This is a genomic window from Anaerococcus degeneri (assembly GCF_017874475.1).
GTDB lineage: Bacteria > Bacillota > Clostridia > Tissierellales > Peptoniphilaceae > Anaerococcus > Anaerococcus degeneri.
In genome coordinates this window covers 1-96991 of record NZ_JAGGLO010000007.1, presented here as the reverse complement: position 1 = coordinate 96991, position 96991 = coordinate 1, and the positions used below count along the sequence as shown (strand labels likewise).

At 36.6% G+C, this 96991-nt stretch carries 87 protein-coding genes, 1 tRNA gene and 1 pseudogene; 38 read left to right on the top strand and 51 right to left on the bottom strand.

The features are described from left to right. Positions 1-79: 79 nt before the first annotated feature. Together J2Z38_RS10665 and J2Z38_RS07850 are read right to left on the bottom strand one after the other, a co-directional pair. Positions 80-214, bottom strand: coding sequence for a hypothetical protein (locus tag J2Z38_RS10665; protein ID WP_263641975.1), 135 nt, complete (start codon positions 212-214; stop codon positions 80-82). Then, positions 207-932: an ABC transporter ATP-binding protein gene (locus J2Z38_RS07850; RefSeq protein WP_209774551.1), complete on the bottom strand. Its 726-nt coding sequence runs from the start codon at positions 930-932 to the stop codon at positions 207-209. The genes J2Z38_RS10665 and J2Z38_RS07850 overlap by 8 nt, the downstream gene beginning before the upstream one ends. 656 nt (positions 933-1588) lie before the next feature. Between J2Z38_RS07850 and J2Z38_RS07845 the strand changes: the two genes are divergently transcribed. From J2Z38_RS07845 to J2Z38_RS07830, 4 genes are read left to right on the top strand one after another with little or no spacing between them, the layout of a single operon-like run. Beyond that, positions 1589-1948, top strand: a complete 360-nt coding sequence (locus tag J2Z38_RS07845) for a GntR family transcriptional regulator (RefSeq protein WP_209774549.1) — start codon at positions 1589-1591, stop codon at positions 1946-1948. Continuing rightward, positions 1945-2628, top strand: coding sequence for an ABC transporter ATP-binding protein (locus tag J2Z38_RS07840; RefSeq protein ID WP_209774548.1), 684 nt, complete (start codon positions 1945-1947; stop codon positions 2626-2628). Before J2Z38_RS07845 ends, J2Z38_RS07840 begins: the two co-directional genes overlap by 4 nt. Next, the gene (locus J2Z38_RS07835; protein WP_209774546.1) at positions 2628-3422 is read left to right on the top strand and encodes a hypothetical protein; all 795 of its coding nucleotides are present in this window, start codon (positions 2628-2630) and stop codon (positions 3420-3422) included. Before J2Z38_RS07840 ends, J2Z38_RS07835 begins: the two co-directional genes overlap by 1 nt. Before the next feature lie 10 nt (positions 3423-3432). Next, positions 3433-4056 (top strand): hypothetical protein, encoded by a 624-nt coding sequence (locus J2Z38_RS07830; RefSeq protein WP_209774545.1) that lies wholly within the window; start codon positions 3433-3435, stop codon positions 4054-4056. A 75-nt stretch (positions 4057-4131) separates the two neighbouring features. Here the strand turns inward: J2Z38_RS07830 and J2Z38_RS07825 are convergent, their stop codons facing one another. The 12 genes from J2Z38_RS07825 to J2Z38_RS07770 all read right to left on the bottom strand — a co-directional run bounded on the left by J2Z38_RS07825 (position 4132) and on the right by J2Z38_RS07770 (position 15962). After that, positions 4132-4524, bottom strand: coding sequence for an SMI1/KNR4 family protein (locus tag J2Z38_RS07825; protein ID WP_209774543.1), 393 nt, complete (start codon positions 4522-4524; stop codon positions 4132-4134). Between the two features lie 2 nt (positions 4525-4526). Further along, a complete protein-coding gene (locus J2Z38_RS07820) occupies positions 4527-5750 on the bottom strand; it encodes an HNH/ENDO VII family nuclease (protein WP_209774541.1) in 1224 nt (407 codons plus the stop codon). Further along, positions 5747-7609, bottom strand: a complete 1863-nt coding sequence (locus J2Z38_RS07815; RefSeq protein WP_209774539.1) for a hypothetical protein — start codon at positions 7607-7609, stop codon at positions 5747-5749. The genes J2Z38_RS07820 and J2Z38_RS07815 overlap by 4 nt, the downstream gene beginning before the upstream one ends. 128 nt (positions 7610-7737) lie before the next feature. Beyond that, positions 7738-8067: a hypothetical protein gene (locus J2Z38_RS07810; protein ID WP_209774538.1), complete on the bottom strand. Its 330-nt coding sequence runs from the start codon at positions 8065-8067 to the stop codon at positions 7738-7740. Further along, on the bottom strand, positions 8045-9190 hold the full coding sequence (locus J2Z38_RS07805; RefSeq protein WP_209774536.1) for a YveK family protein: 1146 nt from the start codon (positions 9188-9190) through the stop codon (positions 8045-8047). The genes J2Z38_RS07810 and J2Z38_RS07805 overlap by 23 nt, the downstream gene beginning before the upstream one ends. A 12-nt stretch (positions 9191-9202) precedes the next feature. Continuing rightward, positions 9203-10321, bottom strand: coding sequence for an EpsG family protein (locus J2Z38_RS07800; protein WP_209774535.1), 1119 nt, complete (start codon positions 10319-10321; stop codon positions 9203-9205). Between the two features lie 963 nt (positions 10322-11284). Continuing rightward, complete coding sequence (locus tag J2Z38_RS07795) at positions 11285-11512, bottom strand: hypothetical protein (protein WP_209774533.1); 228 nt, start codon at positions 11510-11512, stop codon at positions 11285-11287. An 81-nt stretch (positions 11513-11593) separates the two neighbouring features. Continuing rightward, positions 11594-12646: an SHOCT-like domain-containing protein gene (locus J2Z38_RS07790; protein WP_209774531.1), complete on the bottom strand. Its 1053-nt coding sequence runs from the start codon at positions 12644-12646 to the stop codon at positions 11594-11596. Next, positions 12639-12995, bottom strand: a complete 357-nt coding sequence (locus tag J2Z38_RS07785) for a DUF2089 domain-containing protein (RefSeq protein ID WP_209774530.1) — start codon at positions 12993-12995, stop codon at positions 12639-12641. Before J2Z38_RS07785 ends, J2Z38_RS07790 begins: the two co-directional genes overlap by 8 nt. 145 nt (positions 12996-13140) lie before the next feature. Beyond that, positions 13141-13833 (bottom strand): hypothetical protein, encoded by a 693-nt coding sequence (locus J2Z38_RS07780; RefSeq protein WP_209774528.1) that lies wholly within the window; start codon positions 13831-13833, stop codon positions 13141-13143. Continuing rightward, positions 13817-14830 (bottom strand): glycosyltransferase, encoded by a 1014-nt coding sequence (locus J2Z38_RS07775; protein ID WP_209774527.1) that lies wholly within the window; start codon positions 14828-14830, stop codon positions 13817-13819. Before J2Z38_RS07775 ends, J2Z38_RS07780 begins: the two co-directional genes overlap by 17 nt. After that, on the bottom strand, positions 14799-15962 hold the full coding sequence (locus J2Z38_RS07770) for a glycosyltransferase (protein WP_209774525.1): 1164 nt from the start codon (positions 15960-15962) through the stop codon (positions 14799-14801). Before J2Z38_RS07770 ends, J2Z38_RS07775 begins: the two co-directional genes overlap by 32 nt. A 1274-nt stretch (positions 15963-17236) precedes the next feature. On the opposite strand from J2Z38_RS07770, the gene J2Z38_RS07765 reads away from it, so the two are divergent. Beyond that, on the top strand, positions 17237-17590 hold the full coding sequence (locus J2Z38_RS07765) for a hypothetical protein (RefSeq protein ID WP_209774523.1): 354 nt from the start codon (positions 17237-17239) through the stop codon (positions 17588-17590). A 194-nt stretch (positions 17591-17784) separates the two neighbouring features. Then, positions 17785-20460, top strand: coding sequence for a cation-translocating P-type ATPase (locus J2Z38_RS07760; protein WP_209774522.1), 2676 nt, complete (start codon positions 17785-17787; stop codon positions 20458-20460). Between the two features lie 125 nt (positions 20461-20585). Here the strand turns inward: J2Z38_RS07760 and J2Z38_RS07755 are convergent, their stop codons facing one another. The 3 genes from J2Z38_RS07755 to J2Z38_RS07745 are packed head-to-tail and all read right to left on the bottom strand — an operon-like array spanning position 20586 to position 22057. Then, a complete protein-coding gene (locus J2Z38_RS07755; protein ID WP_209774520.1) occupies positions 20586-20909 on the bottom strand; it encodes a PTS lactose/cellobiose transporter subunit IIA in 324 nt (107 codons plus the stop codon). Positions 20910-20967: 58 nt separating this feature from the next. Further along, the gene (locus J2Z38_RS07750; protein WP_209774519.1) at positions 20968-21528 is read right to left on the bottom strand and encodes a chromate transporter; all 561 of its coding nucleotides are present in this window, start codon (positions 21526-21528) and stop codon (positions 20968-20970) included. Next, complete coding sequence (locus tag J2Z38_RS07745) at positions 21521-22057, bottom strand: chromate transporter (RefSeq protein WP_209774517.1); 537 nt, start codon at positions 22055-22057, stop codon at positions 21521-21523. Before J2Z38_RS07745 ends, J2Z38_RS07750 begins: the two co-directional genes overlap by 8 nt. Before the next feature lie 260 nt (positions 22058-22317). On the opposite strand from J2Z38_RS07745, the gene J2Z38_RS07740 reads away from it, so the two are divergent. Together J2Z38_RS07740 and J2Z38_RS07735 are read left to right on the top strand one after the other, a co-directional pair. Continuing rightward, on the top strand, positions 22318-23160 hold the full coding sequence (locus J2Z38_RS07740; protein ID WP_209774516.1) for a glucosaminidase domain-containing protein: 843 nt from the start codon (positions 22318-22320) through the stop codon (positions 23158-23160). Positions 23161-23272: 112 nt separating this feature from the next. After that, positions 23273-23932 carry an HAD family hydrolase gene (locus J2Z38_RS07735; protein WP_209774514.1) on the top strand — a complete coding sequence of 220 codons (660 nt, stop codon included), beginning with the start codon at positions 23273-23275 and terminating at the stop codon, positions 23930-23932. A 194-nt stretch (positions 23933-24126) separates the two neighbouring features. On the opposite strand, the gene larA is transcribed toward J2Z38_RS07735, so the two are convergent. Further along, positions 24127-25404 carry a nickel-dependent lactate racemase gene (gene larA, locus J2Z38_RS07730; protein ID WP_209774512.1) on the bottom strand — a complete coding sequence of 426 codons (1278 nt, stop codon included), beginning with the start codon at positions 25402-25404 and terminating at the stop codon, positions 24127-24129. Positions 25405-25505: 101 nt separating this feature from the next. Further along, on the bottom strand, positions 25506-26849 hold the full coding sequence (locus J2Z38_RS07725; protein ID WP_209774510.1) for an MATE family efflux transporter: 1344 nt from the start codon (positions 26847-26849) through the stop codon (positions 25506-25508). An 85-nt stretch (positions 26850-26934) separates the two neighbouring features. On the opposite strand from J2Z38_RS07725, the gene J2Z38_RS07720 reads away from it, so the two are divergent. From J2Z38_RS07720 to J2Z38_RS07600, 25 genes are all read left to right on the top strand, one after another. Next, a complete protein-coding gene (locus J2Z38_RS07720) occupies positions 26935-27537 on the top strand; it encodes a sugar O-acetyltransferase (RefSeq protein WP_209774509.1) in 603 nt (200 codons plus the stop codon). A 177-nt stretch (positions 27538-27714) separates the two neighbouring features. Beyond that, entirely contained in the window at positions 27715-29592 is a 1878-nt protein-coding gene (locus tag J2Z38_RS07715; protein ID WP_209774507.1) for a BglG family transcription antiterminator, read from the top strand. 27 nt (positions 29593-29619) lie between these two features. Continuing rightward, complete coding sequence (locus J2Z38_RS07710; RefSeq protein ID WP_209774505.1) at positions 29620-30597, top strand: N(4)-(beta-N-acetylglucosaminyl)-L-asparaginase; 978 nt, start codon at positions 29620-29622, stop codon at positions 30595-30597. Positions 30598-30605: 8 nt separating this feature from the next. Continuing rightward, on the top strand, positions 30606-30926 hold the full coding sequence (locus J2Z38_RS07705) for a PTS lactose/cellobiose transporter subunit IIA (protein ID WP_209774504.1): 321 nt from the start codon (positions 30606-30608) through the stop codon (positions 30924-30926). Further along, a complete protein-coding gene (locus J2Z38_RS07700; RefSeq protein ID WP_209774502.1) occupies positions 30919-31503 on the top strand; it encodes an RDD family protein in 585 nt (194 codons plus the stop codon). The genes J2Z38_RS07705 and J2Z38_RS07700 overlap by 8 nt, the downstream gene beginning before the upstream one ends. A 2-nt stretch (positions 31504-31505) precedes the next feature. Then, a complete protein-coding gene (locus J2Z38_RS07695; protein WP_209774501.1) occupies positions 31506-31832 on the top strand; it encodes a PTS sugar transporter subunit IIB in 327 nt (108 codons plus the stop codon). A 2-nt stretch (positions 31833-31834) separates the two neighbouring features. Then, a complete protein-coding gene (locus J2Z38_RS07690) occupies positions 31835-33187 on the top strand; it encodes a PTS sugar transporter subunit IIC (RefSeq protein WP_209774499.1) in 1353 nt (450 codons plus the stop codon). 20 nt (positions 33188-33207) lie between these two features. Next, on the top strand, positions 33208-33720 hold the full coding sequence (locus J2Z38_RS07685) for a GrdB-related putative oxidoreductase (protein WP_209774498.1): 513 nt from the start codon (positions 33208-33210) through the stop codon (positions 33718-33720). Between the two features lie 5 nt (positions 33721-33725). Then, on the top strand, positions 33726-34724 hold the full coding sequence (locus J2Z38_RS07680; protein WP_209774496.1) for a zinc-binding metallopeptidase family protein: 999 nt from the start codon (positions 33726-33728) through the stop codon (positions 34722-34724). A gap of 1 nt (position 34725) precedes the next feature. Then, a complete protein-coding gene (locus J2Z38_RS07675; RefSeq protein ID WP_209774495.1) occupies positions 34726-35787 on the top strand; it encodes a M42 family metallopeptidase in 1062 nt (353 codons plus the stop codon). Beyond that, complete coding sequence (locus J2Z38_RS07670) at positions 35784-36890, top strand: Sapep family Mn(2+)-dependent dipeptidase (protein ID WP_209774493.1); 1107 nt, start codon at positions 35784-35786, stop codon at positions 36888-36890. Before J2Z38_RS07675 ends, J2Z38_RS07670 begins: the two co-directional genes overlap by 4 nt. 1 nt (position 36891) lies before the next feature. Beyond that, the gene (locus J2Z38_RS07665) at positions 36892-37785 is read left to right on the top strand and encodes a DUF7916 family protein (protein ID WP_209774492.1); all 894 of its coding nucleotides are present in this window, start codon (positions 36892-36894) and stop codon (positions 37783-37785) included. A gap of 246 nt (positions 37786-38031) precedes the next feature. Next, positions 38032-39921: a BglG family transcription antiterminator gene (locus J2Z38_RS07660; protein WP_209774491.1), complete on the top strand. Its 1890-nt coding sequence runs from the start codon at positions 38032-38034 to the stop codon at positions 39919-39921. Then, positions 39914-40267 carry a PTS lactose/cellobiose transporter subunit IIA gene (locus J2Z38_RS07655; RefSeq protein WP_209774489.1) on the top strand — a complete coding sequence of 118 codons (354 nt, stop codon included), beginning with the start codon at positions 39914-39916 and terminating at the stop codon, positions 40265-40267. Before J2Z38_RS07660 ends, J2Z38_RS07655 begins: the two co-directional genes overlap by 8 nt. Continuing rightward, complete coding sequence (locus J2Z38_RS07650; RefSeq protein ID WP_209774488.1) at positions 40242-40556, top strand: PTS cellobiose transporter subunit IIB; 315 nt, start codon at positions 40242-40244, stop codon at positions 40554-40556. Before J2Z38_RS07655 ends, J2Z38_RS07650 begins: the two co-directional genes overlap by 26 nt. 392 nt (positions 40557-40948) lie before the next feature. Next, a complete protein-coding gene (locus J2Z38_RS07645) occupies positions 40949-42055 on the top strand; it encodes a DUF871 domain-containing protein (RefSeq protein ID WP_209774486.1) in 1107 nt (368 codons plus the stop codon). A 1-nt stretch (position 42056) separates the two neighbouring features. Continuing rightward, positions 42057-43379, top strand: coding sequence for a PTS cellobiose transporter subunit IIC (celB, locus tag J2Z38_RS07640; RefSeq protein ID WP_209774484.1), 1323 nt, complete (start codon positions 42057-42059; stop codon positions 43377-43379). 215 nt (positions 43380-43594) lie between these two features. Further along, the gene (locus J2Z38_RS07635; RefSeq protein ID WP_209774483.1) at positions 43595-44203 is read left to right on the top strand and encodes an alpha/beta hydrolase; all 609 of its coding nucleotides are present in this window, start codon (positions 43595-43597) and stop codon (positions 44201-44203) included. A 201-nt stretch (positions 44204-44404) separates the two neighbouring features. Beyond that, positions 44405-44824, top strand: a complete 420-nt coding sequence (locus J2Z38_RS07630; RefSeq protein ID WP_209774481.1) for a PTS sugar transporter subunit IIA — start codon at positions 44405-44407, stop codon at positions 44822-44824. A 1-nt stretch (position 44825) separates the two neighbouring features. Further along, positions 44826-45140 carry a PTS fructose transporter subunit IIB gene (locus J2Z38_RS07625; protein WP_209774479.1) on the top strand — a complete coding sequence of 105 codons (315 nt, stop codon included), beginning with the start codon at positions 44826-44828 and terminating at the stop codon, positions 45138-45140. 10 nt (positions 45141-45150) lie between these two features. Beyond that, positions 45151-46386, top strand: coding sequence for a PTS fructose transporter subunit IIC (locus J2Z38_RS07620; RefSeq protein ID WP_209774478.1), 1236 nt, complete (start codon positions 45151-45153; stop codon positions 46384-46386). Then, the gene (locus J2Z38_RS07615) at positions 46379-48946 is read left to right on the top strand and encodes a glycoside hydrolase family 38 N-terminal domain-containing protein (RefSeq protein ID WP_209774477.1); all 2568 of its coding nucleotides are present in this window, start codon (positions 46379-46381) and stop codon (positions 48944-48946) included. Before J2Z38_RS07620 ends, J2Z38_RS07615 begins: the two co-directional genes overlap by 8 nt. Before the next feature lie 9 nt (positions 48947-48955). Beyond that, the gene (locus J2Z38_RS07610) at positions 48956-50749 is read left to right on the top strand and encodes a BglG family transcription antiterminator (protein WP_209774475.1); all 1794 of its coding nucleotides are present in this window, start codon (positions 48956-48958) and stop codon (positions 50747-50749) included. 102 nt (positions 50750-50851) lie between these two features. Beyond that, a complete protein-coding gene (locus tag J2Z38_RS07605) occupies positions 50852-51751 on the top strand; it encodes an alpha/beta hydrolase (protein WP_209774473.1) in 900 nt (299 codons plus the stop codon). 78 nt (positions 51752-51829) lie between these two features. Beyond that, positions 51830-53302: a hypothetical protein gene (locus J2Z38_RS07600; RefSeq protein WP_209774472.1), complete on the top strand. Its 1473-nt coding sequence runs from the start codon at positions 51830-51832 to the stop codon at positions 53300-53302. Between the two features lie 48 nt (positions 53303-53350). Here the strand turns inward: J2Z38_RS07600 and sdaAA are convergent, their stop codons facing one another. The 22 genes and pseudogenes from sdaAA to J2Z38_RS07495 form a co-directional block, all read right to left on the bottom strand. Beyond that, entirely contained in the window at positions 53351-54241 is an 891-nt protein-coding gene (gene sdaAA / locus J2Z38_RS07595) for an L-serine ammonia-lyase, iron-sulfur-dependent, subunit alpha (protein WP_209774470.1), read from the bottom strand. An 8-nt stretch (positions 54242-54249) separates the two neighbouring features. After that, a complete protein-coding gene (gene sdaAB, locus J2Z38_RS07590) occupies positions 54250-54909 on the bottom strand; it encodes an L-serine ammonia-lyase, iron-sulfur-dependent subunit beta (RefSeq protein ID WP_209774468.1) in 660 nt (219 codons plus the stop codon). 97 nt (positions 54910-55006) lie between these two features. After that, complete coding sequence (locus J2Z38_RS07585; protein ID WP_209774467.1) at positions 55007-56218, bottom strand: dicarboxylate/amino acid:cation symporter; 1212 nt, start codon at positions 56216-56218, stop codon at positions 55007-55009. Between the two features lie 431 nt (positions 56219-56649). Continuing rightward, complete coding sequence (locus J2Z38_RS07580) at positions 56650-57090, bottom strand: MaoC family dehydratase (protein ID WP_209774465.1); 441 nt, start codon at positions 57088-57090, stop codon at positions 56650-56652. Continuing rightward, positions 57090-58220: an HAD family hydrolase gene (locus J2Z38_RS07575; RefSeq protein ID WP_209774463.1), complete on the bottom strand. Its 1131-nt coding sequence runs from the start codon at positions 58218-58220 to the stop codon at positions 57090-57092. Before J2Z38_RS07575 ends, J2Z38_RS07580 begins: the two co-directional genes overlap by 1 nt. Then, on the bottom strand, positions 58221-59585 hold the full coding sequence (locus J2Z38_RS07570; protein ID WP_209774461.1) for a class II fumarate hydratase: 1365 nt from the start codon (positions 59583-59585) through the stop codon (positions 58221-58223). Then, positions 59585-61003 carry an aspartate ammonia-lyase gene (locus tag J2Z38_RS07565; protein ID WP_209774459.1) on the bottom strand — a complete coding sequence of 473 codons (1419 nt, stop codon included), beginning with the start codon at positions 61001-61003 and terminating at the stop codon, positions 59585-59587. Before J2Z38_RS07565 ends, J2Z38_RS07570 begins: the two co-directional genes overlap by 1 nt. Positions 61004-61143: 140 nt before the next feature. After that, entirely contained in the window at positions 61144-62274 is a 1131-nt protein-coding gene (locus tag J2Z38_RS07560) for a sortase (protein WP_209774458.1), read from the bottom strand. 173 nt (positions 62275-62447) lie between these two features. Next, the gene (gene nagA, locus J2Z38_RS07555; protein WP_209774456.1) at positions 62448-63578 is read right to left on the bottom strand and encodes an N-acetylglucosamine-6-phosphate deacetylase; all 1131 of its coding nucleotides are present in this window, start codon (positions 63576-63578) and stop codon (positions 62448-62450) included. 110 nt (positions 63579-63688) lie between these two features. Continuing rightward, a pseudogene (locus tag J2Z38_RS10770) lies at positions 63689-63877 on the bottom strand (uracil-DNA glycosylase family protein); the annotation flags it as partial. An 80-nt stretch (positions 63878-63957) separates the two neighbouring features. Then, the gene (locus tag J2Z38_RS07550) at positions 63958-64518 is read right to left on the bottom strand and encodes a TetR/AcrR family transcriptional regulator (protein ID WP_209774450.1); all 561 of its coding nucleotides are present in this window, start codon (positions 64516-64518) and stop codon (positions 63958-63960) included. Positions 64519-64579: 61 nt separating this feature from the next. Continuing rightward, positions 64580-66517 (bottom strand): flavocytochrome c, encoded by a 1938-nt coding sequence (locus J2Z38_RS07545; protein ID WP_209774448.1) that lies wholly within the window; start codon positions 66515-66517, stop codon positions 64580-64582. 269 nt (positions 66518-66786) lie between these two features. Beyond that, the gene (locus J2Z38_RS07540; protein ID WP_209774447.1) at positions 66787-67773 is read right to left on the bottom strand and encodes a tagatose 1,6-diphosphate aldolase; all 987 of its coding nucleotides are present in this window, start codon (positions 67771-67773) and stop codon (positions 66787-66789) included. A gap of 2 nt (positions 67774-67775) precedes the next feature. Continuing rightward, positions 67776-68702 carry a 1-phosphofructokinase family hexose kinase gene (locus J2Z38_RS07535; RefSeq protein WP_209774445.1) on the bottom strand — a complete coding sequence of 309 codons (927 nt, stop codon included), beginning with the start codon at positions 68700-68702 and terminating at the stop codon, positions 67776-67778. A gap of 22 nt (positions 68703-68724) precedes the next feature. After that, on the bottom strand, positions 68725-69474 hold the full coding sequence (locus J2Z38_RS07530; protein WP_209774443.1) for a DeoR/GlpR family DNA-binding transcription regulator: 750 nt from the start codon (positions 69472-69474) through the stop codon (positions 68725-68727). A 557-nt stretch (positions 69475-70031) separates the two neighbouring features. After that, the gene (locus J2Z38_RS07525) at positions 70032-71825 is read right to left on the bottom strand and encodes a glycoside hydrolase family 30 protein (protein ID WP_209774442.1); all 1794 of its coding nucleotides are present in this window, start codon (positions 71823-71825) and stop codon (positions 70032-70034) included. Between the two features lie 5 nt (positions 71826-71830). Next, positions 71831-73234, bottom strand: a complete 1404-nt coding sequence (lacG, locus tag J2Z38_RS07520) for a 6-phospho-beta-galactosidase (RefSeq protein ID WP_209774440.1) — start codon at positions 73232-73234, stop codon at positions 71831-71833. Further along, positions 73234-74946, bottom strand: coding sequence for a lactose-specific PTS transporter subunit EIIC (locus tag J2Z38_RS07515; RefSeq protein ID WP_209774439.1), 1713 nt, complete (start codon positions 74944-74946; stop codon positions 73234-73236). Before J2Z38_RS07515 ends, lacG begins: the two co-directional genes overlap by 1 nt. A 13-nt stretch (positions 74947-74959) precedes the next feature. After that, on the bottom strand, positions 74960-75286 hold the full coding sequence (locus tag J2Z38_RS07510; protein WP_209774437.1) for a PTS lactose/cellobiose transporter subunit IIA: 327 nt from the start codon (positions 75284-75286) through the stop codon (positions 74960-74962). Between the two features lie 13 nt (positions 75287-75299). Beyond that, positions 75300-75830, bottom strand: coding sequence for a galactose-6-phosphate isomerase subunit LacB (gene lacB, locus J2Z38_RS07505; protein ID WP_209774433.1), 531 nt, complete (start codon positions 75828-75830; stop codon positions 75300-75302). A gap of 11 nt (positions 75831-75841) precedes the next feature. After that, entirely contained in the window at positions 75842-76294 is a 453-nt protein-coding gene (locus J2Z38_RS07500) for an RpiB/LacA/LacB family sugar-phosphate isomerase (protein WP_209774427.1), read from the bottom strand. A 305-nt stretch (positions 76295-76599) separates the two neighbouring features. Further along, a complete protein-coding gene (locus tag J2Z38_RS07495) occupies positions 76600-77514 on the bottom strand; it encodes an N-acetylglucosamine kinase (protein ID WP_209774422.1) in 915 nt (304 codons plus the stop codon). A gap of 462 nt (positions 77515-77976) precedes the next feature. Here J2Z38_RS07495 and J2Z38_RS07490 point away from each other — a divergent pair, with 462 nt between their 5' ends. The 3 genes from J2Z38_RS07490 to J2Z38_RS07480 all read left to right on the top strand — a co-directional run bounded on the left by J2Z38_RS07490 (position 77977) and on the right by J2Z38_RS07480 (position 81658). After that, positions 77977-79056, top strand: coding sequence for a galactose ABC transporter substrate-binding protein (locus tag J2Z38_RS07490; RefSeq protein ID WP_209774420.1), 1080 nt, complete (start codon positions 77977-77979; stop codon positions 79054-79056). Positions 79057-79118: 62 nt separating this feature from the next. Beyond that, positions 79119-80615, top strand: a complete 1497-nt coding sequence (locus J2Z38_RS07485; protein WP_209774419.1) for a sugar ABC transporter ATP-binding protein — start codon at positions 79119-79121, stop codon at positions 80613-80615. 8 nt (positions 80616-80623) lie between these two features. Then, the gene (locus J2Z38_RS07480; RefSeq protein WP_209774417.1) at positions 80624-81658 is read left to right on the top strand and encodes an ABC transporter permease subunit; all 1035 of its coding nucleotides are present in this window, start codon (positions 80624-80626) and stop codon (positions 81656-81658) included. Positions 81659-81805: 147 nt separating this feature from the next. Here J2Z38_RS07480 and J2Z38_RS07475 read toward each other — a convergent pair whose 3' ends face one another. The 4 genes from J2Z38_RS07475 to J2Z38_RS07460 all read right to left on the bottom strand — a co-directional run bounded on the left by J2Z38_RS07475 (position 81806) and on the right by J2Z38_RS07460 (position 87275). Beyond that, positions 81806-82924 (bottom strand): acyltransferase family protein, encoded by a 1119-nt coding sequence (locus tag J2Z38_RS07475; protein ID WP_209774416.1) that lies wholly within the window; start codon positions 82922-82924, stop codon positions 81806-81808. Positions 82925-82991: 67 nt separating this feature from the next. Continuing rightward, the gene (locus J2Z38_RS07470; protein ID WP_209774414.1) at positions 82992-84341 is read right to left on the bottom strand and encodes a citrate/2-methylcitrate synthase; all 1350 of its coding nucleotides are present in this window, start codon (positions 84339-84341) and stop codon (positions 82992-82994) included. A 1-nt stretch (position 84342) separates the two neighbouring features. Next, a complete protein-coding gene (locus tag J2Z38_RS07465) occupies positions 84343-85341 on the bottom strand; it encodes an isocitrate/isopropylmalate dehydrogenase family protein (protein WP_209774413.1) in 999 nt (332 codons plus the stop codon). After that, positions 85338-87275 carry an aconitate hydratase gene (locus J2Z38_RS07460; RefSeq protein ID WP_209774411.1) on the bottom strand — a complete coding sequence of 646 codons (1938 nt, stop codon included), beginning with the start codon at positions 87273-87275 and terminating at the stop codon, positions 85338-85340. The genes J2Z38_RS07465 and J2Z38_RS07460 overlap by 4 nt, the downstream gene beginning before the upstream one ends. A gap of 244 nt (positions 87276-87519) precedes the next feature. On the opposite strand from J2Z38_RS07460, the gene J2Z38_RS07455 reads away from it, so the two are divergent. Continuing rightward, positions 87520-88674 (top strand): iron-containing alcohol dehydrogenase, encoded by a 1155-nt coding sequence (locus tag J2Z38_RS07455; protein ID WP_209774410.1) that lies wholly within the window; start codon positions 87520-87522, stop codon positions 88672-88674. A 371-nt stretch (positions 88675-89045) separates the two neighbouring features. Here J2Z38_RS07455 and J2Z38_RS07450 read toward each other — a convergent pair. The 6 genes from J2Z38_RS07450 to J2Z38_RS07425 form a co-directional block, all read right to left on the bottom strand. Continuing rightward, positions 89046-89121 (bottom strand) — tRNA-Gln (locus J2Z38_RS07450). Between the two features lie 71 nt (positions 89122-89192). After that, positions 89193-89909, bottom strand: coding sequence for a hypothetical protein (locus tag J2Z38_RS07445; protein WP_209774408.1), 717 nt, complete (start codon positions 89907-89909; stop codon positions 89193-89195). A gap of 108 nt (positions 89910-90017) precedes the next feature. Beyond that, positions 90018-92312 (bottom strand): DUF5633 domain-containing protein, encoded by a 2295-nt coding sequence (locus J2Z38_RS07440; protein WP_209774406.1) that lies wholly within the window; start codon positions 92310-92312, stop codon positions 90018-90020. Between the two features lie 10 nt (positions 92313-92322). Continuing rightward, positions 92323-93117 carry a metal ABC transporter permease gene (locus tag J2Z38_RS07435; RefSeq protein WP_209774405.1) on the bottom strand — a complete coding sequence of 265 codons (795 nt, stop codon included), beginning with the start codon at positions 93115-93117 and terminating at the stop codon, positions 92323-92325. Positions 93118-93123: 6 nt separating this feature from the next. Continuing rightward, positions 93124-93786 carry a metal ABC transporter ATP-binding protein gene (locus tag J2Z38_RS07430; protein WP_209774403.1) on the bottom strand — a complete coding sequence of 221 codons (663 nt, stop codon included), beginning with the start codon at positions 93784-93786 and terminating at the stop codon, positions 93124-93126. After that, a complete protein-coding gene (locus J2Z38_RS07425; RefSeq protein ID WP_209774398.1) occupies positions 93779-94720 on the bottom strand; it encodes a metal ABC transporter substrate-binding protein in 942 nt (313 codons plus the stop codon). The genes J2Z38_RS07430 and J2Z38_RS07425 overlap by 8 nt, the downstream gene beginning before the upstream one ends. Before the next feature lie 977 nt (positions 94721-95697). Here J2Z38_RS07425 and J2Z38_RS07420 point away from each other — a divergent pair. Next, positions 95698-96597, top strand: a complete 900-nt coding sequence (locus tag J2Z38_RS07420) for a GIY-YIG nuclease family protein (protein ID WP_209774396.1) — start codon at positions 95698-95700, stop codon at positions 96595-96597. Positions 96598-96991: the final 394 nt, after the last annotated feature.

Genomic DNA, 96991 nt, shown 5'->3' with positions numbered 1-96991 from the left:
TTAAAACAAAATTAAACGGAATGTCCCCTGTCATGTACAGATTACATTCCGCTTAAAATATTATTAAATTATTCCGTGTTTACGGGTTCAGGTCATTATCGCCTAGTTTTTTTCCAATTAAAGGTAGCTTTCTTATACCGTAAACCATCATATTAAAGCTTTCGGTAAGGGCGATTTTTTCGGCCAGGATATAGGTCCTAAGATCTCTATTCATGGACTTCTCCCAAGTTTTCTTTGTTGCCTGCAAGGATTGATATTAACTTGTCTTCAAAATCAGGGTCAGCAAGGTAAGAATCATCAAGGCCAGAAAGTTTTTTCTCTGATAAAAGGACAATCTTATCGCAAATATCCTTGGCAAGCTGGAGAATATGGGTTGAGAAAATCATGATATGGTCCTTGTGAATTTCCCTTATAATTTTTTTCATCTGGAGGGAAACAACCACGTCAAGGCTTGTAAGTGGCTCATCCATAAGGATTATCCTTGGTTTTAAAATCAAAAACATGATCATTTGGATTTTGTTTTTCATACCTGTCGAATAGGACTGGATAAGCCTGTGGCTGTCTTCCTCGTCAAAATCAACCAAGTCTAGGTAGTAGTCGATATCCTTCAAATCCTTGATATTTTCCCTATTGGCATCTATAAAAAATCTGATAAACTCATATCCAGTTAGAAATTTTGGCAAATCTGGCTCTGCCACCATCATAAAGACATCATCAAAAGAAACTGGAGTCTTTGCCCCATTATCTTCTATGTAAATCTCACCGTCATCTTTCTTGATAGCCTCAGTAATAAGCCTAAAAAGTGTGGTTTTACCGGCCCCGTTACGGCCCAAAAGGGCATAAACAGTGCCTTTGTCAAAGTCATACGAAGCTTCCTTAATCACTTCCTTGTCGTCAAAGGACTTGGATAAATTTTTTATAACTAATTTCATATTCTTCCTCAATTTTGTTTTATTTTATAAGTAATTATTTATATTTTACCATATAATGGTAAAAAAAATTTGGTAAAACAAATTTTTTTGGTTTTCACAATTTTACAAGGACAAAGTCCGTAGGAAAATTGATGAAAAACCTTATGTAATTTTGAGCCAGCCCGTCCGGCTCGTGGAGGACAGAACGCGACGAATAGGAGCGTTTGTTGAAAAAGATTACGTTCCTCATAAAATAAATATTTAAGTTCATATTAAATCTCTTCGTATATATTAATCTCGTCTTCATAAGATTTCTTATCGCTCTTTCAGAGGCTCTGTCGAAACGGCTCAGCGATTGGCAACTTCGCAAAACACCAAGGCGCCGTCCCGACAGAGAAGGCAAGCCTGCCCGGCTCGTGGAAGGCAAAATTGCCCAAGCGGCCGAGAGCGGCAGACCACCTCGCAGCGTAGCGAGAGAGGATTTGACGATGGACCTCAAGAATTAAAAGTTCTCTTAGTCGTGAGATTCATCACTTCGTTCATCTCCACTACAATCAATGTAAACTCCACAGCGCAGGCGGTAGAAAATTATTTCAAAATAAATTTGACATTGTATTAATATAGTAGTACGCTTGTATTAAGATAATAGTACAGTGATACAAAGAAAGAAGGTTTGTATGGATTTTGATAACAACCGACCTATCTATATCCAGCTTTTGGAAGATTTTAAGATTAAAATTTCCACAGGCGAATGGGAGGCTGGCAGTAAAATCGACTCGGTAAGAAACCTTGCCACAGCCTACAAGGTAAACCCAAACACCATCCAAAGAGCCCTGGCAGAACTCGAAAGAGAAGGTCTTTGCGAGAGCCAAAGGACAATCGGCAGGTTTGTAACAGAAGACACAAAGAAAATAAAATCACTTTCAAACAGGGCCTTTACAAGCTTTGCAGATGATTTTATAAGTGGGATGGAATCTTTAAACATAAAAAAAGACCAGGCCCTAAGTGATTTAGAAGATTATTGGGAGGAATTATGATAGAGATAAAAAATCTTAGCCTCAAATACGGAGGTAAAAAAGTCCTAAGTGACTTTAATTTAAACTTAGAAAAAGGCAAGATAATCGGTCTTGTAGGTGAAAATGGAACAGGAAAATCTACTCTAATGAGAGTCATCGCTGGCCTTGAGAAAAATTACATCGGAGAGGTCACAATAGACGGCAACAAACCAGGTAGAGAGACAAATGCCCTAATTTCCTACCAACCGGACCACCTTCCCTTTGATGATTTCATGACAGTAATCGACATAGGCAATATCTACGAAAGGTTTTATGACGACTTTGACTCAGAAAGTTATTACAAGATGATCGATTCCTTTTCTATAGCAAGAAATCTTAAAATCAAGGAATGCTCTAAGGGAATGAAAGATAAGGTCCAAATCGCAGCCACTCTTGCTAGAAAAACCGAACTTTACCTCCTAGATGAGCCAATGACAGGCATTGACCCAAAGGCAAGGTTTGAGATGCTAAACACAATCATAGAAAATTTTAATCTAGAATCAACTCTTATCATTTCAACCCACCTTATATCTGAGATTGAAAAAATCCTTGACGAAGTAATCATAATTTCAGACGGCAAAGTCCTTGCCCACAAGGCAGTTGATGAGATAAGAGCAGAACAAGGCCTAAGCCTTGAAGAATATTTTAGGGAGGTCCTCTAATGGGAAAATTATTTAGACAAATTTTTAAAGAAGATATAAAGAAAGTCATAGCCTGGATGCTATCGCCCCTTCTAATAGCAATCCTAGGGGTCTTTGTCTATGAGTTAACGAATTTCCGCCCAATATCCCTTATAATTGTCATAAGCGGATCAGTTATGACCTTTGCCCCACTCATTTCCCTAGCCAGCCTTAATGATAGTGACAACAATAGGTTTTACGGCAAAAAAGCAGCCTTTTACACAACCCTACCATTCACTGCAAGGGAGATAACAGGGGCTAGACTTATAAACCACCTAATAATGGGACTTGTAATAGGAGTTTTCAGCTTCTTTAACTTTTTGCTTATAGGCTTAACTAGCGATGGTGGACTAAATCCATTAGATATACTTAAGGATATAGGTCAAAGTATTAACTTAGATATTTTTATCAGCTTGGTAAAATATATAATTATTATGGCTTTGTTTTATGCAATTTTCGCCCTAATAATTATGGCAGCAAATACACTTGGAGCATCAAGACCCTTTAACAAAATGGGTAGGTCAGCTAAGTTAATCCTTTTCGTAGCATTGATTTTATTCCAAGGATATGTATATGTGAAAATGATTAGTGGGCTTGGAAACACAAGCTTAATCAAATTTAAAGAATATTCAACTAGCGCAGCCACATTTAGTATAAATATGCTTGATTTAAACTGGTCATCTTTTGCGATTATCGTTCTAATTTTGGCAATCTTTGCCCTAGCATATTTCGCATTAACAAGTTATTTCCACAAGGAGAAAATCTCAGTAGAATAAGGAGGAGTTCATGTTTAAAAAATTAGTAATAGGCCTAGTTTTCTTTGTGATTGCCTTCTTTGTCTTTATTAGATTTGCATTCTTGCCAACACCAGAATTTTTGAGAAATCAAGAGGTTGATGGAGTCAAAATCGAAGTTCAAATCTCAGACGACGATAGGAATCCAATCATAAGGACCTACACCAGGGAGGAATTTGACACATTTGACCAGGCAAAAATCGAAAATATAAACGACGACGTAGACGGCAGGGTAGAAGGCGACGTCCCTTGTATACACCTTCTAGAAGATAATAAGATTTACCTAACTTTCTATAAAGACGGGAAAAAGATTGAACCTGACGACGCCCATATAAAAATCACCGCCCACGCCAGCGACTATAGAGACCCCACAAAAAAACGCTATATCGAAGGCGAGCTAACCGACGAAGGAGACAAAACCTACTCTTACGCCACAAAAAGATACGGAGTCCAATATGAAAAATTCTTTATAGAATATTTAAGGATAGAAGTCACATACACAATCGAAGGCAAAGACTACACATCAATCTTTGCCACCAACCAAGATAACGCCCCAGACGGGACAGACTTCTTCAAAAACGAAGATCTAAAAGAACCCCTAGACCCAGAAGAATAACAAAGCAAAAAAGCCCCTAGCGGGCTTTTTGTTTTTGGAAAATTTATCTTTTTTGAATTCTTAGTTGTAAATATTTTAACTATATTTTTGAATATAAGCTGCTAAAGAATCTGCTATAAGCTTTGGTCTTGAATTTTCAACTGTCATATATATATTTCCTGAAAAATCTTGCCAAATCACTATTCCATCAATATTGGCTTCTTCAATTACATAACAATTTGGGGCTTCAGGATTATTTTCCCGTTGGTCTTTTGTCACACAAACAACATCTAGGCGCGGCTCTTCACAAATCCCTGTTAATTCATGGCCATCAAAACAAGCAAGCCCAATCTCTTTAAGATAGGTTTTGTAATCAGATGCAAAGTTAATACCAAGCTTTTTTTCAGCCCTTTCTATTTCTACATCAGTCCTACCAGTCCCACCTATAAAGTCTGGGGCATCTTTTAAAATTTCAATAATATCATTCATGCTTATAGGCCTCCATTTTCCAATATTTGCCTAGCTAAATTTTGCCAAAACTCTTTTCTGACTTTATTAAAGGCAAGTCTGTCAATTTCAGATGCATTGTTAGATGTGTGTAAAATAGCATTATTTCCGTGGTGTTGGGCATTTGTAAGGACTGCTAGGGTCCCATCGGATTTTTGACCAATATGGTGGAGCTCATAGGCCTTTCCCGTTGACGGTTCGATAGGTGCATAGCCCTTTTTCATGCGGATTAGGTTAGTAACTTCAGACCCATCGGGCAAGTAGCTTTTATAATTAAGATCAAACTTTTGAACAAGGGCGATTCTGCCATTTATTTTGAGAGGTACTAAGTTTGCTTTTTTATAATGCTTATACTCTTTGAAGCTGTTAAATTCTGAGATAACATCCATCGGCCACTTGGATTCTATCTGAATACGTGCAACTTCACACGTCTTTAAATTACTATTGATTTCTGACATAGGCCTTATAGCTTCCTTAAAGCCACCTGTCACAGCTCCTGTAATAGCTCCCCATTTGAAACCCTCACTTGCGCCTAAGGCTGCGGCTTCCATACTTTCTCCAAAATCCCCAGTTTCAATTCCCCTTACAAGGCCTGCTGATATTCCTCCAAAGGCAGCAGAAGATGCGGCAAATGTTTGAGCAGATTTGGCCGATGCAGCAAAGATTGCACTTACAGCTGATGCCGGCCCAGCTGAAACAGCAGAAACTGTCACACATACAAGGATGACCCCTGTACCTATGGCAACATTTCTGATCATTTCTTGAGTTTTATCATCATCAATGGCTTGGAGTTTTTGAACCTTAGTCTTTCCGTCATCTCCCAAGGTAAAGATGTAGGAATCTCCCCCAAATACTTCATCTAATTCAGCTAGACTATATCCAAAATAGACATTTGACTTAGAATTAAAGGCGACTTCTTCTAGGTATTCTTTAGAAATATAGACGGCACTAACATTTTCTACGACATAATCTTCGCTATTAATGGCATCTATAGTTTCCTTATAAACAAGGTCTTCAACGTCAACTAAGAGTCCCTTATCGCTTAAGGATTTATATTTAGGCTTGTTTTCCTTCAATACTACTGGCTTAGAGCTTTTATCACATATTTGGTTTTCACTAGGTTTTATTGGTAGATTTTCTATTTTTGGCTTTACGCACCCTGTAAGAACCATTGAGATAGCAAGGATAAGGGGAATTATTTTTTTCATTCTTTATCTCCTTTACCGTCTTTCTTATCAAGAGGTCTTCTTTTTTTAAATGCAAAAACCGAAATTAGGATAATAATACAAAGGCCAAGACCTATAAGTACAGGACTTGATAAGGCTCTTTTCCCTTCTTCATCGCCTTCTTTTGCTTTTTCATCATAATTTTCAACTTCAGTCCCAGTTTGTTTTGTCTCCTCAGTTTCCGATACAATTTGTTCCACATTTGCCAGTTGAATAGTCCCATCATCAGAAATTTCAGCTCCCTCTCCTACAAGTTTATTGATTTCAGAAATGCCAAGGCCTGTTGTCATGTGGGCTTTCATCACATTATTATTTCCCACATAAAGCTTCTTTATCGTAGACTGGCCAGTGTATTCATTGTTGACTGTAATAGTGTAAATCCCCTCGTCAGTGTATTTAGCACCGTCTCTTGCCGGACCGTTAAAACGTGTATCTTCCACAAGACCATCAGCCCCTTCAGCTAGGGTCTCTCTTTTAAGATTAACTTTAAGATAACGTGACTTAGCCAAATCCAGATAAAAGCCATTTTCAGTCATGGAAGTATTAGTAAGCTCGCTTCCAGTCGCAAGATCAAAAGGATATACCATACAGTTTCCATTTCTTATAGAAAACCTAAAGAAAATCCTATAGTGACTAATCTTATCAATCAACTGATCATCGGTAATCTCATAGTCAAGCGCCACTTCATAGTCGCCTTCTTCAAAAAAACTCACCTTAGTATCCGCGCCAAGAGAAGTGTTGGATTCTAGGTAGTTTGTGTAAATAGTTGGTTCTGACTTTTCATTTTTGTAATCTGTATGTCGGATAATCAGTGTTCCACGTCCAAAATCCATGATAGGAGTTTCAAAATATTGGTCACTTCCCTCTCTATCCGCAGTAATAGAAAGTTTATCATTTCCATTTAACTTATTGATATCTTGATTCAAATGAAACCAAAGAGTGACCTTATCACCTAGATTTTTCAAAAAAACCATATTCCCGTCAGGATTTTTAACTTTATCGGTATAGCCATTCACAAAGAAAGAACCTAAATCCCAACCATAATGAGGGTCTGACTTGGAAATAGTTTTTTCCCCAGAATATGTGTCAAAGTCAGCTACTCGGATTTTAGAACCAAGCTTATAGGTTTCTTGAGATCCTCCTGTATTTGCACTGGCGCTGTCAGTATAAGCATAAAATTCATAAACTTCGGCACACTTTTTATAATCATACTTGTCCCTATTAATAAATAGAATCTTCCTATCTTCAGTTTTGATACGCATTTCATAGGCTACAATCAACCTGTAATAACAACCATTGATTAACTCTACATCTTTACTCTCATAGATGGGCTTAGTCCTGATAGGGGTCTTGTTAAAAGCATCGGTCATACTTACCACATCTACCCAGTTCTTCCTATCTTTTGAACTTTGAAGTATTATGGCACCCTTAAGAATTTTTTCATCTAGCTTAAGGTCGTCAATTTTTTTGCTCTTATCTTCAATAATATGCCAAGAATCTTCATCAGCATTTAGGGTTTTATCCCCATAGCTATAAAATAACTTCAAATCACCATCATTAACTTGGTAGGCAGGTATTCCGTCTTTTGTAGTAAAATCATTCACTTCTCCGCCGATTAAAAAAATTCCATATGAGTTAGTCTTGTCAGTCTCCCTAAAATCTTTGGTCTTAGAAAATTCATAATTGCTGTCCTTGCCAAAGTTGTAAATGCGTCCCGGTACTTCCGTCTTAGCTTCCACAGCAAAAGCCCTAAGCATAAAAACGCTTAATACTAATACTATTGCCGTAGTCATGGCAATGATTGGCTTTATAGCTTTTCCTATTAAATCTTTTCTACTCATATTTCCTCCCTCCTATGCTAAGTTTCTTGCCAGGAATTTTCTCATAATAAGACTTGTAATTTTTGCGAATCAGTATATATAAGATTTATAAATATTAGAACAAAAGCACCTTATATCCTAGGTGCTTCCTATATTCCTTCTAAACAATCAACTCTAATGTAAAAGCTCTGGCCCTGATAAGTCACGTAGACAAAGCCATTTTCTTCTTCCTGGCTTCCTACTACTACCGAGCCTTTTTCCAAGCTGTCGAAGGCGGTTTTTTCGTCGGGATTGGTGTAGATTTTGGCATCTTTTATGACTTTGTAGGAAAGCCCGATGCCAATTTCATCTTTAAGCTTCATCCCAGTCCCAGGCCTGGTTTCTATGTCTTGTTTGGTGTATTTTTCTTCCTTGCCACATCCAGCGAGGATTATTAATAGGCAAAAAACTATAAACTTATTTATGGTAAACCACCCCACAATAATCTATTCCAAGTTCCCTGAGGTCTGATATGGCCTTATCTAGGGCAGCTTTTTTACTCTTTGAGTCTACTAGAATTATTTCCATATCACAAAGTCTTGCTCCTAAGTAAGGGTCGGCTGTTTTTAGGGATTTTTGGTCGATTATGATATAATTATAAGCATTTTCCCTGTTGGCAATTTCTGCAAAAAACTCGTTTGTGTCGATGATTTTATCAGAAGCTTTTTCTGGTAGGGCCAAATAGTCAATGGCGCCTTTTCTTAAAACCTTAAATGAACCCACTTCGCTTAGGTATTTGCCTTCAAGGTCAGCCTTATTTTTGCTATCTATAAACAAAACACCATTGGCTGGAGCTAGGCTTTCTGCCAAGGCTTTGGCAAAGTCGTAGGAGTCAGTTTTTCCAAGGCTTGTGATGCCAAGAACTCCATTTTGAAGCCTGTGGTCAATTTTTGCCTTCACTTTTGAAAGCTCATCTCTAGACCCAAGCACGTCATAATCGAGGTCTCTCAAATCGTCCTCATCTGCTATAGAATCAGAAAGTAGGGTCTTAATAATAACCATTGCAAGGCCTAAAATTGCCCCTGCTATTCCTGCCGCCACAGAAAAGATGATTAGCTTTTTCTTTGGAGCCTTGTCCACCAAAACCTCATGCAAATAGGCTAAATTATCCGCATTCATGTAGTCTTTGGCCATAAGCCTAAAGTTTTCGCAGGTTGATTTAAGGGCATCAGCCGCCCTATCCTTATTGGAATCATTGTAAGTTAGGTTAATAAGGCCAGCTTGAGGATTTACTTCAAAGTCAGAATGGTCCATGATTTCCTTATAGGAAAGGCTTGAACCGCCTTTTTTTAGGTCATTTTCAACCTTTTTGTAAAGGTCTGGCGACTTTATAATTTCCGAATAAATGTTGGCAAGTTTTTCGTTTAGGATCAATTTATTGTAAGAAATTTCCTCGCCTTCATCAGCAGTAGCAATTAAAACGGCTGAAGCTTGGTAGGTCCCGCCCACTTTTTTCATTCCAAGGCCAAAAACCAGGCCAAAAAGAAGGATTGCAGGGACTATAAGAAGGGCAAGATTTCTCTTAATCCCGTCGATTAATTGGTAAGTTGTAACTTTTCTCATAAAAACTCCTTTTTAATTTAATGACTCGATGGCCATTGGATTTGTAAAGAAAAAATCATAGGCTGGGGCGTCCACGCTAATGTAAATCGCATAAGGCAGGATAAAGACCACTATGGATAAGATTAGCAAAAAGGCCGCCAGGCTATCTTGGTATTTTAGTTTTTTAACCATCATTGGCAGGTAAAACATCTCCAAAATTGCAAAATAGGACGAAAACCTAAAGGCAATGGCTGTAGATGACCTAAAAACAAGCATAACACAAAGGCCAAAAACCATGCCTTTGACCACCGCTTTGTCCATCCTGTCACCCTCAAAAGTTTTCTTATCCAAATACATAATAGAAACAATAAATAATAGAAGGAAAAATATTATCCTCGGGTCAAAAAGTTTCATCCCGTAGGCAAATTTCCCCTCAAAGGTGTAGGATACAATCTTTTGGGCAAGCCTTCCTAGGCCGATTTTCGAAAAAATACTGGCACCTATGGCAAAAACCACTTTAGAAAAAACCGACACAATTAAACTTACAAAAACAACTGCGCATTTCATAAAGTTTGAAAAGTCAATTTCTAAGTAGATCAAAAATGGAATCAAAACTACGGCCGACTTGTGAAAGCTGATGGCTAAGATTAGGACCAAAAAGCTTTTTAATCTCTTTTTTTCGCTCGCAAGATATATGGATAAAAGACCCAAACCGATTGCTGTGGCCGTCCTTGAAGTTTGCATGTCAAATTGCAAAAATATTGGCAAAAATATTAGGGCAGACAAAAATGGATGGACCGATTTTTTTATAGTCACATAGGTGACCGGCCCAATTGAGAGGAAATTCATAAGGACAATCACCCATTGGCGGGAAAGGCCCATGAGGTTTATAAGGTAAGAAGCAAACCTAAAGGAAAGCTCAACCGGATAGGAAAAATTCATCACCTTAGAAAAGTCTGTCCCTATGTCCTTAGCAAACCACAAATAGTTGTAATAATCCGCATCCCCCGACCCTCTCATTGCCGCAAAGATAAACATCAAGAAAAACATAGAAAAAGCCGCCAGGTTTTTTTGATATGAAGTTTTAAAATCTATAAGGCTAAAGCAAAGAAAAAGCAATAGCTCAATTGTAAAAAATAAAAAAAATCCCATAAAACTTTTCCAATTAGGGGGCACCCCCCTAAGACTCCCTTGTGTTGCAAAAGAATTCTTCTCTTGTACTCTTACTCATTAATATATCATTTTTTGTTTGTTTATCCATGATAAATTAATTTTATTTTTTATAAAAAATGATTTTATCTTTTATTATTTCTTAGCCATTCACATGGCTGCTTCGTAAAAAGGGGAGCCCTAGGGAACGTTTCGCACGTTCCCTCATCGGCTCCCCTTAAACCCCTTCCGTTACACCCTCCGGGCGACCCCTCTCGGGGGATATTGTGTTTGCCTATCGGCAAACTGTTAGTATAGCGGAGCCGTTGTTCATTTTGAACTATTTTCTGACTTTTTTGACATTCAGTCGGCTAAAATTTGATAACTCGCTAACGCTCAAACAATCAAATTTTTATACGCCGACTTCATTTACAAAAATTTTTGGTCTTAGGTTTTTAACCTCTTCGTTTGAGAATGAAAAACCCATCTAGCAATGTTTGGCGAAAGCCAAACGAGCCTGGCAAATTTTGGAACATCGAGACTAATTCTCCCCTTTATCTAGCAAAGATTTCTAATCAAGGGTTGCGTTAAGAAAACTGATTGTTTGAGGCGTAGCCGAGTTATCAGTTTTTAGCAACCCGACGATTAGAAATCTCTGGGAAGATACGTAATCTTATACAAGGTCATTAACTCTACTAAAGAGGTTTGCCGTAGGCAAACTTCTAGTCTCGCACTCCGCTTAAGGAGCAGTTGGGGGTGTAGCGTAAGGGGGTCTTAGGGGGAACCGGTGAGGGGGCATCTGCCGCCCCCTTGGGTTCCCCCTATGAACGGAGGGATCATGTAAATGACCTAGATTATTTATAAGATATAGTTAATCTCGGATTAACGAATAAAAAGGTTTTAATCCTGGATTAATAGACTCACCTAGTGAAAAAATTATTTTCTGAAAATAAAAAAGAACATCTTTTATAAAGACGTTCTTTTGCGGTTTTTCCATTCCATATATAAAAATGTGGCGTCCATTATTAGCATTAGGATTCCTATGGCAAATAATAATGGGCTGAATTTTTTTATTTGGCCTCCTACACTTCTTTCTAGGGATTGGTAGATAAAAAGACCAGCTAGGGTTAGTTGTAGGATGTAAAATGTGACTCTTTTTTTAAAGGATTTTTGCTTTTGGTTTTCTTCTTTCATAAAAAGCTCCTTTCACTTATTTTCTTTATTATATCACATTTTTTAGGTCAAAAAAAGATGGGACCCTGCCCACCTTTGATTTTATCTTAGGGATACTTTGCCGTAGCCAGTTTTGGCTTTTATTGTTAGTTTGGCCTCATCTGTTGAGGTTGATAGGTCGTATCCTTCGTCGGTTTTTATTTTATTTTGGTATTTTTCTGTCACATTTATAGCTGGACTTTCCACAAATGCCTTGATTTCGCCGTCATATTCATCTGTGTCAACTACAATTATTCCGCTTACAGTTTCTAAATCCATTTCTCTTGTTTGATCGATATTGTAAATCCTAATTGATCCAGACCTTGAATTAGCAATGACTTTATCGCTTTCAAGACCATCTACCCTGATATTGCCAGAAACATTGTCGACTTCTACCAAGTCTCCCTTAATGCCTGCAAGGTAAATTGCACCCGAAACATTGTCTATGCTTAAAGAACCGTCGATATTTTTGATGTCAATTTTTCCATTTACATTGTCAATATCAATCTTTGACTTAGAGTTTATTACCATTATCTTGCCATTTACAGAGTTAATGTTTAAGCCTTCAAAATCGATATCTGCGATTTCTACCCTGGCATTTACAGTGTCGATATTTAATTTTTCATAGAAATCCTTGCCTAATTGTACCCTTAGTTTTACGCTTGCGCCTAGGGTTTTATAGTCGTTATTTTCTCCAATATCTAGGACACCATCTCTAATTTCAACATCGATATAGTCTTCGAGGTTGGCTTTTTTTGAAAAAACATCAGCTGAAATTATAATTCCTGAATCTGTGGACTTTTCTAGGTAAATTTCCCCATTTACTAGGTCAATATTTATCTCATCAATTTCATCATCCACCCTTATATCCTTGTGGGTGTTTACTTCGCCTTTGAAGTTAAAATTGTTGATGTCAAAGGCTTGGTCAAGGTCAATTGCACCTATGGCCTCAGTTGCCTTTTTTAAAATATTATCAACTGCGGATGTGACCTTGCCCGCAAAGTCAGTTTCTCTTGATTTTTTATCCCCGATTGCTCCTAGGAGATCACTTGCCTCTTCGACAGTGATTTTGCCTTCCTTAAGCATATTAAGGATTAATTGTTTTTCTTCAGTCATTGTTTATCTCCTCTAGTAATTCTTTGGCCTTTTCTGTTGTAATTTCACCATTATCTAGCATATTTAAAATGTCTAGCCTGTGAGATTTTTTGTCGATTTTTCCACCAAGTTTGCTTACAATTTTATCAATCCTGTTTCTAACTGTTGGGTAGGAAATGCCTATTTCTTCGCCAACATCTTTGATTGATCCTCTTTTTTGGAGGAAAAGCTCGATAAACTCTTTATCTTCCTTATCTAATCTTGAAAATGAGTCAATTTCAAACTCTCCGTGTACTTCTGTGTAGCAAGAATTGCATCTATATGAAGTGATAACCATTTGGTCACCACAATTTGGACATTTATTTATCATAAGAACCTCCCTTTTTTCTAAATTATACTAGGTTTTTTGATTTTTGTAAAGTTAATATTTAATATTTTAAGTTTTTATTTTAATTTTTTTAATATATGAAGTTCGCATTTAATATAGGTAAAGAAAAAGACCAGCATTGCTGATCTTATAAAAAATCTCTATCCCAGTAGGATCTGAGGGTCCTTGATAGCCAAATTATGGTATTTATCAAGAATCCTGTTCCCAAAACCATCTGAATCATATAAAGCATTACATAGAGGTCCTTGTTTGTATTATATTTTTGAATTAGGCCTACAAGGCCAAGGAGGATAAAAAATCCGCCCGCCCATTTAAGGCTCATTTTTAAATTTTCCTTAAAATCCAAATAGACCCATCTCTTGTGCTTGTATTTTTTGTTGAAATTATCACGTCTTATCTTGTATTCTTCACGAATACTTGGGTCGGCATTTTTGATGTAGCCTGAATAATAGTGGTCCATATCGGCAACATTTGTCGTATATTTTTTAAGCTTTGCCGCCTCTTCTTCAGAAAATTCTTTTAATAAAATCGCCTTTGTAATGGCGGCCTTTGAATCATAGGAAATTCTCTTTTCCCTTAAATTTTTAAGGCCTTCTATATCTTTCACCTGGTCAATTAACATTAGGGTTTTGGCTTCGTAGAGCTTTTTACCCTTAAGGTAGATTAGGATTATGGCAAGACTTATGCCTATAACTCCAAATTGAGAAAGGGCCATGGCCGCATTGCCGTAAATATCAAAACTAATTAAAAAATAATTTACAAAGAGGGGTGGAAATATAAAGAGGGTCAGAAGTCCAATTAATTTAATTACTGATCTCACTTTTCATCGTCCTTTCATAAAGCGCAAGGAGCCTAGCTCCGGTTTTTTCAATCGACTTTTCTTCAGCCTTTTTGTAGGCAATTTCTGATAGGTCTGGCAAATCACCTTCCAATATCCCTTTGATTTTTCTTTCAAAATCGTCAAGGTCTTTGCCCTTGTAGATATTTTCCCCATCGACAAAGCCATCTTCAAAGATTTCTATATCTCGAATTAGGATCTTTGCCTTTGTTGCTAGGGCCTCAAGAAGGACTATGCCTTCGGTTTCTTCGTGGGTCAAAAAGGCATATAAATCTGAACCAGAATAAGCTTCTCTGATAGCTTCGCTATTTACATAGCCTGGAGTGTGGAAGTTTGCCGGTGTATTTTCCATTTCCTTTTTGATTTCAGGGCTCACAAGTGCCCTGTCAAGCTTGCCAAACCAGACAAATTCATATTGGCCCATTTTTCTTGCAAGTTTTATAAAATCGTCAATTCCCTTTCTTTTTATGGGGAGGCCCACAGAAATAATCGACTTTTTTTCTGGATTTAGACCGTATTTTTTGTAAAAATTTTCCCTATCATTTGGTTTTTTTCGCCAAAAATCAAGGTCAATCCCATTTGAAACTACTTCGATTGGACGATTTATCCCATATTTTTCCAGGATTTTTTTCGAATAATCTGTTGGCGTTAGGACCAAGTCGCCTTTTTTGTAGGCATAAACTAGCCATCTTTTAAATAAAGGAGCTATTTGGTTTGAAAATATGAAGGAATTTTTGAAATCTTCCATGGTGGAATGCCCGTGGTAGATAACTTTTTTGCCCATTTTCTTTGCCTTTGAAGCAAAGCGTACTGACCCAGGCAGGATGGTATTGATGTGGACTAGGTCAAAGTCGTCTTTCTCATCAAGGGTAAAATCACAACCGGCAAGCCTAAGGGCCTTGATTTGGTGGTCTATAGCCTTTCCCACGCCCGATTCCTTCACAGTCTCATAGTCTTTTGAATATATTAAGACTTTCACGGTCATATTCCTTTATAGCTTTTTCATATGAGTCAAGGCATTTGGACCCAAAACCATCCACAGAGAAATTTTCCCTGGCATATTCTCTGGCATTTATTTCGAGTAATTCTTTGTATTCGGAGTCTGTAAATACCCTATTTACAAACTTTTCAAATTCTTCAAAATTTTCATACTTAAAGCCATTAAAACCATTTTTTATTACCCCATCAAGTACAGAATCCTCCCTACAAAGGGCAATGGTACCGTTGGCTAGGGCTTCATAATAGGTAAGGCCCTGGGTTTCTGATGTGGAGGCTGTGACAAAAATATCTGCCGCCTGGTAATAGCGGTTTACAGAATTTGACTCAACCATGCCTGTAAAAATGACTCCCTTATTAATGGCGGCGGCATCTTCCTTTAAAGTATCAAGATAAGGTCCGCCACCAACTATGTAAAGCTTGATTTCTCTATCTTCTAGCCTGTCGTAATAGGCCATGATTTCCTGGATATTTTTCTCAGCCCCAAGCCTGCCCAAATAGAGCAAAACTTTTTCATCCTCGTCCATTCCCAAAGATTTTCTCAAAAGAGCCTTGTCGGACATTTCCGGAATGTGGATTCCAGTTGGGATAATATCAAGCATATTAGGGTCAATTCCATAACTGGTCAAAAGCCTCTCAGTCTTAGCAGTAGGCACAATCATCCTATCGCAAAAACCAGCTAGGGTCTTACTTGCCACAGACACTATCTTTTTCCCAGCTTGTTTAGATGGGATAAAATAGTGGGTGTAATCCTCATAAACAGTGTGGTAGGTATGGACAAGTGGAATTTTTAAATCGCTCGCTAATTTTCTAGCCATCATAAAGGTTGAAAACTCGCACTGGGAGTGAATTACATCCGGAGCCCAAGCCTTAATCTCCTTTTGATGACTCTTTGCAAGAAGGTTTGAAATCCTCGCCTGTGGATAAATCTTAGCCGCAGAAAGAGATCCAACATAATAAACCTTGCCATCCCTGTATGACTTTGTAGTATTAGAAAGGGTAAGAACCCTCACATCGTGGCCCTTATCCTCTAGATATTCTATTAAATTCATAACGGAACGCACCACCCCATTAACAACTGGGTAGTACCAATCGCTTGTAATTAAAATTTTCATAAATCCTCTCTTAAAATATAATACTCTTTTTGCCAGGAATTTTACAATAAAATTCATATTACCATAGGGTTTTTATCCGAGAATAAAAATATCTTTTATTTCAATCCGAGATTGCATTTATCTTATAAATGATCCACGTAATTTAAATAACCTCTTCGTAATTTTATAAATTAGTAAACTATTCTACTTACAGTTGAATCTTCGTCTAAAGGGGGAAACCCTAGGGATTTTTTTACTAGGTAGGTCTATTAATCCAGGATTATTATCTTATGATTTAGTTTTAATATTGATTTATTATTATAAAATGTCATTCTACTTACAACTGAATCTTCGTAAAAAGGGGACCCCAGGGGAACGTTTCGCACGTTCCCCCATCGGGTCCCCTTAAACCCCTTCCGTTACCCCCTCCGGGCGACCACTCTCGTGGGATAAGGAGTTTGCCTACCGGCAAACTGTTGATATAGCGGAGCCGCTGTTTGTATTGAACTATTTTCTGACTTTTTTGACATTCAGTCGGCTAAAATTTGATAACTCGGCTAACGCCTCAAACAATCAAATTTTTATACGCCTCCTTCATTTACAAAAGTACCCGACCTTAAGTTATCAAGTACTTATTTTAAATGTATCTAAAAAATGATAATACTCATTTAGCTATGTTTGGCAAAGCCAAACGAGCCTGGTAGCTCTGGAAATTCGAGACCAATTCTCCCTTTTATCGGAAAAAGATTTCTAATCAAGGGTTGCGTTAAGAAAATCGCTTGTTTGAGGCTTTAGCCGAGTTTGCGATTTTTAGCAACCCGACGATTAGAAATCTCTGGGAGATACGAACTCTTATACAAGGTAGTTATCTCTACACAAAAAAGCTTGCGATAAGCAAGTTTCATTACCCGCCCTCCGCATAAGGAGCCGCTCGGGGGTGTAGCCGAGAGGGGTTTAAGGGGAGGCGGGTGAGGGACCCTGCGGAAGGTCCCTTGGGCCTCCCCTTTGAACGAAGCAGTTATGTCAATGACTGAGAAATAATTTATGATATGGTTAATCTCGGATTAACGAAAAAAAGATGTTAATCCTGGATTAATAGACTCACCTATTGAAAAAATCCTTGGGTTTTCCCCTTTGAACGAAGATTCAATAGTAAGTGGAATAAAAATCTAATTTACAAAATTACCAAGAAATTGTCTCAATAATCAAAATTATCTAAAATACAAAATAATAGTATACTATTATAAAGAGTTTTAGGGACTTAGTCCCTAATTTAATTTATCAAGGAGAAAAAAGTGGGACCTGTTATTGTTGGCGATTTGATGCTTCTTATTTTTTCAATTTATATAGGCATATTTTTTATATTTTTCCACACCAATCACCCTGACATGAGTGTTGGTTTTCATGTTTGGGAGGCTTGTTTTTCTGAGGAGACTTGGATTTTTGGCAATAAGTTTGCGGGTTGTCTTGCTATTGGTCTTGGGATTTTATTTTATGGGATTATTATTCCGATTTTGATTTATCTTGAGATTTCTAGGGAGATTCTTTCTATTATAATCATTATTTCCCTTTTGATTTTCTTTTTACTTTTATTTGGAATTGCTAAGTTGGTTTTGAGGAAGAAATTTGATCTTAAGGATACCAAGTAAGGGCCAATCATTGATTGATTTTGCTTTTATTTGCTATATAATATTACTAGCAAAAGGGAGTAGCCTAATTATTTAATCGTCAGAACGGTTTTTACCCGGTTAAATAAACCCTAAAAGGTGGCGAGACGGAGCTAATGAGTATCACTCACTAAGCCCCGCTTTTTTTATATTTTGCAAATTTTTAAGGAGGAATTATGGACTATAAAGGCAGTCTTAATGAAGTAATCAAAAAACACGGCACAGACGCCAAACGTGGACTTACCTCATCTGAAGCCAAAGCTAGGCTTGAAAAATATGGCCCAAACGCTATTGAGTCATCAAATAAAAAGAGCCTAATGAAGAAGATTATCGAACAAATAGCCGACCCTATGGTTATTCTTTTGGTAATTGCTGCTATTGTGTCAGCCTTCACAGGTGATGTGATTGAGTGTGTAATTATTATCGCTATTGTTGTTATTAACGCCATTATGTCTATTATCCAGGAAGGAAAGGCAGAAGACTCTGTTGCGGCTTTACAAAAAATGAGCTCGCCTGAGGCCACTGTAATCCGTGATGGACAAAGAGGACATGTAAAGGCAGAGGATTTGGTACCTGGAGATATAGTTGTATTAGAAACTGGGGATATTATCCCAGCTGATATGAGGCTTATCGAATCATCAAACCTAAAGATCGACGAATCATCACTTACAGGTGAATCTGTGGCTGTTGAAAAGGACGCAAGTTTTGAAACAAACGAAGATGTGGGTATTGGTGATAGGAAAAACTACGTCCACTCTTCATCAATCGTGACCTATGGCCACGGCATCGGCCTTGTGGCAACTACTGGTGAAGATACCGAAATCGGTAAAATCGCAACAAGCCTTGATGAAGTTGAGGATAAGGAAACTCCTCTCCAAAAACAGCTTAAAAAGCTTTCTAAACTTTTAGCTGTCCTTGTAGTTGTAGTTTGTATAGCAGTTTTTGCCCTAGGTTATTACAGGACCGGAGATGACCTACTTGAAACCTTCATGGTGGCAGTGTCTCTTGCAGTTGCAGCTATTCCAGAAGGCCTTACCGCTGTTGTAACCATTGTCCTTTCTATTGGTATGAATAGGATGGCAGATAGAAAAGCCATTGTTAAAAACCTCTTATCTGTAGAAACTCTCGGTTCAACCACAGTTATCTGCTCAGATAAGACAGGAACCCTTACTCAAAATGAAATGACTATCACAAAAATTTTCACCAACGACCAAGAATACGAAGTCGAAGGTTCTGGATACAAACCAGAGGGTGATATTAGAAACGAGAATAAGGAAGTAATTGATTCTGATGATCAAATTAAACTCCTTATGACTATTGCAAGTCTTTGTAATGACGCAAATCTCATTCGTGAAGGTGAAGAATACAAGATTACAGGCGACCCAACAGAAGGTGCCATGCTAACCTTTGCTGAAAAATGGAACATCAACCAAGAAAATCTTAACGACAAGCACCCAAGGCTCCAGGAAATCCCATTTGATTCCACAAGGAAGATGATGACTACCTTCCATGAGCTTGATGGCAAATACTACGCCATGACCAAGGGTGCACCAGATGTGGTAATGAGCAATTCTTCAAAGATTATGATAAATGGTCAATTGGAAGACTTCACAGATGAATACAGGAAGAAACTTTCAGATAAGAACAATGACCTTGCAAGCCAGTCCCTAAGGGTAATGGCCTACGCTTTTAGACCTCTAGAGACCCTTGACCAGGACCTAAGTACAGAAAATATCGAAAGAGATATGATTTTTGTTGGGCTCACAGGAATGATTGACCCAGCAAGACCAGAAGCCAGAGCAGCTGTTGCCGAATGTCACGCATCAGGTATCGATGTAATAATGATTACAGGTGATTATTTTGAAACAGCCCTTGCCATTGCCAAAGACTTGGGAATCGCATCAAGCCGTGACCAAGCTATGCAAGGCTCAGAACTAAATGATAAGACCCATGAGGAAATCAGAGAAATTGTCAAAACCAAGAGAATTTTTGCCAGGGTTTCCCCAGAAAACAAGGTCCAACTTGTTAAGGCCCTGGAAGCCAATGACAATATCGTAGCCATGACAGGTGACGGTGTAAACGATGCTCCAGCTATTAAAAATGCTGACATCGGAGTTTCCATGGGTATCACAGGAACAGACGTTGCCAAGGACGCATCAGATATGATTCTTGTTGACGATAACTTCGCAACCATTGTAAATGCAGTCGAAGAAGGAAGAGTAATCTTTTCAAATATCAAAAAATTTGTATCCTTCCTCCTATCATGTAACATTGCAGAAGTTTTGATAGTTTTCCTATCAATTTTATTGGGACTTCCTAGTCCACTTACTCCAATCCAATTATTGTGGCTAAACCTAGTCACAGACGCCTTCCCAGCCCTAGCCCTAGGTGTTGAACCAGCAGAGCCAGGACTTATGGAAGAACCACCAAGGGATCCAAGAGAATCAATTATCTCTGGCGACATCAGGACCAACCTCATTAGCCAATCAATCTTTATAACCCTTGCAGTCCTTGGAGCTTATATAGTTGGCTTGAAGTGGATTTTCCCTGACTCAATCGAAGGTGCCCACACAATGGTATTTGCAACCCTAATCACATCAGAACTACTAAGAGCCTTCTCAGTAAGGAGCACAAAATACACCCTAAAGGAACTAGGCTTTGCCTCAAACCCACACCTAATCAAGGCAGTTATCCTATCCTTTGCCCTACTCTTAGTTGTAATGTACGTGCCAGTATTAAGGGACCTCTTTGAAGTCGTATCTTTCACTTGGGAATGGATCCCAGTTCTAATACTTGCATTGATTCCATTAGTATTTGGAGAAGTTTCCAAAGTTCTTAGAAGAAAAAAATAATGGTAATATTAGAAAAAATATCAAAGATCAAAAGGCAATTGATTTTAAAAATTAAAGCCAAAGTGTTTTAGAAATTAAAAGGAAAATTAAACCCCAGAGTCCGCATGGATTCTGGGGTTTTTCGCTTATTTCTTGTAAATATCAATTAAATTGTTGATTAAATCCTTTAGTAATAAGGTAGTCATGTAGTGGTCTTGGGCATGGATGGCCAAAAAGTCAAGTCCCTCACGACTTCCTTCTGCCTCATTTACTAGGAAATCTTTTTGGGCACGACTTGCAAGATCCAAGTTTTCCATTCCCATTTTTATATATTGGTCAGCTTCCTCAAACTTACAAGCCTTGGCAAGGTCAAGGGCTTCAAGGAAATTGCTCCTAGCATTTCCCGAAAAGGCAACCACCCTAAGGCCAGCATTGGTTAATTCTTCTTTTGGATTATTAATATCAGTCATATATGTCTCCTTATATAATTCTTATAAGTAAAATACCGAAATAAGCTAAATATGCAAGTTATAAGCCCAAAACTATCCCAAGACCCGCCCCTGCAAGAATTATCCAAAGGGGGCTTAGGTCTTTGAATTTGAATAATACTAGGGAAAATCCTGCAAAAAGAGCAATTGGGATTGGCCTTATTAGGGAAAGAAGATTTCCTGTTTGACTGAAGGCTGCCGGGTCAAAGAGGGTTATGATTAAGACTGATGACATGGCCCCTAAAATCAAACCTGCTGTGGCAGGTCTTAGGGTTGTGAAGGCGTCTTTAACAGTCTTCGAGTTCTTAAAAGCTAAGATCATCCTTGCTATTATCAAAATTATTACAATTGGTCCTGTCACAAGGGAGAGTGTTGCGAGGATGCCTCCAAGAGGTCCGTAGGCTTTGTTTCCGGCATAGGTTGCCATATTGATGCCTATGGCTCCTGGGGTTGATTCAGAGACTGCTATCATATCTAGGAGCTCTTCACCTGTGAAGTACCCGTATTTCTCGCCCATTTCCTGGAGAAAGGGGATGGTTGCCATGCCTCCTCCTACAGCAAAGAGTCCTGTTTTGAAAAATTCCCACATCATCCTAAGCATTTCTAAACCTCCCTAAAACAATTCCTAAAAGCCCAACTCCAATTACAATTAAAACCGGCGAAATGTTTAAAACTCCAATAGCCAAAAAGGTTAGGAGAAATACAGCAAATTTCCCAAAGCTTTTAGCGTTTTTCCTGACCATTTTTATTACCGAATACAAAACCAGGGCACAAACAGCAATCCTAATGCCTGCAAAAGCGTGCTGAATGGCCGCAATATGGGAAAAGTTTTCCAAAAATTTTGAAATAAGGGTGATGATTATTATAGAAGGTGTGATAAAACCAAGACTTGCCACCAGACCCCCTATGTTTTTTGCCATCTTGTATCCGCAAAAAGTCGCTGTATTTATGGCTATTATCCCAGGTGTAGACTGGCCAATTGCATAATAATCTAGGATTTCTTCGCTAGTCGCCCATTTTTTCTTCTCAACAACTTCTCTTTCAAGAATTGGCAGCATGGCATAGCCACCCCCAAAGGTCATAAAGCCAATTTTTACAAAAGACATATAAAGTTCTAATAAAATATTCATAATTTTCCTTTCTATTACTTATAGCTATTATATAACAATCCCAAATATTTATAAAGAAAAGTATTTTTTCAAAAAATCACAATTTTGCAATAAAAAACAATTATTTTACCAAGGTTACAAAAATAATACAAAATAGGGCTTTCGCCTTAGGATTGGCAAGGTTCTCAAGGATTAAGTAACAAAATCGTAACATTTTTGTTGACAAAATAGTTTTTGTGGGTTAAAATATAAAATGTTGTAAGATTAAAGGAGAAAAAACTATGAATTTTAAATATATATTAACTGGCCTAGTAACGGCATCTGCCCTGGCTATGGTAAGCCCGGCTATGGCTGATGAAGACGCTAATACTAGCCAAGCAGAAATAGAAAATTATGAACTTGTCGAATATGACGCAACTAACCTCGATGACCTAATCAAAAACATGGACACCGAAGTTTTTCACGAAGAAACAAAGCTTGCCCAAACTTCTTATAAGGGTGAAAATGCTCTTGAAGTAAAGGAAGAAAAAAAAGATCCTGGTCACCCAGACCGTGTTGAAATCACCGGTTCAAATAGAAATGCAACAGGCACAAATGAGGAGCCTGGTAGACTTTCTTGGAGAAATTACAGACAAGGCGATTTAGCAAATTTTGACATAAGAACAAAAAACCCTGCCCATATCACAGGTGCATACATAGATAGGTTCCTAGAAAAGCGTGGCCACTACACCCCTCTTAAGGGCTATGGCGACACTATTTTAAAGCTTTCAGAAAAATACGGAATCAACGTAGGAATCTTTATGGGCCAAATCGCCAAGGAAACTACCTTTGGTATGAACTCAGGCGGCGGCAAGTACAATTTTGGTTGCATCCGCTACTACAAAAATGGTTTTGGTGGAGAATGGCCACCTGCCTATATCGGTCGTTCACCATGGGTGAACCCACCAACAGTTAAAGACGGCATCGAAGTTACTTTCAAACTCATGAGAAAAGCCTATGCAGACAAGGGATATACAACCTACAAGTCCTTCATAAACCGCTATTCTCCAGCTTTTGAAAATAACCACAGGTCTTTTGAGCAACTAGCAGCAGGAACAATGAACGCCCTAAATATTGCATATTAATTTTAAACCAGCCTAGAAAATCAGGCTGGTTTTTTTGCCTATTTTTTTGCCTTTGGAGGAGAAAACATATAAGATATATATAGAAGGAAAAACCAGTTAAGAAAGGAAAATAATGAAAAAACTAATTTTTGATGTTGATGGGACAATTTTAGATTCTATGCACATTTGGATTGAGCCTCAAAACAGGCTTTTTTCCAAATACGGTTTCACCTTAGAAGACCTTAAAAAAGAAGAAAAGGGCAAGATTGAGGCCCTCTCAGTTGAGGCCATGTGCCAGTATATAGTAGATGAAATTGCAAAAGACATGACCTTTGACCAGGTTAGACAATATTTTGAGGATGTAATCTACGATGCCTACAAAGATAACCTAATGCCAAAGCCAGGCAATCTCGAAATCCTAAAAAAATTAAAGGATTTAGGCTTTTCTATGTCAGTTGCCTCCTCTACCCCATATACCTACCTAGAAATGGCCCTAAAAAGGCTAGGGATCTACGACTACTTTGATTTTTTTGCCACACCTGAACTTTTGGATATGAAAAAATCTGACCCTGCCTTCTGGCAATATTCGATTACAAAACACGGAGCTAAGCCTTCTGACTGCGTTCTTTTTGACGATGCCCTTTATGCCATAAAGGCCGCCAAAAAAGAAGGAATCATGACTGTAGGCCTCGAAGATTTCCCTTGGAACGAAAAAGAATGGGAATATATCAAGGAAAAAGCCGACCTAACCCTGCCTACAATCGCAGATATGGATATAAATAATTTTATGTAAGGAAAAAGATGTTTGACTAAACTTGTCAAACATCTTTTTTGTTTTGGAAATAATAAATAAATCTGCTTTAAAAAGCCTTGTGAGATTTATTTAGAAAAACATTTACAAACTACCTTTGATTCTTATCTTCAAAGTCTATTCACAAAATATTTTATCTACAAAAATCAAGCCTTTTTAAACTTATCTTAAAATCCTTATTTTTTCTTGTTTACAATTACAGATACACCGTCTGGAACGAAGGCAATCTTGGCATCTTCGCCCTTGATTTCCTTAGCCATTCTGAGGGCTTCCTCAATGTTTTCAGCGTAAGTCATGTGCATATCTTCTATTAATTGCCTGTTTTCTGGGTCAGTTACAAAGATAACTTTATGACGAACAAGAATTCTTGCTAGGATTTGGATCTCCCATTGGTCTGGAATTGTTTCTTCCATTGGGATTTGAAGAACTCTGTCTTCTATATCCTTTGGAGCTGCTGCTTCTTTAAAGGTTTTATAGAAGCTTTCTCCGCCGTGGCCATCGTTACATCTAGAAACCTCGATGATTACGCCATCATCTGATGCAGCTGCTTCTGCTGCTGTCATTGATTTTACAGATTGGTATACGTTTTGGTCTAGTGGATATCCACCGTTACTTGTAATGGCAATATCTGCATTAACTCCATCTATGGTTGATAGGCCTCTAACGAATTCTGTACCTTCAAAGTGAGCTTTTACCCTATCGCCTGCAAAGGCATTGATAATCTTCTTTTCAGCGTCGATTACAACGTTAAGAATGAAGGCGAGTTTTGCTTGTTCTGCAGCAAATTCCATGTCTTTGTGGATTGGGTTTTCTTTAAGGATACCTGTTCTTGAATAATCACTTGCTATAAATTTAGAGCAGTGGTTGGCAAGAACTGTTTTTTCACTGGCAACACCTGGAAGAACTGATTTTCTACCGCCTGAAAATCCTGCGAAGAAGTGTGGTTCGATAAAGCCTTCAGCAATTAGAAGGTCGGTGTTAATGGCGTGTTTGTTTAGAAGTAGTCTTCCGCCTGAAGGAAGTGTGTCTAACTCAACCATATCTTCATCTACGCCAGATTTGTGGACAACGATATGTTCATTATCAACAATTTCTTGGCCATATTTAGCAACCAATTCTTCGTGGGTGGTTGGTCTATGGAAACCTGTTGCTATAAGGATTGTAATCTCAGCATCTGGATTAGTTGACCTGATTTCCTCAAGAAGGATTGGCATAGTAATTGCAGATGGAACTGGTCTGGTATGGTCAGATGAAATAATTGTTATGGTTTTCTTGCCTTTAACAAGTTCAGATAATTTCTCTGTACCAATTGGGTTTGCAAGAGCATCTCTTACGAGGTCTTCTTGACTTTTTTCCGCCTTAAAATCTCCTGCTTGGCTGACTAATATATCAACATCGTCGCCGACTTCGAGTTCGATAAATTCTTTGCCGTATGGCAGTCTTACTTGTTTCATGTTCAATCTCCTTTTCTTCTCTCTTTATTATTTTATATTATAATCCTAATTATTACAAACATTTTCACAATAAAGTTAAAAAAACTCTTCCGAAGAAGAGTTTATCCCGCCATATATTTTTTAACTTTCCTGTAAATTAAGGTCATGGCTACAAGACCTTTCATGATAGAAGTCGCACTCATGGCAATCCATACACCGTAAACACCAACAAAAGGCATCAAAATTATGGCTATCGGTATCCTTAGGAGGTTGTTGATTACACCTAGGATGGCTGGAGTCTTGGTATCGCTCATCCCGTTGAAACAACCCGCAAGGCCGATTTCAATCGCCATAAAGGCCTGGGAAAGACCTAGGATAAAGAGGTAATTTGCCCCAAGTTCGATAGCTTCCTGACTTTCTGGCGTGAAAAGTTCAAAAAGTTTGTGCCTAAAAATAATTAGAACCAAAGTCGCAATAATACCGATAATTGCAACGAGTCTGAAGGCTTCTTTAATAGAACCCTTGACCCTTTCCTTGTTTTCCGCCCCGTAGTTTTGGGCAACCAAGGCTTGGATGCCGACCTGGATACCCTCAGTAGTGTTCCAAGAAATCGATTCAAGTTGGGAACCTATAGCACAAACAGCCACAGGTGTTGGCCCGAAAGCTGACATAAACCTATTTAAAACCATGGAAATTGAAGCATGGAAGCCAGACAAAAGTGCCGCAGGAAGGCCAAGCCTAAAAATTTCCAACTGCCAATTTTCTCTATAATCTATATAGGAAATCGCAGATTTTATAATCCCGTCTTTAGAAATCACAACCAAAAAGTAAATCAAAACGACCACAAATTGGCTGATGATAGTGGCAAGAGCCGCTCCCTTTGCCCCCATGTGTGGGAAAGGACCAAGGCCAAAAATCAAAACCGGGTCTAAAACCATATTGATAGCAAGGCCTACAGCGTTTATCACAAATGGCGTAAAAGAATCGCCTAAAGATGTGAAAGCCTGAGTAAACATAGGGCCTACAAAAAAGAAAATCATACCAAGACTTACCACAAAAAAGTAATCCTTAGCCGCCATCTCCGCCTCAAGACCCAAATGATAAAATTCTATAAAAACATTTTTGACAATAAGACAAAAGGTTGTAAAGCACAAACCCATGATAATAGCCTGGATAAAACCGTTATTTATAATCATAACCGTCTCATCTTCCTTCTGAGACCCGAAGGATTGGGAGGCATAGACCCCCATCCCCACCTTTGGTATAAGGACAATTGAGTTTCCTATCCAAAAGATAAAACCAGCTATACCAACACCTGCTACAGCATTAGTCCCAAGCCTTGCAATCCAAATCGTATCGACAAAGCCATAGGCAATCTGGATAAAGGCCGTAAGGGCGAGGGGCAGGGACAGCTTCAAAAGCGTATGCCTAATATTTCCATGTAATAAATCTATTTTCCTATTCATACCGACTCCTATATATGTAATAACCTTATTATTCTACTAATATTTTACGAATTGTCATTTAATTTATCAAAAGTATATTGAATATATGAAAAACTACGAAAATCTAAAGGCCGGCAAACTTTTTAAGACAGATTCCTACCTAGTCGAAAAACTCACTGCCTGCTGGGAAAAATTAGTAAAATTGAATATGGAAACCAAGAGGGACGAAAGAAATAAAATATGCCAAGAAATCTTTGGATCTTTTGGCAAATCAACAGTCCTATCACCCGTCAGATGCGACTATGGAGAAAATATCTTTATTGGCGATAATTCTTTTATAAACTTCAACGTCTCCATGGTAGATTTGGGGAAAATTAAAATAGGAAACAGGGTCCTAATAGGGCCAGGCACAGGACTTTTTACAGCTATCCACCCCATAGACCCAAAAATCAGAGCTAACGGCATAGAAAAAGGAGCCGACATCAGCCTAGAAGATGACGTCTGGATAGGCGGAAATGTCACAATCCTTCCAGGAGTAACAATAGGAGAAGGCTCAATAATAGGAGCAGGATCAGTTGTAACTAAAGACATCCCAAAAATGTCCATAGCCCTAGGCAACCCCGCCAAAGTCGTAAGAAAAATCACAAATCAAGATAAAATATATTGGCAAAAAGAATACCAAAAATATCTCGAGGAAGTTGGGGAATAATTTTCGATAATATATTAAAATTCAAAAGGGAAATCCACTGGATTTCCCCTTTTTATCCAAATTTATCCTTTTTCCTTACATTAGATTTCAAAACACCCCTCTTCCACAGACTTAAGGAAAATGTTTGTGTGGACCTTATTTCTCTACTCTACTATAATAAAATTACAAGGTGGTTATATGATCGAGACAAGACTAAAACAAATATTTGACTACCTAACTCTTGACTATGACTACCATACGTCTAAAGAGATAGGCGAAGTGATGGAATTATCTTCTAAAACTATAAGAAAGGAGATAAACCAACTAACTTCAGTAATTAAAGATAAGGGAGCGATAGTTGAATCCAAGCCTGGTAAAGGTTTTATCTTTACAATCAAGGATAAGGACAAATTCAAGCTCTTTTTGAAAAACGACTGGTACAAATATGCCTACTACCAGGAAGAAGATGGAGATAAAAACCTAAGATATATAAATATCCTAAAGACCTTCCTGTTCTCAAATTCCTATATCAAGCAGTTTGAACTAGCCGAAACCTTTCATGTAAGCGAATCCCAAATCAATAAGGACCTGCCTATTGTAAGGCAAGTTTTAGAAACTTACAACCTAAACCTTGCAGCAAGGCCCTACTACGGCATGAAAGTAGAAGGCAGCGAAAAAAATATAAGGCTTGCCATAAAAAATGAAATCGGAGAAGATCCCCTCCTCTTCGAAGGAGATATAAATAGGGACCTCTTTAAAAAAATCCAAGATATTATCGAAGAAATGGACTTCGGCGATGACTATTACATGCCTTATGTAAACTTCAAAAACCTAGTCATCCACATTTATATATCAATATTAAGGATTAAGCAAAAAAAATATATAAGCCTAAGTAAGGATTTTGAAAAAAAAGTCGACTCTACAAAAGAATACAAAATAGCAAAAATAATTGTAGATGAACTTGAAAACAAGCTTGAAATAAAAATCCCGAAAGAAGAACTAGTCTACATCACCATGCACCTAATAGCAAAAAATACAATAAGGGACCAAGAAAAAATATCCACAGAAATCCTCGAACTATCTCAAAGTATAATCGATGAAATCTACAAGGTCTCCAAATACGATTTTAGGGCAAATATAGACTTCTACTTCTCCCTCGCCATCCACCTAAGCCCCTTGGCAAATAGGATAAAATACGGTTTTGACATGAAAAACCCCATCCTAGATGATATAAAAGAGAATAAAATTTCCTACCTTTTGGCAACAATCGGGGCAAATGTGATAAACGAAAAATACCACACAAAACTATCAGAAGATGAGGTTGGCTACATAGCCCTCCACATAATGGCGGCTATGAATTCCAACTCTGTAAATCAAAAGAAAATACTCATAATCTGCGGTTCTGGCAACTCCTCAGCCCAGATAATGAAAGCCCAGCTAAACAGGCAATTTAAGGAAAAAATAGACAGCCTAGATACAACTGACCTAAGAAGCCTAAAAAACTTAGACCTAAAAAAATACGACCTAATCATTTCTTCAATAAAACTAGACTACGACTTGGAAATTCCTGTAGTTTATGTTGATATAATATTTTCTCAAAATGATTTGGATAATTTAAAGCTGGCCTTTGAAGATAAAAGACTTGCTAAAATCTACGACTTGTTCAATAATTCTATCTTTATAAGAACTAGTCAGTTTAAAAACAAGTTGGAAATCCTAAAATATATATCAGAATGCATCGAAGAAAAATCTGCAATGAACAAAGACCTTGCCCTTAAGCAATTGAAACAAAGGGAAGATATGGGTTATACCTTGTTTAACCAAATAGCCATCCCCCACATCCTAGACCAGGTTGATGGAGATTCCTATTCCATAATTATTGTCTTAGACAATCCTGTAAAATGGAACGAATCATGCGCCAGACTAGTTTATTCCCTAATTATAGGTAAGGAACTAGCTGATATGAGCCTATATTACGAAAAACTCGGCTTGTTTTTATCAAACCACAAGTCAGTCACAAGGACTCATGAAGCTAATAACCAAATGGACTTTATGAACATATTCTTAAACGTTTAAGATAAATATAATCTGAAAGGAGAACTTATGTACGCTTTAATCGGAACTTGGAGGATGTCCCTTGAAGGCATAGAAAAAAGCTTAAAAGATTTGAAAAATGGCAAAAGTGCAGCAGATGCCATGACCCAAACCATAAAAGAAGTTGAAGACTTTCCCTATTTTAAATCTGTAGGTTACGGTGGTTTGCCAAATGAAAATATGGAAGTTGAGCTAGACGCAGCCTTTATGGACGGTACTAATTTTAACTTCGGTGCTGTTGCAGGTGTGAAAAATATTAAAAACCCAATCGCTGTCGCAAGGGACTTGTCAAAATTTGATGCCAACAACTTTTTGGTAGGAACTGGAGCAGAAAAATACGCCGACCAAAACGGTTTTGAAAGGGTAAATATGCTCACAGATAGGGCGAAAATCCATTACAAAAACCGTATCTACCAAGAAAAAAAATTAGCCATGGAAAGAGACCTAAAACCCTATATAGGTCACGATACTGTTGGGGTTTGTGTCCTTGATAAGGACGGCAACATCGCCTGTGGCACATCTACTAGTGGACTTTTTATGAAAAAGCCAGGCAGGGTTGGCGATAGTCCTGTAATTGGATCGGGTCTTTATGCAGACAGTGAAGTTGGAGCTGCCACAGCCACAGGTCTTGGAGAAGACCTTATGAAAGGTTGTATCTCATACGAAATCGTAAGGCTAATGAAAGAAGGAAAAAAGGTCCAAGACGCTTGTGATCAAGCAGTAAACAATTTGGATAAAATCCTAAAGAAAAAAAGGGCTAAAAGTGGTGACCTATCGGTAGTAGCCATTGATAAAGACGGAAATTTTGGCGTAGCAACCAACATTGACGGCTTCTCCTTTGTTTATGGAGGAGAAAACCAAGAGGCCAAGGTCTATCTCTGCTATAGAGAAAATGACAAAACCCTCTACAAGGAAGCAAGCTCCGATTGGCTTGATGACTATATGAAAACCAGGACTGCACCACTAAAATTAATGGAAGAAGAATAGGAGGAAACATGGAAGATTTAGAATTGATTTGCTTTCAAATCATCTCGCACGCAGGCACAGCCAAATCAAATTATATAGAGGCTATGGCCAAGGCAAGGGAAGGTGATTTTAAAAGAGCTTCAGAGCTAATTGAGGAGGGTGTAAAGTCCTACAGACTTGCCCACAAGGCCCACTCTTCCCTAATTACTGAAGAAGCATCTGGTAATAAGGTAGAAGTAGGCTTGCTCCTAATGCACGCCGAAGACCAACTAATAACAACGGAGGTGATAAAATTAATGGCTGAAGAAAATATTCAGCTGATAAAAGAAATTAGGAAAATAGATGAGTAAAAAATCTAAAATAAAGATAGAGGAATACACAAAAACTGAATATTTTATTAAAAGAGTCTTTGCTTATATAATAGACTGGTACATCTCAGCTGTCCTTTTAAACTTAACCATTAGGCTAAGCTTGATTTTTACTGGACTGGGAGATGAGTACGGGGCAATAGTTACTAGAAATAATAAGGCAGATGCCATTATAATTGCTATGTCATTAATAATAGCCTTTATCTACTATGTACTAATCCCTTACACTTCAAAAAGTACAGCCACTCTAATGAACAAGGTTATGAAACTTGAAATAGTGAGTATGGACGGGAGTAAACCTAGCCTTATGACCCTAACAAAAAGGTATTTTCTAGGATGTTTCCTACTCCAAGGCATCTTGTATTCTCCTTTTAACACCATAATCCAAACCATATTTCAACACATAAACCATAGCGGGACAAAGACTTTTGATATAATCTTAGCTTCTGCTATGACCCTTATAATAGCTTATTCCTCTTATATATCCCTAAAGGATAAGACAACTCATCAAACGATTCAAGACAAAGTTTCAAATACTTATGTAAGAAAAAGGAAGTAAATATGAAAAAATTTTATTTATTTTGTAGCGCAGGCATGTCAACAAGCCTACTTGCGAGCAGAATGCAAAAAGTTGCCGACCAAAATAACTTGCCTATTGAAGTGAAGGCCTTCCCTGATTCTGAAATGGATACAATAATCAAATCAGAGAACCCAGATGCCATCCTCTTAGGTCCACAAGTACGCCATATTTATGAAAAAACAAAAGAAAAATACGGCAATCTTGGCAAGGTTATTATGCCAATTAATCCTGATGATTATGGCACAATGAACGGCGAAAGAGTCCTCAAGGCAACCATCTTAGAATACAAGAAAAACGGAGGTAAATAGAAATGTTAAAAAAACTTGATTCTATCCTATCACCTATCGCTAACGCCTTATCAAAAAACAAAATTTTAAGTGCGATTAGAGACGGTTTCTTAATTACAACACCAATTGTTATCATTGGTTCTATATTTTTACTAATTGCCAACTTCCCAATTAATGGATACGCAGAATTTATGGCTGGCATTTTGGGAGAAGGCTGGGATGCTTATCTTGGTAGAGTAACAGCCATAGCCTTTGACTGTATAGCCCTACTAGCATCATTTTCTATTGGTTATTGCTATGCTCGTGAAAAAGGCCTAGCTGATAAGGTATCAGCAGCAACAGTTGCCCTAGTATCCTTCTTGATAGTAACACCACAAAGACACCCAAACTTTGTAAATGTTGAAAATTCTGAACAAGTATTCCGTGGTTTTGCTTTTGGAAACTTTGGTACTGCTGGTATCTTCCTATCAATGATAGTAGCAATCCTAGCTGTAAATATTTTTGCTTGGGCAATGAATAGAAAACTTGTAATAAAACTACCTGATGGTGTTCCACCAGCAGTAATGGATTCTTTCGCAGCCTTAATACCTGCAGCCCTATCAATGATATTCTTCTTTGTGATAAATATCATCATTTCTCATACATCCTATGAGTACCTACACAACTTAATTTACCAAGTACTTCAAGCACCACTAGTTGGCCTTGGAAGATTTGCCCTATTTGAAGTTATATACCAATTCTTATCAACCCTATTCTGGTTCTTTGGTATTAACGGCCCTGCTGTTACAAACACAGTATTCTCACCAATCCACAAGGCACTTACCCTTGAAAACTACGAAGCAGCCCAAGCTGGTCTAAAAATGACAAACATCTTCACAGCTGGATTCTCAGATTTCTTCTGTAACTTCGGTGGTGGTGGATCAACACTTGGTCTTGTAATAATGATGGCATTCTTAGCTAAATCTGAAAGAATGAAAGTTTTAGGTAGACTATCTCTACCAGCAGGTATCTTTGGAATTAACGAACCAATCATCTTTGGTCTACCAATAGTATTAAACCCAATTATGATAATTCCATTTATCCTATCACCTATTGCAAATACAGTTATAGCATATATTGCAACAATTTCTGGTTTCATTCCTATAACATCTGGTATCCAACTACCATGGACAACACCAATAGGTTTCTCTGGATACTTAATCACAGGTTCAATCTCTGCAGTAATCTTGCAGCTAGGCCTACTTGCCCTTGATATGGCAATTTACTACCCATTCATGAAACTTCTAGATAACCAATACCTAGAAGAAGAAAAGAATAAGGTAGAAGAAGTTGACGAAATCGACTCACTCTCATTTGACGATTTAAGCCTAGATTAATTTTTAGAAAGAAGCAACAAATGAAAATTTTATTGATCTTTGATCAGGGTTTGGCCGGTGCTGGTGGTAAATCAAATCCCAACCAGGACCTAGCTATAGCAAAGGGCGGAATTGGTTCTGCCCTTATGCTAAAACCTCATTTCGATCAGGTTTCTGCTAACATAGTAGCAACCTTATATTGTGGCAACGAATATTTTTTAAACCACAAAAAAGAAGTAGTAATAAAAATGACAAAAATGGCAGAAAAGATTCAACCAGATATGGTTGTCTGTGGACCATGCTTTAACTTTGAAGACTATGCCCTAATGTCTGCCGAAATTGCAAAATCCATAAAAGAAAACACTAATCTTAATGTGGTAGCAATGATGTCTCAAGAAAACGAATCTACCATCGAGGCCTACAAGGATAAGATTGATATCCTAAAAATGCCAAAAAAAGGTGGGACAGGTCTTAGCGAAAGTTTTGACAACCTAGCTTGCTATATAGATTCCAAAGTTAATGGTAAACAAATCAACGAGGACCATTTATATTAAAAATTATGATAGAGAAAAAAATAAAAGAAATCTATGATATTTATTCCGTATCAAGTTTTGAAAAACAAATTAGCAATTATCTTCAAGATGCTTATGCATCCTATGGATATAAAATAGTGAGAGATAATCTAAACTCAGTTTTTTTCAATAAGGATAATCCTGGTCGCAAAAAAATAATGCTAGCCTTTCCCCTTGACGAATACGGATTAATGGTTAGAGAAATAGAAGATAATGGAAAATTAAGGTTTATACTCCTAGAAGATATTTCTCCATTATCTTTTTTAAATCAAAGAGTAAATATTATTACAAGAAACAAAGAAAACATCAAGGGTGTCATAAAGGCAGATGTGAAATTTGCCGAAAACACAAAATCAACTATAAGCGAAGATGACCTTTTTATAGAAGTCCTCTTGCCCTTAGATGACCTTAAAGAAAGGGTAAATATAGGAGATCTTGTAAGTTTAGATTCTCCTTTTTTTGAAAATGAAAACTTCATAATGGCAAGGTCACTTAGCCAAAAAATCTTCCAATATATTTCCATAAGCCTTGCCGAAAAAATAAGGGATAAGACCTATCCTTTCGACCTATATATTGGTGGAATTTCCCAATCAACCATAGGTTTTAGGGGAACAAAAACTGCAACCTATGTCATAAGGCCTGACCTCGCCCTTGCACTTACAAGCTTTGAAACCAACGCTTCAAGTCCAAAAATCGCCCTAGGCGATGGGATAATTGTCGGCAAATACGATAAGCAAATGTTACCTGACAGGAAGCTTTTATCCTTTGTGGAATCAAAATTTGAAACTAAGGCCTATCTTGGACTTAGGGGCAATGATGGGTCTTTTATCCACAAGACTCTTTCAGGAACTCCTAGCCTATCTGTAGGCCTTGCCACAGCAAATATCACAACAGCAAATGAAGTAATTATGAAAACCGACATAGAAAAGCTTGAGAATTTCTTAATTGATTTTTTAGATCAAGCCCAAGAATTTTTAGGAGTCTGATATGGATTTAAAAAAATTTAAATCCATATCAAGCCTTCCTGGCCTGAGCTCTTTTGAAGATAGGGTCGTCAGCCATTTAGAAAAAAACCTGGATGCTAAGAGCCTAGAAATCCAAAAAGACGGGATAGGTAGCCTAATTGTAAGAAAGAAAACTAAAGATTCTCAAAACCCTCTAAAACTCATGTTTGCAACCCACATCGATGAAATCGGGTTTTTGGTAGAAGATTTTAGGAGTAATTTTTTGAAGCTAAGACCTGTTGGTTCTACCTGGACCCACTTGGTTGTTGGCCAAATTTACCAATTGATAAATAAGGATGGTCAAAGATATTTTGGGGTCATCTCCTCTCCAGCAACCCACGGTAGAAGTCCAGAAGAGAAATCCAAAACTTTAAGCCAAGATGAACTCTACCTAGATTTGGCTTTGGAAGATGGAGATTTTGAGAAATTGAATATAGGAATTGGCGATGAAGTGGTTCCCTATGCGCCAGACATTGACCTTGCCAATGATAAATTTTTCCTAGCAAAGGCAATAGATAATAGGATTTCTGCCTACCTTGGCGAAGAGATTTTGGCTAATAAACTTGCCAACAAAACCGATATCTACTGGGCCTTCACAGTCCAAGAAGAACCAGGACTCAGAGGCGCTCGTACAGTTACAGATATAGTTAGACCAGACCTGGCCTTTGCCATTGACACCACACTTGCAGGTGATACTGTCTTTGACAAAAACTCAGTCAAACTCGGTGGTGGCCTCGTCCTTTCTTTTATAGACTCTAACTCCATTGCCCACAGGGGCCTTATGCGTTGGGTCGAAAATTTGTGCGAGACTAATCAGATAAAATACCAATATGCAGTCTTTAACAAGGGAGGAACTGATTCTGGAAATATTCACAAATCCCTAGATGGGATTATAAATATGACCCTATCAATTCCAGTCAGGTATATGCATACCAACCACACCCTAGCAAACACAGATGATGTTGAAAATTGCCTAAAACTGGTAAAAATAATTATCGAAAACCTAGATGAAAAAGAATTTGAAAAAATTAAGGATTTGCAATGAAAGATAAGATTGACCAAATGGTCGACTCCCTAAAAGACGACCTAATTTCGGACCTAAGAGAAGTAATAAAAATCCCTAGCAAAAAGGCAGAAGCTACAGCTGATGCTCCCTACGGCCTAGACTGCAAAAAGGTCTTGGAAAAAATAATAGAAATCACTTCTAATAAGGGTTTTGCAACAAAAAACGTAGACAACCACATGGCCTATTGTTCGATTGGCGAAGGCAGCGACTATGTTTGTGCCATGGGCCACCTTGATGTAGTAGACGAATTACCAGGCTGGAAGTACCCACCCTATGGCGGTGAAATCCACGATAATAGAATCTACTCCAGGGGAGCTCTTGACAACAAGGGACCAATTATGGCTGCATTTTATGGTTTATATGCCCTAAAAATTTTAGGAGTCAAATTCAACAGGGAATTTAGGATTGTCTTCGGATCTGATGAAGAAAGCGGCATGGCAGATCTAAAATATTATCTAACCAAGGAAAAGCCACCTATAATGGGATTTTCCCCAGATAATAAATTCCCAGCAATTTACGGCGAAAGAGCCAGGGCCAAGGTCGAGCTAAGGGGAGATTTTGAAAGTTTTGAAAATTTCCTAAACAAAAAAATCTTTGCCGGCGACCCAATCAAAAACCTAGACATAGATATCAGTGACCAAAACTTTGGTAGGATGATTTTAAGGGGCAAGAAAATTTTTAGGTCTGAAGATGAATACGGTATAGACTTTAGCCTTTCTATGCCTATTTGCGATAAGGATGAGGTCCTAAGGAAAATCGAAGAAAATGCTCTCGGTCTAAAAGTGAACCTAGTATCCTACGAAAAAGCCTTTCTGATAGATAAAAACTCTGCCTTGGTAGAGATTTTAAATGGTGCCTACAATGATTTTATGGACGAAAATGAAAAACCAACGACAACCACTGGCATGACCTATGCTCATTTTTGCCCAAACATCATTCCTTTTGGCCCATCATTTCCAGGACAAAATGGAATTGCTCACCTGCCAAATGAGTGGATGGATGTAGACGATTTAATAAAATGTGCAAAAATTTATGCTTACGCATTTTATAAGATTAACGAACATTTCAATAAAGGAGAATAAAATGAAAAGATTAATAAGTTCCAATGCGTCAGACCTCATAGCCTATTCTGCAAAGGAACTCAAACAAAGTATAAAGGCAAGCGAGGGCAGGACTGTTTGTGCAGAAAATGTTGCCGTTAGAGAAGCCTTCATAGGAGATATAACAGGGGCAGAAATCGCCACTGCTTTCGGTGCCGACCTCATCCTCCTGAATGCAGTAGATGTACTAGAACCTAAGCTTGCTGGTATAGAAAACCAAGCCGATTTTGTAAATGAACTAAAAAAACTTGTCGGAAGACCTATTGGTGTTAACCTCGAGCCAATAGATCCAGATGCCAAAATGATGGAAGATTTCCTAGAAATCTCTAGGGGCAGAACTGTCAACAAGGATAGTTTGGCCGCCTTAGATAAGCTTGGCATGGACTTTTTGTGCCTAACAGGCAATCCTGGCACAGGGGTTACAAATAAAACCATAGCCCAGGCGATTAAACTTGCTAAGGAAAATTTCTCAGGCCTAATCATCGCTGGCAAAATGCACTCATCAGGTGTTGACGAACCAGTAACTAATAAGGAAACCATAGAAACCTTCGTCAAGGCAGGAGCTGATATAATCCTTGTTCCAGCTGTGGGCACAGTCCCAGGCTTTGATAGCGAAGACCTCAAAGCAGCTGTAAAAGTTGCCCATGCCAATGATGCCCTAATTATGACTGCTATAGGCACAAGCCAAGAAGGCTCTAGCAAAGAAACCATCAGGCAAATTGCCATAGCCAACAAAATCTGTGGCGTAGACATCCAACACATAGGAGATGCCGGCTACGGTGGCCTTGCACCAGTTGAAAATATATTTGAGATAAGTCTTGCAATAAGAGGAATCAGACACACTGTATCCATGATGGCAAGGTCTGTAAACAGGTAAAATAAAAAATATGTTAAATTTGTAAAACTCTCGCAAAGTAATAATAAAAACTTCTTTCGAGAGTTTTTTTATTGCCTTTATCAAGGACTTTATTAAGTTCTTTTTCCTATTCTTAATTAAATACCTCCCTTTCTCCTAATTAGTTTACCTTGCTATATCAATACAATAAATTTACCTACCCATAAAGAAAATGTTTGAGTGGAGGTTTAGAAAATTATTTACTATAATATAATTAAGGGTGATAAAATGATTGAAACAAGAACTAAAGAAGTCTTTGACTTCCTAACAACAGATTATGATTATCATAGCTCAGAAGAGATTGGAGCGACTCTTGAACTTAGTTCTAAAACTGTCCAAAAGGAAATATCAATCCTTAATTCATACATTGAAAGAAATGGTGCTATTGTAGTATCAGAAACAGGAAAAGGATATCAATTCAAAATCTTAAATGAAGATAAGTTCAAAAACTTTCTAAAGCATGATTGGTACAAATACGCCTACTTTCATCAAGAAAACCCCAACAAAGATTTTAGGATAGAAAGTATCTTAAAACTTCTTTTGTTTTCAAATTCCTTTATTAAACAGCAAGAACTAGCCGATATGTTTTATGTATCTCCTTCTCAAATCAACAAAGATGTAAAAAAAGTTAGAAAACTATTAGCTGATTACAAAATTAACCTAATAAGCAAACCTTACTACGGTATGAAAATAGAAGGGAATGAAAAAGATATAAGACGTGCCATAAGAAATGAGATAGGCGAAGACCCATCAATTTTTGGTAAAGATGAAGAAAAGAAACTTTTTAGCAAAATCCAAGCAATAATTGATGACATTAGTTTCCCTGAATCTTTCTATATGCCATATGCTAACTTCAAAAACCTTGTAATTCATATTTATATATCTATTCTTCGTATTAAAAATGGAAAATATATAGAGGTGTCCGATGAGCTATCAAAAAGGGTAGTCTCTCATGAAGAATTTGACACTGCTAATATGGTTGTTAAAGAACTTTCAGATAAATTAGATATAGAATTTCCAAAGGAAGAAATCCTCTACCTAACCATGCACCTAATTAGCAAAAACGCTATTACAAACTATGAGAAAGTATCACCAGAAATCTCTGAGCTTGCTCAGAAGATGATAGATGAAATCTACAAAGTCAGCAAATACGACTTTAGATCAAATATCGACCTATTCTTTGCCCTATCCCTCCACCTTGGTCCACTCATAGAAAGATTAAGGTATGGACTAACAATGAATAATCCAATACTTACTGATATAAAAGAAAATCAAATTTCGTTTATGTTGGCAACTATAGCTACCAACCCAATAAATCAAAACTACAACACTAAAGTATCCGATGATGAAATTGGTTATCTCGCCTTGCATATTGCAAGTGCTATGGAAAATAACGCCCAGCAAAAAAGAAATATCTTAATAGTTTGTGGTTCTGGGAATGCTTCAGCACAGATAATGAAAACACAAATCGAAAAGAAATACATGAGTCAAATCTCAAGCCTAAGCTTAACTGACTTAAGTAAATTAAAACTATACAAGCTTGATAATTTTGACTTCATAGTATCCTCTGTACCTATCAAAGAAAAAACCAAAACACCAATTGTTTATGTGGATGTAATATTTAAACAACAAGATTTCTTGAAAATAGATGATGCCATTAAAGTAAGTGACTTTACTGAGATCGACTCAATATTTACTAATTCAATATTTATAAAAGATATTGACATCAAAGATATGAGTGAAGCTTTAGACATCCTATCAAATATTGTTGCAAAAAAAACTAATTTAAGCTTTTCTACTATCAAACAACAATATCTAGAAAGAGAAGAAATGGCCTTTACATCCTACGGAAACATAGCCTTGCCCCATATATTTGAGCAAGTAGACGGCGATAGCTTCTCAATAATTCTAATTCCAAGAAAAAAAATAAAATGGAATGAAAATAACGTAAAAATAATATTTTCTTTAATCATTGGTAATACAAGGGGTGACTTAAGTATATACTACGATAAGTTAGGAGACTACTTAAACAATTTTGAACTAATAAAAAAATCATCAGAAGCAAATAATATTAAAGAATTTCAGAAAATATTTTTGAAGGGAGCGGAAAATGGATAATGAAAAAATATATGAAATAGCCTTTCAAATCATAGTTCACGCTGGTGAAAGCCGATCACTATCATCGGAAGCCATGGATGCGGCTGAAAACTACGATTTTGAAAGGGCAGAAGCTTTATTAAAACAAGCTAACCAAGAATTCCTTAATTGCCATAAAATACAAACAGAATTATTAACAAATGAAGCAAATGGCGAAAAAAATGCGATAAACGTGATTTTAATCCATTCACAAGACCATTTAACTATGGCTACCATGGCTATGGATAATGCTAAAAGATGGATAAAAATAAATAAAAAATTTAAAGATTTGGAGGAAAAAAATGAAAAAAGTAATGTTGATTTGTAATGCTGGCATGAGTTCATCTCTTATGGCAAAGAAGGTTACAGAGTACCTACAAAAAAAAGGTGAAGATATAACAATGGATGCGACCACCGTTTCAGTTGGTGATAAACCCTTCACATCTGACGAATATGATTTAATACTAATAAGTCCACAAGTTAGAATGAAATATGACGAATTTGCAGCTAAAGCAGAAAAAAATAACAAAAAAATTGCTCAAGTGACTTTTCAGGCATATGCGCCAATCCCTTCAGGCATTGAAGCCATGGCACAGCTAGTATTAAATAATTTATAATGAATTTAATTTCAGAAAGAAGAAAAAATTATAAAAATTTTAATAATTACTTTTCTCTAAGGTATATTTCAGTAATAACATTTTTCTTAATAGTTTATTGCTCGTTATATCTTTATGTAAAAAAAGATTACTTATCGGCTATAAGTCTAGCAGTTATACCTATATTAATCTTATTAATAAATTTTTATACTGCTCAAGTATTAAATGGTAAACAACTAGATAAAATAAAAATAAACAAATGTCTAAGTATCATTATAATTATTTTAAGTTTAAATATTATTTTTTCTATAATAAATTCTTACGTCAACTTAGTAATAGCTTTGACAACAGCAAATCTATTAACGCTAATATGTTATAAGAAAATCAAAAACAAATCTATTTAGGAGAGTTATATGGACAGAAAACTTGGTATTTCAATATATCCTGACAAATCCAATATCGATGATATGAAAGAATATATAGACAAGGCTTCGAAATATGGATTTAAAAGAATTTTTTCAAACCTATTATTACCAAACAAAAGCAAAGATGAAATTGTAGAAACATTTACAGATATTTTTACATACTCTAAAGATAGAGGTTTTGAAATAATAGTAGACACAAACGAAAATATTTTTAAAATGTTTGATGTAAAATTAAATGATTTAAGCTTTTTTAAAAAAATAGGAGCTGACGGAATTAGAATAGATGGCGGATTTAACAACATGCAAAAATCTCGTCTAACATATAATAAAGAAAATTTAAAAATCGAAATTAACATGTCAGCAGTAGAACATTCTATAGATAATTTATTTGATTATAGCCCAAATAGATTTAATCTAATGGGTTGCCATAATTTTTATCCACAAAGACATAGCGGAATAAGCCTGGACTTTTTTAATAGAAATACGGTTAAATTTAACCAAAGAAAAATCCGAACCGCAGCTTTCATATGTTCTAAAAATGATGATGCATTTGGACCATGGCCTATTACTGAGGGTCTTCCTACCCTAGAAATGCACAGGGACTTACCTATTGATGTTCAATTAAAACACTTCATTGCTATGGATTCAATTGATGATATTATAATCTCAAATTGCTATCCAACAGAAGATGAGCTAAAAAAAATTAGTAGTATTTCTCTAACAGAACCAACTTTAGATATAGAACTAGAGAATAATATCCCTGAAATAATGAAAAAAATAGTCCTAAATTCGGAATTATTCTACAGAGGAGACATATCTGATTATATAATCAGATCATCTAATACAGTATTAGAATATGAAAATGAGGATATACCAAAATTCAATCCAAAAGAATATATAGAAAAAGGTTCTATAATAATTAATTCAAACGAATATAAACAATATAAAGCTGAATTTCAAATAGCAAAAAAAACATTTAAGAACACTGGCAAATCCAATGTTGTAGGCAAAATTGCGGATGACGAAATTTTTATATTGGATTATTTAAAACCATGGCAAAAATTTAATTTAAAATTAAAAGAAAGTGAGAAATAATATGTTTGAATTTTTAGAAAAATACTTAATGAAACCAATGGTTAAATTTTCTCAAATCAAGTTTGTAAGATCAGTTCAAGCCGCTGGTATAGCAGCTATGCCTTTTACAATTGTGGGATCCATGTTTTTGGTTTTACACATCTTACCAAGAGTAATAACCCCATTGCAAGGTTTTTATGAAGCTTATCTAGTACAATTTGCCGATATATATTTACTTGCTCTTACAGCATCTATAGGACTTATTGCACTATACTTCTTATGTGTAATTGGATATGAATACACAAGATTAGTTTCTGAAGAAGAAAATTTGAATCTAAGTCCTATTTCAGGAATGTTGTTATCAGTCTTTGCATTTTTCATCACATTGCCACAATTTGCAAAAGACTCTAGTCTAAAACTATTAACAGATACAGAAAACGGAATTATTAATGGTTGGGCAATAGGTGACGCCCCAAATAGATTGGGATCAACCGGAGTATTTACTGCTATTATTGTAAGCTATGTTGCTGTTAACATTTATAGATTCTGTGTAAAGAAAAATATAGTAATTAAATTACCCGACTCTATTCCAGCAGGTATAGCAAATTCTTTTACAGCTTTGATTCCTTCATTTTTTGTTGCTGTAACAATGATTCTCGTGAATGGTATTTTGATAAGTTTAGGAACAGATGTTTTTGATGTCATTTCAAAACCATTTGCATTTGTAACAGTTTTAACAACATCTTGGATTGGAACTATGATAATTATGTTCTTAATATCAGCTGTTTGGTTAGTAGGAATACATGCAAACGTAATTGGAGCATTCTTAACTCCAATTGTCCTATATAATATGGAAATGAATATAAAAGGAGCAAATATTCCATTTGCAGGTGGATTTGATAATGCATATATGTTCATAGGTGGAGCTGGAGGTACTTTAGGTTTAGTATTACTAATGGTTCTATTCGCTAAAAGTGAACAATTTAAAGTCTTAGGAAAAGCGGCATTAATTCCAGGAATTTTCAATATTAATGAACCTATAATCTTTGGTCTACCAATTGTATATAATCCATTCTTTGCTGTTCCTTTTATTCTTTCACCTATGGTAACTGGAACAATAGCTTATTTCGCTACAAAATCTGGATTAGTTAAACCAATGATAGCTCAATTCGCTTGGCCTATCCCTGGAGGATTTAATGCCTTTATTGGAACAGGTGGAGATTGGAAAGCATTTGTTCTTGCAATAGTAACATTTACAGTTTCTACATTAATCTATTATCCTTTCTTCAAAAAGAGAGATCAACAACTTTATGATGAACAATTAGAAGCTGAAAAAAATCTATAAAATTATTTCATTAAAATAACTTAAAACACTTATATTCTTAGTTAACGCCTACATTAGCCAAGAGTATAAGTGTTTTCTTGTTACATTTACAACTTATAATGACAATTTTATTCCAAACTATTATTATATTTCTTTAATAGCAATATCCTATATATCTTAAAATCTTGAGCCCTCCACTCTTTGGGGTAAATTAAAAGGTGGAAAGTTGGGGTTTTATGAGTGATAATAAAAAGGACCTATATCCTAATTTGGGTCTTAGAGATATTATTGAAATGTTGAATAAAAATGATTGCAAGCGTCTGGCTTGTGCTTCTTATGGTCTTGATGGGGTTGAAGTGCTTGCTGACCTTTCGTATAAGGATGATGGGAATTTGTACCATTATTTTGATATTTACTATGAAAACTCTTCCAAAAATGCCCTCCCTACTGTGGTTAACGTCCACGGTGGTGGGCTTGTTTATGGGACTAAGGAGATTTGCAAACAGGCTTGCATTTATCTTGCCAAGTTTGGTTTTAATGTTGTTAATATCAACTACAGGCTCCTTCCTGATGTGACTTTTAGGGACCAAATCAAGGATGTCCTTGACGGTCTTTCCTATATTTACGATAATGCTTGCAAATTGAATCTAAATCCCGAAAAAATTTTTCTTACTTCTGATTCGGCGGGTTCTTTTTTGACCCTTGCGGCCTTTGCCCTTATGAAGGATGAAAATTTCAGGGAAATTTTTGGCATTCCCGCCAAAGTCGTAAGAAAAATCACAGAAGGAGACAAAATTTATTGGCAAGGTGAATACAATAATTATCTTGAGGAAATTGGGAAATAAATTTATAAGACAAAATTATATATTATTTATAACTGACCCTTCACGGTCAGTTTTTTAATCTTATGAAATGAAAATCCATGTGCTGTTTTATTAATTATGCATCTAATAATTAATAATTCGAAAATGTGCAAGAAACTGTGAAGAAAATTATGAATATTTCTTTAAATTTTGGTTTATACTTTAATAAAGGAGATGATTGTTATGTACCGTGAAAACGCTATCTTTGATGTAGACCTCAAAAATCAGGACGAATGTTTTGATTTCTTGGTTGACCAAGCTTTTAAGACTGGTCTAATTTCTGATAAGGAATCCATCAAAGACGAATTAGTTAAGAGAGAAGAGATCATGAGCACAGCCTTGCTCCCACCTTTTGCTATTCCCCATGCAAAAAGTAGCAATGTCTTGGAGACTTCCTTAATCTTTTTAAGACTTAAAGATGAGATTGATTGGGATGGCTCTATGGTTAAGGTTGTTATCGCTCTATTTAGCAAAGACGGAGATGTTCACATTTCTCTGCTTGCTAATCTCAGCAGAAAACTTGTAGATGCAGAATTTAGAGATTTTTGCCTAAACGCATCTGAAGATGAAGTATTTGATAAAATACAAGAATTAGGAGAATAATATGAAAAAATTTGTTGGTTTATGTGCTTGCACTATGGGTTTAGCTCATACATTTATGGCTGCGGAAGCTTTACAAAAAGCGGCTGAAAAAAAGGGCTATGAATGCAAAATAGAAACCCAAGGATCTGATGGCATCCAAAATGAACTTACAGCTGAAGACCTAGCAGAAGCTGATGTTATTTTATTATCAACAGCTATCACTCCTCAAAATATGGAGAGATTTGAAGGTTATGAGGTTTATGAAGTAAGTTTGGCTGAGGCAATTAAAAATCCTGATGGTATTATCCAGGAAATAGAAGACGACTTAAATAGCTAGGAGGATTATTATGGCAATTACAAAAAGAAAAATCGGATCAGATAACAGCAGTCCCAAAAAAATTAATTCTAACATGAAAACCTCAAATTCAAAATTTACCGAGGTTCAAAAACACTTGATGACTGGTATTTCCTACATGATTCCCGTTTTAATCATGGGAGGACTTTTAGGTGCTATATCACAACTTATTCCTTATGTATTTTTAAAAATAGATCCATCAGTTTCAATAGTTGATGCTATGAATTCAGGTAATTTTACTGGAACTTCTCTTACAATGCTTAACTTAGCTGATATTTTATCAAAATTTGGATTCACCCTATTCGGTTTTGCAATTCCAATTTTCGCTGCATTCACCGCTAACTCAATTGGTGGTAAAACTGCATTAATATGTGGTTTTATGGGCGGTATAGTTGCAAACAAGCCGATAGAACGACTAGTTTTAACCGAAGGTGTTTTTGAAGGCGCTACCCCTGCACCTTCTGGATTTTTAGGTGGTTTATTAATAGCTTTCATTATAGGCTACTTTATAAAGTTATTAAATGAAAAAATCAAAGTAAGTCACAATTGGATGGCTTTCAAAACAACATTCCTTATCCCATTAATTGGTATACTTACAACAATGATACTTATGCTATACGTCATAACTCCATTTGGTGCATTCTTAAACGGTCAAGTTAAAAACTTGCTTGAATCTGCAGGACAAAGTGGACAAATAGTTTACTCAATCCTTCTATCTATATTTACAGCCTTTGACTTAGGTGGAGCTGTAAATAAAGCGGCAGGATTTGTTGCAACTGGGTTTACAGTTGATAAAGTAATGCCTATTACAGCTAGGGTTATAGCAATCGTTACTCCATCCATCGGTCTTGGCTTATCAACAATACTTGATAAATATATAGTAGGTAGAAGAGTTTATGATAGACAATTTAAAGAAGCTGGTAAAACTTCAATTTTCTTAGCGTTCATGGGAATAAGTGAAGGCGCTATTCCTTTCGCTCTTGAAAATCCAGCATTTACAGTTCCTCTTTATGTAATCGGTTCAGTAATAGGATCCTTATTTGCAGTTGTTACTGGAGCTGTTCAATGGTTCCCAGAATCAGCAATATGGGCATGGCCTCTTGTATCCGGTCTACTACAATATGTCGGTGGCATATTAATAGGTTCCCTATTTATAGCTATTGTAAATATACTATACAGGAATAACCAAATTAAAAAGGGTAAACTACCTGAGGTAAACTATGAATAAAGTGAATGTGATAGCTCATACCCATTGGGATAGAGAATGGTATTTTACATCCCAAAGGTCTGAGATTTATTCAACATTTGTATTTGATGAAATTCTTGATTTTCTTGATGAAAGTCAAGAATTTCATTCATTTTTACTAGATGGACAAACATCTATAATTAACGATTATCTAAAATTCCGTCCTGAAAAAGAAGAATTAGTAAAAAAACTTGTTAAAGAAAAAAGATTAATAATAGGACCTTGGTACACTCAAACTGACACCCTTGTAATTTCTGGCGAGAGTATATTAAGAAACCTTCTTTATGGAGTAAAAGATTCTAATAAATATGGCGGATATCAAAAAATCGGATACCTTCCCGATAGCTTTGGTATGAGTGCTCAATTACCAATGCTATTTAACCAGTTTAACTTAGAATACGCCGTTTTCAGAAGGGGAATTGCAAATCATCTTCTTGAAGACAGAGAGTTTATCTGGAAATCTAATGGTGGCTATAAAATAAAATCATTTAACATATATCACTACGGTGTGATGGCATATCCTCCAAATGATGCTAATAAAGAATATTTTGAAGAATTAATTTCTAAACTGAAAAAATTTGGTAATAAAGAACCATATATCTTATTTAATGGAGAAGATCAAAAACCTATAAGAAAAAATCTTCAAAAATTAAATAAGACTTCAGGAATGGATATAAAAATTACTTCATTAGAAGATTCTCTTGATGAATTATTTGAAGCTAACAAAGACAATTTGAAAGAATATTCTGGTGAATTTACCTTTGGACAATTTTCTAGAACTCACAAGTCTATTTTCTCAACAAGAGCAGATCTCAAAAATAAAAACAACTTACTCGAAAGACTTATTTCTCACAAGCTAGAGCCACTTATGAGTTTAGCTTATAATTTAGGATTAAGGTATGAATCAGAAATTATCGAGAAAATTTGGAGACTTATGCTTGATAATTCTGCCCACGATTCAATAGGAATGTGCAATTCAGACCTTACAAATAAATTTATAGAAAATCGCTACGATATAGCTTATGACTATGCTTCTAACCTCATTGATTTAATCTGTAGGAGAATTGGTGATAGAATACATCCTAAAGATTTCTCATTCCAAGCCTACAACCTTTCTCCAAATATTAGGGATGGCTTCATTAAGTTTGAAATCCTTGTGCCTTTTGAAAATTTTGAAATTAAAAGAGATGGCAAGAATATAGACTACCTAATCTTATCTAAAGAAGATTTTACAGATGACCTTAAAAAATCTCAAAAAGAAATAGGAGTCAATAATGAAGAATCTTCAAACCTTAATAATTATGATAAATTAAATAAGTTTGAAGTTATGATTTTCGATTCATTTCTTCCAATGGGTTATCAAACTTATGATATAATTGAATCTAAAGAGCTAAAGGAAATCGAAATTAATAAAACTTCCTGCGATTTTATAGAAAATACATTCTATAAAGTAATATTAGAGGATAATGGTCATGTCAAAGTTGTTGGAGATAGTAATATATCAGAAATATATCTAGAAAATAACGGTGACGAAGGAGATTCTTACGATTATTCAAGTCCAAACAAGGATTTGTATATAAACGAAGGCACTGTAGATAATATTAGAGTAGAAAAGAACATTTTCTTTGAAAAATTATCTTTTAACCTCAAAAGAATCCTACCATATAATCTCAAAGATAGGGAAAAAGGCGTTTTAAATGCCAATTTAATTTCTAAAATAGATATTACCCTATACAAAGGAAAGAAATTTATAGAAGTAAGCCAAGAAACTACAAACCAAATCCATGAGCACAGGGATAGGTTAGTAGTAGCAAGCAAGATTTCTTCTGACCATTCTTTATCTGATAATCAATTTTCTACAATAATAAGAGAAGTTGATTATGATAAATACTCTAATTGGAAAGATGAAAAGTGGGATGAAAAACCAAGAGGAATTGAGCCGATGATTTCTTTTGCTGGTTTAAATTCTGATAAAACTGTGCAAGTTGTAAGCGATGGTGTTAGGGAATATGAAATCTTAGATAATTCAAAAATAGCCCTCACAACTTTTAGATCAATTCCTTATCTAGGAAAAGAAGACCTTAATGATAGACCTGGTCGTGCTTCTGGTGTATACACAAAAGAATTAGGTCACGAAATAATTGGAAAAACTATCAAAACTACTTTTTATATTAGAGATTGTGATAAAAACTATTATGATATGCACAAGTTTGCCCATGATGCACTAAACAAGCCTTTTGTATATCAAGCTGGAGAAATCCTAGATAATACTAATAATTTTGTAATTCCTAAAGATCACAAAGCATTAGATAAGGATTATTCTTTACTAGAAGTTGAAGGTAATGTAATTTTCTCAACACTCAAAAAAGAAGAATATGGAGACAAACTTTTATTAAGATTGTACAATCCTAACATAGACAAGGAAGAAAAATATCTAATTAAAGGTAAAACTTCCAGCAATTTCTTAGCAGACGAGCTGACAGAATTAGAAAGAACCAATGTAATTAAAGCAAGCGACTTAGCAAATCTCAAACTTAACTAGGAGTTAATAATGAATCACAACGATGAAATCTTATTAGATTTTTTAAAAAAACAAAAATCATATATAAGCATAGATGAAATATGTGATTCAACAAACTTGTCAAGAAGAACAATTTATAATTGCTTAGATAGGATAGAGGAACATTTTAGAAATAAGTCAATTTCATATAAAATACACAAAAAGTATGGAGAAGGGATAAAGCTTGAAATGTTCACTAATAGTGAATATGACCAGAGTATATACCTAATTATTATTGACCTACTCAATGATAATTTAAAAACTATATCGTCTATTATGTCCTCTTACTACCTATCTTATTACTCTGCAAACAAGTATTTGCTCGAAATAAAAAATATTTTTGCTTCCTATAAAATAGATTTAGATATCAGGGAAAAAATAGGAATTGTTATAGAAGATAATTTCTCAAATAAGTATGACTTACTTAGAGATATACTTATTAAGTCCCCTGATGATAAAATTTTTGACAAACTCTTTCAAAAAATACTGGATAAAATTGATATAGATAAAATAAATTCAATAATTTATGTTTTTTCTATAAAGTATAATATCGATAAGAAAATCCATAGATTATTAAAGGCGCATATCTATTATATAATTAATAAAGACTTGGATGATTCAGAAAAGCTTGTGGATTCTCATTATCAACATTATGCGATAAGTATGTTTAACCTTATGAAGCTTCATTACATAGTTTTAAACAAAGAGCAAATAGCTAACTACTTAATCGGAGTATTTAAGAAAATAGATTTAAGTTCCTATTTTATTTATGACGAAAATATAATTATAAATGCTAATAATTTTATAAAACTTCTCAAAGACCATCTCTCCTACGACAATAATACCTATTTATTCGATTCTAAGGAAAAAGAGGAATTAATCCGCAAGCATCTTCTTCTAATGTTTTCGAGGATAAAAAAGGGAGAGAAAATAGATAATCCAGTTTACGATGATATCATAAAAAAACAAGCTTTTTATTTCAATGAAATTATGAATGTAGCTGAGGATTTCTACGATTTATATAATATCAATATCCCACTCTATGAAATCGCTTATATTGTTATATATATACTAAGTTTTGAGAAAGACAGTGTCCAAAAACAAAAAGCGGTTATTGTTTCAGATTTCAGAAGCGGTCTTAACCAATATTTAAAAACAGTCTTAGAGGCGAATCTTAACTGGATTGATTTTGAAAAAATTTTAACATATAGAGAATTTATAAATCAAGACTTTAACGACTATTTGGTATTTTCAACTATTGATCTAGAAACATCAGATTATTTTAAAATACCAATCAGCAATGACAATATCTTTGATGTAATAGATTTAAAAAAAGATGTTTATATAGAGAATAAGTTTATAAATATCTTAAATAAGGATACCTCTAGTTTTAATTTAGATATTGATAGCAAATATAAGGTTCTGAAATATATTGCAGATGTACTTTTAGAAAAAGGCCTAGTTGATGAAAATTATTTTGACTCTCTTTTAAAAAGAGAGGAACTTGAATCAACCGAGATTGGTAAAAAATTTGCTTTGGTCCACGGCAATCAAAAATATATAAAAAACAGTTCACTATCATTCATTAAGCTTAGAGAACCAATCAAATGGAAAGTAGATACAGTTCAATATATATTTGTAATAGCTGCTAAAGCTGAGGATTATAGCAAATATTCTATGAAAGAATTTTTCAAAATAATAAATATAGTATTAAATAATGGAGACTTAGAAGCAATTGATAATTATGAAGATTTGTTAAACTTATTTTTCAAATATATATTGTAGTTAAATCTTTATCTCTTGAATTTTTAAAAGTAATAATTAATACACACTTGAGCTCTCCAACATTTTTATGGTAAACTAAGTTATATAGTTTTAGGGGGCGCTATGGTTGAAAAACATTCGGACCTATATCCTAATTTGGGTCTTAGAGATATTATTGAAATGTTAAATAAAAATGATCGCGAGCGTTTGGCGCTTGCTTCTTATTCTACTGATGGTGTTGAGGTTGTTTCTGACCTTTCCTATAAGGACGACGGGGATTTATACCATTATTTTGATATTTATTACGGAAAATCTACTGGAAACGCCCTCCCTACTGTGATTAACGTCCACGGTGGTGGGCTTGTTTATGGGACTAAGGAGATTTGCAAACAAGCTTGCATTTATCTTGCCAAGTTTGGTTTTAATGTTGTTAATATCAACTACAGGCTCCTTCCTGATGTGACTTTTAGGGACCAAATCAAGGATGTCCTTGACGGTTTTTCCTATATTTACGATAATGCTTGCAAATTGAATCTAAATCCCGAAAAGATTTTTCTTACTTCTGATTCTGCGGGTTCTTTTTTGACCCTTGCGGCCTTTGCCCTTATGAAGGATGAAAATTTCAGGGAAATTTTTGACATCGACGCAAAAGATATTAGAATTTCAGGACTGGCTTTGATTTCACCTATGACTGGTCTTTTAAAATCAGGTTCTCTTTCCCTCATAAATGAGCCTGCAAGACGAGGCTTGACCCATAAGCAAATTCCTTTTACAGATGATATTCTAAAGGCCCTTGCCAATTTGCCTCCCACTTTGATTACAACTAGCGAGGAAGATTTTATCAGGGACCAAGCTCTTAGCGTAAAAAAATTCCTGGATGAGAAAAATATTAAAAGTAAATTACTAGATTTCAAGAAAACTTCTGCCCATCCTTTGGGTCACGGCTTTGCCATCACCCACCCAGACCTTGGAGAAAGCGGCCAAGTGTTTATGGAGATTAATAATTTTTTTAAAAAACTTTAAGAGGCTTAGGTCTCTTTTTTTGTTGGAAAGATGATTTTGGGGGTAAAAATAGATTAAAGATAGGAAAGGATGGCGTTTATGGCTAATATTATTTCTACAAATAGGAAGCTAGAATTTCAAGATTTTAAGAGGTCTGAATTGGCCGAAAGGCTGGGTAGGATGGCAAGGATTTGCTCCGACCTTAATATTCCAATTTTAATTATCGTTGACGGCTGGGAATCTTCGGGCAGAGGCTATGTGATTAAGGATTTGACCCGAGAGTTTGCCGCCAAAAATTTTGACGTGGCTGTGCCTGACAAGGACGATGCTTGGGATGATTCCTATCCATTTATAAGAAAGTTTTGGGTAAATGTGCCAAAGAAGGGCAATATAAAGATTTTTGATAGGTCTTTTTACTACAAGCTTTTTGAAAACTTAAAATTATCCGATAAGGAAATTGAGTCTAGGATTTCTTCAATCAAAAATACAGAAAAGACCCTTTTTGACGATCAAACAATCATTATCAAATTTTTCCTAAACGTCGACAAAGACGAGCAAAAGGCTAGAATTAAGGCCCTTAAGGATTCTGTCAAAAAAGATTTTTATATAGATGGCCTTGATAAGGACCAGGAAAAACACTACGAAGCCTATGAAAAACACTTCAAAAAATTACTAGAAGCCACAGATTTCCCTTATGCACCTTGGGATATAATCGACTCAAACGACAGGAAAGCCGCCTCCAAGGAAGCCTTGGGTATAGCAATAGACAGGCTAAGCCAGGGACTTGAAAGGGTCATTAGGCAAAGAAAGGAAAATGAAAATATCGAAAGGACCTATATCAAGGGCAAGTCAATCCTCAAGAATTTAGACCTTTCAAAGGAAATTTCCGAAGAAGACTACCAAAAAAAGAAGGATAGACTCCAAAAAGAAGTGGCAGATTTGATGTATAAATATTATGAAAAAGGCATCAGCCAGGTCTTGGTCTTTGAAGGTGTCGACGCAGCCGGAAAAGATGGTGCCATTGAGAGATTGATCAAGGAAGTTGACCCAAGACTTTACACAGTCTACGGGATTTCCGCCCCATCAAAGGAAGAATTAGAAAGAAACTATCTCTGGAGATTTTACACCAAACTTCCAAAAGACGGCTACGTCAGCATCTTTTCCCGCTCTTGGTACGGCAGGGTCATGGTCGAAAGAGTCGAAGGCTTCGCCAAAGTCAACGAATGGGACAGGGCCTACGGAGAAATTGCTAACATGGAAAAAGAAATCCACGACCATGGTAGCCTTGTCATCAAATTTTTCGTAACCATTGATGAGGACGAACAGCTAAAACGCTTCAAAGACAGACAAAGAAACCCAGACAAACAATACAAAATCACCGACGAAGACTGGCGCAACCGCAAAAAATGGGACCAATACCAAGAAGCCATGGACGAAATGCTAGAAAAAACCAACCTAGCCTACGCCCCATGGGTAATAGTAGGATCAAACCAAAAGAAATACGCTAGAATCAAAGTAATGGAGGAATATATCAAGCTTGCTAAAGAACATTTGAAAAAATTGGAAAAATAGACCATAAAAAATAGAACCAGTATCAAATCCTGGTTCTATTTTCTATTTTCACTCTTCCTCTTCTGGAAGTTTGTCTATATATTTTCTTTTTAGTTTGATTGATGATGGGCAGACTGCTATGCCGCCTTCTCCTGTTTCGCGGAGTCTTTCTGGTAGGCTGTCTCCTACTCTCTTCATGGCTTCTACTGCTTCATCGAATGTTACAAACATTTCTACCCCTGCCATGGCCATGTCTGCACTTGCTAGGGCGTTCATGATGCCGTTGGCGTTTCTTAAGTTGCATGGGAATTCTACCATGCCTCCGATTGGGTCACAGACTAGGCCCATGATGTTTAGGAGGGCTGCTGTTGCTGCGTTTTCTTGGATTTCGACGTCGTATCCTCTAAGGTAGCATACTGCTGCGGCTGCCATGGCTGATGCCGATCCTGTTTCTGCCTGGCATCCGCCTTCTGCACCTGCAAATGTTGCGTTATCAAAGATTACCTGTCCTATTTGGGTGGCTATTAAAAGGGCTTCGCAAAGTTTTCTGTCGTCGTAGTTATATTTGTTTAGCATGGTCATCATTGTTGCAGGGATAATACCTGCTGATCCTGCTGTTGGTGCTGCTACAATCCTGCCCATGGCTGCGTTTACTTCTGATGTTGATAGAGCGAAGGCCATGGCCATAGCTGGTGTTTCGCCTAGGACTGATTTGCCGCCTAAAAAGTATTCGTGCATTTTCTTTGCATTGCCGCCTGTCATGCCTGTCACGCTTCTGACGTCTTCTTCTAGGGCTCTTTTTGCTGAAGCCTTCATTACGTCTAGGGTTTTTTGTAGCCTTGCGAAGATTTCTTCTTCGGTTTTACCTGTGTTTTCTATTTCGTCTTTTATGGCTAATTGCCAAAGGTTAAGATTTTCTTCCTTGCATCTTTCCTTTAATAATTTCATTGTAGTAAGCATATTTAATCCTATCCTATATATTTCAAGAAGGTGAAGTCTTTGCCTTCCCTGATTTTTTCAAGGATGCCTTCTTTTAGTGGTTCGTCTAGCTCACAAACTAGCATTACATTATCGCCGTCTTTGATGGTTTTCATCATGTGGATGTTGTAGCCGTATTCAAAGAGGATGCCTGATACATGGGCAATTACTCCCTTTTGTTCGCCATAGGCCATAAAGAGGGTTGGTTTGGTTGCCTTATATTCAATAGCATTGCCATTTATCTTTGTGATTACAATCGCTCCCCCACCTATAGATGAGCCTTGGACTTCAAGTGGAGTCCTATCTGAGTATTTAAAGACGATTCTAACTGTGTTTGGGTGGACATCTCCAAGGTCTGTTTCAAAAAATTCATATTTGATCCCAGCCTCGTCCGCATAGTCGAAAGAATTTATTATCCTGTCGTCGTCTGGTTCAAAACCCAATACCCCTCCTACAAGTGCCCTGTTTGTGCCGTGGCCTTTGTAGGTTTTGGCAAAGGAACCGTGGAGGTAAAAATCAACTTCGTTGAAGTTCCTATCTACCATCCTTCTTGCAATATTACCTATTTTACAAGCTCCAGCTGTATGTGAACTTGATGGGCCAACCATAATTGGTCCCATTATGTCAAATACTGAAGAATTTACTGCCATAATATCTCCTTTTTAAATTATAAAGGGGCTGTTAAGCCTATTAATTTGTCATTAATATTGCCTTAACATCCCCTAATTTGCAAAAATTTTACTTTACTTATTTAACTGGATCTGCTACCCAGTCTTTGTCGCCTAATATGTTTTTGTGGTAGAACTTATCTACTGCTACTGCTAGAGCTGTATCACCTGAGATGTTTGCAGCTGTACCAAATGAGTCTTGGGTTAGGTATAGGGAAATAGCAAGTGAAGCCATAGCTGACTCTGGGCTAATTCCTACGATTGGTAGGAATGGAAGAGCTGACATGATTGCGCCACCTGGTGCGCCAGGTGCTGCTACCATTGCTACACCTAGGATACCGATAAGTTGGATCATTAGACCGTATGAGTGGTCCATGTTGTACATTGTTAGGATTGTGAAGACACAACCTGTGATTGTAATCATAGAACCTGGCATATGAACTGTAGCTCCTAGTGGAATTACGAAGTCTCTGATTGGCTTAGATACACCATTTGCCTCAGCACATTGTAAGTTTACTGGAATTGTTGCTGCTGAAGATTGGGTACCTACTGCTGTGAAGTAACCTCTAAGCTCGTTTTTAAGCATAGCAAATGGGTTTTTGCCTGAATAAGAACCTGCCACAAGGAACATTATTGTAATGTAGATTAAGTGTAGGGCTATGATACAAATAAATATCTTCCAGAAGATTGAAAGTACTGCAAATACAGAACCTGTGAATGCCATCTTTGCGAAGTTACCCATGATAAAGAATGGAAGAACTGGAACAATTGCTACTGCTAGTACTTGGGTGATGATTTGGTTAAATTCATCAACTGCACCGTAGAGGTATTGGCCAGAACCTTTTTTTCTTAACCATGAAATACAAATACCTAGCATAAAGGCGAAGATGATACCACTTGTTACTGTAAAGAATGGTGCTATGTCTACGCTAAAATATGGGTCAAGTTTGATTTCATCTGCTGCTTGGATAGCTGCTACTTGGCTCTCGCTGATAAAGTTTGGGAAGATTGCTCTTGACATAAAGTATGATGCAGAACCTGCAACAAGTGTTGAACAATATGCAATAGCTACTGTAATACCTAGTAATTTACCAGCACCTTCTCCAAGGTCTGCTATACCCTTAGTAACGAAAGCTAAGATCATAAGTGGGATTATGAATCCTAGGAAGTTACCAAAGATAGATGAAAATGTCACAAAAATTCTTACTATTGATTCTGGTAAATATTTACCGATTAGAATACCAAGAAGGATACCTAATAACATTCTTGGAATTAAACCAATTTTTTTCATTTTTCTCTCCTTTTAATAATATAATATGTAAACCTTTGCAATTTGGTAGAAGAAATTAATAGAAATGAAAATATTTTAGAATCTTAGCCCCAGACCCTAAAAAAATAATTTTTTTATAAATTTGGTCATCTCTAAGAAAACCATTCTTTCTACCAGTTAAAATTATATATGATAAAAACCTTTATGTCAACACCTTTAAGAGGATTTTTGTGATAATTTTTGGAAATCAAATTTTCCCAATATATCTAAAATGTCTTGTTTGTCACTTTGTATGCCCTTACAATTTGTGTGATTTTAGAAAAATATTTTATCAAAAATTTTAGTTAATTAAATTATTAACAATTATTTGCACACCTTTTCCTAACTTTTTTTAATAAGCTAGGACAGGTTTTCTTTTATCAATTTTTTAATATTTTCTATAATTTTTGCATCTAATTTGGCCTACAGCGGACCAATCCATAGGGACTGTATTCACTTACTAGGTCCCCTTGTGGATCAAAGGCCCTCATAATAAAAGTGACCTGGCCATTTTTGCCTTCTTTCCAAATTTTTTTGTTAATAATTTCTACTTCTATAGTGTATTTTACATTGGCAAATACCGGCTTGTGCCATCTTGCATATGAGATTCCAATCCCTGCTATCATCCCTTCCCTGTCTTTTTTTGTCTTTACCCACTGGCCCCAAAAAGCCATATTGGAAAAAGATCCTGGGGCTATTATTTGACCAAAGGGGGATTTTTCGGCAGCTTTTTTGTCGGTGTGAATTGGTCTTGGGTCGTATTTTTCCCCGTAATAGATGAGCTCTTCTTCTGTAAAGCTGATTGGCTCAATATCTTTATAGATCATACCTATTTCATAGTCTTCAAAATACATTAGATTGACCTCTCTTGTCTAATAAATTTCTTCCCATATTGGTCTCTGGCCTGGAGCAAATAACGGCAAGACCCCTTGAGGGCAGCCTCTTTTAAGTTATTTATTTCTCCCCCTAGCTTCCTATCAATAATCAGACCCAAGTCTGTGACTTCAAAATCTGTCATCATGGCATAGTCGCCGTCGCTGTCGCCCCCAACTAAGATTGGCCCATAGTTAGTTTCATTTTGAATTAGCTTTCTAATGGTTTCTGACTTGCCAGCTTTTTGGGTAAGTGGAAAATAGTGGTCGAGTTCTGGGAGGACTTTCCCTTCATCATCCTTGGCTAGTCTTAGGCCAAGGACTTTTTTCTCATCAAATTTATAGGAATTTTTAGTCGCAAAAGCCCTTACTATGTCAATGAAGGATGCTGATACAACGTAAACATCAATTCCTTCTTGCTCTAGGGTGTGGAAAAGATTAGCCATTTCTGGAATATCGCCCATGCCTACAAAATAAGAAACTGAAATCCTGCCAGCTTCTGATTCCATTTCTGGAGATGTGAAAATCTCCCTCCTAGCCTCTTGTTTTTTTACAAAAGCGAAAGCTTTCTCACAAAATTCTTCAATTTCATTTTGCTTGTAATTTGTAAAAAGAAAGGTCATCCAGCAATAAGGATCTCTGGCATTTTTGTCATATTCAGCCGCCTTGTAGCGGAAAATCATCTTTGCCACAAATTCCTTATAAACATTGGTTTCTTTGATTATTTCAAAAGGAAGGTCCCCACCCAACCTATCGGAAGTCCCATAAAGCCTCCTATAGGCTTCGTATATATCATTTGAAATCTTATCAATATTAATAGGCTTACCATCAAGGTTTCTATAAGGGTCAGCAAAATCTGATTTATCAACGTTTTTCCTAATAATTTTATAAAGCTCGTCAGGATTTATTTTGAAGGCGAGATTTGTCACCAAATAATAAAATGCCGCCTCTTCCACATCTCCGATTATAGAGGTATTGTCCCAGTCAAAGACTGCAAAGGGATTTCTTTCTGGATTATAAGCTGGATTATCCCTGCCGTGGTCTCCTATTAACTTGTTTAAAAATTGAAAGGCCCTGTCATTCCAAGAGCCTTTTTTGATATATTCTTTCATTTACACCATCTTTTTTGGATCTACTATTTTTATAAATTCTTCATCTGTCACAAAGCCCAGCCTCTGGTTAGCTTCTCTAAGACTTAGGCCTTCCTTGTGGGCAAATTTCGCCATCTCGCTTGCCTTATCATAGCCTATATGTGGGGAAAGGGCTGTGACTAACATGAGGGATTTTTCAAGATTTTCTTTGATTTTTTCCTCATTAGGGCCAAGGCCCTTCACAAGGTGGATATTAAAGGAATGGAGGCCTTTGGATAAGATTTTTACCGAATCCACCATCTTGTAAATTATTAGAGGCATATAGGCATTTAGCTCGAGTTGGCCAAGAGAGTTGGCCATGGTAATGACCTGGTCATTTGCCATTACTTCAAGGCAAATCATTGCAAGCATCTCAACCTGGGTTGGGTTGACCTTGCCCGGCATGATTGATGAGCCTGGCTCATTTGACGGAATAATTAATTCGCCAATGCCTGTCCTTGGTCCTGATGATAAAAATCTTATGTCTTCTGCGATTTTTAGTAGGTCTGAGGCAAGGATTTTGATAGCCCCGTGGGCCTTGGCCATGCCATATTTGCTTGATAATTGGAGGAATTTATTGGAATCAGCCTTCAAATCTAAATCTGTAAGTTCTGATAAGACTTCAGCCATTTTTGTATCGTAGCCTTCCTTGGTATTTAGGCCTGTGCCAACAGCTGTCCCGCCGATTGCCAAATATTCCAAGGCCTTGGCAGATTGTCTAATATAATCCCCGTCCCTTTTTATAAGGTCCCCGTAAGTTCTAATTTCATCTGATAGCCTAAGAGGAGTTGCATCTTGGAGGTGGGTCCTGCCGGTTTTTATGATTCCTTCAAAGTCCTCTGCTCTTTTGTAAAACTCATCAGCGATTTCATCCACTTCTGGAAGTAATTTTTCATTTATCATCCTTAGGCTTGTAAGGTGGATAGCTGTTGGAAAAGAGTCGTTTGTTGACTGGCTCATGTTTACGTGATCGTTTGGATGGATTAACTTTTGACCCAAAATTTCATTTGCCAAGTGGGCTATAACCTCATTTACATTCATATTTGTCTGAGTGCCTGACCCTGTTTGATAAACTGTAAGTGGAAATTGGTCCTCATAGCCACCTGCCAAAACCTTGTCACAAGCTTTAACAATGGCTTCTTTATAGACATCATCAAGTTTGCCCTGGCTATTATTTACTATTGCCGCTGCCTTTTTAACAATAACCATAGATTTGATTTGCTCAAGGGGCATGATTGCCACTCCTTGTGGGAAATTTTCGTAAGACCTCTGGGTTTGAGCTCCCCAGACCTTGTCATTTGCGACCTTGATTTCCCCCATGGAATCTTTTTCTATCCTAAAATCCATTAGTGTGTCTCCATATGTTCTTCATCTAAGATACCCGGTTTGGTCATCTTTCTATAGTCTAAAATCTTGTCAACCTCAGCACTTGTCATGAGGCCTTTTTCTAAAATTATCTCCCTAATTGGCCTAGACTCCTTCATTGATTGTTTGGCGATAGCTGAAGCCATATCATAACCAATATGTGGGGCAAAGGCGGTAATTATTCCTACAGAATTTTCTACCTTAGCCCTTAGTTTTTCCTTGTTGGCTGTGATGCCTTCTATGCAATTAAGAGTGAGTGTTTGAATTGCTCCCCTAAGGCTTGTTATTGACTGGATTAGGGCGTAGAAAATTATAGGTTCAAATGCGTTTAACTCTAATTGACCAGCCTCAACTGCCATGGTTACTGTTAGGTCATTGCCTACAACCAAAAAAGCAACCTGGTTTACAACTTCTGGTATTACTGGGTTTACCTTGCCTGGCATGATTGAAGATCCTGCCTGTTTGGCTGGTAGGTTGAAGTCTGAAATACCTGTTGTCGGACCAGAAGATAAGAGTCTTAGGTCATTTGCCACCTTTGAAAGGCTGGCTGCAAAAGTTTTTAAAACTGAAGAAGTGAATAAAAATCCATCTAGGTTTTGGGTGGAGTCTATCAAATCTTCTGCTTGTTTTAAATCGAGGCCTGTGATTTCCCTTAGGACCTTGTCGATATTTTCTACAAAATCATCGTCAGCGTTAAGGCCAGTTCCCACAGCTGTGCCGCCTAGGTTGATTGAAGAAAGCTCTTCGATGGCCTTTTTAAACCTCAAAAGCCCCCTTTCCACAACCCTAGAATAGGCCTTAAATTCTTGGCCTAGGGTGATTGGAACAGCATCTTGAAGCTGGGTGCGGCCCATTTTTACATAGTCGTCAAAGTATTCTGCCTTTTTATCAAGGGCTACGATTAGTTTTTCTGTATCTTCCGCAAGGTCTTTTATATAGCGAATTATAGCGATTTTGCCAGCTGTCGGTATAACGTCGTTGGTGGATTGGCCGAGGTTTACGTGGTCGTTTGGGTGGATGTGTTCGTAGTGACCAAGAGTCCCGCCGAGGGCCACATTTGCAATATTTGCAATAACTTCGTTGGCATTCATATTAAAAGAAGTTCCTGCCCCACCTTGGATAGGGTCAACGATAAAGTCTCCTATATATGAGCCTGCTAAAACCTCATCACAAGCGGCAACAATAGCTTTGCTTTTCTTATCTGAAAGAATGCCAACCTTGTTATTTTGAATAGCACAAGCCTTTTTAATTTCAACAATAGCCCTAATAAAATATGGGTCCATAGCCTTGCCCGTAATTTTGAAATTTTCGTAGGCCCTATAAGCATTTGCTCCATAATAAGCGTCTTTTGGAATCCTAAGGTCTCCTAAAGAATCTCTTTCAATCCTATAATCTGTCATCTCTATCTCCTTTTGCTTTATCTAAATTTAAAATGCTTTATAAGCTTATTATAAACCAAGCAAACGGTTTTTCCAAATAAATATACAGGACCTATAAATGATTTTTTTTAAAAAAAGAGTCCCAAGGACTCTTTAGAATATTATTTTCTTTTTTTACTTGCAAAGAGAGCTGTTGAACTTGCTCCTAGAGTTAGGATAGCTGCTATTGAAGATGCCACGCCTGTTTTTGCGTTTTTGGCTGCAGCTTTAGTTCCTACTTTCGCTTCTTCTTTTTTATCTTTCTTTGTAGCTTCGCTTGTTGAGTCTGCCTTCTTAACTTCCTTAACTTTTTTGCTTGAAATTTTTTCTTCTTTTTTCTCGCTTGCCTTTTCTGTAGCTCCGCTCTTTTGATCTACTTTTTCAGCCTTTGCTGGCTTAGCTGATGATTTTTCGTTTTTGACATAGACTATATCACCATTTTCAAAATATGTTCCATCAGCAAATTTAACTAGGGCTACAGGTTTGATGAATTTCGCATCTGCAGGTAGTTTGGTGATTTCTATTTCATAGCCATCTTCCACTTCCCTTATTATGTAATCATCTTGAGGGAGTTCTTGTTTTTTGTATTTTGGTGTTGCAGCTGATACTCCATCAAGCTTCATTGCCTGATAATCAGCTTCTGTAACATAGTTTAATTTTATAAATTTATTTTTGCTTTCTCCAGATTTTTTTAGGCCCTTAAAGCTTGATTTAATCTTGATTTTATTATCCCTAAGTCCTACATAAGCTTTATTGTTGTGAGGATTCTTATTTGTTCTCTCACCCACTACTTCAAAATTTACCAAGGCCTTATGGGTATAGTCTCTAAATAAACCTTTCTTCTTGCCATCTACTTTCTTAAAAGGAATCTTTTCCATTTCTTCAAGCTTAGCTTGGTCTATAGATTCATCAGCTAAAAGCTCTTTTGCCCTTGCTATGGCCTTTTTGATATCTTCCTTGGTTTGTCCTTCGTAGGCTATAGCTGGATTGTCAACAGATTCTTCATCCATTGAGTCTAAATATTTTTTAAGTTCTTCCTTAGCCTTAGCAACTTTTTCCTCAAAAGCCTTTGTTTCATCATCCTGTGTGGCTTCATCACTAAGTGATATAGGATTTTCAACATCCTTCTCTTCACTCATAGTTTCTTGCTTAGGCATCTCTTCCATTACCTGACTGGCATCTACTCTTCCAGGCACTATATTAATCGCCAATAATAAGGCTAGGGCTAAGCTTACTTTATGTTTTACTTTCATAATTCCTCCAAATTTATATAATAATTATCCTAAGCTATTTAAAGCTTATTGTTAGTTATTTATTTAATTAACCCTTATAATTATAATAAAAATTTAAAAGATTGTCAATAACGATTATCATTATCCTATATAAAAAAAGCTCCTCATTTCTGAGAAGCTCTAAATATCTTATATTATTTGCTATAAACTAATTTGCCATTTAAAAATGTTTTTTCTAGGTTCATATCATAATCAAGAACTATAAAGTCAGCAGGGTAGCCTTCCTTAAGCTTGCCGCAGATATTGTCTATACCAACAGACTTGGCTGGCACAAGGCTTGCCATTTGGATAGCTTCAAAGATATCAGCAATTTCCCAATCAACTACGTTTTTAACAGCTTCCTTTAATTTAAGTATAGAACCTGCAAGAGAGCCGCCGTCCTTAAGCCTTGCTGTGCCGCCCTCAACCCTAACAGGGAAATCTCCTAGCATGTAGTCCCCATCAGCCATACCGCCAGCGCTCATACAATCGGTAATTAGGGCAACCTTGTCCCTACCCTTGGCGTTCATTAGGATATTTGCAGCATTTGGATTTACATGGTGGCCGTCACAAATCAGCTCTGAAATGGCATCTGTAGACATAGCTGCCCCAACCATTCCTGGTTCTCTGTGGTGGAGACCGCTCATGCCATTGTAGGTGTGGACAAAAATATTTGCCCCAGCGTAAACAGCTGCCACAGCCTGGTCAAAAGTCGCATCAGAGTGTCCAAGGGCAACTCTCACTCCCATGGCGTTAGCCTTTTTGATAAAGTCTTCTGCTCCTTCTCTTTCAGGAGCGATGGCGATTTTATTTACCAAACCATCTGAAAGCTCAATCCAATCCTTTAAATAATCGATTTTTGGATCTGACATGTAGGCAGGATTTTGGGCACCCTTGTATTTCTCAGTGAAAAATGGTCCTTCAAGGAAAATTCCCCTGACCTTGGCTCCTTCTACATCTTTATATTCTGCTGCAACTCTTTTGAGGGCAGCATCTGTCTTTTCCTTGGAATCTGTAAGGGTGGTTGGCAAAAAGCTTGTAACCCCACACTCCAAAAGTCCCTTAGAAATAACATTCAATGCCCCTTCTTCAGCATTCATTATATCCTTGCCAGCATAGCCGTGGATGTGGGTGTCGACAAGACCAGGAGCTACAATTTCTCCTAAATATTCGTATTCATCTGGTTCGTTTTTAGAAAATCCAACAATGACTCCATCCTTAACTTCCATAAAATAGTCTTCGAGCATAGAGTCTTCTAATATAAAATAATCAGCCTTAAAAAACATAAATCCTCCGTAATTTTAAATAAACAAAATCTTCTTTTATATGATACCCGATATATTCACTTAAATATAAGAAAAATAAAAAATAGGCGGATAAATACCACCTGCCTGTCAACCAGATTATCCCCGCTCCTATCATCAAATAAAAGACCAGTCTTTTCGACCTTTTTTCCAGGAGCTTGGCCGATAATTAGGATTTTACAATCCTTATTAAACTAAAAAATCAGACCAAGGCCCCTAGCCGTGTAGGACCTATTTCTGGAATCTACCTTAAGTTTATCTATTATTTCTTTTTCCTTCATGATGTCTTCAAAAACAATATTTAAAAGTCTAGTACTAGATAATAGTTAATTACTAAATACCTACTAGTAACATCTTGCGACTAATTTAATAAGCACTCAACCCTTTTTACTATTAGATCTGTTAAATGGAAGTCATCTTTCTTATATATCCACTCCAAAAGACTCCCTCTAATTACGGCTTTTATAGAATCAGTATAGAAATACGAATCATAGGTGTTTGAAATTTCTTTATTTTCAATAGCTTCCTCTAATATAGACCTTAATATCTTCCACATATCGTGATCAGGTCTAGATATTATATCTTTTCTTACTTTAGCTGTTGATATGAGGACATTTGCATAATATCCCCATTCTTCCACAAATTCTCCAAAGCTTCTTACAAAACATATGGCTGCTTCTTTGGAATTTTTTTGTGACCTTATGATCTCTTCATTATCAAAAAAGTATTCATTTAAAACCTCAAACATATCATCGACTATTGTATCTTTAGAATCAAAATAATGATAAAAAGTTCCTATTGATATATTAGCCTCTTCACAAATTTGTTTTATAGAAATGTTTTTAAGGCCATCTTCGTCTATCAAGCAAGCTATTGTATCTACTATTTTCTTTTTTTTATCGTTAACATGTATTTTTCCCATAGTATTAACATACCTCACTTCTGTAACATAAAAAGCATGGACCTAGGCCCATGCTCTTACTTTATTTACTACTTGCAGCGCTCTTTCCAGCTATTCTACCATTGACTACTGTATCTGGTATAGCGTTTCCGCCCAGTCTGTTTGAGCCATGGATACCGCCTGTTACTTCTCCAGCAGCATATAAGCCAGGTATTATCTTTCCATCCTTATCAATAACTTGACAAGCCTCATTGATTTGAAGACCACCCATTGTGTGGTGGATAGTAGGCACTCTTCTAGATGCATAAAAAGGTCCCTTGTCAAACGAATCTTGGAGCAATTTCTTTCCAAAATCATCCTCTTTTTCACCAGCGACCACTTTATTATAGTCATCTACTGTGGCTTTTAGATTTTCTACAGGAACACCCATAGCTTCAGCCAATTCTTCTATAGTATCGCCTTTTACAGCTACACCTTTTTTAACAAGTTCTCCTATTTCTTCATTGAAGTCATTTTTAACAGTTTCATCCGTATATTCATGTGCATCATGTAAAATCCACATTTCTTTACCATCTTGTTCCATCAGTCCTTGGGTTAATACATCTCGTCTTTGGTCTTCAGCAACAAATCTCTTGCCTTGATTATTTACAAATAACTGGTTAGCAGCATTTATTGAAATATTCCCTTGCATACCACCTGTTTTTGGGTCTCCTACCGGTAAGAGTTGAATCCATTCCATTCCTACAAGGTTTGCTCCAACTTCTTCACCCATAATAATACCATCACCAGTAGCACTTACTGCGTTAGTAGAACCAAGTTTTTCTAAGCCTTCCCAGTGGATGCCGTATTTTTTAACAAGGTCCTTATTTCTAGCAAAGCCACCTGTAGCCATAACTACACCTTTTTTTGCTTTTGCTATGATCTTATCATTTCCTTGTTTAGCTTCAACTCCCACTACCCTACCGTCTTCAACAATTAAATTTTCAGCCTTAGCTTCATAAATAATCTCAGCTTTATCCCCAGCCTTGCCTATATATTCCATATAAGCTTCTATAGGGCCAGTTGTAAGAGGTTTAACAAATTGGTGAGTTCTTGGCCACAAAGCGCCAGTTACTGTGAATACTTCATCAACGAAGTCTACACCTAGGCCCTCAAGAATACCTATTGATTCTTCAGCTCCCTTGGTAAATTGATAAATGAGATTTAGATCTCCTACATAGTCTCCACCTCTATAAGTTTGAAGAGCATGTAATTCTACCGAATCAAAGGTATTTTCCATTCCACTTTTTTCGTATTCAGCTACTTGCTCTTTTAGTTTATCCATGAGTTCTTGGTGAAGGTCATTCTTTGCCTCTTCTTCGTAGTATGACTTTACAGATTCGAAAGTATCCTTCCTCATTGGCATTTTATCTTGCCTTTTTTTATCTACTGCATTATATTGACCGCCTGCTATAATTGTAGACCCACCTACTGTTGGCATTTTTTCCAACACTAATACACTAGCACCTTCCTCTAAAGCTGCCACAGTAGCTGCCAAGCCTGATCCACCACCGCCAATAACTACAACATCGTATTCTTTTTCTATAGTTTCGCCATCTTTATTCGCTTCTTTTGATTCTTTCATGAAATCATCTGTATTGGCACCCGCCGCTTCTAAAGCTTTTTTGACAGCATCTATTATAGCTTTTGATGTGTATGTCGCTCCTGATATAGTATCAACATTGATTTTTTGTTCTTTTACTATCTTCTCAGGTATTTGTTTCAAGGCTGGATCTGCAATTCCTTCAGTTTCTTTATGGTCTACAACACTTACATCCTTGATTTCTCCATCCTCGTATGTAATTTCTACCTTTACATCTCCATTGAGACCTTCACCTTTGCCTTCAAATTTTCCAGATTTCGAAGTAGAATCCTCTTCTGTCTTTGCTTCTTCCTTAGGACCAACATCTTTATTACCACAAGCACTGGCAAATAAAATTGATAAAGATAAGAGTCCTGCCAACAATTTTTTAGCTTTCATTTTCCCTCCATAATAATATAACAGAATATATAAATAGAATATATTAATAGAATATTCTATTATATTATTTCATATTGTTTATGTTTTGTCAAATGTTTTTTGCTTATTAAAACTAATTTCCACATATCATTCTCAAAATACTGTTAATACATATCTAAATACTCGAAATTATTTAAAGACCAAGAGTTAAAACTCAAGCAAAACTAGTCAAAAAAACCCCTCCATCCGTATTCCGGATTTTGGGGTTTAGGTCATAAACTAAGCTGTTTTTACGCTTCTTCTATTTTATCAAATACAGAATGAGCTGTTTGTTTTAGGACTTCGTTTAGGGTTTGGATGTTTTCCTTGCCTGTTGTTTCTAGCCATTTTTTAGCTTCTGCTTGGTCTTTTCCGAAAATTTCTACTGAGTCTTTCCATGTAGCTCTACCGCATAGTACTCCGTTGAAGTTTGCTTCTGCTTCTTTGGCAAGTTTCAATGTTTCTTGGAAGAGGCTTGCTGTAATTCCTCCTGATAGGAAGATGTATGGTAGGTTGGTTGATTCAGATTGGTCTTTGAAATGTTTGATTGCTTCTTCTCTTGTATAAACTGCTTCTTCCTTGCCTAGGCCTTCTACAAAGTTCATATTTGTTGGTGTTTCTACCTTTAATACGTCTACCTTGTATCTTGGATCTGAGAATTCTTTCATGGCGCTGTTTACCTTGTGTGGTCTTACTTTTGCGTATTCAGCGTTCTTTTCTGAGTCCATGTTTCTGTCGTAGGTGATGATTTCAAGGAAGTGTGGTAGTCCTAAACCTTCACATTCATAGCCTACTCTTTCTACCCATGCTTTTTTGATGTCGTTGGTTTTTTCTTCGTCATCGCAGTCGTAGTAGAGAAGGGTTTTTATTGCATTTGCTCCCATTTCTTTAGCTCTTAGAACGCTCATGAAGTCGATTAGGCGTGGTAGTCTTCCTTCATCGTATTCGTCATAACCTGTTTGTTCGTAGGATAGGATGAGGCCTGCATTTTCATCTTTAGCTTTGATTCCTTTTTCTCCATAGATTGGGTCAAGTAGGATTGATGATGCGTATGGTGTTAGTTCTTTTGATACTAATTCCTTGTAGGCGCCGATACCTTCAACGTTATTTAGGTCTGGGTTTGCTTTTTCCATCATTTTTTCCATTGATCCTCTTTGGTCAATGGCAAGAGCTGCTATGGCTCCATCTTCATTTACTAATATTTTTAGGTTTGCTAATTTTTCTTTTGATATTTTCATTTTTATATTTCCTCCACTAGGATTTGCTCGTAGTATTTATCAAACTTTTCTATTTCTATATGGGCTATTTCTTCTGTTAGGACATTTAAAAGCCCACATGTCATTGAGGTTTTAATCACTTCTTCAGGTTTTTTATCCCTGGAAATGGCAAAGATTGCCCCTGCTAGGGATGAATCGCCACTGCCAACAGGATTTACTGCTGTAACTTTTGGAACACTTGCCTTAAAAACTCTATCCCCAACTTTTACAACAGCTCCATCTGAGCCTAGGGATACAATTACATATTCTATCTCGCTTAGAGGAGATTTTTCTAGGGCGTCTTTGATATTGTCTTTGGTAATTTCCTCGCCTAATAAATCTGCCACTTCTGTTTCGTTTGGCTTGATTAAATCCGGCTTGATATCAGCGTTTACAACATCTTTTAGGGTCTGCCCTGAAGTGTCAACTGCAACGAATATACCTTTATTTTTCCCATAAGAAATTATCTCTTTATAAAAACTTGGATCAAGGCCTTTTGGAAGGGAGCCTGACATAGAAATTACCTTGCAACCTTGGCTTATTTGGTCAAGTTTATTTATAAATTCTTCCCTCTCAGCCGGGTTGATGGTTGGGCCTGCCTCAAGGATTTCTGTTTGCTTTCCTTCATGAAGGATAGCAAGGCAGTTTCTTGTTGGCTCTTTAATCTTGATAAATCTTGCCTTTTGGCCCTTTGCTTCGAGCCCTTCTTCTATAAATTCACCAAGCTTGCCTCCCACAAAACCAGAGTGGACAACTTCCTCTCCTAGGTCGTGGAGGACATAACCCACATGGATGCCCTTGCCGCCAGCGTGTTTAATAACCTTATCAGTCCTTGTAACTCCGTCGATATTAAATTTATCGAGCTGGTAGGACATATCTACAGAAGGATTTGCTGTAATGGTTAAAATCATCTTTTCTCCTTTATAGAAATTTCTATCTTACAATTTCGCTATATTTTTCTATCTCTGAAGCTTGGTCAGAGGTTATTTTTGAATCTGTAATAAATCTTGCATCTTCTATATTATAAAAATGATACAAGTCTTCATATCCAAGCTTGGAGGAATCTGAAACTAGGTATCTGTCAAAGGAATTATCAAGAATCATCTTTTGCAAGATCCCTTCTTCTGGGCTATAGGTGTAGGCCTTACCCTTATTTACTCCGTTGATGCCTATAAAGGCCTGGTTAAACCTCATTTTTGACACAATGTCTAGGCTTAAAGGCCCAACAAAGGCCCCTGTCACCCTCCTAAATTCCCCTCCAATTAGCTTAATATTTACATTATCAAGAAAGACTAATTTCTTAAAAAGGTAGAGTGAATTGGTGAAAATATTGAGTTTCTTTTCTCCAATAAATTCGCTAACATATTCTATAGTTGAACCTGCTCCCAGAAAAATATTTTGGTCAGGAAGCATTATTCCATTGATTTTCTTGGCAATTTCTATCTTCAAATCCTTGTTTTGGAGTAGTTTTTCTTCGTTTGAAAACTCCCTAGGCCTCGCCTTTTCAACCTTACTCGCCCCGCCGTGGATTCTAACGAGGAGGTTTTTATCTTCAAGCTCCTTAAGATCACGCCTGATGGTCATATCTGTCACATCAAGGAGGTCTGTCATTTGAGAAACCTGGATAATGTCGTTTTCTTTTAACTTGTCTAGAATTATTTTTTGTCTTTCTTCTTTTAACATTTGTTATCCTATCAATTAAAGAGGCACTAGTAAAACTAATGCCCTCTTAAAGTTTAATTTTATTCTTTAGTTTCAGATAATACTCTAAACCAATAGGCACTTATCTTTGGATATCTTTTTTTGTATCAAATCTATAAAGGAGGAACCACATCTCTTATTATAGCTATTTGACCATCTAAACACCCTCATAAAATTACATAGGTAATGTCATTTGACATTCATTTGTATCTTTTTAATTTGCTTTTTGTACTACTTTTAAATGTTTGTTTATATAGTTAATTCTAACATCACAATATAAGTGTGGTTTTCATTTAATTCTTCCTTAATCTCAATACTATTTTATATGATATAAATCTTTTTGCAATTTTCGTATTTAGAAAATATCATCATTATTTTGTATACGACTTGTAACTAAAGAATGCATTAAATATTACTTATATTATTTTTTGATTATAAGATATCATAGTCTTAAAATAACAAATTTCAATCCTTTATTCATCTCATTTTTTAGTTATTATATATGAAACATTGATCCATACAATAATTTTGTTACTATATTAATTAATTTTTATCGAAGATAGCTGTTTGTCCCACCTTCTATCACCTTGTTCAAAAATTATTTTTAGATAATTTGTACCTTCTGGCAATTGATTTGAAGGATATACATTTATATATTCCCAATAACCGCCAGTTAATCTTGGAGAATCATATTGATAATCTACTTGTTCCCAATTTTCTCCATCTTCAGAGACTTCAAATCTCAAACCATCTAAAACTTTATAGTAATAAATAGATGCTCTAAAATCAGTTAAATCATCTAGTTTATATACTATATATTCACTTGTTTTCTTAGTTCTTCTAGCTCTAGAATAATCATGATCAAATCCATTATATGGATTGTGAGAATCTAGATACCAATTATCTGATCGATAACTAATTTTTGACCAATCATCTAAATTATCATCTATCCTATAATCAATTGATTCCTCTGAAATTTGATCAAATATATTGCCTACAAAAGTTGCAGTTGTATATCCACTAACATTTAATCTCACACTTCTATCATTTACAATTAAATCTGGAAGCTTTTCTAAGTTATACTTGCTATTTGTTACATATGGTGTTAATTTTTGCATATCAATATCATCAAATGTCAAGTCAATGCTTTCATTATTTTGACCATTATTAACAGCCACGATTACAATATCTCCTGTATTTTCATTTTTGTAAGCTGATAAGTAAAGATTTCCTGTCGGATTTTCCGTTACACCAATTCTTTTAAATCCTGGCTTTATAAATTTACTATAGTTTCCCATAGAATATAATCTTTTAGCATCTATATAGTTATTTTTGTCTGTAAGTCTTATAAGACTTTCGTTGTTATTTTTATAAGCTGCCCCCAACCAAAATACAAATGCATTAGCATCAGCTTTTGTTAATGTATCGTGAATGTTTTTTGACCAATTTACACCATCTTTAAAACCTGTATCTGACAACATTGTTTCAGAAGTTTCTGTCACCCATACTTTCTTATCATTAATTTTTGCTTGTTCAAAAAAATATGGCTTACCATGATAATAGTGTGTTCCTATTATATCCACACTATCTAAAGCTTGTTGATCACTATATATAGATTTTAGTCTCTTATCTGAAAAAGTTGCTTCTTCTCCCACAATTATCTTAGTATCTAGATTTTCTCTTTCAAATGTAGGTTTTAGATAATCTTTTACAAACAATCTAAAATCTTCGCCACTCCATAGATTTGACTGCCAACTAGCTGCATACTCTGGCTCGTTCGCAATAGAGATTGCATCAATTTTTATATCGTGATATAGATTATAGCCTTTAACATACTCAGCTAAATATTGTGCATATTCGCCATAGTATTCCCTCTTTAATTTTCCACCGCGAGTTATCCTATTGTTTGTCTTCATCCAAGCAGGTGGAGACCACACTGTACTCATAAAGGTTTCTACACCCCTATTTTTAGCTTCATGCATTACCCATTGTTCTGGCTGGTAGGCTGTAAAATCCCAAGTATTAATATCAGGGTGAATAGTTGGCATATTTAAGCCATTTCCTACTTCGCTTCTCAGTATACTTAAACCAATACCATTTTCATCAGAAAATAACAAATCCATTAATTCATCTCTTTTATTATGTTCATAGATTTGGTCAGCGTAAACATCCGCAGACTGTGATACTCCAAAACCATCTATTTCTTGATATTCTATAGATGACTTTAAATCCGCTTGAGGAATTTGTGTATCGGCACTAACTCTACTAATAGGTAGAAGGAGACAAATTAACAAGGCTATTATTAAATTTAAATTTGTTTTTTTCTTTTTCATATTAATCACTCCAGTACTTTAGATTTAGATAATTTTTTAAACCAATATGCACTTTTCTTTGGAAATCTCTCTTGGGTGTCAAAGTCTACATAGAAAAGGCCATACCTCTTCTCATAGCCGTTTGACCAAGAGAATACATCCATGAGTGACCATAGGAAGTATCCCTTTACAATCGCCCCGTCATCTATGGCATCGCAAATTGCCTCGAAGTGTTGTTTTATATAGTCAATTCTTGCATCGTCATAGACAGTGTTATCTTCAAATTTGTCCTTATAGCCTAGACCGTTTTCTGTGATATAGATTTTTTTGTAGTTTGGATAATCTCTTTTTACCCTCATGATTTGATCGTAAAGGCCTTTTGGATAGATCATCCAGTCCCAATCGGTCCTTGGTACGTCTACATCAAATCTTCTTTGGCCAACTCCCTTGATTTGGTAAACTGAACCGCCCTTGTCGCCTTTGCCGTTGTGAGTGATCTTTGTTTCCCCATCAAAGTGTGCCATCCAGTCGCTCATGTAGTAGTTAATTCCTAAAAAGTCATTTAAGTCCTTGGCCTTTGTTAGGATTTCAATATCTTCATCCCTAATATCAAGGCTTCCACCGTTTACTTCTAGGATATGGTTTACACCTTCTATTGTTTTTTCAGAATATTTTCCAAGATAAGTTGCATCTAGGATAAACTTGTTGTGGATTATATCTTCAAGTTCTGCCGCCATCACATCCCTCTCATCTGTCGAATCAAATGGATATTTGGTTGGAAGAGCATGGACAATTCCGATTTCTCCATTAAAGCCCGCTTCCTTATAGGCAAAAACTGCCTTAGCGTGGGCTAACATCATATTGTGGTGGGATTGGAAAACTTTGGCCAAATCGTATTGGATTCCTGGAGGGAATTTTCCTACCAAGTATTGACCGTCGCCTATTGGTCCTATTTCATTAAAGGTTGTCCAGAAATTCACTTCTTTAAATTCTTCAAAACAGAACTTGGCATAGTCTACAAAGTGTTCGATATTTTCCCTATTTAAGAAGTCCCCATTTGAGTGAAGGGCTTCTGGTGTATCAAAATGGTGGAGGGTTACAAAAGGCTCTACCCCTCTTTTATGGCATTCTGCAAAGACCCTATGGTAGAAGTCAACACCTTTTGGGTTGACTTCTCCAAGGCCTTGTGGGAATATTCTAGACCAGGCTATAGAAATTCTTATACCATTAACCCCAAACTCTTCAGCGAGTTTGAGATCTACTGGATATTTGTGGTAAAAATCACTTGCTGGTTCTGCTGTGTACCAGTAATTTTCTTCGAGATACTTATCCCAAGCTACAGGTCCCTTGCCATCAGCTTTTGTCGCACCTTCACATTGGTAGGCTGCTGTTGCACCACCGAATATAAAATCTTCTGGTAATTTTCTCATTATTTCATACTTTCTCTTACAAAATCAAGTGAAGCTTGGCCGTCTCTAGAAAGTCCAATATATTGGGCTCCTTGGGTCTTAACTAGCTTGATTCCAAGTGGGTCTGTTTCTTGTTTCATATCATCATAGTTTGAAGCAACTTGTGGAGCAAGGATTACTAGGTCAAAGTCTGGAAGGATGTCCCTATGGGCACCATAGGATTCAGCCATAGCTGTCACATTTGCACCGTATTCTTTTGCTGCTTCATTGAGTGCGTTTGCAAGAAGTCCGCTTGTGCCGCCGCCTGCACAAAGAACCAAAACATTTATTGGTTTATCATCAGCAGCACTGGTCTTTGCAGATGTTTCTTCTTTTATATTTTCTGCTAAAATCTTATCAGCTTTTTCTGTATTGAAATTAGCCCTTACTTTTTCTTGTAATTCGCTAGATCCATCGGATTTTCCAGATAATTCTTGTTCTAAAATTTCTTCATCATAGACCTTGAAGAATGGGTAATAGATTATTGTATCAACTATTAGTAGAACAAAGATTAGAATTATTGCCTTAACTTGGAAGTTAAGTCCTAGAAGCATTCCTATTGGAGCTGGTGTTGTCCAAGGTAAGTTTGCAGTAAAGCTGTTCATGCCTAGGATGTCAACAAAGAACTTAAAGATCCATACGTTTACAATTGGAGCTAAGATAAATGGTACAAAGAAAATTGGGTTTAGTACTATTGGTGCACCAAAGAGGATTGGTTCGTTTACACCAAAGAAGGTTGGCACTACTGATGCCCTTCCTACGACCTTGTTTCTCTTTGATTTTGCAAGAAGCATAAAGATAAATGGAACAACTAATGTTGCACCAGTACCACCCATTGTTACTATGAACATTTGTGTACCTGCTGTGATTATCTTATCTGCGTGTTGGCCTGCTTGCATAAGGCCAAGGTTGATTTCTGCGTTTGAATATAGAACTGCTGCTATAGCTGGTTCTACAATTGATGGTCCGTGGATACCTATAAACCAGAAGAAGGCATAGGCACCAAAGATGAGTGTAAGTCCAAGATAGCCGTCTGCTGCTTGGAAAAGTGGAGCAAGTCCTAAACTTATTGACTCAGCGACACTGTTACCTGACATATTTCTCACTAAGATGTCTACTCCATAAAGAAGGACGATAGCAAGTGAGAATGGTATTAAATCTGTAAATACCCTAGAAATATTTGGAGGTACTTCTTTAGGCATCTTGATAGTAACGTCATTTCTCATACAAACTTTGTAAATGTTTACTGTCACAAAGGCTGCTATAAAGGCTGTGATAAGGCCCTTTGTTCCCATAAATCCACTTAGGAATCCGCCTTCTGCAGCAGGATTTGCTGAAAGGATTAAAAATCCAATCATAGCTGCAAGCATGGTAGACATAAAGTTGATTTGTTTTGTCTTATCCATAGTCCTATTTACCATGTCGGTAAATGACTTGGCTGTTGTACCTGCTACTAAGAAACCTAAAATGCCCATAGAATAATTATATGGTTTCATAAGCATTCCTACAGTCTCATCTGACCAAGCGATACCAAAAGCATTTGGTACGAAGGCTATAAGGATAAAAATACTTGAAAATAGTACAACTGGCATACCAGCGATGAAACCATCTCTGATAGACCTTAAGTATATATTTCTAGATAATTTTTCAAAGAAAGGCTTAAGCTTTTCTATTCTTTCTACTAATTTATTCATCTCTTACCTCTTTTTATTTTTTATAAATTTCACAAATGTCGTAAACAATATCTTTGAGAAGCATGGTTGTCATTAGGTGGTCTTGAGCGTGGATCATAATAAATCCGATATCAAGGTCTTTCCCTTGGGCCTCTAAGGCTAGCATTTCTGTTTGCTTAGCGTGGGCTATATTTAGGTTTTCTTGAGCGTCCCTTACAAGGCCGTCAATTTTATCAAATTCACCTCTTCTAGCACATTTGATAGCTTCAAGTAATGAACTCCTTGCGTCTCCTGCATAGGCTACAATTTCAAAGCCTATCATACTAATTTCTTGTCTTGTTAAATTCTTTTCGCTTGTCATCTCCTCCTCCTAATTAATCGTGATATTCACCTCTATCCCATTTTTCTATAAATTCTGTGAAGAATTCTGGGTTTGCAACTTGGTTTTCTTTGTCAGATTTGTAGGCTTCTTCGATTGCCATAATCTTTCCAATTATTTTTTCCCTTTCAGGGCTTTGTTCGTATTCAGTTTCTAGGAAACCATCTACGATTTCAAGGGCTAGGTCTTTTCCAACAATCATTCCGCCAAAGCCTATTACATTGGCATTTAATTCTCTTCTGGCAGCCCTTGCTGTTTCTACATCCCTTACTAGGGCACATCTTGTGCCGAAGGCCTTGTTTACAGCTGTTGTAATTCCAACACCTGTACCACAAAGCACTACTCCTAGGTCACATTCGCCGCTGCCTACAAGTTCGCCAACTCTTTTGCCGTAAATTGGGTAGTGGGTCCTAGTGTTATCGTAGCAGCCAACGTCGTAAACTTCGTGACCTAGACTCTTAAGATGGTCTGATACCTGCATCTTAAGACTTGTTACTATATGATCGCATCCTAAAGCTATTTTCATAAAAGACCTCCTTAAAGCATTTTGTTTAGCATATCAATTCTTATTTGGTGACGACCACCGTCATAACCGTGAGATAAGAATGATCTTAAGCATGATTTGGCAAGTTCTTCGCCTACAATGGATGAGCCCATAACCAGGATTCTTGCACCGTTGTGTCTTTTTGTCATGAGGGCTGATCTTTCTTCGCTAACTTCTGCAGCAATCATTCCCTTGTGTTTAGAACAAGCCATGTAAGAGCCTGCTCCGTACTTGTCGATAACCACACCTACTGATTGGTCATCAGAGCCTGATGTGAGCATGCCATCTACTTCAAGTAACTTTTGGCATACGGCCTTGGAGCTATCAACTAGGTCAAAGCCCTCTTCTGTAAGGTCTTCGTAGTCATAGCCAAGTCTCTTTAATTCTTCAACTAGGGCGTCTTTTAACCATTTGCCATCCATATCGGATGCTAGAAATACTTTCATACTGCCTCCTTTTCGCTTTTATTTGTTTGTGTTTGTTTTTGTTTGATTATAGTATATATCAAGAAAACGATTGTGTCAAGGTTTTTTTGGATTGTTTTTTAATTGTCTTTCCATTTTTTCTCATTCTTATCTATAAATTGTTTTTATTCAAACATATTTAAACATATAAGTATATAATTTTTCCTAATTATCCTTGTCCATTTTTTCTCAATCAAAAAGCTCTCTGCCTACCAATATGGTATACAAAGAGCTTATTTTATGATTTTTCAATATAAAAGAAAAATCTAATGCACTTTTATATTTTTTTATTTATCTTCTTCCGAGTATTTTTTTGCCAATATCAAAGCTCCCTGTGTAGGATCTGCGTATGGAGCTAAAAGCCTAATATTTTCATCCAGGTATTTTTCAATAGAGTCTATCAAAATAGAGCCTAAATTAAAGACCCCACCAGAATAAGATGCTAGGACTTCTCCTTCAAAACTTAATTTTTTTGCTAGGGTATTTATGGTTAGGGCTGCCTCGTAGCCTGCCCTATCTATTAATTCTAGGGCACATTGGTCTTTATTTTCTAATAGTTTTCCTAAAATCTTGCTCACTGCCGCTAGTTCATCCCTGGTCATGCCTTCTGCCATCGGGATTATTTCAAAATCATCATCGATTTTTAGTTCTTCTTTCATTAGGTCATATAGCATAGTTTTTGGGATTCTACCATCACTTTGTTTGGTGAAATAATTTATAAGTCTAAGTCCAAGGTAATAGCCACTTGATTCGTCAGAAATTAGTGGACCCCAGCCGCCGCACCTTAATGAATTTCCCTTATCATCAAGGCCAAAGCCGATTGATCCAGTGCCCAGAATTATGTTAATACCCGGCTTGGCATTTAGAGAACCTGCCCAGGCATTTAGGCAGTCGTTGCCGACTTTGAAATTATCTGTCCCCAAAATCTCCCTTAGGCTCTCATCTATAAAGGCTTCATCTTCTGGATATTGTCCATAGCCTGGTACTGATACAAAGGTGTAGGCTATATCTTTGTTTGTGAGCCCCGCTTCTTTTGTAAGGACTTCTACAGCATTTCTAATTCTCTTTTTAAACTCATCTCTAGAAATTTGGCTTAAGTGGATTGTTCCTTCTTTGTGGAGAAATGTTTCTCCGTCTTTTTCTAAGATAAAGGCTGTTTTTGTGCCTCCGCCATCTACTCCTAAATAAATTTCCTTACTCATCTTGCCTCCTCGTGTTCTTTCGTGTTCGTTTTTGTTTGGCTTAAGTATATACCCATATAACTTTCTTGTCAATAAAACGTTTTTATTTTTATTTATATTATAAATACCCAAAAAATAAGAATTTAAGAGATTTTTTACACCTTGTTTTTCATTTCTGGAAAAAGTTTTTTAAACTATTTTATGACTTTTTTAATTTTTTATTCCCAGACCTAAATTTTCCTTATTCGCCTAAAATTAGCCTTTTGTCTAATATTTTATATATCTTTTCCCCCTAATTTTTTACCTGATTTTCTAAAAAATTTCTGTTTGTTATTGTCAGAAAGTGTTGACAGAAATTTAGAAATAGTATATATTTAAGTTACGATAGCAAATAAAAAACGTTTTGCTAATTCGGGGCGATTCCTAAAAATCATTCATTTTAGAATAAGGAAATCGTTATTATAATATTCACAGGAGGGAATTATGAATATTAGAAAATTTGCAAGCTTAGCATTGGTGATGGCTTTATCACTTGGTATTACAAGCTGTGGTTCAAACAAACCAGCTGAAGAAGGCAAGGAAGAAGCTAAAGTAGAAGAAAAAGCTGAAGAAGGCAAAGAAGAAAAATCAGACGGTAAGACTAGGAAAATCGCTGTTCTTCTTTATAATGGTTCTGATACATATATCGCATCTGTTCGTCAACAACTAGAAAAACTTGACGAAGAAGACGACTCTATCGAACTTGTTTTCCAAGATGGTCAAAACAACCAAGGTACACAAACAGACCAACTTAACAACGTTATCGCTCAAGGCGTTGACGGTATTCTTCTTAATATCGTAGACATTTCCGCAGCTCCAACAGCTATGGAAACAATCAAAGCAAGCGGAATTCCAACAGCATTTTTTAACAGAGATATGACTGAATCTATGAAAGAAGAAGACCTAAAAGCCTTCTTATTCGTTGGTACAGATGCTCCAGAAGCTGGTAAGATGCAAGGTCAAATCCTAACAGATCTTTGGAAAAAAGGCGACATGGATAGAAATGGCAACGGAGTTCTTGACTATGTAATGCTTAACGGTGGTCTTGATAACCCTGAAGCTCAAGCAAGAACAGAATATTCTGTAAAAACTCTTGAAGAAAACGGCATCAAAGTTAATGAAGTTGCATTCCAAGATGCTAAATGGGATACAGACAAGGCTAAAACAGCTATGGATACATGGCTACAAACCAACCAAGACAATATCGATGCAGTTATCGCTAACAACGACGGTATGGCAATCGGTGCTATCTCAGCCCTACAAGCAGTTGGCATGAATACTGGTTCTTCTAAAGATAACATGGTAGTTGTAGGTGTAGACGCTACAGACCTTGCTGTTGCAGAAATAGACAAGGGAACAATGTCTGGTACTGTAAAACAAGATGCTGAAGGTATGGCAAAAGCTCTTATCGTTACTATGAAAAATAGACTAGGAAATGGCGACTTTATTGACGGTACAGAATATAAACTTGGAGCAGATAAAAAATCAATCAGAATTGATTATCAAATCTACACAGGTAAATAGTAGTTTATTATTCAGAGGCATTGGTTTATTCCTTGCCTCTGAATTATTATAGAGAGGAAGATATGAGTAATTTATTAGAAATGAGAAAAATTACCAAGACTTTCCCGGGTGTCAAGGCCCTCGACGAGGTAGACTTCTCCCTAGAGAGAGGCACAGTCCACGCCTTGATGGGAGAAAATGGTGCTGGTAAATCTACCCTCATGAAGTGCCTCTTTGGCATATATACTCCAGATTCTGGTGAAATCTACATAGACGGCAAAAAGGTTTCCTACAAGGACCCAAAAGACGCCCTAGATAGTGGGGTTGCTATGGTTCACCAAGAATTAAACCAGGTGTCTATGAGATCTGTCGCTGAAAATATTATGCTTGGCAGGTTTCCAAACAAATATGGAATCATAGACCACAAAAAAATGAACCAAGAAACCCAAGACCTCTTTGACAGGCTTGGCCTAAACTTTGACCCAAAAAAGATTATCGGCAAGTATTCAGTTGCGGAAAGACAGCTTATAGAAATAGCAAAGGCCGTTTCCTATGACGCTAAAATCCTAGTTTTAGATGAGCCAACCAGTTCTCTAACAGAATCTGAAGTTGACAAATTATTTGAAATTATAAACAAACTTAGGGACCAAGGCGTAGGAATAATTTACATCTCCCACAAGATGGAAGAAATTCTTTCTATTTCTGACTTTGTAACAGTTATGCGTGATGGTAAATTCATCGACTGTAAACCTGCAAGCGAGCTTAGCAAGGATGAAATAATTAGGCTTATGGTTGGTAGAAAAATCGACGCAACAAGCCTAAAGACCGACGAATATATCCAAGATGAGGTCATGCTTGAAGTTAAAAACCTTTCAGGCAAGTATAAACCAACCGTCACAGACATAAGTTTCACCCTACAAAAGGGCGAAATCCTCGGAGTGGCAGGCTTGGTTGGTTCCAGAAGAACAGAACTAGTGGAAACAATCTTTGGCCTAAGACAGAAAGCATCTGGTCAAATTTTCATTCACGGCAAGGAAGTAGAAAACAAGGACCCAATCGAAGCTATCAAAAACGGCTTTGCCCTTGTTACCGAAGAAAGAAGGGCCACAGGCATCTTCCCTTATGCAGCCATCAGGCTAAATGCAACCATAGCCAACATCAAAAAATATTCCAACCACTCAATTGTAAGTGAAAAGGCCCTAAAGGAAGACACTGACAAGGTCATAGAGTCAATGGAAGTTAAAACTCCAAGCCAATCAACAAAGATTATGAACCTTTCTGGTGGTAACCAACAAAAGGTAATCATTGGCCGCTGGCTTTTAACTGACCCGGACGTCCTCCTCCTAGATGAGCCAACCCGTGGTATAGATGTTGGTGCCAAATACGAAATCTATAAGCTAATAGGCGATTTGGCCAAGGAAGGCAAGTCAGTCATCTTTATCTCATCAGAAATGGCAGAACTCCAAATGGTCTGCAACCGAATTATGGTTATGAGTAATGGTAGACTTGCTGGCATAGAGAAAAACGACGAAAACTTGACCCAAGAAAAGATAATGGCTTTACAGGCTAAGTATGTATAGGTGACAAAATGGAAAAAACAGAAAATAAAAAACCTTTTAATTTTAAAGAGTTTATGTTAAACAACGCTCTGATCATCATAATTGCCGCCCTTATAACCGGCATAATTATCGTTGATCCGACCTTTATAACCAACCCAAAAAACATTTTAAACATCCTATCTCAAACCTCAACCAGGCTATTTATAGCCCTTGGTACAGGCGGTCTATTAATCCTTGCAGGTACAGACCTTTCAGCAGGTAGGATAGTAGGATTTACTGCGGCTATAGCTGGTGCCCTCTTACAATCACCTGGCTTTGCCCAAAAATTCTTCCCAAATATCCAAAATCCATCAATCATAGTTGGACTTTTGGCTGCAATAGCAATCGGCGCCATCTGCGGAGCTATAAACGGTTTTGGAGTAGCCTATCTTAAACTCCACGCCTTTATATCATCCCTAGGTGTTCAACTTGCAATCTTTGGTATCCTCCAATTATTCATAGCAGCCAACCCATTTGGACCACAACCAATCGGTGGTTTTGACGAAAGATACGCCAACCTCGTAAGGGGCGGCTTCCATATACCAGGCACTGAACTACAATTTCCATACCTCATAATCTACGCTGCCATAGCATCAGTAGCTATGTGGTTTATCTGGAATAAAACAGTCCTCGGCAAAAATATGTTCGCCGTAGGTGGCAACCCAGAAGCGGCCGAAGTATCTGGTATTAACGTAACAAGAACCATTATGATAGTCTTCATAATCTCTGGTATTATGTACGGCCTATCAGGTTTCCTTGAAGGACCAAGGCTCGGATCTGTAACATCAACAACAGGAGACGCCTACGACCTAGACGCAATCGAAGCCTGTCTAATTGGCGGAGTTTCCTTCTCAGGCGGTATAGGAACAATCCCAGGAATCGTACTTGGATCAATCATCCTCCAAGTAATTAACTACGGACTTTTATACATAGGCCTTAACTCCTATGTACAAATCATTATCAAGGGTATCCTAATCATCTTAACAGTAGCCCTTGATACAAGAAAGAGAATCAAGAAAAAATAGACCCTCCCGAGAATGGCTCATTTAAGTGGTTTAACCTCCACTTAAAGGCCCAAAAAGAGCGAAGATAAACTTCGCTCTTTTTAATTTTTATTTGATTTTAAAATAAAATTCCCAACAATATTTATTCCAAATCCTATTTTACAAATTTTACTTAAAAGCTTTTTCTAAAATTTTCCCACTTACAAAGTCAACCAATCCAGCAAGTAAAAGGGCAATTAAGGCTGAGCTTAGGACTATAAGTGGCATATAGGCCATAGCTTCCTTAGCTCCACCTATCTTGGCATTTACAAAACCATAAACAATTTTATCGGAAAGAGCCGATAGGATATAGGCTCCAAAGGTTAGTTTTGAAATGTAACCTAAAAATCTCTCGGTCTTTTGATTCACACTTGCTGGTGCAAGTGAGTTTATCAAAATAAAAAGGCAGATAGAACTTGTTGTATTTTGCAAACTCCCCCAAGAATTCCAGGCTTGGATTTGAAAAACACCTCCGTGTGACCTCCAAATATTATAGAGTGTTGATGTAAAAATTATCAAAACAAAAGCCACAAATGCCCTTACCGGCCTTATTTTTTTGAAATCCACATATTCTCTCAAGTATGCCCCTAGGAAAAAATATGTGAGTGGGTAAATGTTGTTCCACCAACCAGGCAAGAGATGGTTAATCTTATTTGAATCATAGGCTGAAAAAATCGCCTTAAGACTTGATAAGTCGTGGACATTGAAAACGGTCGGGCCGATTGTCAAAAAACAAAAAACTCCTATCAAGACCTGGTGGGTCCTCTTATCCCCTATGCTTGACCAAATATCAATCAAAAATGGGCTTAAGAGAAAAAGGCCAATATACATATTCACATACCAAGAATACTCCTTGTAGCCAAAAATCCCAAAAATTAGCTTTTTAAAAGTGTAAGACCCGTCTCCACTTAACCTAGAAACCCCAAAAACAAGAGCCATGGCTAAGGCGTAGGTCAAAAGAACTGGGATAATTTTTTTATAATATTTTTTAAGCCTTGCCGCTTCTAAGGGAAGGTCCTTAGCAGAAAGCAAATAGCCTGTAAGAAGCAAAAACAAGGGCACGCAGACCATAAGGCTAGTCCTAAGACCAGCCATAAGAACCATCCTCTTGCCCCTAAGTGGGACCCTATAAAAGTCTGTATTGAGGAAAAAATGAACGCCAATAACAGACAAAAATGCCAAAATCCTAGTCAGATCAAGGCCTATATTCCTTTTTAAATTTGTTTCTCTTGTTAAATCACTATTCATTTTTGCTCCTCTCTCCACTTACTATACTTTAATAAGAAAAAAGTGTGCCCTAAGACACACTTAATTATTATCTTTGATCCAAATTTATGTATTTTTTCCTCTCGCTTAAAGACTTGTAGGCAGGTCTGATTATTTTTTTGTCGGCGATTTGTTCTAGCCTGTGGGCTGACCAGCCGACTGTCCTTGCTATGGCAAAAATTGGTAAAAATAGTTCTCTTGGGATTCCTAGCATGTCATAAACCAAGCCTGAATAGAGGTCAACATTGGCGCATGGTGGGTAGGCCCTATTAAACTTTTCTTGGATTAAGTTTTGGCCGATTTTTTCAACATTTTCTACAAAATTAAAATCAACTTGCCTTCCCTTTATTTCCGCCAAATCTCTGGCCTTTTCCTTGAGTAAAACCGCCCTCGGATCAGAAAGTGTGTAGACTGCGTGGCCTAGGCCATAAATTAACCCCTCGCCGTCAAAGGCTTTTTTGTCCAAAATTTTTTCAAGATATTCTTTTATCTCTTCCTTATCTTCCCTGTCTTTGACATTTTCCTTTATATTATCAAGCATCTTGGCCACCTTGATATTGGCTCCGCCGTGCCTTGGCCCTTTGAGGGAGGCAAGACCTGCTGCCATAGCAGAATAAGAATCAGTTCCCGATGATGATACTACGTGGGTTGCAAAGGCAGAATTGTTTCCGCCACCGTGCTCAGCGTGGATTATTAAAAGCAAATCGAGGATTGCCGCCTCTTCCCTTGTGTATTTCTGGTCTGGCCTTAGCATGGCCAATATATTTTCTGCTATAGATTTTTCTGGGTCTGGATTGTGAATAATCAGCGATTTCTTATCAAAATTGTGGATTTTTACCTGATAGGAATAAATGGCAATCAGAGGCATTTTGGCAATTAAAGATAAGGCCTGGCCTAGGACGTTTTGGGAATCTGTCCCATCGGGATTTTCGTCATAGGTATAGAGGGCAAGCATGGATCTCATCATCTTGTTCATAATATCCGATCCTGGCACCTTCATAATGGTGTCTTCTATGAAATATGGTGGAAGAATTCGGTTTTCGACTAGGATTTTTTTAAAATTTGAAAGCTGGTTTTCATTTGCAAGTTTATCAAAAAGCAAAAGGTAGATGACCTCTTCAAAACCAAGTCGGTCGCTTCCTTCTATGTCACGGACTAGGCTTGTCAAAGGATAACCCCTGTAATAAAGCTCGCCATCAGCTGGGATTTTTTCCCCGTCCTTGATTTGGTAACCACAAACGTCACCGACCTTGGTCACTCCAACCAAAACTCCCGTTCCGTTTTTGTTCCTAAGGCCCCTTTTTATCGCATATTTTTCGTAAATTTCCTTATCAATCCTTGTTGCTTTTTCAATTTCTCCAGCATAGGCCCTTAGTTTTTCTTCTAAATTCTTATCCATTTTAATTTCCTAAATTGCTAATAATGGCGTCTGTTATGCCGGTGGTGGTGTTTTCTCCGCCCAAGTCCCTGGTGTAATTTTTCTTATCTGCCAAGGTCTTGTAGATGGCACTTCTGATTTTTTCTGCCTTTTCTTTTTCATTTATATCATCAAGGAGAAGACACAAGGTCAAAAGCATGGCAATAGGATTAGCCAGATTTTTACCAGCTATATCTGGAGCAGAACCGTGGATAGATTCGTAAATTGCAATATCTTTTCCCTTATTTACCCCTGGCATTAGACCGAGTCCGCCAACAAGGCCTGCACCAAGGTCTGATAAAATATCACCGTAAAGATTTTCTGTGACAAGAACGTCAAAACGGCCAGGATTCATTACCATTTGCATGGCTGTATTGTCGACCAAAAGTTCTTCAAATTCTATATCTGGGAATTTTTTGGAGACTTCTCTGCCAACTTCGAGAAAAAGTCCGTCAGAAAGCTTCATGATATTTGCCTTGGTAATGATACTTACCTTATTTCTGGCATTTTTTCTGGCATATTCAAAGGCCTTTTCTATAATCCTCTGAGATTTTTCCCTAGTTATAACCTTGATAGAATGGGCTTCGTCAGAGGAAATTTTCTCTTCAATTCCTGCGTAGAGGTCTTCGGTGTTTTCCCTAAAGATTACCATATCCACACCGTCAAATTTCAATTCAAGAGGGCCTGGAACCTTGATTGGCCTGATATTGGCAAAAAGGTCGAATTTCTTTCTGAGTTCCACATTTATAGACCTAAAACCATGCCCAATTGGAGTTGTAATTGGGCCCTTGATGGCGATTTTGTTTTTATTTATTGAATCAAAAAGCCTTTGGAGAATGTAGACCCCTTCCTCTTCAAAAACAGAAAGACCTGCGTTTATTTCCTCAAATTCTAGGTCGATTCCAAGGGCTCCCACAACTTTTTCCATGGCTGCTGTGATTTCTGGCCCGATTCCATCGCCCCTTATCAGTGTGATTTTCATTTTTCCTCCAAATCTAGGTTCTTGGCGTAGTTTAAATATCCGCCTTCTAGGAGAATTTCCTTTTCTCTGTCAGAAAAATCTCCCTTTAGTTTTATTTTTATATTTTTTGTAAGATCTTCTAGGATAAATTCTCCGGTTTCAATTGATTTTTCCATGTTAGAAATTTTTATATCGTCAAATTCAGAAATTTTTTCGTAATCAGATTCATTTTCAAATACTAGTGGCAAGATTGCGTTGTTTATAAGGTTTGACCTGTGAATTCTAGCAAAAGATTTGGCAACAACCGCCTTAATCCCCAAGAACAAAGGAAGGAGGGCTGCGTGTTCTCTGGATGAGCCTTGGCCGTAGTTTTCGCCAGCGACAATAATTCCCCCGCCATTTGCCTGGCACCTGTCCTTAAAATCGTCGATTTTTGTTGTGAAGGCAAAGTTTGATAGGTATTCAATATTTGACCTAAATGGCAAAAGATGAGCATTTGATGGGCAAATATCATCGGTAGTTATCCCATCTCCCGCCTTGTAAACCACTTTTTTATCTATATCTCCTGCCTTCTCCGCCTTTGGGAAAGGCTTGATATTCTTGCCCTTGACAGTTTCTTTGATTCTCTTTGACAAATCTTTTTCTGGCCTAATAAAATAGGCGTCTGTGTGGTTAAAGCTTACATTTTTATCAAAATCTTCTTTATAATCAAGGTCACTTGGGTCTGCAATGTAGCCCAGGACAGCACTTGCCGCACAAGTTTCTGGGCTTGCGAGATAAATTTGTGCATCCATAGTTCCAGACCTGCCCTTAAAATTCCTATTAAAAGACCTTAGGGAAACACCTCCAGACCTTGGTGCCTGGCCCATACCAATACATGGCCCACAACCAGATTCAAGGACCCTTGCCCCCGCCTTAATCATAGTCGCCAAAGCTCCATTTTCAGAAATCTTCTCTAATATTGTTGCAGATCCTGGTGAAATAACTAGGGACACATCTGGGTGGACCTTCCTTCCATCAAGGATTGCTGCCACCTTCATCAAATCCATATAGGAAGAATTTGTACAAGATCCTATGGCAACTTGGTCGAGTTTTATTTTGCCAAGGTCTATAACTTTCGAGTATTGGTCAGGAAAATGTGGCTTAGCAACAGCTGGCGCAATTTTGCCCAGGTCAATTTCAATTGATTCATCATAAAAAGCGTCAGAATCGGCTGAAAGTTCAACATAGTCTTCTTCCCTTCCCTGGCTTTTTAGGTAGGCTTTTGTGTTTTCATCTGATGGGAAAATCGAAGTTGTCGCTCCCAATTCCGCCCCCATATTGCAAATGGTTGCCCTATCTGTCACAGAAAGTGACTTAACGCCTTCTCCTGTGTATTCCATTATATAGCCTGTGCCGCCCTTAACGGTGAGTTTTCCCAAAATATAAAGGATGACATCCTTGGCGTTAGCCGCAGGATTTAGGGAGTTTATTAGATTTACCCTGAAGATTTTTGGGACCTTTACAAAATAAAAACCCTTGGCCATAGCAACAGCCACTTCAAGACCACCTGCCCCTATGGCAAGCTCACCCATGCCGCCACCTGTAGGAGTATGGGAGTCAGAGCCTAGGAGGGTATCGCCAGGTTTAGCGAATTGTTCGAGGTTAACTTGGTGGCAAATTCCGCCACCAGCCTTTGAAAATGTGATACCAAACTTATTAGCAGCTGATTTTATAAATTCGTGGTCATCTGCATTTTCAAAACCTGCCTGCAAGATATTGTGGTCAATGTATGCTACAGAATTTTCTGTCGCCACATTTTCTATATCCATTGCCTCAAGTTGGAGATAGGCCATAGTCCCTGTAGAATCCTGGGTCAAGGTCTGGTCGATTTTTATGGCAATCTCTTCTCCAGTCTTGAGTTCTCCTTTTAGTAAGTGATTTTTTAATATTTTCATAGCTAATGATAAGCCCATATATGTCTCCTTTAATTAGTTTATGTATTAGTGTACTATGGTTAATTATACTTTTAAATTAATTTTTTCCCATTTTTGAGTCAAATTATTTGAGTCTTGACTGTCATTTTTAGGAAAATTCAAAATTTTTCATAAAGAATATTCTTTTATATTTGGGTAAACCTTTACATAACTTAATAGATGTGGTATATTAAAAGTAGATTGTTAATTAATTAATTAACGAAAAATAGATTTGGAGGATTTTATGACATATACAACATTTTCAGTACCAAACACCATAGTTCACGGTGAAAACGCACTCGACTACCTAGCCACCCTTAAGGGCAAAAAAGCTGTCCTTGTCACTGGTGGATCTTCAATGAAAAGATTTGGTTTCCTAGATGAAGCTAAGGAACAATTAGAAAAAGCAGGCATGGAAGTTTTGATAATTGACGGCGTAGAACCAGACCCATCAGTTAAAACTTGCCTAGCTGGCGGTGCAAAGATGGCTGAATTTGAACCTGAATGGATAATCGCAATCGGTGGTGGTTCTGCAATGGACGCTGCCAAAGCTATGTGGGTTTTCTATGAACACCCAGATTGGGATTTCGAAAGACTAGCTGCTTTTGATAACCCACCATTAAAAAACAAGGCAAGAATGATTTGTATCCCATCTACATCTGGTACAGCAAGTGAAATTACCGCTTTCTCAGTAATAACCGATACAGAAAAAGAAATCAAATACCCACTTGTTCACCCAGATTTCGTTCCAGAAGTAGCCCTTCTTGATATGAGAATTCCAGCAACTATGCCTCCAAAGATCACAGCAGCAACAGGTATGGACGTAATGACCCACGCTGTCGAAGCCTTTGTATCTACAGCTTCAGATGATTTTACAGACCCATACGCAATCAGAGCTATAGAGCTAGTTTTCGGATACCTTAAGAAAGCCTACGATGACGGCGACGACATGGTAGCTCGCGAAAAAATGCACATCGCTTCATGTATAGCAGGTATGGCATTTACAAATGCTTCCCTTGGTATAGTTCACTCTATGGCCCACAAAATCGGCGGCATCTTCCACCTAACCCACGGCGAAGCCAACGCAATCATGCTTCCATACATAATTGACTACAACAGAAAAGCCTGCGATAAATACAAAGAAATCGAAAAAATCCTAGGCGTAGATGATATAGCAGAAGAAATCAGAAAATTAAATCAAGCTGTAGGCATAACAGCAAATATCAAAGACGGCAAAAACACAGTAATCGAAGAAAAAGACTTCCTAGAAGTTTTAGATAAGATGAGCGAAAATGCCTTCAAAGACGCTTGTACACTCACAAACCCAAGAGAAACAAGCCCAGAAGACATAAAGAAAATCTACCACGCTGCTTACTACGGAGAAAAGGTAGATTTCTAATAAAAAAAGAATCCCAAACTAGGAAACCTAGACAAAAGCCAACCTTTATAGGTTGGTTTTTTGTTGGGAAATTTTATTAATTATTTAAATGTAAGCACACTTTTCTAGCTTCCTCTAGACTAGGCTCTAGGACAACAAAATCTAGAAGCCTCCCGCAAGTCTTATAAAATCTACATAGTTTTGGACTTTAATTAATATTAAAATCAAGAATCTATTTAGAAGAATTTTCAATATTTCTAGCTAAGTTTTAATCAAGATTAGCTTTTCTACCAAGCATAGAAAATACAGAATATGGTGAATTATCAGCTTGCCTATGCCAAAAAAATTTCAAAATAAAAAAATCCGCAGAATTATCCTACGGATTTTGATTTTGGCTGGAATGACAGGATTCGAACCTGTGATCTCCAGAGTCAGAATCTGGTGCCTTACCGGCTTGGCTACATTCCAAAAATTCTCACCACTATTATAAATTACCACTTTCGGCGATTTTGTCAATAAGAACCAAAGTAAATGTCAGCCTATTTTTTCCTTCCAGTCATGCAAAGATTCATCTCAAACCCAGCCCTTATGGCGGTGTTTATAGATTTTGTGTGAGAAAATTGGGTAGCGGTAATCGGGCTTTTATCCTCGTTTTCTTCCTTTATAATTAGAGATATCCTCCTTAAAATAGAGGCACTAAGACCCTGGTAATTAGAACTTTCAGAAAATTTCTCCAAGCCTATATCCCAAAGGTATTTGCCAGAAACAGAGGCCCCAGCAAGGGCTACTAGGTCTTTGCCATCATAAAAACCAAGTCCTATTCTGTCATCCTCATCAAAGGCAAAAGCCATTTTGGTCTTGCCCTTAAATCTGCCTATATCTTCCTTGTCTATCCTTGTAAATTCAAAGTCTTTGACCCAAACTTTCCTGTCAGAAAAGCTCATCAACGGGAAAAAATTATCAATTTCAATATCAAATTCAGTTAATATTGACGATAGCTTTCTAATGTTGTTAGCCTCAGAAAACCATTGACCTGGATAGGCTTTGTATTTAGCTTCTAATTTTTCTATGAGTTTTTGATTACAAGACCTCATAAAGACCTTATTATTTGTGCAAATTATAGAAAAATCTGACTTATTATAAAAAAGAAAGTCATCTTTTGGATTATTATAGGTAAAAATATTATTTATTGAGCAGAATTCTTCTTCTCCTATTGAAAAATCATTCATTATTTGTCTTTTAAAATTAATATCCATAAAATTCATCTCCCGAATTTTCTTATAAAAATTATACTGTAAATACTGAAAAGTTACTAAGCAAATAAAAAAAGCACTTAAGTCTGATTTTAAGTGCTTTTTTCGTTCTTAGCTTACCTTTAAGCTATAGTACCATCTTCCATTTGCTCCTTTAAAAAGGTCATAAGAATTGTTTGCAAAATCGCTTTTTAGGGCTTTTTTAGCAGCTTCTTCTGCTTCTTCCCTACTTGCATAACCATCTTGGGCTTTTTCTAGGTCTTCTTTTTTCTCTTCTTGATTTATTTCTTTCTTTTCTTCCTTAGTTTCGCCTTCTGCTCCTCCTTCATTTGTGGAAGGGGCAGCTTCCGATGGCTTTTCTTTTTCATTTTCTTTAGGGCTTTCTTCTTCAGGATCTTTCTTTTTCATCTCTGGAAGTTTGCCTTTTTTGTAGACTATCTTTCCATCTTTTTCTTCAAAATCACTTATATGGAAGGTAAAGTCATCTGATCCATGAATATTAAAGTTAAGGTCTATATTTTGTACATAAGCATCAGGATATTCCCTTTTAAGCATTTCCACGATGTTGTATCTTAGGATCTCTGATTTTTCGTCATCGTAGTCATTGACTATTTTTTCACTTGGATTTTCCATTTTGTATTTAAGGGTCGCTACTATATCTTTTGCGGTAAATTTACCAAGTTCTCCCGCTTTTTCCATTTTTACTAAGTCTTCTATGCTTAGGTAGTGGTAGTGGTCGCCATGGAGCCAGTAGAATACCTTGCCGCCCTTGTATTGGCCACCTGGACCATAGGCCGGTTTTTCATCTGTTATTTGGCCAAAGCTATTCATTTCATTAAATCTTTTATCGAAGATTTTTTCAATTCCTGGTATTTTCTTAGGATTTACGCTTTCGTATGTGAATAAATCACCATCACCAACTTCTACATTTGAATAATCTTTTGATTCATCTATATATTCTGCATTTGGATAATGTGGTTTTGGATTTTCTGTGACTACTCCTATTTCATCATCACCCTTATAGAGATGCCAGTGATCTCCGTGGCTTACTATTTTTGTAACCCCTTCTGGCCACTTAAATTTGTCTTTATTTTTGTCCCCATCTCCATGACTTCCTTCATATTGACCAAAGCTTGCCCTTGGATATAGGTCTTGTGGGTTTACATGGGTTACACCTTCCCTACCCTTTGAGTCGTAAATATGGTAATGATCACCATGTTTTAAAATCTTGACTATATCATAGCGGTTAACTTTTTCCTTACCTAGGATGTTTGTAATTTTAAGGTTCTCTATGGTCAAAAGTCCGTCCGATTCCTTATCGTTTGAATTTTCTGTCCCTTGCTTATCTCCTGTTTTGCCTTGACCTTTATTTTCTTTTTTATCTTCTTTTTCCCCACCATGACTGCCTACATAAGTTCCCACTGCTACATCTGGATAAGAGGAAGATGGGTCTGAGTAAGTGATGTACTCCCCTCCATCTGCTGTATATACATGCCAATGGTCTCCATGCCTTAATATACTCACCACATTGTGAGTTTTCTTATTTTCTTCTACTTTTACAAGTTTGTCTGCTCCTACTAGTTTGTCTGAGTTTTCCTTCTCATCTTTTATACCGGCCGCTTTTTTCTTAGCTTGGTTTTCCTTATCTTCCTTGAGGATTTTGGCTATCATATTTTTCCTATCACCGTGGTTACCTTCATATAGACCATAAGATGCATTTGGATATAGGCTTCTTGGGTCTTCATAGGTCACAAATTCATTGCCCTTTGAGGTATAAATATGGTAGTGGTCTCCATGTTTTAGGATTTTGATAACTCTTTCATCGTCTTTTTCTAGTTTTTCTTTTACCTTTTTATTTTCTACTAGCTTTTGAGCCTTGCTTTTGCCAGCATTTTGTTGGCCGTGGCTTCCCACATAAGTTCCTATTTTTATATTTGGAAATAGGGCTGATGGGTCTTCATAAGTCAAATATTCTGTACCATCTGCTAGGTAGACATGGTAGTGGTCGCCGTGTTTCTTGATTGCCACTACATTTTTGTTTTTTAGTTGGCTTTTTCCGACTACACTGACCATTTCAAAATTAGAATTATCCTTAATTTGATTCGGATCAGAATAAGTTATTTTTTCTCTACCATCCTTGGTAAATACGTGCCAATGATCACCGTGTTTTACTATTTTAACTATGTCTTCCTTTTTAATTTCAGAATCCACCAAAACTTCGGTAGTTGTGTCTTTCTTAAGGCTAGTTTTTTTAGCCTCATATGTGACTTTTTGACTTGTATTCACTTGATTTTGTTGAAGATTTTTTTCTTCTTTCTTATTTTTTAATAGGGAGCATGAGCTTAGACTTGTCAAAAAAATACAAGCAAATAAGACTACTTTTCCGATATTTTTATTATTTTTCATCATTTCTCCTTTATTTTTTCTTAATTATTAGGCTTATTATTAGCCAAAAAACTGATATTAATACTATTACAGAGCCCGGTTTTAAATCTAGGTAATAAGATATTATCAGACCTAAAAATACAAAAATCATAGAAAAACCTATAGATAACAACAAGGTCTGCTTGTAAGTTTTAGTATATTGCATAGCACATATACTTGGTATTACCAAGATTGACGAAACTATCAAAGAACCAATAGTCTTAGCCGAAATAGACACAGCAATTGCTGTTAAAAATGTTATAAATAAATTGATTATTCTTGTATTTATGCCCATAATCCTAGCTGCTTGCTGGTCGAAAATTGTTAAATATAGCTTTTTATAAAGTATGGAATAAGAAGCAAGCACGAATACAGCGACCCCTATAACCAAATAAAATTCTTCATCAGATATTGTCACAATAGAACCAAATAAATAAGACGATATAGCATTGGTGTTTTTGACCATAGATGAAAATATCCCTGCAAGACCAATTGATGCTGCTAAAATAATAACTGTTGAAATTTCTTGATAGGATTTCAATTTATTTCTAATTATTTCTATAGAAAGTCCTGCTAAAAGACAAGCAATAATAGCCGCAAGAATTGGGCTAAATCCAAAGGCAAGCCCTATAGTAAGGCCAGCAAGGGATGAGTGGGAGAGTGTGTCTCCTATCATTGATAGTCTTTTAAGTAGGACTAGTTGACCCATACATGGCAAAATCAAAGCCAGAAACCCTCCAACAATAAAAGCCCTTTGCATAAATTCATATTCAAATATATCTAGCATACTACCTCACAAACTAAGCTTATCTTTGCTTATTCTGTCTATTTTTCCCTTCTTGATTCTCAAAGCGTAATCTACAAATAGACCCGCCATATCTAGCTGGTGGGTAATTATTATTATTGTTTTCCCATCGTCTTTTAGATTCTTGAGATTCTCAAAAAAATCCTTAGAAAAATTTTCATCTATACCTGTAGTTGGCTCATCAAGCAGGATAAGACTTGCATCTTTAATAAGAGCTAGGCTTATTGCAAACCTTTGAATTTGCCCACCTGACAATTCGCTTAGAGATTTATTTCTATGTTCGTATAAGCCAAGTTTTGCCATTATTTCCTTTGGATCAGCCTGCTTTTTAAGATAAGAAAGGTGAATTTTAATTGATTCTTCAATACTTGTAGGGAAATTTCTATAAGATTCCACTGCATTTTGTGAAATATAAGCAAGATTCCTATAATGCCTATCTTTTCTTATATCGTCTCCAAATATTTTTATTTGCCCATTCCTTGGCTTTAGATCGCCCAAAATAAGTTTAAGAAGTGTGGACTTGCCAACCCCATTTGCCCCAACCAAGCCAACAAAGTCACCCTGGTTGATTTCAAAACTAACATTATCAAGAATAAGGTCCTTCTCATAGGCAAAGCTGAGACCTTCTACCTTCAATACCTCTCTACTCATTGAAAGATTCAACCAAAGCCTTCAAATTTTCTTGCATAAGGCCAAAATAACCCTTTTCTATCATATCATCATCAAGATTTTCCATTGTATAGAGAGTTGAAGTCTTAGTGCCTGTATTTTTTGCCAAAGTCTCAGCCACTTTTGGAGTTGCTTTGCCTTCAAAAAATATAGTCTTAATATTCTTTTCTTTAACGAAATCCGCTATAGTCTTAAGGTCCTTAGCTGAAGGTTCCTCTTCTGGTGATATCCCAGTTACAGCCACTTGCTTAAGGCCATAATCATCTGCTAGATAATTAAATGCAGCATGAGAAACAACAAAATATTTCTCCCTATCCTTAACCTTCGAAAGTTCGTCAGAAAACTTCTTATCAAGGTCATCAAACTTAGCAAGGGCTTCGTCAAGCTTGTCTTTATAATACTTTTCATTATCAGAATCCATACTAGAAAGCTTCCTATAAATATTATCAACCATAACCTTGGCATTTTTTATAGAAAGCCAGGTGTGAGGATTTATAGAAGCCATATCAGAGCCTTCTTTAGAAGAATCTAAAAGAGTGAGACCATCTGATAAATCCAAAAATTTATCATCATCTTTGACATTGTCCTTCAAATCATCAATAAAAGACTCCATACCAGCCCCATTATAAGCAATTAAATCAGCCTTGCTCAAATCCTTCATTGCTTGGCTGGTAAGCTCAAAAGAATGAGGCTCTTCACTAGTTTCTATTATTGTTTTAACATCATACTTATCGCCTGAAATCATTTTGACAAGCTCAGCCACTGGATAAAAACTAGCATAAATAGTCTTTTTATCCCCGCTACTTTTAGCCTCAAGTGGCTTATCGTCTATCTTTTTATCTTCCCTGCCACAAGATGTCATAGGAACTAAAATAAGGGCTAATATAAAAAATAATTTTTTAAAATTTTTAAACATAATCTTCCTCCTAATGTGCAAGTGATTTGCAACAAATATTATCATACACCTATTGCAAGTCATTCGCAATAGCCTTTTGTATTTCTTTAACTTTTTATTTGCTAATAATTTAAGAAAAATAAATGATTATATGTAATTAGCATAAATATGAAGAGAATATATCAATTAAATAAATAAAAATAGGGGAAAATTTGTTCAATAGATTTAGGATAAAATACTTAATAAATAATATAGAATACAAAAATAGAATTCAAACAAAAAACCGAATAAACTTTAACTTACTCAAAATAAGAAAAACTTAAACAAAAAAATATAATAGGTCCTTTTTATAATAAAATTTGGTAAAAATAAGCACAAAAAATCGACTCTGAAATTTCTTTACACTTCAAAGTCGATTATTTTTCCCCACTGGCACAGCGTTCTGATTTAGGTTCAATCACGCTTATTTCCTTTCTATATGCGAAGTCCTTAGACTTCCTAAACATTCCTACTTTATGTGAAATCTTCTTTTCTATTAGCAACAGGCTTACAAAATACTTTATAAAATTATTTTCTTTCTCAAAACTCTTAGTCCAAATCATATAGAAAAACGTCAGATGGCTCATCTTTTACACTTATCTTCCACCACTTTTTCTATAAATTCATAAGCAAAGTAGATATACTAGAAACTTACAAATCACCAGCAGTCCATAAAAGCATCAAAATCAAATAAATCTATAAATAATATTCAATTTTCTTAAACCCTGTGCCAGTGGGTAAGAAAACTATTTAATTTTTCTTATTACTATTATACCCTGATAATGTGATTTTAAACACCAAAATAAGAAATTTTTGTAATTTTTTAAAGATTTTCTTTAAATCTACCAAATTAAAGACTTTTAAACTAGATTTAATAAAAAACTCTCCATTAAAATGATAATAAATAAAAAATATTAACTGGTATAATGCAATTATTATATAATGTTTGGAGTACTAAAATGAAAAGCAGCAAAAATTTCAATCTTTTTCTAATGGACGGAGAAGTTACTGGTAGAATAAAGTGTACCCTATCAAATTGGACAGGCTTAGCTTATAAAGTTCCTAGGCCATATCTTGAAAAATGTAAAGATAGACAGGATTTAAAACAAAGTGGAGTATTTTTTTTATTTGGCAAGAACGATGACGGGGATGACGAAGTTTATATAGGACAAGCTGGAATAAGAAAAAATGGTGAAGGTGTTTTATTTAGGGTATCAGAACACTTAAAAGATGAAATTTATTTTTCAGATGCAGTCATGTTAACCACACAAAATAACTCATTTGGACCTACAGAAATCTCATATCTAGAGAATAAATTCACTAACATGGCTATTGATGTAGATAGGTACAAAGTAAGAAATGGAAATGATCCAAACCCTGGAAATGTAACCGAAGAAAAAGAATCAGAATTGGAAGATTTTGTAGAGTATTCTAAAATGGTACTTGGTGTCTTAGGCTATAAAATATTCGTTCCTATAGTCGATAAAGATACAAAAGAAAAATATGAAAATACTAGAGACGAAAAAGAGTTATCCCTATATCTTTCTAGAAAAAGTGGTAAGTCACATAGATTGATAGAGGCAAAATGCAAAAGAACAGATGAGGGTTTTGTAGTACTAAAGGATAGTATGATAGAAATTATAGATTCTACTGCCATTCCAAAATCGATAAAAGGATTGAGGGAGCAATGTATAGATAAAAATGAAATTGTAGATGGAAAGTTGAATAAAAACTATTTGTTTAATAGTCCATCTTATGCAGCCGCTTTTGTTTTGGGAACAAACGCAAATGGAAGAACAAGTTGGAAGAACGAAAAAGGTATAACATTAAAAGACCTAGAAGAAAATGAAATGAAATAATCTGAAAATCAGGCGATAGGCCTTTATACTGTCGTCTTTTTTCATGCAATTTAATAATACAAAGAAAACAAATTCCTGAATTCAACCATTGCTAAACTCTGCTTTCTCGTTAGTGACTTTATATTATATACTAAAAAGGCTCACGTAATGTGAGTCTTGATTATTTGGTCGCTCTCGGCCGCTTGGGCAATACTCATACTCTACCACACTGTTGCCCGACCTCTACTATCTCGTTAAAGATTAGGATAATATCAATTTTTTATACTAAAAAAGACTCACGACTATGCGAGTCTTGATAGTTTGGCCGCTCTCGGCCGCTTGGGCAGAATTCCTACCCTAATACAAGGTTTCCCGACCTCTACCCTCTCGTTTTATTGTTAATTTTTCTATAATT

Excerpts from the sequence above, each read along its gene's own strand:
- J2Z38_RS07480 (WP_209774417.1), top strand. The coding sequence starts at position 80,624 with ATGGAAAAAACAGAAAATAAAAAACCTTTTAATTTTAAAGAGTTTATG.
- J2Z38_RS07510 (WP_209774437.1), bottom strand. The coding sequence starts at position 75,286 with ATGACAAGCGAAAAGAATTTAACAAGACAAGAAATTAGTATGATAGGC.
- J2Z38_RS07770 (WP_209774525.1), bottom strand. The coding sequence starts at position 15,962 with ATGAAAATTTTAATTACAAGCGATTGGTACTACCCAGTTGTTAATGGG.
- J2Z38_RS07685 (WP_209774498.1), top strand. The coding sequence starts at position 33,208 with ATGAAAATTTTATTGATCTTTGATCAGGGTTTGGCCGGTGCTGGTGGT.
- J2Z38_RS07825 (WP_209774543.1), bottom strand. The coding sequence starts at position 4,524 with ATGAATGATATTATTGAAATTTTAAAAGATGCCCCAGACTTTATAGGT.
- J2Z38_RS07525 (WP_209774442.1), bottom strand. The coding sequence starts at position 71,825 with ATGAAAAAGAAAAAAACAAATTTAAATTTAATAATAGCCTTGTTAATT.
- J2Z38_RS07445 (WP_209774408.1), bottom strand. The coding sequence starts at position 89,909 with ATGGATATTAATTTTAAAAGACAAATAATGAATGATTTTTCAATAGGA.
- J2Z38_RS07625 (WP_209774479.1), top strand. The coding sequence starts at position 44,826 with ATGAAAAAATTTGTTGGTTTATGTGCTTGCACTATGGGTTTAGCTCAT.
- J2Z38_RS07580 (WP_209774465.1), bottom strand. The coding sequence starts at position 57,090 with ATGTATTTTGAAGACTATGAAATAGGTATGATCTATAAAGATATTGAG.
- J2Z38_RS07750 (WP_209774519.1), bottom strand. The coding sequence starts at position 21,528 with ATGCTTAGGATGATGTGGGAATTTTTCAAAACAGGACTCTTTGCTGTA.
- sdaAB (WP_209774468.1), bottom strand. The coding sequence starts at position 54,909 with ATGGCAGTAAATTCTTCAGTATTTGACATAATGGGACCAATTATGGTT.
- J2Z38_RS07565 (WP_209774459.1), bottom strand. The coding sequence starts at position 61,003 with ATGACAGATTATAGGATTGAAAGAGATTCTTTAGGAGACCTTAGGATT.
- celB (WP_209774484.1), top strand. The coding sequence starts at position 42,057 with ATGTTTGAATTTTTAGAAAAATACTTAATGAAACCAATGGTTAAATTT.
- J2Z38_RS07545 (WP_209774448.1), bottom strand. The coding sequence starts at position 66,517 with ATGAAAGCTAAAAAATTGTTGGCAGGACTCTTATCTTTATCAATTTTA.
- J2Z38_RS07425 (WP_209774398.1), bottom strand. The coding sequence starts at position 94,720 with ATGTTTAAAAATTTTAAAAAATTATTTTTTATATTAGCCCTTATTTTA.
- J2Z38_RS10665 (WP_263641975.1), bottom strand. The coding sequence starts at position 214 with ATGAATAGAGATCTTAGGACCTATATCCTGGCCGAAAAAATCGCCCTT.
- J2Z38_RS07430 (WP_209774403.1), bottom strand. The coding sequence starts at position 93,786 with ATGAGTAGAGAGGTATTGAAGGTAGAAGGTCTCAGCTTTGCCTATGAG.
- J2Z38_RS07670 (WP_209774493.1), top strand. The coding sequence starts at position 35,784 with ATGAAAGATAAGATTGACCAAATGGTCGACTCCCTAAAAGACGACCTA.
- J2Z38_RS07650 (WP_209774488.1), top strand. The coding sequence starts at position 40,242 with ATGAAAAAAGTAATGTTGATTTGTAATGCTGGCATGAGTTCATCTCTT.
- J2Z38_RS07420 (WP_209774396.1), top strand. The coding sequence starts at position 95,698 with ATGAAAAGCAGCAAAAATTTCAATCTTTTTCTAATGGACGGAGAAGTT.
- J2Z38_RS07725 (WP_209774510.1), bottom strand. The coding sequence starts at position 26,849 with ATGAATAGGAAAATAGATTTATTACATGGAAATATTAGGCATACGCTT.
- J2Z38_RS07500 (WP_209774427.1), bottom strand. The coding sequence starts at position 76,294 with ATGAAAGTATTTCTAGCATCCGATATGGATGGCAAATGGTTAAAAGAC.
- J2Z38_RS07490 (WP_209774420.1), top strand. The coding sequence starts at position 77,977 with ATGAATATTAGAAAATTTGCAAGCTTAGCATTGGTGATGGCTTTATCA.
- J2Z38_RS07840 (WP_209774548.1), top strand. The coding sequence starts at position 1,945 with ATGATAGAGATAAAAAATCTTAGCCTCAAATACGGAGGTAAAAAAGTC.
- J2Z38_RS07720 (WP_209774509.1), top strand. The coding sequence starts at position 26,935 with ATGAAAAACTACGAAAATCTAAAGGCCGGCAAACTTTTTAAGACAGAT.
- J2Z38_RS07815 (WP_209774539.1), bottom strand. The coding sequence starts at position 7,609 with ATGAGTAGAAAAGATTTAATAGGAAAAGCTATAAAGCCAATCATTGCC.
- J2Z38_RS07790 (WP_209774531.1), bottom strand. The coding sequence starts at position 12,646 with ATGACTGAAGAAAAACAATTAATCCTTAATATGCTTAAGGAAGGCAAA.
- J2Z38_RS07835 (WP_209774546.1), top strand. The coding sequence starts at position 2,628 with ATGGGAAAATTATTTAGACAAATTTTTAAAGAAGATATAAAGAAAGTC.
- J2Z38_RS07485 (WP_209774419.1), top strand. The coding sequence starts at position 79,119 with ATGAGTAATTTATTAGAAATGAGAAAAATTACCAAGACTTTCCCGGGT.
- nagA (WP_209774456.1), bottom strand. The coding sequence starts at position 63,578 with ATGTTTTTTAAGGCTGATTATTTTATATTAGAAGACTCTATGCTCGAA.
- J2Z38_RS07550 (WP_209774450.1), bottom strand. The coding sequence starts at position 64,518 with ATGGGAAAAATACATGTTAACGATAAAAAAAAGAAAATAGTAGATACA.
- J2Z38_RS07495 (WP_209774422.1), bottom strand. The coding sequence starts at position 77,514 with ATGAGTAAGGAAATTTATTTAGGAGTAGATGGCGGAGGCACAAAAACA.
- J2Z38_RS07530 (WP_209774443.1), bottom strand. The coding sequence starts at position 69,474 with ATGTTAAAAGAAGAAAGACAAAAAATAATTCTAGACAAGTTAAAAGAA.
- J2Z38_RS07695 (WP_209774501.1), top strand. The coding sequence starts at position 31,506 with ATGAAAAAATTTTATTTATTTTGTAGCGCAGGCATGTCAACAAGCCTA.
- J2Z38_RS07575 (WP_209774463.1), bottom strand. The coding sequence starts at position 58,220 with ATGAAAGAATATATCAAAAAAGGCTCTTGGAATGACAGGGCCTTTCAA.
- J2Z38_RS07795 (WP_209774533.1), bottom strand. The coding sequence starts at position 11,512 with ATGAAAGAAGAAAACCAAAAGCAAAAATCCTTTAAAAAAAGAGTCACA.
- J2Z38_RS07635 (WP_209774483.1), top strand. The coding sequence starts at position 43,595 with ATGAGTGATAATAAAAAGGACCTATATCCTAATTTGGGTCTTAGAGAT.
- J2Z38_RS07460 (WP_209774411.1), bottom strand. The coding sequence starts at position 87,275 with ATGGGCTTATCATTAGCTATGAAAATATTAAAAAATCACTTACTAAAA.
- J2Z38_RS07665 (WP_209774492.1), top strand. The coding sequence starts at position 36,892 with ATGAAAAGATTAATAAGTTCCAATGCGTCAGACCTCATAGCCTATTCT.
- J2Z38_RS07845 (WP_209774549.1), top strand. The coding sequence starts at position 1,589 with ATGGATTTTGATAACAACCGACCTATCTATATCCAGCTTTTGGAAGAT.
- J2Z38_RS07560 (WP_209774458.1), bottom strand. The coding sequence starts at position 62,274 with ATGAAAGTAAAACATAAAGTAAGCTTAGCCCTAGCCTTATTATTGGCG.
- lacG (WP_209774440.1), bottom strand. The coding sequence starts at position 73,234 with ATGAGAAAATTACCAGAAGATTTTATATTCGGTGGTGCAACAGCAGCC.
- J2Z38_RS07515 (WP_209774439.1), bottom strand. The coding sequence starts at position 74,946 with ATGAATAAATTAGTAGAAAGAATAGAAAAGCTTAAGCCTTTCTTTGAA.
- J2Z38_RS07585 (WP_209774467.1), bottom strand. The coding sequence starts at position 56,218 with ATGAAAAAAATTGGTTTAATTCCAAGAATGTTATTAGGTATCCTTCTT.
- J2Z38_RS07760 (WP_209774522.1), top strand. The coding sequence starts at position 17,785 with ATGGACTATAAAGGCAGTCTTAATGAAGTAATCAAAAAACACGGCACA.
- J2Z38_RS07715 (WP_209774507.1), top strand. The coding sequence starts at position 27,715 with ATGATCGAGACAAGACTAAAACAAATATTTGACTACCTAACTCTTGAC.
- J2Z38_RS07455 (WP_209774410.1), top strand. The coding sequence starts at position 87,520 with ATGACATATACAACATTTTCAGTACCAAACACCATAGTTCACGGTGAA.
- J2Z38_RS07740 (WP_209774516.1), top strand. The coding sequence starts at position 22,318 with ATGAATTTTAAATATATATTAACTGGCCTAGTAACGGCATCTGCCCTG.
- J2Z38_RS07540 (WP_209774447.1), bottom strand. The coding sequence starts at position 67,773 with ATGAAAATATCAAAAGAAAAATTAGCAAACCTAAAAATATTAGTAAAT.
- J2Z38_RS07680 (WP_209774496.1), top strand. The coding sequence starts at position 33,726 with ATGATAGAGAAAAAAATAAAAGAAATCTATGATATTTATTCCGTATCA.
- J2Z38_RS07620 (WP_209774478.1), top strand. The coding sequence starts at position 45,151 with ATGGCAATTACAAAAAGAAAAATCGGATCAGATAACAGCAGTCCCAAA.
- J2Z38_RS07785 (WP_209774530.1), bottom strand. The coding sequence starts at position 12,995 with ATGATAAATAAATGTCCAAATTGTGGTGACCAAATGGTTATCACTTCA.
- J2Z38_RS07440 (WP_209774406.1), bottom strand. The coding sequence starts at position 92,312 with ATGAAAAATAATAAAAATATCGGAAAAGTAGTCTTATTTGCTTGTATT.
- J2Z38_RS07700 (WP_209774502.1), top strand. The coding sequence starts at position 30,919 with ATGAGTAAAAAATCTAAAATAAAGATAGAGGAATACACAAAAACTGAA.
- J2Z38_RS07850 (WP_209774551.1), bottom strand. The coding sequence starts at position 932 with ATGAAATTAGTTATAAAAAATTTATCCAAGTCCTTTGACGACAAGGAA.
- J2Z38_RS07690 (WP_209774499.1), top strand. The coding sequence starts at position 31,835 with ATGTTAAAAAAACTTGATTCTATCCTATCACCTATCGCTAACGCCTTA.
- J2Z38_RS07830 (WP_209774545.1), top strand. The coding sequence starts at position 3,433 with ATGTTTAAAAAATTAGTAATAGGCCTAGTTTTCTTTGTGATTGCCTTC.
- lacB (WP_209774433.1), bottom strand. The coding sequence starts at position 75,830 with ATGAAAATAGCTTTAGGATGCGATCATATAGTAACAAGTCTTAAGATG.
- J2Z38_RS07600 (WP_209774472.1), top strand. The coding sequence starts at position 51,830 with ATGGCTAATATTATTTCTACAAATAGGAAGCTAGAATTTCAAGATTTT.
- J2Z38_RS07805 (WP_209774536.1), bottom strand. The coding sequence starts at position 9,190 with ATGAGAAAAGTTACAACTTACCAATTAATCGACGGGATTAAGAGAAAT.
- J2Z38_RS07705 (WP_209774504.1), top strand. The coding sequence starts at position 30,606 with ATGGAAGATTTAGAATTGATTTGCTTTCAAATCATCTCGCACGCAGGC.
- J2Z38_RS07645 (WP_209774486.1), top strand. The coding sequence starts at position 40,949 with ATGGACAGAAAACTTGGTATTTCAATATATCCTGACAAATCCAATATC.
- J2Z38_RS07475 (WP_209774416.1), bottom strand. The coding sequence starts at position 82,924 with ATGAATAGTGATTTAACAAGAGAAACAAATTTAAAAAGGAATATAGGC.
- J2Z38_RS07435 (WP_209774405.1), bottom strand. The coding sequence starts at position 93,117 with ATGCTAGATATATTTGAATATGAATTTATGCAAAGGGCTTTTATTGTT.
- J2Z38_RS07710 (WP_209774505.1), top strand. The coding sequence starts at position 29,620 with ATGTACGCTTTAATCGGAACTTGGAGGATGTCCCTTGAAGGCATAGAA.
- sdaAA (WP_209774470.1), bottom strand. The coding sequence starts at position 54,241 with ATGCTTACTACAATGAAATTATTAAAGGAAAGATGCAAGGAAGAAAAT.
- J2Z38_RS07655 (WP_209774489.1), top strand. The coding sequence starts at position 39,914 with ATGGATAATGAAAAAATATATGAAATAGCCTTTCAAATCATAGTTCAC.
- J2Z38_RS07615 (WP_209774477.1), top strand. The coding sequence starts at position 46,379 with ATGAATAAAGTGAATGTGATAGCTCATACCCATTGGGATAGAGAATGG.
- J2Z38_RS07675 (WP_209774495.1), top strand. The coding sequence starts at position 34,726 with ATGGATTTAAAAAAATTTAAATCCATATCAAGCCTTCCTGGCCTGAGC.
- J2Z38_RS07605 (WP_209774473.1), top strand. The coding sequence starts at position 50,852 with ATGGTTGAAAAACATTCGGACCTATATCCTAATTTGGGTCTTAGAGAT.
- J2Z38_RS07465 (WP_209774413.1), bottom strand. The coding sequence starts at position 85,341 with ATGAAAATCACACTGATAAGGGGCGATGGAATCGGGCCAGAAATCACA.
- J2Z38_RS07820 (WP_209774541.1), bottom strand. The coding sequence starts at position 5,750 with ATGAAAAAAATAATTCCCCTTATCCTTGCTATCTCAATGGTTCTTACA.
- J2Z38_RS07755 (WP_209774520.1), bottom strand. The coding sequence starts at position 20,909 with ATGACTGATATTAATAATCCAAAAGAAGAATTAACCAATGCTGGCCTT.
- J2Z38_RS07660 (WP_209774491.1), top strand. The coding sequence starts at position 38,032 with ATGATTGAAACAAGAACTAAAGAAGTCTTTGACTTCCTAACAACAGAT.
- J2Z38_RS07745 (WP_209774517.1), bottom strand. The coding sequence starts at position 22,057 with ATGAATATTTTATTAGAACTTTATATGTCTTTTGTAAAAATTGGCTTT.
- J2Z38_RS07610 (WP_209774475.1), top strand. The coding sequence starts at position 48,956 with ATGAATCACAACGATGAAATCTTATTAGATTTTTTAAAAAAACAAAAA.
- J2Z38_RS07470 (WP_209774414.1), bottom strand. The coding sequence starts at position 84,341 with ATGGATAAGAATTTAGAAGAAAAACTAAGGGCCTATGCTGGAGAAATT.
- J2Z38_RS07800 (WP_209774535.1), bottom strand. The coding sequence starts at position 10,321 with ATGGGATTTTTTTTATTTTTTACAATTGAGCTATTGCTTTTTCTTTGC.
- J2Z38_RS07630 (WP_209774481.1), top strand. The coding sequence starts at position 44,405 with ATGTACCGTGAAAACGCTATCTTTGATGTAGACCTCAAAAATCAGGAC.
- J2Z38_RS07570 (WP_209774461.1), bottom strand. The coding sequence starts at position 59,585 with ATGGATTTTAGGATAGAAAAAGATTCCATGGGGGAAATCAAGGTCGCA.
- J2Z38_RS07535 (WP_209774445.1), bottom strand. The coding sequence starts at position 68,702 with ATGATTTTAACCATTACAGCAAATCCTTCTGTAGATATGTCCTACCAG.
- J2Z38_RS07735 (WP_209774514.1), top strand. The coding sequence starts at position 23,273 with ATGAAAAAACTAATTTTTGATGTTGATGGGACAATTTTAGATTCTATG.
- larA (WP_209774512.1), bottom strand. The coding sequence starts at position 25,404 with ATGAAACAAGTAAGACTGCCATACGGCAAAGAATTTATCGAACTCGAA.